Source organism: Actinomadura physcomitrii, from assembly GCF_008923205.2.
GTDB lineage: Bacteria > Actinomycetota > Actinomycetes > Streptosporangiales > Streptosporangiaceae > Spirillospora > Spirillospora physcomitrii.
In genome coordinates this window covers 168,569-271,710 of the sequence record NZ_WBMS02000008.1, presented here as the reverse complement: position 1 = coordinate 271,710, position 103,142 = coordinate 168,569, and the positions used below count along the sequence as shown (strand labels likewise).

Below are 103,142 nucleotides of genomic sequence, written 5' to 3'. Positions count from 1 at the left end.
CCGTCGCCAGCCCGAACGTCTCCCCCGCCGCGTACCAGCCGGCGATGTCATCCAGCACGTCGCGCATGCGCCCGTCCCCTTCCGGTGTCGGCGATCAGCCGCGCCAGCCCCTCCAGGGCGGCGAGGCTGTGGCCGGAGGTGAAGTCGTCGACGTGCGGAAGCGCCGCCGCCATCCCCGCGGTGAGCGGCTCGTACCCGGGCCGCGCCTTGTGCGGGTTCGCCCAGATCACCCGGTGCGCGAGCCGCCGCAGCCGGGCCATCTGCTCGCCGAGCAGCGCCGCGTCGCCGCGCTCCCAGCCGTCCGAGGCGATCACCACGACCGCGCCGCGCGCCAGGCCGCGCTGCCCGAACCGGTCGAGGAACTCCTTCAGCTCCTCGCCGAGCCGGGTGCCGCCGCTCCAGTCCGGGATCGCGGCGGACGCCGCCGCCATCGCCGCGTCCGCGTCCCGGTGCCGCAGCTCGCGAGTGAGCCGGGTCAGCCGCGTGCCCGCGCTGAACACCTCCACGTCCCGGCCGCCGGAGCGGGCCGCGGCGTGCGCGAACCGCAGCAGCGCGTCGGCGTACGGGCCCATCGACCCGCTGACGTCCACGATCAGCACGGCGCGGCGCGGCCGGGTGCGGTGCGCCCGGTGCCGCAGCAGCGACGTCTCGCCGCCGCGCCGCAGCGTCTCCCGGACGGTCCGGGCCGGGTCGAGGCGGCCCGCCGGCGCCGGCGTGAACCGGCGCGACCGGCGGCGCTCGGCGCCCGCGTCCAGCACCGCGATCAGCCGGGCGACCTCGGCGCGCTCGGCGGCGGTCAGCCGCGCGACGTCCCGGTCGCGCAGCACCTCGACGGCGCTCGCGGTCGCAGCGCTCACCTCGCCGTCCTCCTCCTCGTCGCCGCCGGCGCCGCCGTCCGGCTCGGCGACCGTCACGCGGCGCACGACCACGGGCGGCGGACGGCGCACCGGGCCGGCCGTCGCACCGGAGAAGTACGCGGCGAAGCAGCGGTCGTAGCGGGCGAGGTCGTCGGGGTCGGCGCACAGCGTCAGCCGGCCCGCCCAGTACACCTCGGACGGGTCGAGGACGTCGAGGTGGTCGAGCGCGGCGAGCAGCGCCTGGACCCGCTCGGGGTCGGCGGTGCCGCCGGCGGCGCGCAGCGTCCTGGCGAACCCGACCATCGTCTCGGTGACGTCCCGCACCGGCTCACCCGCCGTTGAGCAGGGCGTCGAGGCCGCCGGCGAGCACGCGCTGCTGGTCCTCGCGGTACTTCAGCACGGCGCCGAGGGTCACCGCGGCGGTACCGGGGTCCAGCTCGCGGACGCCGAGCGCGACCAGCGCCTCGGTCCAGTCCAGGGTCTCCGCGACGCCCGGCGGCTTGAGCAGGTCGCGGGTCCGCAGCCGCTGCGCCACGCCCGCGACCTGACCGGCCAGCCGCGCGGCGGCGGCGGGCAGCCGCCGCCGGATGATCGCGACCTCGCGGTCGAACGACGGGTGCTCCAGCCAGTGGTACAGGCAGCGCCGCTTCAGCGCGTCGTGCACCTCGCGGGTCCGGTTGGAGGTGACGACGACGACCGGCGGGCGCTCGGCCCGGATCGTGCCGAGCTCGGGGACGGTGATGGTGAAGTCGCTGAGCACCTCGAGCAGGAACGCCTCGAACTCGTCGTCGGCGCGGTCCAGCTCGTCGACGAGCAGCACGCTCGGGGAGGTCTCCAGCGCCCGCAGCAGCGGCCGGGCGAGCAGGAACCGCCGGTCGTACAGCTCGCCTTCCAGCCGCGCGACGTCGCCGATCCCGGCGGCCTCGGCGGCGCGCAGGTGCAGCAGCTGGCGCGGGAAGTCCCAGTCGTAGAGCGCCTGCGAGGCGTCGAGCCCCTCGTAGCACTGCAACCGGATCAGCGGCGCGCCGAGCGCCGTCGCGAGGGTCTTGGCCAGTTCCGTCTTGCCGACCCCGGCCTCGCCCTCCAGGAAGAGCGGCCGGCCCATCCGCAGCGCGAGGAAGCACGCGGTGGCGAGGCCCTCGTCGCAGAGGTAGGCGTGCCGGTCCAGCAGGCTCGCGAGGCCCGCGGGCGAGTCGACCTCGCCCGCCGGCGCCGTGTCCGCCGTGTCCGCCATGCCCGCCAGGCTACCCAGCCGAGGCGCCGACTCCCAGACGTCCGCATCCCGGGATTCCGGCTCCATTTCCATGGTAAATCCGTAGGGAAAGTTGACTTTCGGGTCGCCGATCAGCAGCATCGAGCACATGCGAACCGGTGACATCCCTCACTGTCCCCAGCCCGGACACGACGGCGACCTGACCGACGAGGCGACCTACCAGCGCGTCCGCGCAGCCCAGGCCGCGCCGTCCGGGCATGCGCTGTCACGGCGCGGCATGCTGCGGGTGTCCGCCGGCGCGGGATTCGGCGCCGCCCTCGGCGCGGCCGCCGCCTCCCCGCGCCCGGCGCTCGCCGGCACCGCCCCCGCCACCGGGATCGTCAAGCCGCTGCCGCCCGACCTGTTCATCCCCCACGGCACCAACGCGGAGATGCGCTGGGAGGCCATGCGCGGGCAGGGCCTCCTCACGCCCGCGGACCGGTTCTTCGTCCGCAACCACATCGCCACGCCGCGCATCGACGCCCGCACCTGGCGGCTCAAGCTCTGGGGCACCGGCCTGCACGGCGCGCCGCCGGAATCGCGTCCCGTCGAGTTCTCCTACGAGGACCTCCTCGGGATGCGCGCCGAGACCATCACCTCGTTCATCGAATGCACCGGCAACGCGCGCGGCTTCTACGCCTCCCAGCAGGGCCAGGAGGTGTCCGGCACGCCGTGGAGGCTCGGCGCGGTCGGCGTCGCCCGCTGGCGCGGCGTGCCGCTGTCGGCCGTCCTGGAACGCGCGGGTCTCACCCCGCAGGCTGTGGACATCCTCCCGCGCGGGCTGGACGCTGACTTCGTGGACGAAGGCGAGAACCTCGGCCGGGTCAGGCGCCCCCTGCCCGTCGCCAAGGCGCTCAAGGACGTCCTGCTCGCCTACGAGATGAACGGCGCGCCGCTGCCGCCCGACCACGGCTTCCCCGTCCGGCTCGTCGTCCCGTCCTGGGTGGGCGTCGCCAACATCAAGTGGCTCGGCGACATCCAGGTCGCCGACGAGCCGCTCCACTCCCCGTGGAACACCCGCTACTACCGGCTCTTCGGCCCCGGCTACCCGCCCGAGGGCAGCGCGCCGCTCACCCGCATGAACGTCAAGTCGGCGTTCGAGCTGCCGTGGGACGCCTCGCTCCCCGCCCACACCCAGGTCCTGCACGGACGGTCCTGGTCCGGCACGGGACGGGTGACGAAGGTCGAGGTCAGCGCGGACGGCGGCCGGACGTGGCGGCGCGCCCGCGTCCACGACCGGCACACCGCCGCGCACGGCTGGGTCCGCTGGGAGTTCCCGTGGCGGCCCGACGGCCGCGGACGCCACGAGCTGCTCGCCCGCGCGACCGACGACACCGGCGCGTCCCAGCCGTCCACCGCGCCCTACAACACGCTCGGCTACCTGTTCGGCGCCGTCGTCCGCCACCCGGTCACCGTCCTCTGAAGGGACCCGCCATGGCACTCTGGAAGCCCGACCCCACCTTCTACGCCTCGCCGCGGGACGCGGTGTCGGCGCCGCCGGAGAAGCTGGCCTACGTCGCCGCGTTCGACCGCGCGGCGGAGAAGCCGGACGCGATCGCCGTCCTCGACGTCGATCCCGGCTCGGCGTCCTACGGCGACGTCGTCGGCTGGACGGACCTGCCGCACCTCGGCGACGAGCTGCACCATTTCGGATGGAACGCGTGCAGCAGCGCCCTGTGCCCGTACGCTCCGCACCCGCACGTGGAGCGCCGCTACCTGATCGTCCCGGGGCTCCGGTCGTCGCGCGTCTACGTCATCGACACCAAGGACGATCCGACGTCACCGGAGATCGTGAAGATCCTGGAGCCGGACGAGCTGGCGAAGCGCGCCGGGTACTCGCGGCCCCACACCGTCCACTGCGGACCCGAGGGGCTCTACCTGACCGCGCTCGGCGGCGCCCATGGAGAGGAGGGGCCGGGCGGGATCGCGCTGCTCGACCACACCTCGTTCGACGTCCTCGGCCGCTGGGAGGTCGATCGCGGCCCGCAGTACTTCGCCTACGACGCCTGGTGGCACATCGCGCACGACGTGCTCATCACCTCCGAGTGGGGCACCCCGTCGATGATCGAGGACGGCGTCGTCGGCGAGCTGCTGCTCGGCCGCAAGTACGGGCACTCGCTGCACTTCTGGGACCTGCGCAGGCGCCGCCACGTCCAGGAGGTCGACCTCGGCGACCAGCACCAGATGGTGCTGGAGCTGCGGCCCGCGCACGACCCGACCAAGCAGTACGGCTTCGCCGGCGTCGTCGTCAGCGTCGAGGACCTGTCGGCGTCGGTGTGGCTGTGGCACCGCGACGGCGACCGGTGGGCCGCGACGAAGGTCATCACCATCCCCGCCGAACCGGCCGGCGACGCCGCGTCCCTCCCCGAGGTCATCGCGCCGTTCGGCGCCGTCCCGCCGCTGGTCACCGACATCGACCTGTCCGTGGACGACCGGTGGCTGTACGTGTCGTGCTGGGGCACCGGCGAGCTGAAGCGCTACGACGTCGGCGACCCGTTCCACCCCGTCGAGGCCGGCTCGGTGCGCATCGGCGGCATCACCCGCCGCACCCCGCACCCGGCCGCGCCGGACCTGCCGCTCGCCGGCGGGCCGCAGATGGTCGAGGTCAGCCGCGACGGGAAGCGCGTCTACATCACCAACTCGCTCTACGGATCCTGGGACGACCAGTTCTACCCCGACGGCGTCGGCGCGTGGATGGCCAAACTCGACTCCACCGGCGGCGGCTTCGCGTTCGACGAGCGGTTCTTCCCGCACGGCGACGCGTTCCGCGGCCGGCGCCCCCACCAGACGCGGCTGCAGGGCGGCGACGCCTCGTCCGACTCCTACTGCTACCCGTAGAGCGGTGAAGGACGGTTCGCTCGCCGCGCTCGTCGCGATGGGTGCCTTCCACGGCCTCAACCCGGCGATGGGCTGGCTGTTCGCCGTGGCCCGCGGCCTGCAGGAGCGCAGCCGGGCCCTCGTCCTGCAGTCGCTGCCGGCGATCGCCGCGGGCCACGCCGCGTCCGTCGGGGCCGTCGCGGTCCTCGTCGCGCTGACCCGGTCGGTCGTGGCGACCCAGGCGGTCGCGATCGGCGGCGGGATCGTGCTGGTCGGGTTCGGGCTGTGGCGGCTGCTGTCGCGGCGGCACTTCCGCTGGGTCGGCATGCGGATCTCGCTGTGGCAGCTCGCCGCCTGGTCGTTCCTGATGTCGTCGGCGCACGGCGCGGGCCTCATGCTGCTGCCCGTGCTCACCTCGTCCGGGACGGTCCCCGCCGGCCACCACCACGGGCTCGCGCCGGCGTCCGGGAACGCCGTGTCCGCCGCGATCTTCGTGACCGGGGTGCACACGCTGGCGATGCTGGCGGTCGCGGGGACCATCGCCGTCGCCGTCTACGAGATCGTGGGCCTGGCGATCCTGCGCCGCGCCTGGTTCAACCTGGACCGGGTGTGGGCGGCGGCCCTCATCACCGCCGGCGCCGTCACGCTCGTCGCCGCCCTTTAGGACGTGCCGGCCTTTAGGACGCGCCGCAACGCGCCGCATCCGCCGCGTCCAGGACGGCGGGTTCGAGGCGCTGCAGGCTCTCGGCGACACGGCTCCCCGCGAGCGCCAGCGCGTCCACGATCGTGGGACTCGCGCCGAGGACGTTCGGGGTGATGCGGTCGGCGACGGCCCGGGACGCGGCGTCCGATCTGTACGGTGAACCCTGTATCGGCGCTGGTGGGAGGCCTGCACGGTGCTTGAAGACGGCCCGTCCGGGTGGCAGTGTCCGAATGTGATCACCAGAATCGCCGCCCGCCACCGCACCATCGCCGCCGTTCTGCCGCTCGCCGCCGTCCCGTCGCTCATGGCCGCCCCGGCCCGCGCGGCGTCGGCGCGTCCCGCCGCTGGACCGTCCGGCGTCGGCGCCAAGTCGGCCCTGCTGTACGACGCGACGTCCGGCACCACCCTCTGGTCGCGCGCCGCCGACACCGAACGCCCCATCGCCAGCATCACCAAGGTGATGACCGCGCTCGTCGTGCTGCACGAGGGCGGACTCGGACGCAAGATCACCATTAGGCGCAAGTACCTGGCGTACGCCAAGAAGCACGACGGCAGCACCGCCGGCCTGCACGCGGGCGACAGGCTCACCGTGCGCCAGCTGCTCAACGCGCTGCTGCTGCCGTCCGGCTGCGACGCCGCCTACGCCCTCGCCGACGCCTACGGCCCCGGCAAGGGCAGGTTCGTCGCCAAGATGAACGAGGCCGCCCGCCAGCTCGGCCTCTCCCGCACCGTCTACGCCAACTTCGACGGCCTGCCGTGGCCGACCGCCACGTCCACCCGCTCCACCGCCCGCGACCAGGTCCGCCTCGCCGGCTACGCGATGGACGACGCGGTCTTCCGCGCCACCGTCGGCCGCAGGACCTACAAGCTCCGCCGGACCAGGGCCCACCACGCCTACACCTGGAAGAACACCAACCGGCTCCTCGGCTCCTACCGGGGCGCGGCCGGCATCAAGACCGGCACCACCGACGCCGCCGGCTACTCCCTGCTGTTCGCCGCCCGCCGCGGCGGCCGCGCCCTCACCGGCGTCGTCCTCAACAGCTCGACCACCGACGAGCGAGCCCGCTTCACCGACGCCGCCCGCATGCTCGACTGGGCCTTCGGCTCCACCGCCCCCTACCGCGTCCCACCCGCGTCCGCCAACACCTCCACCGACTGACACCGCCTACCAGCGCGCGTCGATGGCCTCCAGATCGATCTCGATGTCGAACGGCACGCCGACCTCGAGCCGCCCCCGATGGACACTGGGCGGGCCGTAAGACCGGGTGGCGCGATCGAGCTCGTGGACGAAGACGACCGTCTGGTCATCGACATCCTCCACCCGCCAGAAGTGCTCGATGCCCGCAGCCGCGTACCTGCGGGGCTTGACATCGCGGTCGCGTATCTCCGAATCCGGCAGGACCACCTCCACCACGAGCCGGACGTCCTCCCTGGAGAAGAAGCACAGGTCCAGTCCCCCTCGACGGCACGCCTCCAGCGTCACGAGGACCACGTCCGGCTCCGGAGCCTGGCGATCATCGAGCTTCACCGTCATACCGCTGACGGGTATCAACCCCTCCGGGGCCTGGCGCCGCAGATCCTCGCCGATCAAGTGCCTCACGCAGGAGTGCCACAGCGTCTGCGGAGCGGCGAAGACCAGCGCGCCGTCGATCAGCTCGGTCCGGCGCGGCAGGTCGCGCATGCGCAGAAAGTGATCGGCGGTGAACCCGCCCGCCGGCGGGCGGACCCAGTCCGGCAGCGACTCGGCGCTCGCCACGATGATGCCCGTGCCCTCATCGGGTGCCACCTCCGCACCTTCAGGCGCATTCATCCCGCGAAGCGCCCTACAAAGCGCCGGGGCCGGGCGGTCGGCGGAGCGTCCCGAGAGAGGTGAGATCGATGTCGATGTCGATGTCGAAGGGCAAGGTCAGCTTGAGCCGGTCATGGTGGATGCCGGTGGGAACGTAGGAGCCGGTGGCGGGATCGAGCTGGTAGACGTACACGATGGTCCGGCCGTCGTCCTGCTCGACGCGCCAGAAATGCTTGATCCCGGCAGCGGCGTACTTGGCGGGCTTGTTCCCTCGGTCCCGCTCCTCCGAGTCGGGCGAGACGGCTTCGACGGCGAGGACGAGGTCCTCGGGAAAGTAGTAGGTGCCCGGTTCCTCGCGGTCGTACGCCTCGGCGGTCACGACGAGCACATCGGGTTCCGGCACCTGCCGCTCTCCCAGCCTCACGGCCATTTCCCGATCGGCGCGCAGATGTGGCGGCGCCTGCCGCTTGAGCTCGTCCTTGAGCAGGTCGATCACTCTGCCATGCCATTTGCGCTGCGGGCTCACGAAGACCAGGCTCCCGTCGATCAGCTCCGTGTGCCGGGGCAGACCGCGCATGCGCAGGAAGTCGTCGGCGGTGAAGCCGCCCGGCGGGGGGATCACCCAGTCTGGCAGCGTCTCAGGCTCCATGTGACCACTTTCCGCACATGACTCGATACTCTGCGCGCTCATGCGCATACTCTGGCACACAGCCGCGCGCCTGGTCCTGCCAACAGCCTAGAACAGGGCGTCTCAGGCGGGGTCGGGGGTTTCGCTGCGGGTGCGCAGGAGGGCCTTCAGCTCGCCGAGCTGGCGGGCGGCGAGGGCCTTCTCGGCGCCGTTGATGCCCATCGCGCCGATGGACGTGCCGTCGGCGAGGTCGAGGGTGGGCCACGGGTCGCCCTCGGTCATGGAGACGCCGAGCACCTCGGGCCAGGCGAGGCGGCGGGTGCGGAACGCGTTGACGACCGTGAGGCCCGCCTCGTCGGCGGTGACGCGGCAGCGCGCCAGCATGTGCAGGACCCACCCGGCGACCAGGCCGAACACGATGATGAGGACCCGGTCGAACAGCTTGAACTGCGGGGCCACCACCACGGCGAGCGCGATCAGGCCGAGCACGACCACGCCCGCCGTGATGTAGGCCACGAGCCGTGTGGTGCGGGGACGCCACACGACCGGAAGGGCCCTGACCTCAGTCAACGATCTTCGAGATGGGGATCTCGAGGATGTCGTGCGCGCCGGCCGCCTTCAGCGCGGGGATCAGCGTGTTCACGCCGCGCTTGGCGACGACGGACTCGACCGCGCTGGAGTCGCCGCCGGCCAGCGAGGTGACCGTGGGCGACGACATCGACGGCATGATGTCCAGGACCTTCCGCAGGTCGGCCTGGGCGACGTTCAGCTTCAGCAGCACGTTGCCGCGCGCGCGGATCGCGCCCTGCAGCAGCAGGGAGACGTCCTCCATCGCGGCGCGCTTCTCGGCGTCCTCGTAGGCCTCGCGGTTGGCGACCAGCTCGGTGTAGCTGGTCAGCAGGGTGTCGAGGATGCGCAGGCCGTTCTTGCGCAGCGACGACCCGGTCTCGGTGAGGTCGACGATCGCGTCCACGATGTCGGGGACCTTCGCCTCGGTCGCGCCGTAGGACGGGACGACCTTCGCCTTCACGCCGTGCTTGTCGAGGAACCGCTTGGTCATCGCCGGGAACTCGGTGGAGATCCGGACGCCCTCCGGCAGGTCGGACACGCTCTGCCAGGGCGCGTCCTCCGGCACCGCCATGATCACGCGGACCGGGTTGGAGGTCGCCTTGGAGTACTGCAGCTCGCCGAGGCTGACCACGTCGGAGTCGGTCTCGGTGATCCAGTCGCGGCCGGTGATGCCGAGGTCGAACAGGCCCTGCTCGAGGTAGGTCGGGATCTCCTGCGGGCGCAGGACCCGGACGCGGTCGATGCGCGGGTCGTCGATGGAGGCGCGGTAGTCGCGGTCCGAGGCGCGCCGGACGGTGAGGTCGGCGGCGTCGAACAGCTGCATGGTCGCCTTCTCCAGCGACCCCTTCGGCAGGACGAGTGACAGCACGGAATTGCCTTTCGGAATGGGTTGCGTACGGGTTACCGGGGTGATCTCAGGAGCCCAGATGCGCGAGTCATTCAGGGGCGGAGCCCCTGGACCCGCTCGAAATGCTCCGAACCGCGCCCGGCGTGACCGTGATGCCGCAGACCTCGCAGGGTCAGTGCCGTGTCGAGTGCGGCCACAGTCGCCTCCCATCCCTTGTCCTCGGAGCTGCCCGGCAGCCCGCTGCGTTCCAGTGCCTGGTCAATGGTGTCACATGTGAGGACCCCGTTGCCCACCGGAGTCGACTCGTCCAGTGCAACGCGTGTCACACCGCTCGTCACGGACTCGCAGACATAGTCGAAATGTGCCGTCGCGCCCCGGATGACCGCGCCGAGGCAGACGACGGCGTCCAGGTCGCGGGCCAGCTGCTGGGCGATCACGGGGATCTCCAGGGCGCCGGCGACCCGGACGACGACGGGCGCGTCGATCCCGCACGCCTTGGCCGCGGCGACGGCGCGCTCCAGCAGCTGGTCGGTGATCTGCCCGTGCCAGCGCGTGCAGACGACGCCGAGCGTCAGCCCGGCGGCGTCGACGACGGTGTCCTCAGGCCGTCCCGCACCGCTCATGAGAGTCCTTCTATCTCGTGTCCGAGACGGTCCCGCTTGACCGTCAGGTAGCGCCGGTTGTGCTCGGTGACGACGACGGGCATCGTCTCGCGGCCGCGCACGTCCAGCCCGAACCCGTCCAGGCCCTTGAGCTTGTCGGGGTTGTTGGTGAGCACCCGGATCGAGCGTACGCCCAGGTCGCGCAGCATGTGCGCGGCGTTGGAGTACTCGCGCGCGTCGGCGGGCAGGCCGAGCTCGAGGTTGGCGTCGACGGTGTCGGCGCCGGCGTCCTGCAGGACGTAGGCGCGCAGCTTGGCCAGCAGGCCGATGCCGCGGCCCTCGTGGCCGCGCAGGTACACCACGACGCCGCGGCCCTCCGCGGCGATCCGCTCCATGGCCGCGTCGAGCTGGGTGCCGCAGTCGCAGCGCTCGGAGTGCAGGACGTCGCCGGTGAGGCATTCGGAGTGCGCGCGGACGAGGACGTCCTCGCCGTCGCCGATCTCGCCGAGGACGAGCGCGAGGTGCTCGCCGCCGTCGATCTCGCTGGAGAACCCGACGGCGCGCCACATCCCGTACCGGTTCGGCAGCCGGGTCTCCACGACCCGGGTGACCATCGCCTCGGTGCGGCGGCGGTGCTCGGCGAGCTGCTCGATGGAGATCAGCTTGAGGCCGTGCTCCTTGGCGAACACCTGCAGCTCGGGGAGGCGCGCCATGGTGCCGTCCTCGTTGACGACCTCGGCGAGGACGCCCGCGGGGGCGAGCCCGGCCATCCGGGCGAGGTCGACGGCGGCCTCGGTGTGCCCGCGGCGGCGCAGCACGCCGCCCTCGCGGTAGCGCAGGGGGAAGATGTGCCCGGGGCGGACGAGGTCGCGGGGCTCGGACGCCGAGTCGGCGAGCGTGCGGATCGTGCGGGCGCGGTCGGCGGCGGAGATGCCGGTGCTGACGCCGAGCCTGGCGTCGACGCTGACGGTGTAGGCGGTGCGCATGCGCTCGCTGTTCTGCGCGGTCATCAGCGGGATCTGCAGCCGGTCGAGGTCGGCGCCCTCCATCGGGACGCAGATCACGCCGCTGGTGTAGCGGATCGTGAAGGTGAGCAGTTCCGGCGTCGCCTTCGACGCGGCGAAGATGACGTCGCCCTCGTTCTCGCGGTCCTCGTCGTCGACGACCACGACGGCGCGGCCCGCCGCGATGTCGGCGACCGCCTCCTCGATCGGGTCGAAGATCCCGCTTCCGCTCGGTCCGTCGCTGCCGTTGAATCCGTCGCTGCCGCTCATGCGGTCACCGCCTTGTTCCCGGGGGCCGGCACTGCCTTCGCTTCCCGCAGCCAGTTCCTGAACCCGACCATCACCATCACGAAGAAGATCACGTAGACCGCGCCGGACACGTACAGCCCGGAGTGCAGGGCGACCGGCACGCCGACCAGGTCGACCAGCACCCACACGATCCAGAAGTCGACGAGCGCGCGGCTCTGCGCGAACGTCGCGACGGCGCTGCCGACGAAGATGTAGGCGTTCGCCCACGGCGACCAGGCGGCCTTGAGCCAGTCGACGTGGAGGAACAGCTCGGCGGCCGCGGCGGTGCCGGCGGCGAGCGCGGCGATCAGCACCGCGCGCTCCTTCGCCGTCGCGCTCCGTACGACCAGGGGGTCGCCGCCGCGCCGTCCGCGCGCCCACATCGCCCAGCCGTAGAGGGCGAGGACGCCGAAGAGCACCTGCTTGAGGGCGTTGCCGGGGACGTCGGCGTGCACGGACGCGGCGAGGAGCAGCAGGGCGCCGGCGAGCTGCACGGGCCACGTCCAGAGGGTCTTGCGCATGGCGAGCCACACGACGGCGAGCGACAGGACGTTGCCGGCGAGGTCGGTCCAGAGGATGTGCTCGCCGGAGACGTCGAAGCCCGCGTCCAGCCAGTTCATGCTGCGCCGCCCGCGGCGCGGTCACCGAGCATCCGCTCGACGTACTTGGCGACGACGTCGACCTCGAGGTTGACGGGGTCGCCGGGCTTCTTGTGGCCGAGCGTGGTGAGGGACAGCGTCGTCGGGATGAGCGCGACGCTGAACCGGTCGGCTCCGGCCTCGACGACGGTGAGGCTGATGCCGTCGACCGTGATCGAGCCCTTGCCGACGACGTAGCGGGCCAGCTCCGGGGGCAGCGAGACGGTGACGACGTCCCAGCGTTCGCCCGGTTCGCGGGAGAGGATCGTTCCGACGCCGTCGACGTGGCCCTGGACGAGGTGGCCGCCGAGCCGGTCCGCGAGCCGGACGGGCCGCTCCAGGTTGACCTTGGACCCGGGCTCCAGGGCACCGAGGCTGGACCGGTCCAGGGTCTCCTTCATCGCGTCGGCGGTGAAGGTCCCGTCCTTGACGTCCACCACGGTGAGGCAGACGCCGTTGACGGCGATCGACGCGCCGTGGACGGCGTCCTCGGTGACGAGCGGGCCGCGGATCGTCAGGACGGCCGAGTCGCCCTCGGCCTCGACCGCGACGATCTCGCCGAGTTCCTCGACGATGCCGGTGAACATTCCCCGGGCCTCCTCAGTTCCGTTTCGCTACGGAACCCGGCTCCGGGGGTGTACGTGCGTCGACGTTGCGGGCGCCCCCGCCGTCGCAGGGGCGTGCTGCGCGCTGCCTCCCATCCGGACTTTCACCGTCGGTCCTGGAGTTCCACCAGGTCAACCGGCCGATGGCTTCGGCCGGGTCGCGGACTGTCACCGCCGGTTCGGAATTTCACCGACCCCGGAGCACGCGTTCATGCTTTGGGAACCAGTGTGCCATGCGAACCATTCCCCGCCCTATGTGAGGATCGCCACGGCCGTATCCGGTCTGCCAAGCGCCCGCTCGGGTTATCGTGGCCCGGTTCAACGTTCAACGATCTCCGGTACCGGGTAGACCCCGATCCGGAACCCGCCTCCGCTCCCCGCAACCGACTCCGCGCCGCCGAGCCCGTGGTGACCGCCATTCCCAACGTGGGCCCGGCGGCGCGGCCCGCGGACCGCGGGTCGAGGTAGACGATGTCTCGGTCTGTGGCCTCTGGGAAGGGCGGGACGAGCCTGGAGTCCGCGGGGTGGTCAGCGGGTGAGGCGGAGCCCGCCGGGGCCGGTGGCGACGTGCGTCAGGTCCGGGACGATCGCGTGCGCCGCGGTCAGCTCCGACCGGTCGTGGCTGGTGGCGACGGCGAGGACGGTCGCGCCGGCGGCGCGGCCCGCGGCGATGCCCGCCGGGGCGTCCTCAATGACGACGCAGGCCGCGGGGTCGGCGCCGAGGCGGGAGGCCGCCAGCAGGTAGCCGGCGGGGTCGGGCTTGCCGCGCGGGACGTCCTCGGCGGTGACCACGACGGGCGGCAGCGGGACGCCGGCGGCCCCGGTTCGGACGCCGAGCTGCTCCTTGTCCATGGACGTCACCATGGCCCACGGCATGCCGTTCATCGCGGTCAGCAGGGTCAGGGCGCCGGGCAGCGCGGTGATCCCGCCGGTGCGCTCGGCCTCCAGGGCGTCGAGGCGGGCGGTGGCCGCGGCGACCCGGTCGGCGGGCAGGAAGTCGGCGACGCGGTCGCTGGTCCGGCGGCCGTGGGCGCCCGACAGGAACTCGTCGGCGTCGAGGCCGTACTCGGCCGCCCAGACGCGGGCGGCCGCCTCGACCAGCGGGGTCGAGTCGACGAGCGTGCCGTCCACGTCGAACAGGACGGCCGTACAGGGCAGTGTCACCATGAGGTCAGCGGACCCTCACCACGAGGCGGCGGCGGTCGCCTTCGCCGCCTGGGCCTTCAGCCGCCGGACGGCGTCGGCCGGGTCGTCGGCGCCGTAGACGGCGCTGCCGGCGACGAAGACGTCCGCGCCGGCGTCCGCGCAGCGCTCGATCGTCTCGGCGCTGACGCCGCCGTCCACCTGCACCCAGACCGGCAGGTCGCGGCCCTTGATCATGTCTCGGGCGCGGCGGACCTTCGGCAGCACGACGTCCAGGAACTTCTGCCCGCCGAAGCCGGGCTCGACGGTCATCAGCAGCAGCATGTCGATCTCGCCGAGGAGGTCCTCGAAGCCCTCGACGGGCGTGGCGGGGTTCACGCCGAGCCCGGCGCGCGCGCCCGCAGAGCGGATGGCGCGCAGGGTGCGGATCGGCGCCTTGGCGGCCTCGGCGTGGATGGTGACGCTGCCCGCGCCGGCCTCGGCGTACTGCGGCGCCCACCGGTCCGGGTCCTCGATCATCAGGTGGCAGTCGAGGGGCAGCGCGCTGTGCTTCAGCAGCGCCTCGACGACCGGGAGCCCGAGGGTCAGGTTGGGCACGAAGTGGTTGTCCATGACGTCGACGTGCACCCAGTCGGCGGTGCCGGAGATGAGCGCGACGTCCTCGGCCAGGCGCGCGAAGTCCGCCGAGAGGATGCTGGGTGCGATCTGAGGTGCCATGATCCCCCGAGTCTATTGGGCCGGTTCGTCCCGCCCATCACCCGACCGGGTGAGCGCGGGGGTGGCCCGGTGAGCGCCGGCGGGTCAGTCCCCGCGGCGCAGGAGGGCGAGGAACATCGCGTCGGTGCCGTGCCGGTGCGGCCAGAACTGCGCGTACGGGCCGTCGCCCACGCCGGTGAGGTCCGCGGCGACGGAGGCGAGGACGGCGGGCGCGTCGAGCCGCTCGACGCCGTCGCGGCCCTTGAGCACGTCGTCCACCACCACCCGCGTCTCCGCGAGGTGCGGCGAGCAGGTGACGTAGGCGACGACGCCGCCGGGACGGACCGACTCCAGCGCGGTCGCCAGCAGCCGCCGCTGCAGCGGCCCCAGCTCGGCGACCGACTCGGGGCCGCGGCGCCAGCGCGCCTCGGGACGGCGCCGCAGCGCGCCGAGGCCGGTGCAGGGCGCGTCCACCATGACGCGGTCGAACGCGCCGGGCCGCCACGCCGGGGCGGTGCCGTCCGCCGCGACGACGCCCGTGCGGTCGTCGACCGCGCGCCGGACGAGGCCCGCGCGGTGCGGCTGGACGTCGGCGGCGAGCAGCCGCGCGCCGCGCTGCGCGGCCACGGCCGACAGCAGGCCCGCCTTTCCGCCGGGACCCGCGCAGACGTCGGCCCAGCGGGCGTCGGGGCCGGTCAGCGGGGCCGCCGCGAGCGCGAGCGCGACGAGCTGGCTCGCCTCGTCCTGGACGGCGGCGCGCCCGTCCCGGACGGCGTCGATGTGCCCGGGGTCGCCCTCCCCGAGCACCGCCGCGTACGGCGAGTAGGGGGCGGGCTCGGCGCCCGCGTCGTAGAGCTCCTGCGCGGTCGCGCGGCCGGGCCGGGCGACCAGCGTCACGCGCGGGCGGGCGTTGTCGGCCTCCAGCAGGGCGTCGATCTCGCCGCGGTCGGGGCCGAGCGCGTCCCGCAGCGCCGACACGATCCACTTCGGGTGGCTGTGCGCGACCGACAGCCGGGTGGTGGCGTCGGCGTCGGCGGGCGCGACGATCGCCAGCCACGCGCCCAGGTCGCGGGAGGCGACCTTGCGGAGCACCGCGTTCGCGAACTTCGCCTGGCCGGGGCCCGACACCGACCGCGCCAGCTCCACCGCCGTCCCGACCGCGGCGTGCGGAGGGATGCGGGTGGCGAGGATCTGGTGCGCGCCGAGGCGCAGCACGTCCAGCAGCGGCGCGTCGATCCGGCGCAGCTCGCGGTCGCTGCACAGCGCGAGGACCGCGTCGTAGGTGCCGCGGCCGCGCAGCGTGCCGTAGGTCAGCTCGGTGGCGAGGGCGGCGTCGCGGCCGGTGATGCCGCGGTCGCGCAGCCGCGTCGGCAGCAGCAGGTTCGCGTACGCGTCGCGGGTCTCCACGGCGCGGATCACGTCGAACGCGGTGCGCCGCACCAGGTCCTGCGGGCGGCCCGTCTTGCGGGGGCCGCCGGGCCGGCGGTTGCGGTCGGGACGGCCACGGCCGCCGCGGGTCGGCGGCATCAGTGCAACGCGTCCTTACCGGTGAGGTCGACGCCGCGGGCCCAGTCGGCGGCCGCCATGCGCCGCTTGCCCTGCGGCTGGACGTCGCCGAGCGCGACGGGGTGCGTGGCCGTGCCGACCAGCACCTCCTTCTTCCCGGGGCGCAGCTCGCCCGGGGCCGGCTTCTCCGCGTCCGGGACGAGACGGACCGGGCCGAGCTTGAGGCGGGCGCCGCGGAACGTCGTCCACGCGCCCGGCGCGGGCGTGCAGGCGCGGACCAGCCGGTCGATGTGCAGGGCGGGCGTCCCCCAGTCGACGCGGCCGTCCTCGGAGGTCAGCTTCGCCGCGTGCGACACGCCCTCGGTGGGCTGCGGGCGCGGCTCCAGGACGCCGGCCTCGATGCCGTTCATCGTGTCGAGCAGCAGGCCGGCGCCCGCGACGGCGAGCCGTCCGAGCAGGTCGCCCGTGGTGTCGGTGGGGCGGATGGGTTCGGTGAGGACCCCGTAGACCGGGCCGGTGTCGAGGCCCTCCTCGATCTGGAACGTGGCCGCGCCCGTCACGTCGTCGCCGTGCAGGATCGCCCGCTGGACGGGCGCCGCGCCGCGCCACGCGGGCAGCAGCGAGAAGTGCAGGTTCACCCAGCCGTGCTGGGGGATGTCGAGGGCCTCGCGCGGGAGCAGCGCCCCGTAGGCGACGACCGGGCAGCAGTCGGGCGCGATCGCGCGGAGCCGGTCGAGGAACTCCGGGTCGCGGGCCTTGGCGGGCTTGAGCACCTCGACGCCCGCCTCGGCGGCGCGGACCGCGACCGGGCTCGCCTCCAGACGCCGGCCGCGGCCGGACCGGGCGTCCGGGCGGGTCACCACCGCGACCACCTCGTGGTCGGAGCCGAGCAGCGCGTCCAGCGCCGGGACGGAGGTCTCGGGCGTCCCCGCGAAGACCAGGCGCATCTAGATCGCCTTCCCGAAGGTGCGGTGCGGCGACTCCTTCACCACGGGCGCCGGGTCGCCGAACCACTCGGCCTCCCGGATCGCCTTCATCGCGGCCTTGCGCTGCTCGGGGTCCATCCGGTCGATGAAGATGATCCCGTCCAGGTGGTCGGTCTCGTGCTGCACGCAGCGGGCCAGCAGGTGCGTGCCCTCCAGCGTGATCGGCTCCCCGTGCATGTTGAAGCCCTTCGCCACGACGCCGACCGAGCGCGGCGTCGGGAACGCCAGGCCGGGCAGCGACAGGCAGCCCTCGTCGTCGGTCTCCTGCTCGTCCGACAGGTCGAGCGTCGGGTTCACCACGTGCCCGAGCCGGTCGTCGACGTAGTAGGTGAACACCCGCAGGCCCACGCCGAGCTGCGGCGCCGCCAGGCCCGCCCCCGGAGCGTCGATCATCGTGTCGGTGAGGTCCTTGACGAGCTGGCGCAGCTCCTTGTCGAAGTCCTTCACCGGCTCCGCGGGCGTGCGCAGCACAGGGTCGCCGAAGAGGCGGATGGGCTTGACGGCCAACGAGGACTCCGTTCCTGCGGGGTGGGACGCCGCGCGCCGCTCGCAGGGGGCGCGCCGGGCGGGACCGTGGATGTCGCGGCCTCCAGTCTACGGAGGGATCACGCGGACCTCACACGCCGCCGCTCCCGGCGGCCCGCGCCGAGCGGGCCTTGTAGGCGGCGGTGCGAGCGGCCTTGGCGGTCGCCTTGTCGGGATGGTGGTCGCCGAGCGCCTCCAGGACCTCGGCGACGCCCGGGTGGTCGGTGCGCCACAGCTCGTCCACCATCTCCCGCATCTCCGCGCCGGGCGGCGCGTCGACCAGCGCGGCTTCGACGGCCTCCGCCGGCTCGGCGGTCTCCAGCATCCCGGCGACGGTGTCGACGAACACCCACAGGTACTCGGCGCGGGACAGCTCCCGGCCCGCCGGGTCGCCCGCCGCGTTCAGCCACAGCGCCGCGTACGGGGACACGAGCGGATGCTCCCGCGCGGCCCGCACCACCGGCGCGGCCTCCGGGCCGACCCGGTGCAGCACGGCGGCGGCGAGGTTGCGGGCGCCCGGCCCGCCGCCGCGCATCACGTCCAGCAGGTCGGCGGCGGCGTCCTTGACGTCGTGGGACGCGAGCCACCCGTCGATCTCCTCGTCGGCGGTCTCCGGCCGGTGCCAGGCCAGCCCCGCGACCAGCTCGGCGGCGGACGCGCCCGCCAGCTCCCCGACGACCGGCGCGGTGAACCCGTCCGCCAGCAGCAGCTCCCGCACGCCCCACACGCCGAGCGGGGTCAGCGCCCGGCCGCCGTCGCCGGCGGGCTCGACGACGCCCCAGCGGGCCAGGTCGGCCAGCTCCAGGTCGAGCGCGTCGCGCACCGCCTCCGCCAGCGACCGCTCGTCGGAGATCTCGTAGGCCTCGGCGACGTGGCCGAGCAGCGCGTCGGCCAGCTCGGCGGGGGTGGCGGGCTCCTCCTGCTCGTACAGGTGGATCAGCACGCCGGTCAGCTCGTTCTGGACCAGCTCGATCGCGTCGAGGCCGTCGGACGGGTCGTGGTCGGGGACGGCGACGGAGTCCAGCAGCCGCAGCCAGGCGCGCAGCACACGCTCGTCGTCGCCGGAGCCGAGGTCGGGCAGCGCGGGGCCGGGCGCGGCCTTGCCGCCCTCCGCGCGGATCACCTCCGCCTCGGTCGCGGCCCACCAGAGCCGGTCGAGCTCCGGCAGGTCGGTCTGGTCGCCGACCTCGACGTCCGGGAGGCGGCGCGGGGTGGCGAGGCCGAGCGCGGCGACCGCGGCCTCGGCGTCCGCCGCGGTCAGCTCGTCCAGCTCGGTCAGCGCCCGCTCGCCCGTCCACTCGGCCAGCGCGCGGACCTCGGCGGTCAGGCCGCAGCGGCGCGCCGCCTCCGCCAGGTCGGCCGCCGGGGCGAGCCGGACCGGCGGGACGACGAGGTCCTCGGTGCGCCGCAGGTACTCCTCGGCGCGGGCGTAGCGCTCCTCGTCGGGCAGCGCCTCGAACCCGCGCATCCACTCCTCGACGGCGTCCTGGTCGTCGAGGGGGACGCCGTCGGCCTCCATCAGCCCGGCGACGACCTCCGCGGCGACCTGCCGCTCGGCGTCGTCGGTCGCGGCGACCACCTCGGTGAACTCGGGTCCGAGCCGGTCGATCTCGGCGGCCAGCTCCGCGGCGCGCTCGGCGGTCACGGCGCCGGTGTCGCCGAGGAACGCCGCGATGGCGCGCAGCGTGTCCAGGACGGACGGCACCTCGTCGGCGCCCGCGACCACCGTGTCCGGGAACACCTCCAGCAGCAGCGCGCGGAGCGCGGCGGGCGTGAGGGCGTCCGGGCCCTCCAGCCCCATCTCGCGCGCGGCGAGGTCGAGCAGCAGCCGAGCGCCCTGCCCGTCGATCTTCTCGCCGCGTTCGTCCGCCCAGCGCCGCAGGTCGCCCGCGGTCGTCTCCACCCAGTTGTCGGCCACCCGAGAACCCTATTGGCCCCGGCCCGCCGCGCGGGCCAACTCCGGCGCGGTCAGATGAGTTCGAGCGGGTCGATCTGGACGCGGACGGTCTCGGCCGCCTTGCGGGCGCTGCGGACGCCCTGAGCCTCCTTGAGCGCGCGCGCGAGCGCGAGCCCCGCCGCGCGCGGCACCCGGACGAGGGCGCGCTCCTTCTCCGGCCCCTCCGCCCCCGGCTGCCTCGGCACGGGCACCGGCCCGAGCACCTCCGCCCCGTCCGGCAGCCGCGCGCCCGCCAGCAGCTCCCGGATCGCGGCCGGGGTCGCGGTCAGCGACGCCATCCGCGCCGCCGGCGGGAACCCCGCCTCCCGGCGCTCCGCCAGCTCCCGCTCGGCGTAGGTGACCGGATCCCACCGGACGAGCGCCTGGACAGCCGGCAGCGCGCCCTCCGCCGCCACCACCACCGGCGCCTCCGGCCGGACGAGCGCCGCCGCGTTCATCCAGCGCCGCAGCGTCTCCTCCCCCGCCCGCAGGTCGGGCCGCGCCAGCAGGACCCAGCCGTCCAGCAGCAGCCCGGCCGTGTAGCCGCCGTCGGCGGGCGGCTCCGCGCCCGGCGTCGACACCACCAGCGCCCGCTCCGGGCCCACGCGTTCGAGGATCGCCTCGCGCCCGGACGTCCGCACCGGCACGCCGGGGAACGCCCGGCCCAGCTCCTCCGCCGTGCGCTTCGCGCCCACGACGACCGCGCGGACCTGGAAGAAGCCGCATTCGGGGCAGTGCCAGTCGCCCGCGATGCGGCCGCACCACCGGCAGTACGGCGCCGCGTGCGACGACGGCAACGCCAACGGCCCCTGGCACGCGACGCAGTGCGCCGGGGTCCGGCACCGCCCGCACGCGATGCCCGGCACGTAACCGCGCCTCGGCACCTGCACGAGCACCGGCCCCTCCTCCAGCGCGCGCCGCGCCGCCTCGAACGCCAGATTCGGCAGCCGCGCCGTGCGCGCCGCCGCGTCCCTGGCGAGCTGCGCGTCCTCCCCCACGTACCGGACGCGCGGCATCGCGCGCCGCACCCGCGCCCGGTCGGCGGCCAGGGCGTGCGCCCACCCCGTCTCGACCAGCACGGTGGCGTCCGTGGTCCGGGTGAACCCGCCGATCAGCGCGCCCGCCTTCGCCCGGTGCGCCCGCAGCGCCAGCACCTCCCGCGGATGCGGATAGGGCGCGTGCGGCTCGGCGTGCACGTCGTCCCCGTCGTCCCACAGCACGACCAGGCCCAGATCGGCGACGGGCGCGAACATCGCGGCCCGCGTCCCGACCACCGCCCGCGCCTTCCCCCGCAGCACCGCCAGCCACCGCCGGTACCGCTCGGCCGGGCCGAGCTCCGCCGTCAGCGCGACGTGCCGCCCCTCCCCCAGCTCCGCGGACAGCGCCGCGTCCACCCGCGCCACGTCACGGCCGTCCGCCACCACGACGAGCGCCCCGCGCCCGGCGCGCAGCGCCACCGCCACGGCCCGCGCGATGGCCGCCGCCCACTCCGGGCCCGGCAGCGCCGTCCACACCGCCCGCGGCGCCCTGCCCTCGGCCAGCGCGTTCAGGAACGACGCACCGGCCGGGTACTCCAGCCAGGGGTTCTCACCCTCGTCCCGTCCGTCTTCCGGCGCCTCGGCGGGCTCCTTGACCGGCTCGGCCTCCACGCGGGCGTGCCGCGGCGGGACCGCCAGCCGCAGCACGTCCGCGAACGTCCCGGCGTAGCGGTCGGCGATCTCCCGCGCGAGCGCGGCGACCTCCGGCGTGAGGACGGGCTCCGGAGACGTCACGCGCTCCAGGAACAGCAGCTTCCCGCCATGGCCGCTCTCCTCGACCCGCTCCAGCAGGAACCCGTCGACGAGCTGCCCCGCGAACCGCACCCTCACCCGGCACCCCGGCACGGCCTTCCCGTCCAGCTCCACGGGGACCAGATAGTCGAACGGACGATCCAGATGCGGAAGGGACATGTCCACCGCGACACGCGCGACGGGCCGCTCCTCCGCCGGGCGCCGCGCGCCCTTCTTCGGCGCTTTCCCGCCCGCCCTGCCACCGCCCTTGCCGTCGCCCGGCTTCGCCTGCCGCGCCTTGCCCGCCGGCACCCGCGGCACGTCGCCCAGGCCCGGGATCAGGTCCGCTCCACCCCCGTCCTCGCTCACGCCCCCGTCCTACCAGATCAGCCCGACAGCCATCGGCGCACGCTAAGGTGTGGTCCGTTTGAACGGGGCGCGCATCAGGCCGATCCGCGAACAGGCGAGATCGCCCGACGCCCTTCGCGCTCCCGCCGTCCGACGAGCACGTGCAGGCGATGTGACCACAGCGCATAGTCCAGAGCTGACCGACGCCCGGACCCGGGCCGCAACGGCGGCCCGCCCGGGCCGCAACGGCGCGTCCTGGTGGAAGCGGTGGGCCAACCCCCGCAACCCCGTCGTGGCCGCCACGGTCGCCGCGGCCGCCATGCACCTGATCTGGGCGCTGTACCTGGCCACCGAGGGCGGCGACCTCGCCGCGCAGGCCGCCTGGACCGACTTCGCCTGGAAGCACCCCACCGCCGCCTACAGCTTCGCCTGGTACGGCGGCATGCACCCCGCCTCCTACAGCGTCCTGTCCCCCTACCTGATGGCGCTGTTCGGCATCCGCGCCGTCGCCGTGGTGGCCGGCACCGTCTCCGCCGGGCTCACCGCCCACCTCCTCCGGCGGTTCAAGGCGCGCATGGCGCTGCCCGCCGCGCTGTGGGCCGCGTTCGCGCTGTCGTGCAACACCGCCTCCGGCCGCGTCACGTTCGGCCTCGGCCTCATGTTCGCGCTGATGGCGGTGATCGTCGCCTTCACCCCGCGCGGCACCCCCGCGCTCCGCTTCGCCGGGATGGTCGGCCTCGGCCTGCTCGCCACCGCCGCCAGCCCTGTCGCGGGACTGTTCCTGCTCGTCCTCGCCGCCACCCTGTTCCTGACCGGACGGCGCCGCGCCGGGATCTCCGTCGCGATCGGCATGCCCGTCGTCGTCGGGACCACGAGCCTGCTGTTCCCCTTCAGCGGCGTCCAGCCGATCTCCTTCACCGCGATCGTGCTGTGGGCGGTCATCAGCGTCGTCGCCGTCCTGGTCTTCGCCCCGCCGAGCTGGCGGTTCGTCCGCGTCGGCGCCGGCGTCTACCTGCTCGGCATCCTGCTCACCTGGGCGATCCCCTCACCCGTCGGAAGCAACGTCGAACGCCTCTCCCTGGTGTTCGGCGCGATGTTCTGCCTGGCCGCCGTCGCGCGCGCACACGGCCGCGTCCGCATCGCCGTGCTCTCCCTGGCGTTCATCATCACCGCCTCATGGCAGGTCGTTAAGCCCATCGAGGACCTCGTCCACACCGCGCCCGCCGCCTCCGCCGCCGCCAACGCCCAGGGCCTCGTCGACGAACTCCACGCGCTCGGCGCCCAGCGCACCCGCATCGAGGTCGTCCCCCTCCGCTCCCACTGGGAGGCCGCCGGGCTCAGCCGCCACTTCATCCTCGCGCGCGGCTGGAACCGCCAGGTCGACGCCGAACGCCACGGCCTCTTCTATGAGAACGGGGCCCTCACCCCGGCCAGCTACCACGACTGGCTGCGGAAATGGGCCGTCCAGTACGTCGTGCTCCCCGAACAGGAGGCCGACTGGTCCGGCAAGGACGAGGCCGCCCTCGTCAAAGCCGGCCAGCCGTACCTCGCGGAGGTCTGGCACGACGAGCACTGGCGCCTCTACCGCGTCAGCTACCCCACCCCCCTCGTCGACCCGCCCGCCACCGTCCAGACCCTCAACTCCGGCGAACTCGTCGTGGAGATGCCGTCGCCCGGCTCCGTCGTCGTCCGCGTCTCCTGGTCCCCCTGGCTCAGCGTCACCGGCGGCGACGCCTGCCTCGCCCGCGCCGGCGACTTCGTCCGCATGACCGCCAAGGGCCCCGGCCACTACACCATCGCCGCCCACTACGGCCTCCACCGCGGCAACCACTGTGTTGGCTGAATCCCAGCCCAGGAGCCTCGCCTAGCGGCTGTGTTCTCCACACCCCCGGCCCAAGGCACTCGCCTAGCGGCTCGCACCTTGACCGTGCTTGGGCGAGCGCGACCTCGCTTCGCGAGAGCTTCCCGGCGGGGACTCGCCTTCGGCTTCGTCCCCGCCGGTCAGATAACGCGCTCGCGTGACGACTGAGGTCGTCGACCGCCGCCGGACGGTTCGAGACGGCCGCCGCGGCCGCGGCCACGTCACTGGGCGCCTTTGGGCGGCTCTGAGGCGGCGCAGAGGGGTTGGGGACGCGAAAAGGGCCCTGGATGTGGTCCAGGGCCCTTTCGGGTGCGTCGGGGACGCTGCGGGTCGGTCAGAGGCCGGCGGCGGAGGCCAGGTCCTTGGCGCGGTCCGTGGACTCCCAGGAGAAGTCCGGCACCTCGCGGCCGAAGTGGCCGTACGCGGCGGTCTGCGAGTAGATCGGGCGGAGCAGGTCCAGGTCGCGGACGATCGCGGCGGGACGCAGGTCGAAGACGTCGGCGACGGCCTTCTCGATCTTCTCCGGGGCGACCTTCTCGGTGCCGAACGTCTCGACGAACACCCCGACCGGGTGCGCCTTGCCGATCGCGTAGGCGACCTGGACCTCGGCGCGGTCGGCGAGCTGCGCGGCGACGATGTTCTTGGCGACCCAGCGCATCGCGTACGCGGCGGACCGGTCGACCTTGGACGGGTCCTTGCCGGAGAACGCGCCGCCGCCGTGCCGGGCCATGCCGCCGTAGGTGTCGACGATGATCTTGCGGCCGGTGAGGCCGGCGTCGCCCATCGGGCCGCCGATCTCGAAGCGGCCGGTCGGGTTGACCAGCAGCCGGTAGCCGTCGGTGTCGAGGTCGAACTGGGCGAGCACCGGGTCGACGACGTGCTCCTTGACGTCCGGGGCGAGCAGCTCCTTGAGGTCGATGTCGGGAGCGTGCTGGCTGGACACCACGACGGTGTCGAGGCGGACGCCGCGGTCGCCGTCGTACTCGATGGTGACCTGGGTCTTGCCGTCCGGGCGCAGGTAGGGGACGGTGCCCTCCTTGCGGACCGCGGACAGCCGCTGCGCGAGCCGGTGCGCCAGCGTGATCGGCAGCGGCATCAGCTCGGGGGTCTCGCTGGTGGCGTAGCCGAACATCAGGCCCTGGTCGCCGGCGCCCTGCCGGTCCAGGTCGTCGACGCCCTCGCCCTCGCGGGTCTCGTAGGCGTCGTCGACGCCCTGCGCGATGTCGGGGGACTGCGCGCCGATCGACACCGACACGCCGCAGGAGTGGCCGTCGAAGCCCTTCTTGGACGAGTCGTAGCCGATCTCGAGGATCTTCTCCCGGATGACGCCGGGGATGTCCACATAGGTCTCGGTGGTGACCTCACCGGCCACATGCACCTGACCGGTCGTGATCATCGTCTCGACGGCGACCCGGCTCTTCGGGTCGTCCTTGAGCATCGAGTCGAGGATCGCGTCGCTGATCTGGTCCGCGATCTTGTCCGGGTGTCCTTCGGTGACGGACTCGGAGGTGAACAGGCGGCGAGACACGTACGTGAACTCCTTGCAGCGGCTGCTGACTGACGTCGCAGGACGGATATGTCTTCGAGTTCGGCGGGGGGCCTCCCCGCACGGGTGTTCAAGGGTGGTAAGCCCGCAGTCTAGCGGGATCATCCTCGAAGGCCGGTATGGCGTTGGTCGCGGTCGGGCAGTCTCCGGTCAATCCGCGGGCAGGGGGTCCAGGCGTGCGGCGACGAGGTCCCAGACGACGTCGGCCAGGGCCTCCTTGGCGCCGCGCTCGACCTCGGTGCTCGACCCGTCCGCGCCGAGGATCACCGCGGCGTTGTCGGGCCGGCCGAAGGTGAGGTCCTCCCCCACCTGGTTGACCACCAGCAGGTCGCTGCGCTTGCGGGCGAGCTTGGCGCGGCCGTTGGCGAGCACGTCGTCGGTCTCGGCCGCGAAGCCGACGATCACCTGCCCGGCGCGGCGGCGCTCGCCGAGCTCGGCCAGGATGTCGGGGTTCTTGGCGAGCCGGATCGGCTCCGGCTCGGCGCCCTCCGCCTTCTTGATCTTCGAGCCGCGGTAGTCGACGGGGCGGAAGTCGGCGACGGCGGCGGCCATCACCACCGCGTCGGCGTCGCCGGCGGCCTCCAGCACGGCCTTGCGCATCTCCTCGGCGGACCCGACGGGCACGACCCGCGCGCCGGCCGGGTCGGGCAGCGCGACGTTGGCCGCGACGAGCGTCACGCGCGCGCCGCGGGCCGCCGCCGTGCGGGCCAGCGCGTACCCCTGCAGGCCGGACGAGCGGTTGCCGATGAACCGGACCGGGTCGAGGGGTTCGCGGGTGCCTCCGGCGGACACCACGACGTGCCGTCCGGCGAGGTCGGGCTGCACGGCCCCGCGGTCGAGGACGCGGCGCGCCGCCTCGAACAGCTCGGCGGGGTCGGGCAGCCGGCCGGGGCCGGTGTCCTTGCCGGTCAGCCGGCCGGACGCGGGCTCCACCACGATCGCTCCGCGGGCGCGGAGCGTCGCGACGTTCGCGCGGGTCGCCGGGTGCTCCCACATCTCGGTGTGCATCGCGGGCGCGAACACGACCGGGCAGCGGGCGGTGAGCAGGGTGTTGGTGAGCAGGTCGTCGGCCAGCCCGTGCGCGGCGCGGGCGAGCAGGTCGGCGGTGGCCGGGGCGACGAACACCAGGTCGGCGTCCTGCCCGAGCCGGACGTGCGGGACCCGCGCGACCCCGTCCCACACCTCGGTGGAGACGGGGTTGCCCGACAGCGCCGCCCAGGTCGGCTCGCCGACGAAGCGCAGCGCGTCCCGCGTCGGGACGACGGTGACGTCGTGGCCCGACTCGGTGAGCCGCCGCAGCAGCTCGCACACCTTGTACGCGGCGATCCCGGCGCTCACACCGAGAACGACGCGCGGCTTACGGGAGGTCATGCCGACACTGTCCCATCAGGCCCGGAGCCCGGTCGCACCCGGGGGCCGCCGCAGGGCGGCGGGCTCAGGGACTCAGCCCTCGATCGGCTCGGCGTTGAGGAGGCCCTCGCGCGTCTCGCGGAGCGCGATCGACAGGGGCTTCTCCTGCACCTGCGTCTCGACGAGCGGGCCGACGTACTCCAGCAGGCCCTCGCCGAGCTGGGCGTAGTAGGCGTTGATCTGCCGGGCGCGCTTGGCCGCGATGCTCACGAGGCCGTACTTGGTCTCGACGACCTCGAGGAGCTCGTCGATCGACGGGTTGGTGATGCCTTCGCTGCTGGCTGCCACTCCGTGGCCTTCCACTAGTGATTCACTGCGGTGCCGGCCGCCGGACACGGCGGTCGCCGACACTAACGAACAGCCATCAAGGTTAGCAGCTCATCGCACACGTCCTGGACGGACGTGTTCACCAGGGTGACGTCGAACTCCTTTTCGGCGGCGAGTTCGACGCGGGCCGCCTCCAGGCGGCGCTCGATCACTTCGGGGGGCTCGGTGCCGCGGCCGGTGAGGCGGCGGACGAGCTCGTCCCAGCTGGGCGGGGCGAGGAAGACCAGCCGCGCGCCGGGCATCGTCTCGCGGACCTGCCGGGCGCCCTGCAGGTCGATCTCGAGGAGGACGGGCTCGCCGCGGGCGAGGCGCTCCTCGACGGGCCGCCGCGGGGTGCCGTAGCGGTTGCCCGCGAACTCGGCCCACTCGAGCAGCTCCCCTTCGGCGACGAGCCGGTCGAAACCGGCGTCGTCGACGAAGAAGTACTGCACACCGTGGGTCTCACCCGGGCGGGGGGCCCGGGTGGTCACCGAGACCGACAGCCACACCCGGGGGTGTGAGCGCCGGATCTCGGCGACGACCGTGCTCTTGCCGACGCCCGACGGCCCGGACAGGACCGTCAGGCGGGACACGAGCGGGCCATGCGGTTGTTCGGAGCCCGCCGGCGCAGTGATGGGTGCGCCGGAGCCGGACGAGATGGTGCCGGATCCGGGGAGCCCGGACCCGGCCGCGGCGGTTCCTTCGTGCGAAGGGCCGCCGCGCCCGCCCGTGAGTCGCGCGTCAGCGGTTCGCACTTCCGCCGAACTCACGCTCCAGGGAGGCGCGCTGGTTGGCGCCGAGGCCCCGCACGCGGCGGGACTCGGCGATGCCCAGACGCTCCATGATCTGCTTCGCACGGACCTTGCCCACACCGGGCAGGGACTCCAGGAGGGCCGACACCTTCATCTTCCCGATGACGTCGTCGGACTGACCCTCCTTGAGAACCTCGGCGAGCGAGGTCCCCCCGTGCTTGAGCTTGTTCTTAACCTCGGCCCGCTCCTTGCGAGCCTTGGCAGCCTTCTCCAGGGCTGCGGCGCGCTGTTCGGGGGTTAGGGGCGGAAGAGCCACGCCGGGTCACCTCAGGTTTCCACTCGACGGAGTCGGACGGGTTGGGAAACTAGCGAGTTCACGCCCCATAAGGCAACGTGAAGTGCCGTTTAGCCCGCCACAAATTCACGAAAATCACTCCCCGGAGTGTCCTGAATACAGAGTGTACTCGACTCGGACCCTCCGGCAGCCCATCCCCCTGCCTTGCTGGGACTTTCGCATGATCGTGAAAATCCGCCCATTCTGCCCCGATTTACGGCACTCGGCACCACCCTCGCGCGTCGCTCCGCTCCCGCCGAGGGGCTCCCCACCATGATCCCGCCACCCCCCGACGGCCGGACTCCGGCCCCCCGCGAGGGCCCCGTGTGAAGTCCCCCACAGCCGGTCCCGACCGAGTGACGCTCGTCACGCCGGGCCGTTCCGCACGTCGCGGGCGCACCGCAACTGCCATCCTCGACAGCACACCCGCCAAGATCGTTCAGCAGACCGGAGCCGCCTCCGCCCGCACCCCGAAGCTCCCTCCCGCGCACGCCCGCCTCCCCCGGTGCGCCCGGACGCCCCGGTCCGGGCCCCGCGGGCGTCCTCGGACCGCGAATCGGTCCGAACCGACTTCGCCGTCCGCCCGTATCGCTTTGCGGATCCCCGGCCCGGCATTCGCAAGCGAATCAAATCGACAATGCGCGCTCCCGCACGCCCAAGAACACCAGCGCTAAATCGCCCCCCAAATCCAAATCCACCCCCCGCCCCCCAATCCCCAACACCCCCACAGTCGCCGAGCCCCGGCCACCAGCCACTCGCGAAGCCGCGAACTCGCTCCGCACCCGCCAGGGTTGAGGACGGCTGTCGAGTGGCCGGGCCCTCCCGCCGGACGTGGACCCGGCTGAGCATCGCCGCGGAGGGCCAGACCCCAGCCACCGGCACGGGCAGGCACGCGGAGCGAGTGCAGCGAGCGCAGCGGGCCTGCCCGCCGATCAACAGGCCGTTTCGCCGCGGAGCGCCAGCGGAGCGGGGAAACGGCCTGTTGATCGTGACGGGGGTTCCAGGGGGTCGCCCCCCTGGGAAGACACGGGCAGGCACGCGGAGCGAGCGTTAGCGAGCGCAGCGGGCCTGCCCGCCGATCAACAGGCGGTTTCGCCGCGGAGCGCCAGCGGAGCGGGGAAACCGCCTGTTGATCGTGACGGGGGTTCCAGGGGGTCGCCCCCCTGGGTCAAACGCGCCGCAGCGCAGCCGCCATCGCCGCCGCCGCGGCCCCAGGGTCGGGGGCGGCGGTGATGGGGCGGCCGATGACCAGCAGGTCGGCGCCGGCGGCGAGCGCGGCCTCGGGGGTGGCGACGCGGGCCTGGTCCTGGGTGTCGGCGCCGGCGGGGCGGACGCCGGGGGTGATGAGGTCGATGTCGGGGCCGACCTCGGCGCGGACGGCGGCGGCCTCCTGCGGGGAGCAGACGAGGGCCTGGGCACCGGCGCCGACGGCGAGGGCGGCCAGGCGCCGGACGGCGTCGGGGGCGGGGCCCTCGATGCCGACCGCGCGCAGGTCCGCCTCGGCCAGGGAGGTCAGCACGGTCACCGCGGCGATCTTGGTGGCGGGGGCCGCCTCGACCGCCGCGCGGATCATGGCGGGGCCGCCGGCGGCGTGCACGGTGAGGTAGGACGGCTTGAGCCGGGCGACGGCGCGGGCGGCGCCGCGCACGGTGGCGGGGATGTCGTGCAGCTTGAGGTCGAGGAAGACCTGGACGCGGCTGGCGCCGCGGACGCTGGCGACGACGTCGGGCCCGTACCGCAGGTACAGCTCGAGGCCGACCTTGACGGTGGAGACATGCGGGGTGACCAGGGTGGCCCAGCGCGCGGCCGTGTCCAGGTCGGGCGCGTCCAGCGCGACGGCGATGGGGGCTGCGGTCACAGCTTCTCCTTCTCGGGCTCTTGGGGCCGCACCTGGGGCGGCACGTAGCCGGCGGGCTTGTGGGCGAGGCCGACGGCGTCGGGCAGGCGCCCGATGCGGCGGGCGGCGAGGGCCTCGTCCAGCTCGCGCAGGACGCGGGGGCCGGCCGCGGGGTCGTGGAACAGGGCGGTGCCGACGGCGACGGCGGACGCGCCGGCCAGGATGAACTCGAGGGCGTCGAGGCCGGTGGCGATGCCGCCGACGCCGATGATCGGGGTGCTGGGCAGCGCGGCGTGCACCTGGTAGACGCAGCGGACCGCGACGGGCCGGATCGCGGGCCCGGACAGGCCGCCGGACACGCCGGTAAGGGCGGGCCGGAGGGTGTGGGGGTCGATCGCCATGCCGTCCATGGTGTTGATCAGGGTGAGGCCGTCGGCGCCGGCGTCGACGCAGGCGAGCGCGATCCCGACGATGTCGGTGACGTCGGGGGCGAGCTTGGCGAAGATCGGGGTGCCGGGCCGGGCGGCGGCGCGGACGGCGCGCAGCACGGACGCGGCGGCGGACGGGTGCCAGCCGAACATGCGGCCGCGGTCCTCGACGTTGGGGCAGGCGACGTTGACCTCGATGGCGGCGACGCCGGGGACGTGGCGGAGGCGGCGGGCGAGGTCGCCGAACTCCTCGACGCTGTTGCCGGCGATGGACACGATCGTGCGGACGTCCTGCTCGATGAGCCAGGGAAGGTCACGTTCCAGGAACGTCTCGATGCCGGGCCCGGGGAGGCCCATGGCGGTGAGGAGCCCGCTGGGAGTCTCGGTCACGCGCGGTGTGGGGCGTCCCGCGCGCGCTTGGGGCATCACCGAGGTGGTGACGAACGCGCCGAGGCGGGTGAGGTCGAAGAACTGGGCGAGTTCGCGTCCGGTGCCGCCGCATCCGGAGGCGGTCAGGACGGGGTTGGGAAGCTCCAGGGCGCCGAGGGCGGTCCGCACCCGGTCGCTCGCCCGGTCGCTCACTTGGGGCCTCCTTCCGTGACGCTGAGGACGCGCGGCGCGCCGAGCGCGTCGAACGGGATGGTGCCGAGGTCGCCCCAGCGGACGCGGTCGCCGCGCAGGACGGGCCCGTCGGCGCAGGCGCGGACCATGCGCGTGACGCCGTCGTCGCCGTGGAGGGGCAGCATGCAGGTCATGCAGACGCCGATGCCGCAGGCGCCGGTGCGCTGCAGGAACTCCTCGACCGACACCTGGGACGGCAGCCCGAACTCGCCGGCGACGCGGGTGACCGCGCGCAGCAGCCCGGTGGGGCCGCAGGCGTAGACGACGTCGGCGCCGGTCTCCTGGACGACGCGGGGCAGCACGTCGCTCATGGTGCCCTTCTCGCCGAGCGAGCCGTCCTCGGTGACGACGGTGGCGGTGTCGCCGATGCGCTGCGCCATCCGGGAGCCGAACACCTGCTTGGCGGACGGGCCGGCGAGCACGAAGTGGACCTGGCAGCCGCGCCGCACCAGCGTGTCGGCGAGCGCGAACACCGCGGCGCCGCCGGGGCCGCCGGCGGCCAGCAGGCAGCTGACGGGGTCGCGGGGCAGCCGGAACGGGCGGCCGAGGGGGCCGAGCAGGTCGAGCTGGTCGCGGGCGCGGCGGCCGGCGAGCCAGCCGGTGCCGGGCTCGGTGTCGGCGAACACCACCTCGACGGTGCCGCCGTAGTCGGACTGGACCTGGTGGACGCCGAAGCAGCGGCGGACCAGCCGGGCGGTGTGCTCGCCGCCGACGGCGACGGCCACGAACTGGCCGGGCCGGAACCGCTCGGCGATGGCGGGCGCCACCAGCGTCATCGCGTGGTAGTCCTGCACCTGGCGGACCGTGAGGACCGTCGCCGACGTCTGCACCGGCGTGTCGGACACCCGTCTCCCTCTCCTCGTCGCGTCCGCCGCGGCGGGCGGGACCGGCGGCCCCGCCCGCGCGGCGGCTGTCACCCGGGCGCCACCGTGCCGTCACCCGCCCGGGTGACCGCGCCGGCGCGCCCGTGGGCGCCGCTGAGCCGTTCGGCGTGCTCCTGGAGGGAGCGGACGCCGACCTGGCCGCCCGCGACGGCCTCGATGCCCTGGACGGCGGCGGCGAGCCCCTGGACGGTCGTCACGCACGGTACGCCCCGCAGCACGGCCGCGGTGCGGATCTCGTACCCGTCGAGCCGCGGCCCCGACTGGCCGGGGCTTCCGAAGGGAGTATTGACGATGAGGTCGACCTCGCCGTCCAGGACGCGCCGCACGATGGTGGGCTCGCCGTCCGGGCCCGGGCCTTCGCTGTGCTTGCGCACGATCTTGGCACGCACGCCGTTGCGGCGCAGGACCTCCGCGGTCCCTTCCGTGGCAAGAATCTCAAAGCCCAGGTCAGCGAGCCGCTTGACCGGGAAGACCATGTGCCGTTTGTCGCGGTTGGCGACCGACACGAACGCGCGGCCCTTGGTGGGCAGCGACCCGTAGGCGGCCTGCTGCGACTTGGCGAACGCGGTGCCGAACACCTCGTCGATGCCCATGACCTCGCCGGTGGAGCGCATCTCGGGGCCGAGGACGGTGTCGACGCCCTGGCCGCGCTCGTTGCGGAACCGGTCGAAGGGCAGCACGGCCTCCTTCACCGCGATCGGCGCGTCCAGCGGCAGGGTGCCGCCGTCGCCGGACGCGGGGAGCAGGCCCTCGGCGCGCAGCTCGGCGATGGTGGCGCCCATCATGACGCGGGCGGCGGCCTTGGCGAGCTGCACCGCGGTCGCCTTGGACACGAACGGGACGGTCCGGGACGCGCGCGGGTTGGCCTCCAGGACGTACAGGACGCCCGCCGACAGCGCGTACTGGACGTTCATCAGGCCGCGAACCCCGATGCCGGCCGCGAGCGCCTCGGTGGACTCGCGGATGCGGCGGACGTCGTCGTGGCCGAGGGTGATGGGCGGCAGCGCGCACGCCGAGTCGCCGGAGTGGATGCCGGCCTCCTCGATGTGCTCCATGACGCCGCCGAGGTACAGCTCCTCGCCGTCGTAGAGGGCGTCGACGTCGATCTCGATGGCCTCGTCCAGGAACCGGTCGACGAGCACGGGGTGCTCGGGGCTCGCCTCGGTGGCCCGCGCCATGTACGACTCGAGGGTGGTGTCGTCGTACACGATCTCCATGCCGCGCCCGCCGAGCACGTAGGAGGGGCGGACGAGGACGGGGTAGCCGATCTCGGCGGCGATCTCGAGGGCCTCCTCGTAGGAGGTGGCGGTGCCGTGCTTGGGCGCGAGCAGCCCGGCGCGGTGCAGGACGCGCCCGAACGCGCCGCGCTCCTCGGCGAGGTGGATGCTCTCGGGGGACGTCCCGACGATCGGGACGCCGGCGTCCTTCAGCTTCTGCGCCAGCCCGAGCGGGGTCTGCCCGCCGAGCTGGACGATGACGCCCGCGACCTCGCCGGACCGCTGCTCGGCGTACACCACCTCGAGGACGTCCTCCAGGGTGAGCGGCTCGAAGTAGAGCCGGTCGGAGGTGTCGTAGTCGGTGGAGACGGTCTCGGGGTTGCAGTTGACCATGACGGTCTCGTAGCCGGCCGCGGCGAGGGCGAACGAGGCGTGGACGCAGGAGTAGTCGAACTCGACGCCCTGGCCGATCCGGTTGGGCCCGCTGCCGAGGATGATCACCTTGGGCTTCTCGCCCGGCGGGACCTCGGTCTCCTCGTCGTAGGCGGAGTACAGGTAGGGGGTCTGCGCGGCGAACTCGGCGGCGCAGGTGTCGACGGTCAGGTAGACGGGGCGGACGCCGAGCGCGTGCCGCAGTTCCCGCACGACCTCCTCCGACAGGCCCCGCAGCTCGCCGATCTGGGCGTCGGAGAATCCGTGCCGCTTGGCGCGCAGGAGCTTGTCCCGGGTGAGCGCGTCGTCGGCGGTGCGGATCTCCTCGGCGATCTCGTTGATCGCGGCGATCTGGTCGAGGAACCAGGGGTCGATCCCGGTGGCCTCGTACACCTCCTGGACGCTCGCGCCGGCCCACAGCGCTCGCTGGACGTCGCGGAGCCGCCCCTCGTGCGGCCGCCGCGCGGACTCCAGCAGCGCGGCGTCGTCGGCGGCGCCGGACCAGCCGAACGACGAGCCCTTGCTCTCCAGGGACCGCAGCGCCTTCTGCAGCGCCTCGGTGAAGCAGCGGCCGATCGCCATCGCCTCGCCGACCGACTTCATGTGGGTGGTGAGGGTCGGGTCGGCGCCGGGGAACTTCTCGAACGCGAACCGCGGCACCTTCACCACGACGTAGTCGAGGGTCGGCTCGAACGAGGCGGGGGTCTCGCGGGTGATGTCGTTGGGGATCTCGTCGAGGGTGTAGCCGATGGCGAGCCTCGCGGCGATCTTGGCGATCGGGAAGCCGGTGGCCTTGGACGCGAGGGCCGACGAGCGCGACACCCGCGGGTTCATCTCGATGACGATCATCCGGCCGGTGCCGGGGTGCACGGCGAACTGGATGTTGCAGCCGCCGGTGTCGACGCCGACCTCGCGGATCACCGCGATCGCGACGTCGCGCATGTTCTGGTACTCGCGGTCGGTCAGCGTCATCGCGGGCGCGACGGTGATCGAGTCGCCGGTGTGCACGCCCATCGGGTCGAGGTTCTCGATGGAGCAGACGATGACCACGTTGTCGGCGCGGTCCCGCATGACCTCCAGCTCGTACTCCTTCCAGCCGAGGATCGACTCCTCCAGGAGCACCTCGCCGGTCGGGGACGCGTCGAGGCCGGCGCCGGCGATGCGGCGCAGCTCGTCCTCGTCGTGGGCGAAGCCGGAGCCGCGGCCGCCCATGGTGAACGACGGCCGGACGACGAGCGGGTAGCCGAGCTCGCCGGCCGCCGCGGTGACCTCGTCCATCGTGTGGCAGATCACCGACCGGGCGGACGCGGCGTTCAGGCCCTGCTCGGCCGCGACCTTCGCGACGATCTCCTTGAATTTCTCCCGGTTCTCGCCGGCCTGGATCGCGTCCACGTCGGCGCCGATCAGCTCGACCCCGTACCGGGCGAGGACGCCGCTCTCGAACAGCGCGATCGCGGTGTTGAGGGCCGTCTGGCCGCCGAGGGTGGGCAGCAGCGCGTCCGGCCGCTCCTTGGCGATGATCTTCTCGACGACCTCGGGGGTGATCGGCTCGACGTAGGTGGCGTCGGCGAACTCCGGGTCGGTCATGATCGTGGCGGGGTTGCTGTTGACCAGCGTCACCCGCAGGCCCTCGGCCTTCAGCACCCGGCACGCCTGGGTGCCGGAGTAGTCGAACTCGCAGGCCTGGCCGATGACGATCGGCCCCGAGCCGATGACCAGGACGGACTTCAGGTCGGTACGCCGCGGCATTACTTCGACGCCTCCATGATCTCGCAGAAACGGTCGAAGAGCCCGGACGCGTCGTGCGGGCCGGCCGCGGCCTCCGGGTGGTACTGGACGCTGAACGCCGGACGGTCCAGGAGCCGCAGCCCCTCGACGCAGCCGTCGTTGAGGTTCACGTGGCTGACCTCGGCGCGGCCGTACGGGGTGTCGAACGGGCCGTCGGTGGGCGCGTCCACGGCGAACCCGTGGTTGTGCGCGGACACGTCGACCTTGCCGGTCGCCTTGTCCTGGACGGGCTGGTTGATGCCCCGGTGCCCGAACCGCAGCTTGTAGGTGCCGAGGCCGAGCGCGCGCCCGAAGATCTGGTTGCCGAAGCAGATGCCGAAGAACGGCTTGCCGGCGTCCAGGACGCCGCGCAGCGCGTCGACCGCGTAGCCGGCGGCGGCGGGGTCGCCGGGGCCGTTGGAGAAGAACACCCCGTCGGGGTCCAGCGCGAGGATGTCCTCGGCGGTGCTGCCCGCGGGCAGCACGTGGACCTCGCAGCCCCGCTCGGACATCCGGTACGGCGTCATCGCCTTGATGCCGAGGTCGACGGCGGCGACGGTGTAGCGCTTCCCGCCCCGCGCCGCGACGACGTAGGGCTCGGCGGCGGACACGTCGCGGGCGAGGTCGGCGCCCTCCATCGACGGGCTCCGCCGGACGCGCTCCACCAGCGCGTCCTCGCCGGGGGCGAGGGCGTCCGGGCCGCTGAAGATCGCGGCGCGCATCGCGCCCCTGTCGCGCAGGTGCCGCGTCAGCGCGCGGGTGCCGGGGACCGCGATGCCGACGACCCCCTGCTCGCGCAGCGCAGACCCGAGCGAGCCGGTCGCGCGCCAGTTGGACGCCACGCGCGCGGGCTCGCGCACCACGTAGCCGGCGACCTGGATGCGCGCCGACTCCGGGTCCTCGGCGTTGACGCCGGTGTTGCCGATGTGGGGGGCCGTCATCGCGACGATCTGGCGGGCGTACGAGGGGTCGGTGAGCGTCTCCTGGTAGCCGGTCATGCCGGTGTTGAAGACCATCTCGCCGAAGGTCTCCCCCGTGGCGCCGTAGGCGGTCCCGCGGAAGACCCTGCCGTCCTCCAGAACGAGCAGTGCAGGGGTCACTGAAGCTTCCCTTCCAGGACGGTCGGCTCGCCGCGCAGGAACGTCGCGACGACCCGGCCCGGCAACTCCAGCCCCGCGAACGGGGTGTTGCGGCTCTTGGACGTCATCGCGGACGGGTCCACCGCGCGGCGCGGCGACGGGTCGTACAGCGTGATGTTGGCGGGCGAACCTGCCTCCAGCGGACGACCCTGTCCGGAAAGGCGGCCGATCTCGGCGGGACGGTGCGACATGCGGTCGGCGACCCCGGCCCAGTCCAGCAGGCCGGTCTCGACCATCGCCTCCTGGACGGCCGGCAGCGCCGTCTCAAGCCCGATCATGCCCATCGCGGCGACCGCCCACTCGGTCTCCTTGGCCTCGACCGGGTGCGGGGCGTGGTCGGTGGCGACGCAGTCGATGGTGCCGTCGGCGAGCGCGTGCCGCAGCGCGGTGACGTCGTCGGCGGTGCGCAGCGGCGGGTTGACCTTGAAGATCGGGTCGTAGGTGCCGGCCTTGCCGTCGTCGAGCAGCAGGTGGTGCGGGGTGACCTCGGCGGTCACCGGGCAGCCCTTGCTCTTCGCCCACCGGATGATCTCCACCGAGCCGGCGGTGGAGACGTGGCAGACGTGCAGCCGCGACCCGACGTGCTGGGCGAGCAGCACGTCCCGGGCGATGATCGCCTCCTCGGCGACCGCGGGCCAGCCGCGCAGCCCGAGCGCCGCCGACATCTCGCCCTCGTTCATCTGCGCGCCCTCGGTGAGCCGGGGCTCCTGCGCGTGCTGCGCGACGACGCCGTCGAACGCCTTCACGTACTCCAGCGCCCGCCGCATGATCACCGCGTCGGACACGCAGTGCCCGTCGTCGGAGAACACCCGGACCGCGGCGGCGGAGTCGGCCATCGCGCCGAGCTCGGCGAGCTGCTCGCCGGCGATCCCGCGGGTCACCGCCCCGACGGGCTGGACGTCGCAGTACCCGGCCTCGCGGCCGAGCCGCCACACCTGCTCGACGACGCCGGCGGTGTCGGCGACCGGGTCGGTGTTGGCCATCGCGTGGACGGCCGTATAGCCGCCCATCGCCGCCGCCTTCGTGCCGGACTCGACGGTCTCGGCGTCCTCGCGGCCGGGCTCGCGCAGGTGGGTGTGCAGGTCGACCAGGCCGGGCAGCGCGACGAGGCCCGCCGCGTCGACGACCTGCGCGCCGGACCCGTCGAGGCCGGTCCCGGTCTCGGCGATGACGCCGTCGCGGACGAGGAGGTCGGCGGGCTCGCCGCCGAGGATCCGGGCGCCCTTGATGATGTACGTGCTCACTGGGAGACCTCCTGGCCGATCGCGGGCTCGGAGCCTCCGAGCAGCAGGTACAGGACCGCCATGCGGGCGCTGACGCCGTTGGCGACCTGCTCGACGATCGTGGAGCGGACGGAGTCGGCGACCTCCGCGGCGATCTCGACGCCGCGGTTCATCGGGCCGGGGTGCATGACGATCGCGTGGTCGGGCAGCGCCGCCATGCGCTCGGCGTCCAGCCCGTAGCGGCGGCTGTACTCGCGCACCGTCGGGAAGTACGCGGCGTTCATCCGCTCCTGCTGGACGCGCAGCATCATGATCACGTCGCTCTTGGGGAGCACGCCGTCCAGGTCGTAGGAGACCGAGCAGGGCCAGGTGTCGATCGCGACCGGCAGCAGCGTCGGCGGCGCGACGACGGTGACGTCCGCGCCGAGCGTGGTCAGCAGCAGCACGTTGGAGCGTGCCACCCGGCTGTGCAGGACGTCGCCGACGATCGTGACGCGGCGGCCCTCCAGGTCGCCGAGCCGCTTGCGCATCGTGAACGCGTCCAGCAGCGCCTGCGTCGGGTGCTCGTGGGTGCCGTCGCCGGCGTTGACGACGCTGCCCCGCACCCAGCCGGCCAGCCGGTGCGGCGCCCCGGACGCGCCGTGCCGGATGACGACGCCGTCGGCGCCCATCGCCTCCAGGGTGAGCGCGGTGTCCTTCAGGCTCTCGCCCTTGGACACGCTGGACCCCTTCGCGGAGAAGTTGATCACGTCGGCGGACAGCCGCTTGGCGGCGGCCTCGAACGAGATCCGGGTGCGGGTGGAGTCCTCGAAGAACAGGTTGACGACCGTCCGGCCGCGCAGCGTCGGCAGCTTCTTGACGGCGCGGCTGGCGATCTGCGCGAGCTCCTCGGCCGTGTCCAGCACCAGCAGCGCGTCGTCGCGGGTCAGGTCGGCCGCCGAGATCAGATGGCGTTTCACCTGGCTCCCTCCGCCGGGACGGGCGCCCCCGCCGCGGGGCCGAGCAGCACGGCGTCGCGGCCGTCGTTCTCGGCCAGCAGCACCTTCACGTTCTCGCGCATCGAGGTGGGCAGGTTCTTGCCCACGTAGTCGGCGCGGATGGGCAGCTCCCGGTGCCCGCGATCCACCAGGACGGCGAGCTGCACGGCGCGCGGCCGCCCGAGGTCGTTGAGCGCGTCGAGCGCGGCGCGGACCGTCCGGCCGGAGAACAGCACGTCGTCGACCAGCACGACGACGCGGTCGTCGATCCCGTCGGAGGGCAGCTCGGTGCGGCCGAGAGCGCGCGCGGGACGCATGCGCAGGTCGTCGCGGTACATGGTCACGTCGAGGGAGCCCCACGGCACCGGGCGGCCCTCGACGTCGTGCAGCAGCCCGGCGAGCCGCTCGGCGAGCGTCACGCCGCGGGTCTGGATGCCGAGCAGCAGGACGTCGTGCCCGCCCTTGGTGCGTTCGAGGATCTCGTGCGCGATCCGGGTCAGCGCGCGCCTGATGTCGGGACCCTCCAGAACGGCCTTGGGCCGGCGATCGGTCTCCGCGCGCGCCCCCGCAGGCCGATCCGGCCTGGAGGCAGCATTCACCACCGAAACCTCCTTTCCCGCCTCACGGGACGGGTATTAAAGGACGTTGTGTCCCGGACACGGTAGCAGCCGGGCCCGGCTGCCCCGCACCGGGACCGGCTGCGTCTTGCCTGGTGAGACGGGGTGAGAGGGGTCACACTCGGCCCGCGCGCACGGCCGTCCGGCGGCCTCGCGCGGGCCCGCGCGGCCCCGCCCGGCGGGGGTTGCGGGGATCCGGACGGCCCGGATCGAGACCTGCGGATTCGACCGCTTTTTTCCAATCAGCTTGACCTAGGGCCCTCACCGTTTTACCGTCACTGTCCGTAACCATCCCTGGGGACAGGGTCTTGGGCCCCAAAGGCTCCGGGAATCTGTCTCCCCCCGGCATGCGCCGGGGTCCAACGACGACGAAAGTGAGCCTGGGGGGCCGCAAATGCCGTCTGAATACGCTAAGGCTCTCGGCGCGCGCCTGCGCGCCATCCGCACCCAGCAGGGGCTGTCGCTGCACGGTGTGGAGGAGAAGTCCCGCGGCCGCTGGAAGGCCGTCGTCGTGGGTTCGTACGAGCGGGGCGACCGCGCCGTCACCGTTCAGAAGCTGGCCGAGCTCGCCGATTTCTACGGCGTGCCGGTTTCCGAGTTGCTGCCCGGCGGAGCCGCGCCGAGCCCGCTCGGGCCCACGCCCAAGCTCGTCATCGACCTTGAGCGGCTGCAGCAGCTTCCGAAGGACAAGGCCGGTCCTCTCGCCCGTTACGCCGCGACGATCCAGAGCCAGCGGGGCGACTACAACGGAAAGGTCCTGTCCATCCGCCAGGAAGACCTGCGCTCCCTGGCGGTCATCTATGACAAGTCCCCGACCGAGCTGACCGAGGAGCTCATCACCTGGGGCGTGCTCGACCCGGAGGCGCGCCGCGCCGTCGAGTCGTTCTGATCGACCGCACCGCCTGTTTCCAGCGGAACGGGGCCCGGCACCGCCGGGCCCCGTTCCGTTTCCGCCGCGCGCCCGGCGGGCGGCGCGGAACTCGATAGCGATTCCGCCCGGATTCCCCCAAGGCGGGAAATTTCCCGGAAAAACGCGGCGGCCTCTCCCGCACACGCCGGTTCCCGCGGCCCGCCGGCCGCAGCCATCACTCTGCGTCCACCGCGCCGTGTCAGGACACGGGGGCCGTCCGGCGCCGCTCGGCGCGGTGCGGGACACGGCCGCCCGAACGGCCCCGGCGCGGGACGAGCAGGGCGAGCGGGAGCACGGCGGCCATGGCGGCGGCGCTGACCGCGAACCCGGAGGCGAAGCCGCGCTCGCCGGGCAGGCCCGCCACGATCACGGCGCTGACCTGCGTGCCGAGGGACGCGCCGACGGTGCGGATCAGGGTGTTGATGCCGGTGGCGACGCCGGTCTCCCCCGCCGGGACGGCCGCGACGACGAGGTTCGCGACGGCGGCGTAGGCGAACCCGAGGCCGACGCCGCGGCCGAGCCCGCCGACGTAGAGCTGCCACATCGCCGCGTGCTCGACCACCACGAACGCGTACCCGGCGGCGGTCAGCACCGCCCCGCCGAGCAGGACCGGGCGGGACCCGATCCGGCGGTCGAGCAGCCCGGCGGTCATCCCCGCCGCCGTCATCCCGACGCTGGCCGGCAGCTGCAGCAGCGCCGCCTGCGTGGCCGTCCCGCCGAAGCCGTAGCCGGTGCTCGCGGGCAGCTGGACGAGCAGCGGGAACAGCAGCCCGCCCGCCATCAGCGCGTACCCGGACAGCAGCGAGGCCGCGTTCGCCGTCCAGACGCCGCGGACCCGCATCAGCCGCAGGTCGACGAGGGGCTCGGCGACGCGGGCCTCGACCCGCAGCCAGGCCGCCGCGAGCACCGCGGCGAGGCCGAGCAGGCCGAGGACGCCCGGGGACGTCCAGCCCCAGTCCATCCCCTCGGTGAGCGCGGTCAGCGCCGCGACGAGCCAGCCGGCGAACAGCGCGGCGCCCCACCAGTCGACCCGGGCGGCCTCCCGCGGCTGCGACGCCGGAACGATCCACCAGGCGAGCAGGACGCCCGGCACCAGCCCGGCCACCGGCACCCACAGCAGCCACCGCCAGCCGAGCAGGTCGATGACCGGGCCCGCGAGGCACCACGACACCGCGCCGCCGAGGCCCAGCATGGACGACATCAGGCCGACCGCCGACGCGGTCCGGGCGGGCGGGAACACGTCCCGGATGATCGTGTAGGCGAGCGGGAAGACGCCGCCGCCGATCCCGCTCAGCATCCGTCCGAAGAGCATCAGCGGGAGCGACCCGGCCGCCGCCGCGATCACCATGCCGGCGGTCGCGACCACCAGCACCGCGAGCAGCACCCGGCGCGGCCCGTACAGGTCGCCGAGCCGGCCGATCACCGGCGTCGCCACGGCCGCCGACAGCGTCATCGACGTGAGCGCCCAGGCGGCGCCGGCCGCCGTGGTGTGCAGTCCCTGCTGGATCAGCGCGAGCGCCGGCGTCACGACCGCCATCGACAGCGAGTACGCCATCACGCCGAGGAACGCCAGCAGCGGCACCAGCCCTCGTCCGCCCCGCGCCGTCACCGTGCCCTCCTCTGATTCGCCACCCTGACGATCTCATGGGCGGGCAAAGGAGCGGCAAAGCGGGTTTGGTCCTACCGGTGGCCGCTCACACGGGTTCGCCCACGACGCCGCGGGCGCGCAGGTCCGCGATCTCGGTGTCGGGGAGGTCCAGGACGTCGCGGAGGATCTCGGCGGTGTGCTGCCCCAGCTCCGGCGCGGGCGCCGGGGCGGGGACCTCGTCGCCCAGCCGCACCGGGGACGCCGGGGCGAGGTGCCGGCCGATGCCCGGCTGGTCGATCTCGCCCATCAGCGGCTCGTCGTGCAGGCCCGCGGCGACCTCGGCGAGATCGCGGTACCGGGAGCGCAGCACCGAGGTGTTCTTCAGACCGTCCTCGACCTCGGCGCAGGTCCGGGACGCGAACCACGGTGCGAGGACGCCGCCGAGCGCGTCCCGGTAGGCGTAGCGGTCGCCCGCGGTGCGGAAGTCGGCGCCGAGCGCCCGCTCCAGGGCGGCCGCGACCTCGGTGAGACCGGTGGCGGCGACCAGGTCGCGCCAGTGGCGGGCGGTGAGGACGGCGACCATGACGCGCCCGTCCGCGGTGGCGAAGTCGCGGCCGAAGTCGCCGAACAGCTGGTTGCCGAGCCGCGGCCGGACCTGCCCGAGCTGCGCCTCGGCGAGCATGCCGAGGTTGCCGGCGGTGGCGAGCGCGACGTCGGACAGCGCGACCCGCAGCCGCGTCCCCTCGCCGGTGCGCAGCCGGTGCCGCTCGGCCGCCAGCAGCCCGATCGCGAGGTACAGCCCGCACGCCACGTCCCAGGCCGGCAGCACGTGGTTGGACGGCTCGGCGCCGCCGGCCGGCCCGGTGATCGACGGGAGGCCGACCGCGGCGTTCACCGTGTAGTCCACGGCGTTGCCGCCGTCGCGGGTGCCGAGGAGCTGGACGTGGATCAGGTCGGGCCGCGCCTCCCGGAGCGCTTCGTAGGCGAGGCCGTCGCGGGGCGGCGCGTTCGTCAGCACCACGCCGGCATCGGCGGCCAGCCGGGCGACGAGGGCGCGGCCCTCGGCCGACCGCAGGTCCGCGGTGAGCGACCGCTTGCCCTTGTTCAGCCCGGCCCAGTACAGGCTGCGGCCGGACGGGGCGAGCGGCCACCGGTCGATGTCGGGACCGCCGCCGATCTGGTCGACGCGGATCACGTCCGCGCCGAGCTGGGCGAGGGTCATCCCGCCGAGCGGCGAGGCGACGAAGCTGGACAGCTCGATCACCCGCAGCCCCGCGAGCGGCGGCGTCACGTCGTTCTGCATTCGAGAAAGTATGCAAGGCGCACATCGCCGCCGGGCCGGCCGCCCCCGCCCCGGCCGCCCCCCGCCTGGCGGTGGGACCGCGCCGGCACCGGTCGGCTCGGGGGGTTGCGACCGGCACCGGCGCGGCCGTCGGGGGTGCATGGACGCCGGGACCGGGCCGCCCGCCCAGGTGATGGCGGCGGCCCGGCCGCGGCAGGGCCGTGCCCTGGGGAGGGTCGGGCGGCCCTTCGAGGGGGTCTCGGGTCAGGACGCCGGCAACGTGGGCTGGCTGGTGACGCCCAAAGTGTTCTCCACGAGGGTGACGAAGACCTCGGCGTCGTGCAGGAGCTCCTCGGCCTCGCGCGGGGTGACGGCGCGGGGGAGGCCGGCCTCGGCGGCGGCGCGCTTGTCGGCGCCGGCGGCGAAGAACGCGGCCCACTCGCGCAGCGCGGGCTCGGCCTCGGGCAGCAGCACCCAGACGCTGCGCGGCCGCCCGCGGCGGTGGGTCTCCAGTGGCTCCTTGGACGCCAGCACCGCCGCGGCGGCGCGCAGCGCGGCCAGGTGGGCGCAGACGTAGCGGACGGCGGGCGAGGTGGCCTCGGCCGCCTCGGCGAGGCCCATGCGGGCGGCGTGCAGCTGCCCGACCGCCGTGTGCGCGGGGCGCGGCGCGGGCAGCGCGCGGTGGCGCGGGCCCGGCGCGGCCTGGGCGGCGGAGTGGACTGCGTGCGAGGTCATCGTTGCGGACATGACTGCCTCCTTCCGGGGCTCGGGCCGGCCGGGCGGAGAGCTTCCCCTCACTCCGCCCGGCCGTCCGTCCCGCCGGCCACCGCTGCACCGGTCGGGGACGTCGCCCTGGTGCGGGCCGCGAGTCCCGCACCACATCGAACATAAGTTCGACGCATTCACAGTAAAGCGCCCTGCCGCCGATTCGTCAACGTGTTCGAACGGGTGCCGCTTCCCGCAGGCCGGAGGCGTCCGCGCAGGCGATCGAGGGGTTCGTACGGCCCGCGGCACCGTAGGGTGCTGGCATGCATCCGAATGTCGAACGGGTCGCCGCGGCGCTGCGCGAGCACGGCGCCACCGGGGAGATCATCGAGCTGCCGGACTCGGCCCGCACCGCGCAGGCCGCCGCCGACCAGCTCGGCTGCGAGGTCGGCGCGATCGCCAACAGCCTGGTGTTCGACGCCGACGGCGCGCCGCTGCTGGTGATGACGAGCGGCGCGCACCGGGTGGACACCGGCAAGGTCGCGCTGCTGGTCGGGGCGGAGAAGGTGCGGCGGGCGACGCCCGAGTTCGTCCGGGCGGCGACCGGGCAGACGATCGGCGGCGTCGCGCCGGTCGGCCACCCGGCCCCGATCCGCACGCTCGTGGACGTGTGGCTGGACAAGTACGACGAGGTCTGGGCCGCCGGCGGGCTCGCGCACACCGTCTTCCCGACCTCCTACGAGGAACTGCTGAGGATCACCGGCGGCGACGCCGCCGAGGTGGGGTGAGGGGCTGAGCATGGAGATCTGGCACAACCCGCGCTGCTCGAAGAGCCGCGCCGCCAAGGCCGCGCTGGACGAGGCGGGCGTCGAGTACACCGAGCGTCGCTACCTGGACGAGCCGCCCACGGCGGACGAACTGGACGCCGTGCTCGAGCGCATCGGCGCGGAGCCGTGGGACGTGGCGCGGCTGAACGAGCCGGTCGCCAAGGAGCTCGGCCTGAAGGACCTGGAGCACGACCGCGCCCGGTGGATCGAGATCATGGTGGCGAACCCGGTGCTGATCCAGCGTCCGATCGTGCTCACCGGCGAGAAGGCCGTGGTGGCGCGCGACCCCGAATCCGTGCGCAAGGCCCTCGACAGCCGCTGATGCCGGTGTGATTCTGGGGACCGGAACGCTGCGGCGTTCCACGCCGACGATGAGTGACGTCCGGGAGGGGCGATGACCGCTCAGATGCGCACCGGCCCGGCGGCGCGCGACCCGGAGTTCCGGGGCATCGACCCGCCCGCGCTCGACCAGGTGATCAGGCAGCTGCGCGACGCGCAGGCCGCGATCTCCGGCTGGCTGACCGGGCACCGGCCCCCGGCCGGGGTGTCGCAGGCCGGGTACCGGCAGGCCGACGAGGTGGCGCACTGGGTGTCCGGCCAGCTCGGGATGCTGGCGCGGCGGTACAACTTCGCGATCACCCACCCGGACCCGGGCGGCGGGGTGGACGCCCCGCCCGCGCCGAAGCCGGCGCCGGCGCCTAAGCGGACCGGCGGGGCACCGGGCGGGACGCCCCGCCCGGTGCGCCCGCCGAGCAGGACGGCTCCCGTGCGCAAGGTCGCGCCGACGCCGCACGGCGCTGGCGACCTCGGCGGCTACCCGGACCGTCCGGCGGCGCAGAAGGCGGCCAGGGCGGACGCGCTGGCCGTCGCCGCCGCCGTCCAGGCCGGCAGGCCCGTCCCGGACGCGGTGTGGAAGCGGCTGGAGGACGGCGCCGGGGATCCCGACTACACCGAGACGCTGTACGCGCGGCTCGGGCCGGCGGGCGCCGCCGACCTGGTCAGGGCGGCGCACGGCGACGCGGCGCGGCTGCGGGCGGTCCGCGGGTCGCTCGGCACCTCCAGCCGCCATCTGGCGATGGACGTGAAGTGGCTGCGCGCGTACCTGGCCGAGGCCGACCGCGCCGGGGTGCGGCCGGCGGCGGTGCGGGTCGTCACCGAGGCCGACATGAGCGCCCGGACGCGCGAGGCCCTGGTCGAGCTGCACCTGGACGCCCGCATGCACGCCGAGGGCGCCCCGAACACCGCCCCGCACCCGAAGAGCACACCGGAACCGAAGAGCACACCGCATCCGAAGAGCACACCGAGCAACGTCGCCTGATGTGAGGTCGCCATGGCCGCTCCGCCGCCTCCGGGGAGCCTGCCTCCGCCGTACACCGCCGCGTCGGCCGCCGAGCTGTCGCCGGCGGAGCAGCCGAACCCGGAGTACGAGCGGCTGTACCACGCGTACGCCGACGCGTACGGCAGCATCGACCAGGTCCGCCGGGCCCTGGACGCGCCCGTGCGGACGCTCGGCTCGACCGACGCGTGGCTGGGCCCCGAGGCGCGCGAGTGGGCCGGGCGGCTCGACACGCAGCGCGGAACGCTGCGGAAGGCGGCCGACCGGATCCTCTGGGACATCTACGACCGTCTGTCATCCACGCAGCGGACCACCCCGCGGGTCTAGTCTCTGTCGGGTGAGGGACCCGAAGCTGCGCGAGATCGACGAACGCGCCTTCCTACGCCGGCTCCACCCTATGCTGGAGGTGTACCGGGCCGCGATGGAGCCGCCGGACGAGCAGCTGCCGGGCCGGCACACGATCATGGAGCGGCACGCGGCCTACCCGTCGTTCCGCGCGTTCGTGGCGGAGCGGCGCGGCGCGCTGCCCGGCCTGCCGGGCCCGGTCCACGGGTTCGCCTACGGGTTCCGCGGGGCGCGCGGGCAGTGGTGGCACGACGTGGTGTACCAGGCGCTGATCGACCTGCGCGGCGAGGCGCACGCCGCGCGGTGGATGGACGACTCGTTCGAGGTGGCGGAGCTGCACGTGCACCCGCAGGCGCAGGGCCGGGGCCTCGGGCGGGCGCTGCTGACCGCGCTGTGCGAGGGCCGCCAGGAGCGGACGGTGGTGCTGTCGACGCTGGACCGGCGGCCCGAGACGCCGGCCCGGCACCTGTACCGCTCGGTCGGCATGGTGGACCTGCTGACCGACTTCGAGTTCCCCGGCGGCGGCCCCCGCTACGCGGTCATGGGCGGGACGCTGCCTCTGGCGCCGTACCCGCCGGACTCCAGCAGCCCGTAGACCTCGCGCGTCGCGGTCGACTGGTTGAAGGTGATGAAGTGGATGCCGGGGGCGCCCTGGTCGAGCAGCTCGCGGCAGAGGTCGGCGGCGTGCTCGATGCCGAGCCGCCGGACCGCCTCGGGGTCGTCGGCGACGGCGTCGAAGCGGGCCCTCACCTCGGGCGGGAACGGCGCGCCGGACAGCTGCTCGGACCGCTCGATGGTGCTGTACCTGGTGACCGGCATGATGCCGGGGATGATCGGCGTCTCGCAGGCCGCGGCGGCGACGCGGTCGCGCAGCCGCAGGTAGTCGTCGGCGCGGAAGAACATCTGCGTGATGGCGTAGTCGGCGCCGGCGCGGCACTTCTCGACGAAGTAGCGGGTGTCGCTGTCGATGTCGGGCGAGCGGGGGTGCTTGTAGGGGAACGCGGCGACGCCGACGCTGAAGTCGCCGTAGGAGCGGATCATGCGGACGAGCTCGGCGGCGTACTCGACGCCGTCGGGGTGCTTGACCCACTCCCCCATCGGGTCGCCGGGCGGGTCGCCGCGCAGCGCGAGCACGTTGCGGACGCCGGCGGCGGCGAACCGGCCGACGAGGTTGCGCAGCTCGGCCTGGGAGTGGTTCACGGCGGTGAAGTGCGCGACCGGGGTGAGGGTGGTGTCGGTGGCGATGCGCTCGACGATGTCGACGGTCGTGTCGCGGGTGCCGCCGCCCGCCCCGTAGGTGACCGACACGAACGTCGGGTGCAGGGGCTCCAGCTCGCGGATCGTACGCCACAGGTTCCGCGCGCCCTTGTCGGTTTTCGGCGGCATGAACTCGAAGGAGAAGGACCGCTCGCCCGAGGCCAGCAGGTCGCGGACGGTCGGGGGCCGGTCGGGACGTACGGGTCGCATCCCCCAAGCCTACAGTGGGGGTCCGGCGCAGATCCGGGCCCAGAGCGGGCCCGCGGGCGCACTCCGGCTTTCGTGCGTTACACGTGATCCTGCACACGTATGCACCAACGCAATGCCTCTATTTCCTACAATATACCGACATATCGCTCAAAAGCTGGCCGGTGGATTCCGTCCAGCCGGATACGATCACGGGCATGTCACGCCTGCCCGCGGGAGGACGACCCATCGCATCCCCCGGCTCGCTCCATCCGTCCTGGAGCCGCGTCCGCAAGCAGGTCGACGAGGCGCTGCTGGCCTTCGTCGACCGCCAACGCCCCGGCCTGCTGGCGATCAGCGACGACCTCGGGCCGCTGCTGGCGGCGCTGGACGCGCTGCTGGCGGGCGGCAAGCGGCTGCGCCCGGCGTTCTGCTACTGGGGCTGGCGCGCCGCGGGCGGCGGCGTCGACGACCCGGCGATCGTGCACGCGGCGGCGTCCCTGGAGCTGCTCCAGGCGAGCGCGCTGATCCACGACGACGTGATGGACTCCAGCGACACCCGGCGCGGGCAGCCGTCGGTGCACCGCAGGTTCGAGGCGCTGCACCGCGCGCAGGGCTGGCCGGGCGCCGCCGTGCCGTTCGGCGCCGGCACCGCGATCCTGCTCGGCGACCTGTGCCTGGCCTGGTCGAGCGAGATGTTCGAGACGTGCGGGCTGGACGAGGAGCGGCGCCGCCGCGGCCGGTCCGTCTACGACCTGATGCGCACCGAGGTCATGTGCGGCCAGTACCTCGACATGCTGGAGGGCACCCGGGGCCGCGCGACGGTGGAGACGGCGCTGCGCGTGGTGGAGTTCAAGAGCGCCAAGTACACGGTCGAGCGGCCGCTGCACCTCGGCGCCGCGCTGGCGGGCGGCGACCCGCGGGTGACCGCGGCGCTCACCGGCTACGGCCTGCCGCTCGGCATCGCCTTCCAGTTGCGCGACGACGTGCTCGGCGTGTTCGGCGACCCGGCCGAGACCGGCAAGCCCGCGGGCGACGACCTGCGCGAGGGCAAGCGGACAGCGCTGGTCGCGCTCGCCCTGGAACGCGCCTCGCGGGCGCAGGCGGCGGCGCTGGAGCGCCGGCTCGGCGACCCGGAGCTGGACCGTCCCGGCGTGGACGAGGCGCGCACGATCATCGAGGAGACCGGGGGCCTGGCGGCCTGCGAGGCGATGATCGACGGCTACCTGGACGAGGCGGGCCGGGCGCTGGCCGGCGCGCCGGTCGCCGAGGAGGCCCGCGACGCGCTCGCCGGGCTGGCGATCGCCGCCACCGCGCGCCGCACCTGACCGGCCGGCGCCCGGCTCCGCGCTGCGCCGAACCTCCTCGGGCGCATGTGAGCGAGATGTCACAATCCGGCCAATTGAGGCTGGTGGGGTAGCACCGTCCCACCATTTGGTGGCAGAAATGTCGTCATGTGCGCAGACATCCCCAGGAACCGCGTGCCGCGCGTCGCCCCGCTGCCCGAGCCGGAGTGGGACGACACGCTGCGGGCCGTGACCGCGTCCGCCGGGCCGCTGAACGTCTTCACCACGCTCGGCCGCCACCCGAAGCTGTTCCGCGACTGGATCGGGCTCGGCACGCGGCTGCTGATGAAGGGCCTGCTGAGCGACCGCGACCGGGAGCTCGCCATCATGCGGACGGCCCACCTGCGGGACTGCGCGTACGAGTGGGGGCACCACCGCCGGCTCGCGCTCGCCGCGGGCCTCACCGAGGCCGAGGTCGCGGCGCTGCGGCTGCCGCTGGGCGACCGCGACTGGTCCGACGGCGACCTCGCGGTGCTGACGGCGGCGGACGAGCTGAACGAGCGCAGCACCCTCACCGACGCGACGTGGACGGCGCTGTCGGCCCGGTTCGGGGAGCGGGAGCTGATCGAACTGGTGATGCTCATCGGGCACTACCACATGGTCGCCTTCGCGCTGAACGCGCTGCGCGTCCAGGACGAGGAGGCGCACTGATGCGCGGTCCGCGAGGAGGGACGGGACGGTGGACGCCGGCAGCGGGGGCGCTGGCGTCCGTCCTCGCGCTCATGGCGCCGCTCTCCGCGCCCGCGCCGGCGGGCGCCGCGCAGACCCGGTGCGGCGACCCGGCCCAGCGGCCCTGGTGCGACACCGCCCTCGGCCCGGACAGGCGCACCGCGCTGCTGATGGCGGAGATGACCGACGACGAGAAGATCGCGATGCTCGCGTCGGACGACCCGCTCGGCGGCCCGCTCGGCGGCTTCATCGACACCGCGCACGCCGACACCAACGCCGGCATCCCCCGGCTGGGCATCCCGCCGCTCTACATGGCCGACGGCCCGGCGGGCGTCCGGCAGGGCAAGGCGACCCGGCTGCCCGCGCCGATCGCGCTCGCCGCCGGGTTCGACCCCGCGGCGGCGCGGCTGTACGGCGGGACGGTCGGGTGGGAGGCCAGGCACCGCGGCAACGACCTGATCTTCGGGCCGACCGTGGACGTGCTGCGCGCGCCGCGCAACGGCCGCTCGTTCGAGGGCTTCGGCGAGGACCCCTACCTGTCGTCCGGGCTCGGGGCCGCGTGGATCAGCGGCGCGCAGGCGCAGGGCGTGATGGCGTCGGTCAAGCACATGGCCGTCTACACCCAGGAGAGCGACCGGCTGTCGCTGGACATGGAGGTCGACCCGCGGACGCTGCGGGAGATCTACCTGCCGCCGTTCGAGGCGGCGGTGAAGCAGGGCGGCGCCGCGACCGTCATGTGCGGGTTCGGGAAGCTGAACGGGCGGTGGGCCTGCCAGGACGGCGGCGTCCTCAACGGGATCCTGCGGTCGGAGTGGGGCTTCAAGGGGTTCGTGCCGTCCGACCACACCGCCGTGCAGGACACCGTGGCCGCCGCGAACGGCGGGGTCGACATGGAACTGCCGATCGGGATGAAGTACAACGCGTTCCTGCTCAAGATGGCGGTCGCGCAGAAGCAGGTCGCCCAGGCGACGATCGACGGACACGTCCGCAACGTGCTGCGGACGATGTTCGCGTTCGGGGTGTTCGACCGGCAGGCGTACCCGAACGACCTCGCCGCGATCGACCGGACGGCGAGCGAGACGGCCGCGCGGACCATCGCGGAGAACGGGATCACGCTGCTGCGCAACGCGGGCGGGATCCTCCCGCTGAAGTCGCCGTCGTCGATCGCGCTGATCGGGCGGGCCGCGGAGCAGAGCCAGAGCGGGGCGGGGTCGGCGAACGTCGTGCCGTTCACGTCCGTCTCCGCGCGGGACGGCATCGCGCGCCGCGCCGGCTCCGGCACGAAGATCAGCCACACCGACGGCGACGACGCGGGGGCCGCCGCCGACGCCGCCCGCGGCGCCGATGTCGCGATCGTCTTCGCCACCGACAGCGAGGGCGAGTTCTTCGACCGGTCCTGCCTGACGCTCCAGTGCGGCGACCCGCTGCGCGGCGACCAGGACGCCCTGATCAGCACCGTCGCCAAGGCCAATCCGAACACGATCGTCGTCCTGGAGACCGGCGGCCCCGTGCTCACCCCGTGGCGGAACCAGGTGAAGGGCATCGTCGAGGCCTGGTACCCGGGCCAGGAGGGCGGGAACGCGCTGGCCCGCGTCCTGTTCGGCGACGTCGACCCGGGCGGGCGGCTGCCCGTCACCTTCCCCGCCGCCGAGGGCGACGCGCCCCTCGCCGGGAACCCGTCGCAGTTCCCCGGCGTGAACAAGACCGTCACGTTCTCCGAGGGCGTCATGGTCGGCTACCGGCACTACGACGCCGAGGGCCTCACGCCCGCGTTCCCGTTCGGGCACGGGCTGTCGTACACGACGTTCCGCTACAGCGGGCTCACCGCCTCGTCCACGTCGGTGCAGGTCACCGTGACCAACACCGGCACCCGCGCGGGGACGGCCGTCCCGCAGCTGTACCTCGGGCTGCCCTCCGCCGGTGTGGACGTGCCGCAGCCGCCCAGGCAGCTCAAGGGCTACGCCAAGGTCGCGCTGGCCCCCGGGCAGAGCAAGCGCGTCGCGTTCCCGCTGACCTCGCGGTCCCTGGCGTACTGGAACCAGGGCGCCAAGGCGTGGAAGGTCGCGGCCGGCTGCTACAAGGCGATGGTCGGCGGCTCCGAGCGCGACATCGAGCAGACCGGGACCTTCGGGACGTGCGCCGCGAAGTAAAGATCGGGGTTCCGCTGCCCCGATCCGCGGCGACAGGGTACAAATGAGGAAATCTTCGTCCGTCCCCGCCGAGTCGGAGTCCCCCCTTGCCGCACGACGCCTCCCGCGGGAGGACGACCCCCCACACCGCGCGTCCCGCCCAGGCCCGCGGCGGCCAGCCGGCCCGCTCCGGGCAGGGCCGCGCGGGGCACCCGCCCAAGCCGCGCCCCGCAGCGCCGGCGCAGGCGGCGGGCACGGCCGGGAAGCGTCCCGGCCCGCGCCCGGGCCGGCGGCACGAGCGCCCGCTGCGCTCCGGCGACCCCCGCAGCATCGGCGGCTACCGGCTGCTCGGGCGGCTCGGCGAGGGCGGCCAGGGCGTGGTCTACCTCGGCCGCGACGGTGACGACCGGCTGGTCACGGTCAAGGTGCTGCGCGGCGGCCTGGACGCCGGGCAGCGCGCGCGCAGCCGCTTCGTCAAGGAGGCGGAGGCCGCGCGGAAGGTCACCGGGCGGCACACCGCGCGGGTGCTGGACGCCGACGTCACCGGCGACCGCCCCTACATCGTCAGCGAGTTCGTCGAGGGGCCGACGCTGCAGCGGGTCGTGCACGAGGACGGGCCGCTGCCCGCGCCGCAGCTGCGCAAGGTGGCGCTGCGCACCGCCGGCGCGCTCGCCGCGATCCACCGCGCCGGGATCGTGCACCGCGACTTCAAGCCCGCCAACGTGGTGCTCGGCCCGGACGGCGCCAAGGTGATCGACTTCGGCATCGCGCGCGCCGCCGACGCGCTGGCCCGCACCGAGCCGCTCACCACGAGCCCGGTCGGCACCCCCGGCTACATGGCGCCCGAGCAGATCGAGGACGAGCCGGTCGGCCCGCCCGCCGACGTGTTCGCCTGGGGCGCCGCGATGGTGTTCGCCGCGACCGGGCGGCCGCCGTTCGGCAGCGGGCCGAGCGCCGCGGTGATGCGGCGGGTGACGTCCCGGCCGCCGGACCTGGGCGACATGGACGGGCCGCTGCGCGACCTCGCCGCCCGCTGCCTGGACAAGAACCCGGCGGCGCGGCCCACCGCGCCGCAGCTCGTCCGGGCGCTGCGCGAGGGGCGGGGGCCCGCGCCGAGGCCGCGGCCCACCCGCATCCCGCGCTACCGCTGGCGGATGATGCTGGCGCTCGCCGCGGTGATCATCGCCGGGTTCGTGCTCGGCATCCTGTTCTGACGGCGCAGGAGCGCTCGTCCGCGGGCGCTCACCAGTGCGGCGGGCGGTCCTCCAGCAGCCGCGCGTCGTCATCGCCGCCGCCGCGCCACTCGCCCCAGCCGGTGTCGGTGTCGTCGGAGGTCTGGTCCGGCAGGATCTCCAGGTCGTCGCCCAGGTCGACCGGCCGGTCGTCGTCGGGTCCCACGGTCATGATCCCCATTGTCGGCCATCGGCGGGACCGGCCGCACCGTGATCCCCGTCGCCCTCCTCAGCCGGCGGCGCGCAGGCGGCGCGCGAACCCGGCCGCCGCGGCGCCCGGGTCGTCGGCCTCGGTGATCGCCCGGACCACCACGACGCGCTCGGCACCCGCGTCCAGCACCTCGCCGAGGTTGGCCGGGTCGATGCCGCCGATCGCGAACCACGGGCGCGGCTGGCGCAGCCCCGCCACGTACTCCAGCAGCTTCGGGCCGGGCGCGGGACGTCCCGGCTTGGTCGGCGTGGGCCACACCGGGCCCGCGCAGAAGTAGTCCACGCCCGGCTCGGCGGACGCCGCGGACGCCTGCTCGTCGGAGTGCGTGGACCGGCCGATCAGCACGTCCCCGCCGACGATCTCGCGGGCGGCGGGCACCGGCAGGTCGTCCTGCCCGAGGTGCAGCACGTCGGCGCCGACCGCGCGGGCGACGTCGGCGCGGTCGTTGACCGCCAGCAGCGCGCCGTGCCGCTCGCACGCCGCCCGGAACACCTCCAGGTAGGCCATCTCCTGCCGGCCCTCCAGGCCCTTCTGGCGCAGCTGGACGATGTCGACGCCGTTGCCGAGCACCGCGTCCAGGAACGCGGGAAGGTCGCCCTGCCGCTCCCTCGCGTCCGTGCAGAGGTAGAGGCGGGCGCGGCTGAGCCGGGCGCGCAGCGCCACGGCCCGTTCGGTCGGGATGTGCCTGGACACGGTGCGGGCGGTTTCCTTTCGGCGGGCATGCGGCGCGGGGCCACGCGCGGCGGCGTGACCCCGCGGCCGGTCGCTCGGTCGGTTCGGGTCAGAATGCCAGGGCCTGGGCGCGTCGCCGCACCTCGGTCCCCCGGTTCTCGCTGAGCGCCTGGACGGGCGTGCCGGGCAGCGTGTCGTCGGCGGTGAACAGCCAGCGGACGGTCTCGACCTCGTCGAAGCCGGCGTCCGACAGCAGCGTCAGCGTGCCGGACAGGCCCTTGATGACCTGGCCGTCGCGGATGAACGCCGCCGGCACCATCGGCTCGCCGTCGCGGCGGACCGACAGCAGCTTGCGCTCGCTGATGAGCTGCTTGATCCGGCTGGTCTTGATGCCGAGCCGCTCCGCCGTCTCCCGGAGGGAGAGCCAGTCGCCGGCGAGGGCGTCGGTGCGGGGGTCCAGTGCGCTGTCAACGGTTGCGTGCGTCTGGGTCACGCCCCCTTGCTACCACGCCTTCGGAAGCCTCAAACCCGCCCGGCCGCCGTTACCGCCGGTGAGGTTCCGCTACCCGCGAACGGCCTGGCGGACGGCCACGTCCGGGTCCGCGATCGCCGCCGGGTCGACCGGCGTCCCGGCCGCGATCACCCGCCTGGCCTGCACCAGGTCCCGGGGGCGGTCCACGGTCAGGATCGCGTCGAGCCGGTCGCCGGTCAGCCAGGCGATCGCCCACTTGCGGCCGGACGGGTCGCCGCGGTGGACGAGCCGCTCGGACCGCGCGTGGTTCCCGGCGTACTGCACCATCCGGCCGAACTGCTCGGACCAGAAGTAGGGGGCGGCGTCGTACACCGCGTCCTGGCCGAGCAGGGCGGCCGCGGCGGTGTCGGGGGCGGTGAGGGCGGTGTCCCAGTGCTCGACGAGGAGGCGGCGCCCGTACCGGCCCGACCACCAGGCGGCGCAGTCGCCGACCGCGACGACGTCGCCGCGGACGGTGCCGGCCTCGTCGTCCATCACGGTGCGGAACGAGCCGTCGGTGACGACGCCGCGCTCCAGCAGCAGGCCGGAGCCGTCGAGCCAGCCGAGCGCGGGCCGCACGCCGATGCCGACGACGACCTCGTCGGCATCGATCCGCTCGCCGCCGCGGGGGCCGGCGAGGGCGAGCCCGCCGTGCTCGACCGCGGCGACCTTGACGCCGGTGCGCAGCTCGACGCCCGCCTCGGCGTACCAGGGGACGGTGAGCGCGCCGATCTCCTGGCCGAGCGCGACGGCGAGGGGGGTGTCGGCGGCCTCGACGACGGTGACGGCGCAGCCCTTCTTCGCGGCGGTGGTGGCGACCTCGGCGCCGATCCAGCCCGCGCCGACGATCACGATGCGGGCGCCCTCGGTGAGGCGCCCGCGCAGGTCGCGGGAGTCGTCGATGGTGCGCAGGACGTGCTGGCGGCCGTCGCCCGGCAGCGTGACGGGCTCGGCGCCGGTGGCGATGACCAGGCCGTCGAACGGCAGGTCGCCGGCGGTGGAGGCGACCGTACCGCCGCGTCCTGGGGCGTCGAGGCGCAGTCCGGTGGCGCGCTCGCCGAGCAGCAGCTCGCAGCGGAGCGCGTCCCAGTCGGCGTCCACGGTGGTGTCGTCGGAGTCGCCCGCGAGCACCGCCTTCGACAGCGGCGGCCGGTCGTAGGGCCTGTGCCGCTCCGCCGAGACGAGGGTCAGCGCGCCCTCGTACCCCTTGCTCCTGAGTGCCTCGGCGGCCCGCACGCCCGCCAGCCCGCCGCCCACGACGATGACCCTGTTCATGGGCGCCCACCCTAACCGGGCCCGCCGAAGCGCTTCTGGACGGGTGTCCAGACAGGTGCGACCGGGCCGTTGGCCGTATGGTGGGGGACATAACGACACAGAGCGCGGGAGTCCGGTGCGACCGGGCTGAGAGGGCGGCTGACCGGGCCGCCGACCGCCACGACCTGATCCGGATCATGCCGGCGAAGGGAGCGCGCAGTGCGAATCGTGATCATCGGCGCCGGGGTCATCGGCCTGGCCACCGCCTGGCGGGCCGCGCAGGGCGGCGCCACCGTCACCCTGGTCGACCCGGCGCCGGCGAGCGGCGCCTCGTCGGTCGCCGCGGGGATGCTCACCCCCGTCAGCGAGCTGAGCTATGGCGAGGAGCCGCTGCTGCGGCTCGGCCTCGCCTCCCGCGACCGCTACGGCGCGTTCGCCGCCGAGCTGGCCGAGGCCACCGGCCTGGACACCGGCTACCGCGACGACGGGACGCTCCAGGTGGCGTTCGACGCCGACGACCTGAAGCTCCTGGACGACCTGCGCGCCTTCCAGGAGAGCCTCGGCATCCCCGTCGAGGCCCTCACCGGCCGCGAGTGCCGCAAGACCGAGCCGATGCTCGCGCCCGGCGTCCGCGGCGGGCTGCTCGCCCCCGAGGACGGCTCCGTCGACCCGCGCCGCCTCGCCCCGGCGCTGCTGGCGGCGGGCGAGCGGCTGGGCGTCCGGCTGGTTCGGCGGCGCGCGGAGGGCGTGCTGGTCGAGCGGGACGCCGCCGCCGGGGTCCGGCTGGACGACGGCACCGGGATACCCGCGGACAAGGTGCTGCTGGCCGCCGGGCCGTGGTCGGGCGACCTCGGCGGGCTGCCCCCCGGGACCGTTCCACCCGTCCGTCCGGTCAAGGGGCAGGTGATCCGGCTCCGCACGCCGGTGCCGTTCCTGCGGCGCACCACCCGCGGCCTGGTGAAGGGCTCGTCGGTGTACCTGGTGCCGCGCGCGGACGGCGAGATCGTCATCGGCGCCACGCAGGAGGAGCTGGGCTTCGACACGCGGGTCACCGCGGGCGGCCTGTGGGAGCTGCTGCGGGACGCCCGCGAGCTGCTGCCCGGCATCACCGAGCTGGAGTTCGCCGAGGTCACCGCGGGCCTGCGTCCCGGCTCCCCGGACAACGCCCCGCTGATGGGCCCGACCGCGCTGCCCGGCCTCTACCTCGGCACCGGCCACTTCCGCAACGGCGTCCTGCTGGCGCCGGTCAGCGCCGACGCCCTCGCCGCGATGCTGCTGGACGGCCCCGTGCCCGCGGTGGCCGCCCCGTTCTCCCCCGCCCGCTTCGCCCCCGAACAGCAGTGATGAAGGTAATGCAGTGATGAGGATCATCGTGAACGGAGAGCCGCGCGAGCTGCCGGACGGCGCGTCCGTGGCGCAGGCGGTCGCGGCCGTCACCACCGCCGCGTCCGGCGTGGCGGCCGCGCTGAACGACGAGGTCGTCCGGCGGTCGGCGTGGGAGGCGACGCCGCTGCGCGAGGCGGACCGCCTCGAGGTGCTGACCGCGGTCCAAGGAGGCTGACCGGTGACGAACGAAACGGCGAACGGCACCGATGCCCTGGTCATCGCCGGCGAGGAGATCGGCTCCCGGCTGATCATGGGCACCGGCGGCGCGCCCAGCATGCACGTGCTGCGCGAGGCGCTGACCGCGTCGGGGACGGCGCTCACCACGGTCGCGATGCGGCGGGTCGACCCGTCGGCGCGCGGCTCGGTACTGGACGTGCTGACCGAGTGCGGCATCCGGGTGCTGCCGAACACCGCGGGCTGCTTCACCGCGGGCGAGGCCGTGCTGACCGCGAAGATGGCGCGCGAGGCGCTCGGCACGAACTGGGTGAAACTCGAGGTGATCGCGGACGAGCGGACGCTGCTGCCCGACCCGATCGAGCTGGTCGAGGCCGCCGAGCAGCTCGTCGACGACGGCTTCGTCGTGCTGCCCTACACCAGCGACGACCCCGTCCTCGCGCACCGGCTGGAGCGGCTCGGCTGCGCGGCGGTCATGCCGCTCGGGTCGCCGATCGGGTCGGGGCTCGGCATCCGCAACCCGCACAACATCGAGCTGATCGTCGAGCGGGCCGGGGTCCCGGTGATCCTGGACGCGGGGCTCGGCACCGCGTCCGACGCCGCGCTGGCGATGGAGCTCGGCTGCGACGCGGTGCTGCTGGCGACCGCCGTCACCCGCGCGCAGGCGCCCGCCCGGATGGCGACCGCGATGCGGCACGCCGTCGAGGCGGGGCGGCTCGCCCGGCTGGCCGGCCGCATCCCCAAGCGCCGCTACGCCCAGGCGTCCTCGCCGTTCGAGGGCCTCGCGTCCTCCTGACCCGAGATTGAAGCACAGCTAAAGCTTCGACTGAAGAAATATTCGCTGGACCTGAACGGTAGGCGTCCCCAGACTGGGGGACGTCCGCCGGAAGGGCCGCCCGCAACCGCGCCGCACCCTTCGGTGTTCATGGAAACGACCCGAACCTAAGGTGCGTCACATGCAACAGGGCAGTGTCTCCCGAAGCGGTGCCCGGCGAACGGGCGTCGACCGGCTCGCCGTCGCGGCCGCGGCCGTCACGGTGGTGCTGTGGGCCTCGGCGTTCGTCTCGATCCGCAGCGCCGGCGCGGAGTACGGCCCCGGCGCCCTCGCGCTCGGCCGGCTCCTGTCCGGCACCGTCGTGCTCGCCGCGATCTGCCTCGTCCGCCGCGAGGGCCTGCCGCCGAAGGGCGCCTGGCCCGGCATCGCCGCGGCGGGCGTGCTGTGGTTCGGCGCCTACATGGTCGCGCTGAACTGGGGCGAGCGCCTCGTGGACGCCGGCACCGCGTCCCTCGTCGTCAACATCGGCCCGATCCTCATCGCGCTGCTCGGCGGCTGGCTGCTCAAGGAGGGCTTCGCGCCGCGGCTGCTGGCCGGCATGGCCGTGTCGTTCGCGGGCGCCGCGATCGTCGGGCTGTCGATGTCCGGCGGCGGGGGCTCGTCGGTCGGCGGCGTGCTGCTGTGCGTCGCCGCCGCGGTGACGTACGCGTTCGGCGTCGTCAGCCAGAAGCCCGCGCTCCGGCACGCGAGCCCGCTGCAGTTCACCACCTGGGCCTGCGCGATCGGCGCGGTCGTGTGCCTGCCGTTCGCCCCGCAGCTGGTCTCGCAGGCCGCGGACGCCCCGGCCGGCGCGACCCTCAACATGGTCTACCTCGGCGTCTTCCCGACCGCGATCGCCTTCACCACCTGGGGCTACGCGCTGGCCCGCACGTCCGCCGGGAAGATGGGCGCCACCACCTACGCCGTCCCCGCGCTCGTGGTCACGATGTCGTGGCTGTTCCTCGACGAGGTGCCCGGCCTGATCACGCTCGGCGGCGGCGTCCTGTGCCTCGCCGGCGTCGCGGTGTCCCGCAGCACCCGCGGCCTGCGCCGCGCCCGCCCGGCCGCCCCCGCGGCCGCGCCCGGGCCGCGGCTCATCGATGCTCATACTCACGACTGATGAGAACTTCCGTCATTCGCCCGTAAACTCGCACCGATGGACACGTCGGTTGCTGATCCACTCGTCGGGCAGGTGCTCGACGGGCGCTACCGCATTGAGTCCCGGATCGCGCGCGGCGGCATGGCCACCGTGTACGTGGCCCGCGACCTCCGGCTGGACCGCACGATCGCGATCAAGGTGATGCACGCCGGGCTCGCCTCCGACGAGGACTTCGTCGCCCGCTTCATCGGCGAGGCCAAGGCCGCCGCGGCGCTCTCCCACCCCAACGTCGTCGCCGTGTACGACCAGCGCTCCGACGGCGAGCACGTCTTCCTGGTGATGGAGTACGTCCCGGGCCGCACCCTCCGCGACGCCCTCACCGAGCTCGGCCGGCTCGGCCCGCGCGCCGCCCTGGAGATCATGCAGCCGGTGCTGGCCGCGCTCGGCGCCGCGCACCGGGCCGGCCTCGTGCACCGCGACGTCAAGCCGGAGAACGTGCTGATCTGCGAGGACGGCACCATCAAGGTCGCCGACTTCGGCCTCGCCCGGGCCGAGAGCGCGAGCAAGATGACCAAGACCGGCATGATCATCGGGACGGTCGGCTACCTCGCGCCCGAGCAGGTGCTGCAGGGCACCGCGGACGTCCGCTCCGACGTCTACGCCGCCGGGATCATGCTGTTCGAGCTGCTCACCGGCCACCTCCCCCACCAGGCCGACACGCCCCTCGCCGTCGCCTACAAGCACGTCAACGAGGTCGTCCCGGCGCCGTCCGGCGTCGTGCCCGGCATCCCGCGGCGCGTCGACGAGCTGGTCACCGACGCCACCGCCCACGATCCGGCGCGCCGCCCCGCGGACGCCGGCCAGTACCTCGCCGAGGTCGCCGAGGTCTTCGGCGGCCTGCCGCGCGACTTCGACCGCCGCATGGAGGAGGCGTCCCGCAACACCACCAGCGTGCTGGAGACGCCGCCCGCCGCGCCGCCGCAGGGGCACACCGCCGTCCTCGACCCGAGGAGCGTGCCGGCCGAGACGCTCCCGGCCGGGTACGCGCCGCGCTCGCGCACCGACCGGGCGCTCGGCGCGCTCACCGGCAAGTACGTGCTGATCGCCATCGGCGCCATCGCCGCCGTGGTGCTCGGCTGGGCCGTCTGGTACCAGACGTCCGGCCAGTACGACCACATCCCCTCCCAGATCATCGGGATGAAGGTCGCCGACGCCCAGCGCGAGCTCGACCGCGCGGGCCTCGACGTCCGCGTCGCCACCGCCGTCTACGACGACCACGTCCACAAGGGCATGGTCGCCAAGAGCGACCCGCCCGCCGGCGCCCGCATCGCCAAGGGCGAGACCGTCACGCTCACCCCGTCGAAGGGCATCACCCCCCGCGAGATCCCGGACGTGTCCGGCAAGACCCTCGACGACGCCAGGAAGACCCTGCAGAGCAAGGGCTTCACCGTCGGCAAGACCAGCACGACGCCGTCCCAGACGGTCCCCAAGGACAAGGTCGTCGGCACCGACCCCGACGCGGGCGAGAAGCTGTCCCCCGACAAGCCGGTCGACGTCGTCCTCAGCAGCGGCATGTCCATGCCCAACGTCGTCGGCAAGGACGGCGACACCGCCGCCAACCAGCTGCGCTCCATGGGCCTCAACGTCACCGTCCAGAAGAAGAAGGTCGACGGCAAGCCCGCGAACACCGTCATCAGCCAGGACCCGGCGGAGGGCACCGGCGTGTCCGGCGGCGACGACGTCACCATCGTCGTCAACAAGCGCGACTGCATCGTGGACGCGGGCCCGATCCACTTCGGCTGCAACGACGGCGAGCCCCAGCAGAACATCCCCGTCCCGAACGTGACCGGCCGCAAGGTCGGCGACGCCAAGAAGGCCCTCGAGGACTCCGGCTTCAACGTCAACGTCACCGGTTTCGGCGGGAACACGGTCCGGTTCCAGAGCCCGAACAGCGGCGAGGCCCCGCGCGGCTCCACCGTCACGCTGGTCAGGGGCCCCTGACCGGGTCCGGACTGTCGGCCCCGGCGGCTAGGCTGAACGGGCTATGACCGCACCGCAGAGCCCCATCGGGGCGCATGTTCCCGTGGCCGGCGGGCTCGCCACCGGCGGCCTGAAGTACGCCGCCGAGATCGGCGCCGAGGCGATCCAGGTCTTCGTCGCCAACCCGCGCGGCTGGGCGCTGCCCGAGGGCAGGCCCGCCGAGGACGCCAAGCTCCTCGAGCGCACCGACGTGCCCGTCTACGTGCACGCCCCGTACCTGGTCAACTTCGGCTCGCCCACCGAGGAGACCCTCGCCAAGTCGATCGCGACCGTCCGGCACTCCCTCGTCCGCGGCCGCGCGATCGGCGCCCGCGGCGTGGTCGTCCACACCGGCTCCGCCGTCAGCCAGAGCTACGACGCGGCGATGGCGCAGGTCCGTGACCACGTGCTCCCCCTGCTGGAGGAGATCCCCGACGACGGCCCCGACCTGCTCCTGGAGCCGATGGCCGGGCAGGGCAGAATGCTGTGCGCCAAGGTGCAGGACCTCGGCCCGTTCTTCGAGCGCCTCGAGCACCACCCGAAGCTCGGCGTGTGCTTCGACACCTGCCACGCGTTCGCCGCCGGCCACGACCTCGCCGCGCCGGGCGGCGTCAAGGACGCCATGGACGCCCTGGTCGCCACCGTCGGCGAGGGCCGCCTCAAGCTCGTCCACGCCAACGACTCCAAGGACGTCTGCGGCTCCGCCAAGGACCGCCACGAGAACATCGGCGCGGGCCGGATCGGCGAGCAGCCCTTCGCCGACCTGTTCCGCCACCCCGCCGCGACCGGCGTCCCCTTCATCATCGAGACTCCAGGCCGCGCCCCCGAACCCCACGCCAAGGACATCACCACCCTCAAGTCCCTGAGAGCCGCCTAGAAGGCGACCCGAGCCGGGGCATCAGCTCCCACGGACCGCAAGATGATCGTCCGTAGGCTGAAGTAGCGGCGACCGGAACGTTGCGATCGCGTGCGAAGCCAGATTCGAGCGAAGCAAGAATCTGATCGCGCAGCGAGCCCCCAGGGCGAGTCGGAGCGATGCTGCGATCGCCGCTTTGCCCGCCGAAGGGAAGGCCGTCCGGCGGCCTGACCGCCAAGGGCAAAGCAATGAATAAGGACTCGGGCGTCGCCGAACAACCCCCCGACTGTTCGACGACGCCCGAGCCACAGGTCGTCGGGTCCCACCCCCCCGGTACGGGACCCGGCGACTCACGATCCGGCGTTCGCCGGATCTCCGGGTTTGCTGTTGTGGGAGGTTTCGCGGTGGTGGACGGGGTATCCGTCCGGTCCGTCCGCCCGCTCCTCCGAAGCGGTGTGGCGTGTGGTGCCACTGAGAACACTAGAGGTCCAATGCCTCCGATCGGCACCCGGGAAACACAAGGCTCGGTAAACGGTTAGTAGTCAGAGCTGTGCGGAGTGTAGTCGCACGGTGAGCGGTCGGTTTCGCGGGACGAGCGGCCGGGCCGGCGTCCAGGAACGGTCCAACGGCGGTGAGCGGTCGAGCGGGGTTCGCGGCGCGGTGGTGCGTCCGGTTCGCCGGGTTCTCAGCGGACGGGGGCGGGGTCCGGCAGGTGCAGCCGGGCCATGGCGGCGTCGGCGCGGCGCGGGGCGCGGCGGCGGGTGAGCAGCGACACCGCGATCATGACGGTGAAGGCGGCGGGGGCGACGACGAGGGCGGGCTGGGCGAGCAGCACCGCCGTCCAGCCGGTGCCGGGGCCGGAGACGAGCCGGGCGACGCCGGCGGCGGCGGCGAGCCCGCCGCCGCCGAGCAGGCCGGCGAGGGCGCCGGCGGAGGTGAGTCCCCGCCACCAGATGCCGAGGAGGAGCAGCGGGCACAGCGAGCACGCCGAGACGCACAGGGCCATGACGACGAGGTCGGTGGAGTCGCGGGGCCCGATGGCGGGCAGGACGGCGAGCGGGGCGGCGAGGGCGAGCACGACGCCGATCCGGAACGCGGCGACGCCGTCGCGGTGCCGCATCCGCTGGGTGACGGTGCCGGCGATGGCGACGACGAGCCCGCAGGAGGTGGAGATGAACGCGGCGAACGCGCCGGCGGCGACGACGCCGGTCATCAGCGTGCCGGGCAGGCCGGGGGCGGCCCTGAGCGGGAGCAGCAGGACGGTGGCGTCGATGTCGCCGGTCATCGGCAGTTCGGGGGTGTAGAGGCGGCCGAGCGTGCCGTAGAGGGCCGGGAAAACGTAGAAGAGGGCGAGCAGGCCGGGGACGAGCGCGGCTGTGCGGCGGGCGCTGCGTCCGGAGGTGCTGGTGTAGAAGCGCATCAGGATGTGGGGCAGGCCCATCGTCCCGAGGAGGATGCCGAGCAGCGTCGAGTACGTGGTGTAGAGGCCGTGTCCGGTGGGGCGGCCGAAGTGGGCGGCCCACATCCCGTCGTCGGGCGCGGGGAGGCGTTCGGCGCACGGGACGTCGGCGCCGGGCGGGAACACGAGTTCGGCGCCGCCGCCGACGGTGTGCCGGCCGGGGGTCAAGGGCACGGCGGCACGGTCGTGGCGGACGCCGTCGAGCCGTCCCGTGGCGGTGACGGTGACGGCGTGCCGGACGGTCATGGCGACGCCCGTCTCCACGTGGAGGCGGGTGGTGCGCTCGAAGCGCGCGGGCCGGTCCCCGGCGGAGGCGCCGTCGCCGCCGGCGTGCCAGATCGCGAGCAGCGCGACGGCGGGCACGGCGACGGCTCCGAGCTTGATCCAGAACTGGACGGCCTGGACGGCGGTGATGCCGCGCATGCCGCCGGACGCGACGAGGGCGACCGCGACGACGACGATCACGGCCCAGCCCGTCCAGACGGGGGCGCCGGTCAGCACCCGCAGCGCCACCCCGGCGCCCTGGAGCTGCGGGAGCAGGTAGAACCAGCCGACGCAGCAGACGCAGCAGGTGACGGCGCGGCGGACGGCGCGGGAGCCGAGCCGCCACTCGGCGAAGTCGGAGACCGTGTAGGCGCCGGAGCGGCGCAGCGGGGCGGTCACGAACGCCAGCAGCAGGACGTATCCGGCGGTGGCGCCGACCGGCAGCCACAGCGTGCCGGTGCCGTAGGCGAGGACGAACCCGGCGGTGCCGAGGTAGGCGGCGGCGGACACGTACTCGCCGCCGATCGCGGTGGCGTTGCGGAGGGGGGTGACGCCCCGGGAGGCGACCAGGAAGTCGGAGGTGGTCCGGGCGGAGCGGCGGCCGTGCAGGCCGAGGGCCGCGTTCAGCGCCAGGACCGCGGCCAGCGCGGCGAGCGCGGCCGGCGCCGCCGGGGCGGTCACGAACGGCCCGGCGGTGCCGGATGGTCGCGTTCGGCGCGTTCGGCACGGCGGAGCTGCGCGAGGGCGGCGAGCACCCACAGCGGCTGGACGCCGAGGACCGGCAGCAGCCATCCCGCCGGCAGGCCGAGCAGCCGGAGCCCGCGCAGGCCCGGAGTGAGGGCGAGCAGGGCCGGGACGGCCGCGATGACCCCGAGGACGATCGCGGCGGTCTGCAGCGCGATCCGCAACTGGACGCGGACGAGGGCCCGCACGTCGGCCCGCCCGGCCGGTGCGTCGGCCCCGTCCCGCCGGGCCGGTGCATCGGTCCCATCCCGCTCGGCCGGCGCCGGCGCCGGCACGGTCCCGGGTGCTGTGGGCGGGCCGGTATCGGAGGGCAAGCCGGATGCGGAGTGGCCGCCGGCGGGTTCGGACGGCATCGCGGGCGCGCCGTCGCCCGGCGGCGCGGGGAGCGGCGCCCGCCGCGGGTCAGCCATGGCCGCCGCCGTCCCCCGCGCCGTCGGCCGCGTGGTGGAACCGGCGGACCAGCAGGTCGCGGACCTCGCGGGTGTGCCGGCGGCTCACCGGCAGCAGCGCGTCGCCGATCTGCACCGCGGCGCGCCCGCCGTCGAAGCGCAGCTCGGTGATGTGCGCGGACGCGACGAGGGTGCTGCGGTGGATCCGGATGAACCCGGCGTCCTCCCACCGCTTCGTCAGCGCCGTCAGCGGCATCCGCACCAGGTAGCCGCCGTCGGCGGTGTGCAGCCGGACGTAGTCGCCCTGCGCCTCCACGTGGGTGACGGTCCGCCGCGACACCAGCCGGGTGCGGCCGCCCAGCTCCACCGGGATCATCTCGTCGTCGGCGGACGCGTCGGGGACGTCCTCGCCCGGCGGGGCGGTCCGCGACACGGCTCGCTCGACCCGCCGGACGGCCTCGGCGAGCCGTTCCGGCCGGACCGGTTTGAGCAGGTAGTCGAGCGCGCCGAGCTCGTAGGCGGTGACGGCGCAGTCGTCGTGCGCGGTGACGAACACGACGTGCGGGGGCGCGGCGAAGCCGGTCAGCAGCCGGGTGAAGTCCAGGCCGTCGAGCCCGGGCATCCGGATGTCCAGGAACACCGCGTCCAGGCGCTCGCCCTCGACGAGCATCCGGCTGAGGTCGCGCAGCGCGGACGAGGCGTCCTCCGCGCCGGTGACCCGCCCGATCCTCGGGTCCGCGCGGAGCAGATGGATCAGTTCCTCCAGGGCGGGGCGTTCATCGTCGACGGCCAGGACGTGAAGCATGATGGCGACTTTGCCGCGATTACCGTCTGTCCGCAATCGATTCCAAAAAGTGAGTGCCCGGCCTGGGCGGGCCGGTCAGTCCGGAAAGACGCCCGGACGGTACTTCGGGACGCGCAATCTGACCCTGGTTCCGGCGCCGAGCGCTGTCTCGACGGTCAGCCCGTACTCCTCTCCGTAGACCTGGCGCATCCGCTCGTCGACATTGGCGAGCCCGATCCCGCCGCCGCGCCGGTCGGGGGTGGCGACGCTCCCCCATCCGGTCGGGCCGGGGCGGCCGACCGGCGCGGCGAGGATCTCCTGGAGCCGCTCGGGGTCCATGCCGACGCCGTCGTCCTCCACGCTGATCGCGGCCTCGGCGCCGGAGTCGCGCGCCACGATCGAGATGTGCAGCGGGCCGCGGGTGCCCTTCATGCCGTGCCGGATCGCGTTCTCCACCAGCGGCTGCAGGGCGAGGAACGGGACGGCGACCGGCAGCACCTCGGGCGCCACCTGCACGTCGAACCGGAGCCGCTCGCCGAACCTCGCCCGCTCCAGCAGCAGGTACCGGTCGATGGAGCGCAGCTCGTCGGCGAGGGTGGTGAAGTCGCGGGGGTTGCGGAAGGAGTAGCGGGCGAAGTCGGCGAAGTCCAGCAGCAGGCCGCGGGCCCGCTCGGGGTCGGTGCGGACGAACGAGGCGATGGTGGTCAGCGAGTTGTAGACGAAGTGGGGGGAGATCTGCGCGCGCAGCGCCCGCATCTCGGCCTCGGCGAGCCGGATCCGGGCGGTGTCGAACCGGGCCAGCTCGAGCTGGCCGGTGACGAGCCGGGCCGCCTCGCCGACGGCGCGGACGCGCGCGGTGGACGGACCGGTCCAGTAGGCGGCGAGGGTCGCCTCGACGCGTCCTTCGACGGTGAGCGGCGCGACCATGGCGACCCGGATGCGGCAGAGGGCGTCGCGGCAGCCGAGCAGCTCGGGGACGATCACGCGGGGGCGGCCGGAGGCGAGGACGGGCAGCGCGTGCGCGACGGCGTCGCCGGCGTGCTCGTCGCGTCCGGCGCCGTCCCAGGCCAGCAGCCGCGGGGCCGGGTCGCCCGCGGGCGGCGGGTCTCCGGCGTCCTCGTCCGCATGCGGGCCGGCGGGGCGGGGGCCGCCGGCGAGCGCGTCGTCGCCGTGGGGTTCGTCCCAGGGGTCGCCGCCGGCCGGGACGCCGACGAGCGCGACGGCCTCGGCGCCGAGAAGCGCGCGCAGGTGCCGGGCGGCCTTGCGGGCCGACGCGGGGGTCAGCCCGCCGCGCAGCGGCGGCGCCACCCGGGCGACGGTGTGCAGGGTCGCGAACGCCGCCTGCTCCGCCGGGGCGGCGGGGGCGCGGCGCGGGAGCCGCAGCCGCCCGCGCAGTGCGGCGGCGCCCGCGGCGGCGCCCGCGGCCAGGGCGCCCGCGAGAATGTCCGCGACGGACGGTAGGACCATGACAACGTACGGTAACGTCTGTCTTCCGCCGAGGTCGGTGTGTTGCCGATTTACGACGGTGTCCGACCCATCGCACCGCGCGGAGCGCACCGCCCGGAGGCCGCCGCCGCTCAGAGGGGCGGTGCCTCGCCCTCGTCCTCCTGATAGGAGTACCGCTGCTCGGACCAGGGGTCGGCGACGTTGTGGTAGCCGCGCTCCTCCCAGAACCCGCGGCGGTCCTTCACCAGGTACTCCACGCCCCGGACCCACTTCACGCTCTTCCACGCGTACAGGTGCGGGACGACGATCCGGGTCGGGAAGCCGTGGTCGGGGCTGAGCCGCTCCCCGTCGTGGTGGGTGGCGAACATCGTCCCGTCGGCGAGGAAGTCGCTCATCCGGATGTTGGCGCTGTAGCCGTACTCCGCCCACACCATCACGTGCGTGACGTCCGGCGCAGGCGGCGCCAGCTCCACGATCGCCGTGCCGGGGACGCCCTCCCACTCGTTGCCGGGGATCGTGAACTTGGTGACGCAGTGGAAGTCGGAGACCGCGCGCACCCGCGGCAGCGCGTCGAACTCCTCCCAGCTCCACCGGTGCTGCTCGCCCGACGCGGTCGCGCCGAAGACCCGGAAATCCCAGTCCTTGGGACGGAACTTGGGGACGGGGCCGTAGTGGAGGACCGGCCAGCCGCGCGGGACGTACTGGCCGGGCGGCAGGTCCCGCGGCTGCGGCGCGGACGCTTCGGGGTGGGACATGACGCCGCCATCCTGCCACCAGGCGTGAGCTGAGCCATATTCGGGGGCCTTGCGGGATTCGGCGGCGCGCATCGGCTACCCTGATGCCGTGCGCAACACCGTGTATTTCTTCTGGTTCGACCAGCCCGGGCGGCTGGTCTGCCAGGCGTTGCGCTGACAGACCACAAGGCGAGAGCCCCGGGCCCCATCGGCCCGGGGCTCTCGTCGTTTCCAGGGGGTCGTCCGCGGGATCCGGCCCGGATCCGCGCGCGGTCCGCGTGATGAGGAGAGGCAGCACACCCATGGTCGTCGTCATGGCCCCGGAGGCCACCGAAGCCGATATCAAGGCCGTCGTCTCACTGGTCGAGACGGCGGGAGGCGACGCGTTCGTCAGCCGGGGCGTGGAACGCACCATCGTCGGGCTCGTCGGCGACGTCCAGCAGTTCGGCACGCTGAACCTGCGCGGGATGCGCGGCGTCACCGACGTGGTGCGCATCTCGGCCCCCTTCAAGCTGGTGAGCCGCGAGCACCACCCCGAGCGCACGGTGGTGCGGGTGGGCGGCGTGCCGATCGGCCCCGGCACGATGACGCTGATCGCCGGCCCGTGCGCGGTCGAGACCCCGGAGCAGACGCTCGGCGCCGCGCAGATGGCGCAGGCGGCGGGCGCGACGCTGCTGCGCGGCGGCGCGTTCAAGCCCCGCACGTCGCCGTACGCGTTCCAGGGCCTCGGCGAGGCCGGCCTGCGCATCCTCGCGGACGTGCGGGAGGAGACGGGCATGCCGATCGTCACCGAGGTGGTGGACGCCGGCGACGTGGAGCTCGTCGCGTCCTACGCCGACATGCTGCAGATCGGCACCCGCAACGCGCAGAACTTCGCGCTGCTGCAGGCCGCGGGAGAGTCCGGCAAGCCGGTCATGCTGAAGCGCGGCATGAACGGGACGATCGAGGAGTGGCTGATGGCCGCCGAGTACGTCGCGCAGCGCGGCAACCTCGACATCGTGCTGTGCGAGCGCGGCATCCGCACGTTCGAGAACGCGACCCGCAACACCCTCGACATCTCCGCGGTCCCGGTGGCGCAGCGCCTCTCCCACCTGCCGGTGATCGTGGACCCGTCGCACTCGGGCGGCAGCCGCGACCTGGTGCTCCCGCTGACCCGCGCGGCCGTCGCGGTCGGCGCCGACGGCGTGATCATCGACGTGCACCCGCACCCGGAGACCGCGCTGTGCGACGGCCCGCAGGCGCTCGTGGACGGCGACCTGCGCGAGCTCGCCAAGCTCGTGCGGGAGCTGCCGCCCATCGTCGGCCGCACCCTGACCGAGGCCCCCGGCCCCGTCCCCGCCTGACCCCTTCCCATTGACTTGTGGCGTGTCGTGGTTATGAGGCTCCTTTTAACCACGACACGCCACAAGTCAACGCGTGTTCGGGTGGCTGGCAGCGTCGCGGGCATGGCGTACTGGACCTCCTGCCTCGGGCCGCCCCGCTCCTGACGGGGCGCGGCCACGGCAGTCCCTGCGAGTCCTGACGGGCCCGGCGCGTTGGCGCCCGGTCCGCGTTCTCCTGCGCCCCGGATCCGGATCTCTCTTTCCCGATTCGAGCTCAGGAGCTTCTTCCCGTGTCTCTGCGCACGTCCAGAGCGTCCAGGCGGGCCTGCGCGCCCGCGAACCAGGCCGGTCCGCGCGCCCTCGGCGGCGCCGCCGACATCCTGCTCGCCGCGTCCCTGTGGGGCACGACCGGCACCGCCCGCACCTTCGCCCCCGGCGCGTCCAGCGTCTCCGTCGCCGCCGCCCGGATCGTCATCGGCGGGCTGCTGCTGCTCGCCCTCGCCGCCGCCACCCGCCGCGACGGCCTGCGCCGCCTCCTGCGCGGCCGGTCCCGCCTGGGGCCGCTCGCGGTGGGCGCCGTGGCGATCGCGGTGTACCAGGTCGCGTTCTTCGCCGCGGTCTCCCGCACCGGCGTGGCCGTCGGCACCGTCGAGCATCTCGGCGGGACCGCCCGCGCCGGCCTCGCCCTCCTCGCCGCCGGCCTCGCCGTGCTCGTCGTGCCCGTACGCCGTGCGCGAAAGCGCCGTCCCCGCGGTCACCAATTGGTCTGAACCACTCGCCAGATCGGGAGGCGGAGAGGATGATGTCCGGCATGACGACGGGCGATGGCGACGCCGGGGGACGACTGTTCCCGGAGGACCTGGACGGCGTCGACCCGGTCGCCGCCGTGATGCTGGCGGACGCCTGCCGCTCCCTCGCCGCCTACCCCGACCTGGTGGCGGTCGGCCCGCTGTTCACCGCGGCCGAGCGGGTCTCCGGCGGCTGGCAGGTCGTCTGCCCGCCGGACCCGCTGCCGCAGGGCGCCCGCGAGCTGCTCGCCGACCACCTCGACGACCGCGCCGCCCTGCTCGACGCGGTCGCCGCGGCCGAGTTCCGGCGGGCCGCCGGCGAGCTGCGGTCCGGGCCGCGCGACACCGTGACCGCGGCCGGCCGGCGGTTCGCGCTCGTCCGGGTCGAGCAGCTGGTGCGGACCGGCCCGGACGGCCCCGAGCCGCCCCGGCCGAGCGACCCCGACCCGCGCCCGGCGTCCGTCCCGGCCTCCTACCGGCGCCCCTACGACCTGCTGTCCGGCGAGGGCACCGGGTCCGACCTCGCCACCGCGGAGCTGCTCTGCCAGGTGCTGGACGCGGCGGCGGTCAGCGGGAGCGAGCCGTCCGGCGCGTTCCTCACGCCGGTCGCGCTGGCGCCCGCGTTCACCGTCGCCGAGCGCGGCCCCGCCGCGCCGGGCGCACCGTCCCGCGAGCGCCGCTGGCGCCCGGTCGGCCGCCTGCACGCGACCCCGCAGCAGGCCCGCGACTCGCTGATCGGCTACCTGCGGGACGTGGCGCCCGCCGTGGAGGCGCTCGGCGAGACCGACACCGCCGCGTACGTGGAGGCCGCCGAGGTGCTGGCGGACGAGCCGCGCCGCAACGGCATCGCGGTCGCGGGACGCCGCTTCCGGATCGTCCGCATAGAGCGCATCACCCTGCTGGGCCCGGACGGCCCCGAACCACCGCGTCCCACCGACTTCGACAGCCGCTGAATCCGTATCGCCGCGTTGAGGTCGGCGCCCGCTGAGGCCACGGGCGTATGTCTGACCGTCAGGCGGCTGAGGCCGGGCAGGCCCTCTCAGGACGCGGATACGTCTCCGTAGACGGGGCGGTGCTCCTGGACGGAGTCGGCGAGCTGGTCGGCGAGCTCGCCGACGTCGAGGCGCTTCTCGATCTGCCGCAGGTCGTCGATCTTGGCGCGGGTCTCGGCGCGGCGCGGCGCGAGCATGGTGCAGCAGTCCTCGTCGGGCAGCTCGGAGATCGACAGCGTGCGGACGCGGCGCGCCTGGTCCATGATCTCGATCTTGTCCATGCCGACGAGGGGGCGCAGGATGGGCAGCTCGACGGCGTCGTCCAGCGCGGTGATGTTCGCCAGGGTCTGGCTGGACACCTGGCCGAGCGCGTCGCCGGTGATCAGCGCCGAGCCGCGCAGGCGGCGGGCGAGGACCTCGCCGGTGCGCAGCATGAGGCGGCGCTGCGCGATCACCGCGAGCCGGTCGGCGCCGGACGACTTGATCTGCTGCTGCGCCTTGCCGAACGGCACGACGAACAGCCGCGACCCGCCCTGGAACTTGTCCAGCTCGCGGACCAGCGCGTACGCCTTGTAGATCGACTCGGGGCCGGTGAACGGCATGCCGGAGAAGTGCAGGTAGTCGACGCGCAGGCCGCGGCGCATCATCCGGTACGCGGCGACGGGCGAGTCGATGCCGCCGGACATCAGCACGAGGCCGCGGCCGGACATCCCGACGGGCAGGCCGCCCTGGCCGGGCAGGCCGCCGGAGTAGACGAACACCTCGTCCCGGTCGACCTCGATCGACAGGGTGTGCGCGGGGTCCTTGAGCCGGACGGGCTGGCCGTAGCGGCCCGCGACGAGCGCGCCGATGTGCCGGTCGAGTTCGGTGGAGGTCATCGGGAACCGCTTGTCGCGGCGCCGGGACCGGACGGCGAAGGTGCCGGTGCGGCCGTCCATGAGCTCGAGGGCGGCGCGCTCGACGCTGGCGAGGTCCTTGCCGACCCGCCAGGCGCGGTGCGCCCACACGATGCCCATGACGTCGGTGATCCGCTGCGCGACCCGCTCCATGGTGGCGAGGTCGGCTTCGTGCTTGCGCACGATGAACACCCCGTGCCGGCGGATCACGTCGACGCGGGCGATGGGGCGGACGGCCTGCCGGACGTTGTCGGCGAGGCGGCGCTCGAACAGCTCGCGGTTCTTGCCCTTGAGGACGACCTCGCCGAGCTTCAGCAGCACGCACGGCTCCCCGTCGACCGGGGACTGCTCCCGGACGTCCGCGGGCGCGGTCTCGAGCGTGGTCATGCGTAATCCTCCCGGCGGGAACAGGTCAAGGGGTGGTCCCAGTGTGGCCCACTGAACCCAACATCGCGACCCGGAAAAGGTGTTCCCGCCGGGAGTGGCCGGTTCAGCCGAAGAAGACCTCGGCCTCGGCGTAGCGCTCGAGCGGGACGGTCTTCAGCTCCTTGGTCGCCTCGTCGAGGCCGACGCGGACGATGTCGGTGCCCTGGAGCGCGACCATCTTGCCGTAGTCGCCGTCGCGGACGGCGTCGATGGCCTGCAGGCCGAAGCGGGTGGCGAGGACGCGGTCGAACGCGGTGGGGGTGCCGCCGCGCTGGATGTGCCCGAGCACGGTGGCGCGGGCCTCCTTGCCGGTGCGCTTCTCGATCTCGTCGGCGAGGGCCTGGCCGATGCCGCCGAGCCGGACGTGCCCGAACGCGTCGCGCTCACCGGTCTGCAGCTGCATCTGCCCGTCCATCGGGTGGGCACCCTCGGACACGACGATGATCGGCGCGTAGCGGGTCTTGAACCGGCTCTCGACGTACTCGACGACCTTGTCGATGTCGAACGGCCGCTCGGGGATCAGGATGACGTTGGCGCCGGCGGCCATGCCGACGTGCAGCGCGATCCAGCCCGCGTGCCGGCCCATGACCTCGCAGATCAGCGCGCGGTGGTGGCTCTCGGCGGTGGTGTGCAGCCGGTCGACGGCCTCCATGCCGATGTTCACCGCGGTGTCGAACCCGAAGGTGTAGTCGGTGGCGTTGAGGTCGTTGTCGATCGTCTTCGGGACGCCGACGACGTTGACGCCGTTGGCGTAGAGCTCGCGCGCGACGCCGAGGGTGTCCTCGCCGCCGATGGCGATCAGGGCGTCGACGCCGAGCCCGGCGAGGTTGTCCTTGATCCGCTCGACGCCGCCCTCGACCTTGACCGGGTTGGTCCGGGACGAGCCGAGGATCGTGCCGCCGCGGGGCAGGATCCCGCGGACGGCCTGCACGTCGAGGGCGACGGTGTCGCCTTCGAGGGGCCCGCGCCAGCCGGCCCGGAAGCCGACGAACTCGTAGCCGAAGACCTGCACGCCCTTGCGGACGACCGCGCGGATGACCGCGTTCAGGCCGGGGCAGTCCCCACCGCCGGTGAGCACTCCGACTCGCATGCCGTCTCCTTCTCCCGCCACCGGGCTCCCTCCTCGGTTCACATGGCCAGACTAGTAGTCAGGGCATGGCTACGCAGGGCATTCGCCGGGCGTCCCGGCGCGCCGTCATTGGTCTAGACCATAGCCTCCGGGGGCGTCCCGCGGCAGGCCGTCCGGCGGGACGCCCGCGCCTTTCCGGCGGCAGCCCGCGTCAGCGCGCCGGCCCCCGAGAATCCGGACCCTTCCCCGGAAGAGCACCCCCACGCCCCCCGGGGACGCGCCGCACCGCCGCCCGGCGACGGCGCGGCGGCGACGCGCCGTCGTAGGCCCAGCCGACCTCCGCCGCCGCAGCCGCTCCCCCCGCAGCCGCTCCCGCCGCACGAGGCGCCGCCACCGCAGGACGACGACGAGCACACCGACGCCGTCGATGAGCACGACGGGCCCGAGTATCCGCCGGACGCCGCCGCGACCCCGGTCATCTCCAGGTACCGGCCGAGCCCGGCGCTCTGCGCGAACACCGCGTCGAAGGCCATCAGCGCGGCCGTGCCGAACAGCGCGACGGCCAGCAGCGCGATGCCGACCAGCAGGTGCGCCGCGAGGAACCCCAGGGCCGGACTCCAGACCTCGTCCACGGCGTGCTCCCGTCCCGATGCGCGCGTTCATCGGATCGGACGCGGGCGGCGCCGCACCGGTTCGGCCCGGTTCGCTACTCCTCGTCCAGGCCCTTCTCGATGGCGTAGCGGACCAGCTCGACGCGGTTGTGGAGCTGGAGCTTGCCGAGGGTGTTCTGCACGTGGTTCTGCACCGTGCGGTGCGACAGGACGAGCCGCTCGGCGATCTGCTTGTACGTCAGGCCCTTGGCGACGAGCCGCAGCACCTCGGTCTCGCGGTCGGTGAGCCGGGGCGCGTCGTCGTCCTCGCGGGCGGGCGCGGCGGCGAGCCTGCGGTACTCGCCGAGGACGAGCCCGGCGAGGCCCGGGGTGAACACCGCGTCGCCGGCGGCGGTGCGGCGGACCGCGTCCAGGAACTCCTCGCGCCCGGCGGACTTGAGCAGGTAGCCGGTGGCGCCCGCCTTCACCGCCTCCAGGACGTCCTGCTGCTCGCCGCTGGCCGACAGCACCAGCACCCGCACGGGCGGGTCGGCGGCGGCGAGGTGCCGGGTGACCTCGACGCCGCTGATGTCGGGCAGCTGCAGGTCGACCACGGCGACGCGGGGGCGCGCGGCGGCGGCGATGCGGACGGCGGCGCGCCCTTCCCCGGCGGTGGCGACGACCTCGTGCCCCGCCTCGGCGAGGTCGCGGGCGACGGCCTCGCGCCACATCGGATGGTCGTCGACGACCATGACCCTCAACGGAACCTCGCTCACGAACACACCCTAAACGCCGTCGGCTACCGCGGAACGGTCATCTCGATCTCGGTGCCCTCACCCGGGGCGGAGACGATGGAGACGGTGCCGCCGAGGTCGCGGACGCGGCCCCGGATGGACTGCGCGACGCCGAGCCGGCCCGACGCGGCGGCGGCGTCGAGGCGGCCGGGCGGCATGCCGGGGCCGTCGTCGCGGACGCTGACGGTGACCTCGCCGGGGCCGTCCTCCAGCAGCACCCAGGCGCGGGCGCCGTCGCCGCAGTGCCGCCGGACGTTGTCCAGCGCCGCCGCGACCGCCGCGGCGACCTCCTGGGCGGCGTGCTCGGGCAGCGGCACGGGCGTCGCGGGGGTCGACACGGTCACCGCCGCCGACGCCTGGCCGGTCAGCAGCTGCCGCAGGTCGGCCGCCGGTCCCGGGCCGGTGCCGGGACGCGGCGCGGGGACGCCGGCGGGGGCGGTACCGGAACCGGCCGCGGGGCCGGCGCCGATCAGCGCGCGCAGCGCCGCCTCCTGCTCCCCCGCGAGCCGGCCCAACTCGGCCGCCTCGCCGCCGGCCTCGCCGCCGCGCCGCTGCACCATCGCCAGCACCTGCAGGACCGAGTCGTGGATGCGGCGCGCCAGCCGCTCCCGCTCCCGGGTCGCCGCCTCCAGCTCCACGGCCCGGGCCAGCCGCGCCTCCGCCTCGCGCGCGAGCCGCACCACCTGCCCGACGACCAGCCCGGCGAGGAACAGCAGCACGATGCCGTTCAGCGTGGTGTTCCCGATCCCGCCGGCGGTCCCGGCGACGGCGTGGACGAGCAGGTTCGCGACGCCGAGGACGAGGGCGGCGGTGACGCCGAGCCGCCGCCCGCCCGCGACCGCCCAGGCGAGCACGGCCGCGGCGACCCACGACACCGGCAGCGTCGGGCGGCCCGCCGCGATGTGGTGGGCGGTCTCCACCCAGGCGGTCGCGAGGATGCACCCGAACGCGACGGCGAGGTCGGCGACCAGGAGCGGCCGGCCGCGCCGGGACGGGTCGCGGTACGCCAGCGTCGCGACGCCAGTCCAGACGGCCAGCACCGCGAGGACGGCCCAGCCGCCCAGCGGGTGCGCGTAGCCGCCGGAGTTCTTGCCGATCACGACGGCGGCGTAGACCAGCGCGAGCGCCCGGTACACCGCGACCGACCGCCACAGCGCCGCGTCCAGGCCGGCCGGGCCCCTGCCGGTGTCGTCCCGCACGGGCTCAGTCCTCGGTGAGGCCCTCGTCGCCGTCGTCGACGGGACGGACGGGCTTGCCGGCCATCTCGGCCTTGACCTCGGCGGCGTACCGGTCGACGTACTCCTGCCCGGACAGCTTCCGGATCGCCTGCATGATCTCGTCGGTGACCGTGCGGAGCACCTCGCGGTCGTCCTCGCGGCCGAAATAGCGGGAGAAGTCCATCGGCTCGCCGAACCGCACGCCGGGCCGGACGCCGAGCCGCGGGTACGGCTGCCCGGGCGGCATCAGCCTGAACGTGTTGATCATCGCCATCGGGATCACCGGGACGCGGGACTTCAGCGCGAGCCGCGCCACCCCGGTCTTGCCGCGGTACAGCTTCTCGTCCGGCGCCCGGGTGCCCTCGGGGTAGATGCCGAGCAGCTTGCCCTCGCCGAGGATCCGCAGGCCGGTCTGCAGCGCCGCGTCCGCCTCCGGACCGCCGGTGCGGTCGACCGGCACGACCCCGACGCCGGTGAAGAACCCCTTGCTGATCAGGCCCTTGATCCCCTTGCCGGTGAAGTACTCGCCCTTGCCGATGAAGAAGATCGGCCGCATCAGCGGCAGCGGGCCGAAGAAGTGGTCGGCGAACGACTGGTGGTTGCACGCCAGCAGCGCGGGGCCGCGCTTCGGGACGTTCCGCATGCCCCGGTTCCGCGGCCACCATGCTCCGTACATGATGGGTGAGAGCACGACCCTCAGCAGGATCCAGAACCAGAGCATGCAGACACCTTCCTCCGAGCCGCGTGCGCACGCGGCGCGCAAGACCGAGTCCCCGTCCGAGGGGGGTAATGATGGGACATCTTCGCATCCCGGCGGCCCTTCGCCCACACCACCGTCCCGCTGCCCGTGACCGGTCCGGCACACCCCGCGGCCGGATGAACGTAGGCTCTAACCGGAAATCTCAATCGGGTGCGCCCGGGGGCTTGTCCCGGGCGGCGCAGCGAATACCGTGGGACACACGTTTCGGGTCGTCCGGGAGTGCCGCCGCGCATCGCGGCGGGCGGCCGGGCGCACACCTCAATGGGGGAGCGGAGGCCGCCATGCCGGTGCTGTCGGTCACGCCGGAGTCGTCGAAGGAGCCGGCCCCGTGAATCGCCGTGGCAATGGACTGTCCGCCGACACCTACGCGCCGCTGGTCGACCTCGCCCCGCATCTGGCCGACGCGATGCTGACGGCGCTCGGCGAGGCGGGCGTGGCGGCCTACGCCGCGTCGCCGGACGGCCTGCCCGAGATCTCCGGCGCGGCCGGCGACCCCGTCGGCGACGTCCTCGACCGGCTGTACGTGGACGTGGACATGAAGCCGGCCGCCGAGGGGATCCTGCGCGCGCACCTGGCGCGGCTGCGGGATGCCGGGGTGCGCGGCGACGGCGACGGCCGCCCCGAGACCGACCTCGCCGGCCCCAAGGCCGACGCGCCGCCCGGCCGCGACGGGGTGCCCGACGGGTCGCGGGACGGCGGCCTCGACGGCTCGTTCGGCGAGGCCTTCAACGAGACGTTCGACGGCGTGTTCGACGCGGCCGCGCCGGGCCGCCCCGGCGACGGCGAGTCCGCCGGTCCCGGCGGGCCCGGGAAGGGCGAGGAGGGCGGCAAGGGCCGCGACCTCGACGAGGACGCCATCTGGGCGCAGATCGTCGCGGGGTTCGACACCTCGCCGGAGGGCGACGAGGTCCCGTGGCCCGACCAGGAGAACATCGACGAGCGGCCGGAGCCGCCGCGCGAGGGCGACGACCGCACCGGCCGGCTGCCGCGGGCCCGGGTGATCCGGCCCGCCGACGAGACCCCCGAGTTCCCGCCGGACGACGATGACGAGGGCCACTACATCCCGCCGCCTCCCCCACCGCTGCCGAGCGCGGACCCGCTCACCAAGGGCGCGTGGATCGCGCTGATCGGCGGCCCTGTCTACCTGCTCGTCACGGTGATCCTCGACTGGGAGGTGCCCGGCTGGGCCGCGTTCCTGGCGGTCGCCGCGTTCATCGGCGGGTTCGTGACGCTCGTCCTGCGGATGGGCGACGAGCCCCGCGACCCCGACGACGGCGCCGTCGTCTGACCCCTTCCGGTTCCCGCGGTCACTTTGCACGCATGGGCAGCCGCAGGTCGGCGCGCAGCGGCCGGTGGTCGGTGGCGCGGACGTGGTCGCCCGGCTCGTCCGGCGGCACCCCGCATCCGGCCACCTCGACGCCGGGGTCGGCGAACACCCCGTCGATGCGGCGGCGCGGGTCGCGCGCGGAGAAGGTGAGCTCCTCCCCCGCCGGCGCGGTCGCGTGCCCGTCCTGGAAATGCTCGGTGAGCAGCGTCCAGGACGGCCCGCCCGGCTCCTCGTTGACGTCGCCCGCGAGCACGACGGGCGCGCGGTAGCGGGCGCGGGCCCGGTCGAGGTGCCCCAGCACCTCGCCGACGTGCCGCAGCCGCGGCCCGCCGGCGAGGTCGAGGTGGGTGCTCGCCACGATCAGCCTGACCGGCCCGATCTCCAGCACCGCGATCGCCAGCGCCCGGCGGTGCAGGTCCTTGTCGGGCGTCAGCAGGTGGAACTCGCGGTGGACGCGGCGGACGCGCGGCGCCGCGAGGACGGCGAGGCCGCACGCCCGGCGGCCCGCCGCCACGTGCATCCCGCACGCCCGCGCCAGCCGGCGCCGCTGCGCCCGCCAGCCCCAGAACCGCGGCACCTCCTGCAGGCACAAGACGTCCGGCCCGTTCGCGCGGACGACGCGCGCCACGGCCGCCGGGTCGTCGCGCAGCGACCGGATGTTGTAGCTCAGCACCCGCACCGGCGTCGCCACGTCGGAGCTCCTAGACCGCCGCGTCCTGGAGGGGGCGGACGCGGGCGAGGTCGGCGGCGCCGACGATCCCGGCGGCCGAGCCGAGCTCGGCGATCCGGATGTCGGGCAGCGGGCGGTGCCCGCGCCCGGTCAGCGCCTCCTCGAACGCGACCCGGATCGGGTCGAGCAGCAGGTCGCCGGCGTCGGACAGGCCGCCGCCGATGATGAACGCGCCCGGGTCCAGGATCGCGGACAGGTCGGCCAGGCCCTGGCCGGCCCAGTGCGCGATCGTCCGGAAGCACTCCAGCGCGGCCTTGTCGCCCTCGCGGGCCGCCTGCGACACCTCGGGGCCGCTGATGCCCTCCGGCCGGCCGCCGCCGAGCTCCAGCAGCCGGCCCGCCATCGCCGGCGCGACCCGCGCCAGGTCGCGGGCCTCGTGCACGAGCGCGTTGCCGCTGGCGTACTGCTCCCAGCAGCCGCGGTTGCCGCAGCCGCAGCGGCGCCCGTCCGGGACGACCCGGAAGTGCCCCATCTCGGCGCCGATCCCGAACCGGCCGCGGTACAGCTCGCCGTTGATGATGATGCCGCCGCCGATGCCGGTGCCGAGCGCCACCAGCACCAGGAAGTTCTCGCCGCGGCCCGCGCCGAACTTCGCCTCGCCCCAGGCGGTGGCGTTGCCGTCGTTCTCCACCACGACGGGCAGCCCGACGAGGTGCTCGACCTTCTCCCTGATCGGCTCCTCGCGCCAGGCGAGGTTCGGCGCGAACAGCACGTGGGAGCGGGTCTCGTCGACGAACCCGGCGGCGCCGAGGCCGACCGCCGACACCTCCGCGTACTTGCCCTTGAGCAGGTCGACGACCTCGGCGATGGTCTCGGCGGTCTCCTTGGGGTTGGTCGAGGGAGTCGGCCGCCGGACCTTCTCCAGGATCGTTCCCCGGTCGTCGACGACACCGGCGGCGACCTTCGTGCCGCCCACGTCCACGCCGATGGTCAGGGCCATGTACGCTTCCTCCTCCTCGCGCGCCCCTGGCTGGAGCCCGTCCGCACCACTAGCCGATGTCGATGGGGTCGCCGCCGGTGGCGGCCGCCCACGGGTCGCCCGGCTCCTCGCGCGGCTTGCTCGCGCGCGGCTCCTCCTCGCGCGGCGGCCCGCCGCGCGGGGCCTCGTCGCGAGGCGACCGTCCCGACCGATCGGACCTACCCGCCCCGGGGCCCGCCGACGCATCCCGGGGCCGCGGAGGCCGGTTCCGGTTCGGGGCGGGGCGGGTGCGGTCGAAGCCCTGCACCACGTCGAGCGCGGCGGCCAGCAGCGACTGCCCGGCCTCCCGGACGTGCCGGCCGACGTCGTGCCCGGACTCGCGGGACACCGCGATGGCCCGGCACACCGGGCAGTGGCAGCACTCGGGGGCACCGGTGGCGTAGCGCGGCGGCTCGGCGGTGGCGGCCGCCCACACGTCGCCGTCCCCGCCGTCGCGCGGCCGATCGGCGCGTTCGTCGACGTCGTCGCGGGAGCCGCCGCCGACCACGCGCTTGAGCACCGCGTCGAAGAGCTTGCCCGCCTCGTTGATCAAATCGCCCGGCTGGTCGGTCATGACTCCATCATCCATCCGTCATCGGCGTGAAACGGTACCGCCTCGCGGGCGTGCTCAGCGCTCGACGCGGCGCTTGAGGCCCTTGAGCGCGGAGTCGATGATCCGCTTCTCGCCCTTGCGCTTCACCATGCCGATCATCGGGACGCGGACGTCCACGGCCAGCTCGTAGGTGACCTCGGTGGCGCCGCCCGCCTCGGCGAGCGCGTAGGTGCCGTGCAGGCCGGTGACGACCGCGCCCTTCTCGACCAGCTCCCAGCTCACCCGGTCGTCGCCGTCCCAGGTGTAGGCGAGGCCGACGGTGTCGCTGAACGGGCCGCCGTCGAAGGTCAGCCGGCCGCGCAGCGCCCGGCCGTCCGGGCCGGTCTCCTGGACGGTGAACTCGCGGATCCCGCTCGCCCACTCGGGATACGCCTCCAGGTCGGCGATCACCGCCATGATGTCGGCCTTCGCGGCCTTGATCGTGATGGAAGAACTCGTGCGGTCCGCCATCTGCGTTCCCTCCGGCTCACCGTGAACCCGCGCCCGTGCACCCGTTGCCGGGCCGCTGTCCTACAGCACGGTATCCGTCACACCGTCAGGACGTACGGGACCCCGCGCGCGCGGAAGTGGCCGACGTTCACGCATTCGGTGCGGCCGATGCGGGTGCGGGCGGCGAGCGGCTGATGGACGTGCCCGAAGAGCACGTATTTCGGCTGCGTGCGGTGGATCGCGTCCAGGATCGCCTCGCTGCCCCGCTCGAACCGGCGGGCGACGGTGTCGTAGAGCAGGTCGGGGACGGCGGGCGGGATATGGCAGCACAGCACGTCCACCTCCCCCACCGCCTCGACCTTCGCCGCGAACGCGTCGTCGTCGAGCTCGTAGGGGGTGCGGTACTCGGTGCGCAGGCCGCCGCCGACGAACCCGAACCGCAGCCCGCCGATCTCGGTGGTCTCGCCGTCCAGGACGCGGTGCCCCTCGCGCAGGTGCGGCTCCCACATCCGCGGGATGTCGACGTTGCCGTAGGTGAGGTAGGCGGGGGCCGGCATCGCGGCGAACAGCTCGGCGTACTGCCGGTCGACGGCCCGCTCGATGTGCGGCCACGCGTCCCCCTCGAGGGAGGCCCACAGGCCGCGGGAGAACTCGCGGGCCTCGTCGAAGCGCTTGTCGGTGCGCAGCGCGATGAAGCGGTCGGCGTTCTCCTGCCCGAACAGGTCGGCGAAGATGCCCTGCCCGTGGTCGGAGTAGTCGACGAACAGGATCAGGTCGCCGAGGCAGATGAGCGCGTCCGCGCCGTCGCCCGCGCTCTTCAGCGCGTCCGCGCGGCCATGGACGTCGCTCACCACGTGGATCCTCATGAACCGACTCTAATAGGGGGCCTCTCCCCCGAAAACGGGCGCCCCCGCGGGGGTCAGTCCGCGGCGGCCGACACCTGCGCGCGCCACTCCCCCACCAGCGCCGGGTCGACCGGGGCGTCCCAGGAGCCGTCCGGGCGGACGGCGGTGCCGACGTGGAACGCGCCGACGCCCGCCGCGGCGAGCACGGCGACGTGCTTGCGGCGCAGCCCGCCGCCCGCCATGATCATCGCGGCGGCGCGGGGGTCCTCGGCGGCGCGCCGGACCAGCACGTCCACCCCGGCGTCCACGCCGCGCGGCGAGCCCGCGGTGAGCACGGCGTCCAGGCCGCCGCCGAGCGACCGGACCGCCTCCCACGCCTGGACGGGGTCGGCGGCGTGGTCGACCGCGCGGTGGAACGTCCACGGCAGCGGCGCGCAGGCCGCCGCGAGCTTGCCGGTCGCGCCGGTGTCGACGTGGCCGGAGGAGTCGAGGAAGCCGAGCACGAACCCGTCGGCGCCGGCGGCGGCGAGGTCGGCGGCGGCGCGGACGAGCCGGTCCAGTTCGGCGCCGGTGGTGCGGAACCCGGCGTTGGCCCGCAGCATGACCCGCAGCGGCAGCGCCGTCGCGGCGCGCACGGCCGCCACCATGTCGGGGTCCGGGGTGAGCCCGTCGGCGCCCATGTCGGCCACGACCTCGATCCGGTCGGCGCCGCCGTCCTGCGCGGCGCGCGCGTCCTCGGCGGTCAGCGCGATCACTTCGAGCAGCGCCATGGCTTCCCCCGACCACTTCCGTATACGACCTGGTCAAGGGTAGGGGACGTGCGGGCGGTCGCCCGGGCGCGGCGAGCCGTCTTTGCCGTGCCGTTAACCGTCGATCCGGAGGCCGCGCGGGGCCGGAACGCTCACTTCCCGACGGTATTGCTACCCGTGGGTATCATTCAGCTCCGGAGGGACCGGCAGGTTCCCCCGCCGTCCCCGACGATCGACCACAGGAGTGGGCCGTGCGCGAGTTCAGCGTCCCCCCGATGGTGGAGGTCCCCGACTCCGCCAATCTGACCGACGCGCCCTTCACCCGGGCCGCCGACGAGCCCGGCGCGATCGTGCTGCGCCGCCGCACCGGCACCGCCTGGAGCGCCGTCACCGCGGCCGAGTTCGCGGCCGAGGCCGCGGCCGTCGCCAAGGGCCTGGTGGCCGCGGGCGTCGAACCGGGCGACCGGGTCGCCCTGCTGTCGCGCACCCGCTACGAGTGGACGCTGCTGGACTACGCGATCTGGACGGCCGGCGCGGTCGCCGTGCCGATCTACGAGACGTCCTCCGCCGAGCAGATCGAGTGGATCGCCGGCGACTCCGGCGCCAAGGCGCTGTTCGCCGAGACCGACGCGCACCTGGCGCTGGTCGCCGAGGTCCGGGACCGGCTGCCGGGCCTCGCGCACGTCTGGGGCATCGACGCGGGCGCCGTCGCCGAGGTCACCGCGCTCGGCCAGGACGTCACCGACGCGGTGATCGCCGAGCGGCGCCGGTCGCGCGGCGCCGCCGACGTGGCGACCCTCGTCTACACCTCCGGCACGACCGGGCGCCCCAAGGGCTGTGAGATCACCCACGGGAACCTCGTCGCGACGGCCCGCAACGCCGTGCAGGGCGCGATCTCCGAGATCGCCGTCGAGGGCAGCTCCACGCTGCTGTTCCTGCCGCTGGCGCACGTTTTCGCCCGGCTGATCGAGGTCGCCTCCATCGAGGGCGGCATCGTCCTCGGCCACAGCGACATCCCGAGCCTGCTGCCCGACCTCGCCTCGTTCCGGCCGACGTTCCTGCTCGCCGTCCCGCGGGTGTTCGAGAAGGTCTACAACGGCGCCGAGCAGAAGGCCGACGCCGACGGCAAGGGCAAGATCTTCCGGGCGGCCGCGGACACCGCGATCGCCTACAGCCGCGCGCTGGACGCCGGCGGCCCCGGCCTCGGCCTCAAGGTCAAGCACAAGGTGTTCGACGTGCTGGTGTACGGGAAGCTGCGCGCGGCCGTCGGCGGCCGGGTGCAGTACGCGGTGTCCGGCGGCGCCGCGCTCGGCGAGCGCCTCGGCCACTTCTTCCGCGGCGTCGGCATCACGATCCTGGAGGGCTACGGCCTCACCGAGACGACCGCGCCCGCGACCGTGAACCGGCCCACCGCCATCAGGATCGGCACCGTCGGCAAGCCCATCCCCGGCGTGGACATCCGCATCGCCGAGGACGGCGAGGTCCTGGTCCGCGGCGTCAACGTCCTGCACGGCTACTGGAACAACGAGGCCGCCACCAAGGAGGCCGTCGAGGACGGCTGGTTCCACACCGGCGACCTCGGCGCCCTCGACGCCGACGGCTTCCTGAAGATCACCGGCCGGAAGAAGGAGATCCTCGTCACCGCGGCCGGCAAGAACGTCGCGCCCGCCCCGCTGGAGGACCGGCTGCGCGCCCACCCGCTGATCAGCCAGTGCCTGGTCGTCGGCGACGGCCGCAAGTTCATCAGCGCGCTGATCACGCTGGACGAGGAGGCGCTCGGCCCCTGGAAGGAGCGGCACGGCAAGCCCGCCGCGATGGCCGTGGACGAGCTGCGCCGCGACCCCGACATCATCGCCGAGATCGAGGGCGCGGTCGCCGAGGCCAACAAGTCGGTCAGCCACGCCGAGGCGATCAAGAAGTACGTCATCCTCGGCGTCGACTTCACCGAGGAGGCCGGGCACATGACCCCGAGCCTGAAGGTGAAGCGCAATGTGGTGATGAAGGACTTCGCCGACGAGATCGACGCCCTCTACACCTGACCGCGCGGGGGGCGTAGGGCGGTGACGGCGTCGGCGATGCTTGTGTCGCCGTTCAGCAGGTCCAGGGTGCGGTGCCGGGCGTCCGGCAGGGCGTCCAGCAGCGCGACGATCACCGCGGCGACGTCGTCGCGGGTCACCGCGCCGTGCCCGATCGGCGGCTCGGCGAGCGTCACCAGCCCGGTGCCCGGGTCGTCGGTGAGGCGGCCCGGCCGCAGGATCAGCCAGTCCAGGCCGTCGCGCGCCCTGAGGTCGTCCTCCGCCTCGCCCTTGGCCCGGATGTAGGCGGCCCACACCTCGTCGCGGCCCGGCGCGGGCGGCTCGCCCGCGCCCATCGCGGACACCTGCACGAAGCCGCGCACCCCGGCGCGCTCCGCCGCGTCCGCCAGCAGCACCGACGCGGCCCGGTCGACGGTGTCCTTGCGGGCGGCGCCGCTGCCCGGCCCCGCGCCCGCGGCGAACACCACCGCGTCCGCGCCCGCCAGGTCGCCCGCCACGTGACCGGCCGACGCCGCCTCCAGGTCCCGGACGACCGGCGTCGCGCCCGTCGCCCGCACGTCCGCCGCGTGGTCGGGGTTGCGGATAAGGCTCACCGCGGTGTCCCCCCGTGCGGCCAGCAGCCGGGACAGCCGCAGCGCGATCTGCCCGTGCCCGCCCGCGATCACAATGTCCATGCGGCGATCGTAGGACGCCGGGGACCCGGCCGCGCGCACGGCGCGGCCGGGTCCCCGGACTTCCCGGACCGGATCAGCGGCGCGGCCGCTTCTTGCCGTTGATGGCGGCCACCGCCTTCTGCATCAGCGCCTCGCCCATCACGTTGATGAAGTCGCCGTGGTCGGTCACCGGGTCGTGACCGGACTCGGGGAAGCTGTCCAGCGCGAACGCCAGCGCCTTGGCCGGCACCTTGTAGGCCAGCGTCATCCGCAGCTGCGGAACCGCCTTGGTGCCCTGCGGGCACTGGCCCGTCCGCGCGTCGGCGAACTGGATGTGGTCGCGGTGGTTGGCGCTGTCGGTGTTCTGCCCGTCCCAGCAGCTCGGGAAGTTCAGCACGCGCTCGACCTGGCTGCCCCGCGGGCAGAGCGGGTACTTGTCGGTGAACGCCTGCCGCTCGAAGCCGCTGCAGGTCCAGCTCGCGTGGGCGTTCTTCAGGCCGTTCGTCACGGCCTTCGCGTCACCCGTGGGGATCCGGATGAACTGCGGCATGGCGGTCACCTTGCTGCGCGGGTTGCCCAGGAACTGGAGCTTCACGCTGGACGGGGTGACGATGCTGCCGGTGTTGCCGTCCGCGGTGCTCTGCTGCGCCCGGTCGGAGCCGTCCTTGCCCGCGCGGAGCCGGAGCACCGGCCAGAAGTAGGCGGACTTGTCGCCGTTGGTGCAGGTCGTCCCCGCGGCGGCGAACGACTCGTCGGTCGAGAACGCGTTCGTGTCGAGGTTCCCGACGTAGTCGTGGATGTGGTGCGCGCCGTTGACGACGCCGGGCGCGGCGAGCACGTTGTCGGGGTTGCTGTGCGCCTGGTTCGCGTTCACGCCGCAGTTGGAGGCGAACACGCCGGTCGAGCCCTGGCGGCTCGCCCGCGGCTGCCGGACGCGGGGCGCCTTGCGGATGTCGACGAACTGGTCCGCGCGCAGCTCCGGATTCGCCGGGGGCTGCTGGCCCTGGTCGCCGCCGTTCTGCCCGCCGTTCTGGCCACCGTTCTGGCCACCGTTCTGGCCGTCACCGTTCTGGCCGTCACCGTTCTGGCCGTCACCGTTCTGGCCGTCACCGTTCTGGCCGTCGCCGCCGGGCTGGTTCGGGTCGGTCTGGCCGGGATCCGGCGACCCGGAGTCCGTCGGAGTGGGGACCGCCGTCTGCGAGGGGTCGCCCATCCCCGGCATCTGGCCGTCGCCGTTCTGGCCGCCGCCGTTCTGCTGGCCGCCGCCGTCGGCGGGCGGGCTGGTATGGGAGCCGTGCCCGCCGTGGTACTTCTGGACGTGCCCGGCCGGATCGGCGGTGACGGTCGAGCGGCCGGGCAGCGCCCCGGCGCCGCCCGGCACGTCGTTGCACGCCGACGCGGCGAGCAGGACCGCCGGAACGAGCACGGCGAGAGCCTTTTTTCTTTTCTCCATTGAGTACTCCCTGTGAGCGGGGGGGTGGGATACCCGTCAGTGCAGCGCGGATTTGGTGACCAGGCCGGTGCTCTCCAGCAGCTGGATATGGTGCAGGACGAATTTCATCCCGCGCTCCGCATAGGCCCGGACGAGAGTGTTCTCGCTCTGCACGCGGGCTTTGGCGACGAACGGCAGGACCTGCCCGTGCGCGGAGCGCATCCGGAACACGTAGTCGGTGTCGAACGACTTCCCGTCGAGGCCGGCGAGCTCGCGGAGATAGCTCCGCTGCGTGCCGTTCGGAATGGCCGGCAGGGACACGCCGAGCTGCTGGGCGGTGGTCCGGGTGTCGGCGTCCAGCTGCATGTGCTCCTGAGCGATGATCTTGCCGATCTCGCGCACCCGGGGGCTCGCGCCGCGCTGCACGGCCGTCTGGCTGGCCGGCATCTCCCAGAGCCCGGCCTGCCGGACCTTGACCAGCAGGAGCCGGTCCTGGGCGCTCAGCGGCCCCCATTTCGACGGGATCGTGGCACCCTTGTCGACGCCGTTCGCCGGGGCGACCCGCGGGTTGAGGAGGACCGCGGCGGCGGCCGCGACGACGGCCGCGACGGCCAGCAGCAGCAGGCCGCGGCCCCGCCGCAGCCCGAACCGCGGGAGCCGGCGCAGTTCCGCGGCACCGTACGAATTCCTCACCGAAATCCCTTCCTCCTTCCGGGAGCGCACCGAAGAACGGAGCCGGCGTGGTTTCGCCGGGTCATACGCACCACGCCCGGGCGGAGGTTCACCGCCGTCCGGACTTTTTCATTTCTCCGGCCCGTCCGTAATGGCGGGACGGGCCGCCTCCAGGAGCACGTCAGGAGCGCCGGACGGGGCCGCCCGGGACTCCCCCGACGACCCGCAGCGCCAATGCCGGGCACATCGCGACCGCTTTCTGCACGTCCCGTTCCATCCAGGACGGAATGTCGCTTCCGAGCACCACCGGAAAGCCGTACCGGTCGAGCTGGATCAGTTCCGGGACGAGATAGGCGCACAGCCCGTGGCCGTCGCAGCGGCTCCAGTCGATCGCCACCCGCCCCTCCCGCCCGGTCGGGACCGGCAGCGGCAGCACGCCGAACGTCGGCAGCCCGCAGGTGCCGCCGTAGCGGTGCGCGTCGATGTCGGCCGTGAACGCCTCGACCGCCGACAGCACGAACTTCGCGGTCCCGTCGGGGTGGGTGCAGGCGCCGCGGCCGCGCCCGATCGCCGCGGCGCGGCGCACGTCCTCGACCGTCCCGCCGCCCTCCATGAGCGCGTTGAGGGCGCGGACGACGTCGGGCAGGCCGAGCCGGCACGGGCCGCACTGCCCGGCCGACTGCGCGGCGAGGTACGACGCGATCCGGGTGACCTCGCCGAGCGGGCAGGTGCCCTGGGCGAGCGGCAGGATGATGCCGGCGCCGACCGTCCCGCCGACGGCGCGCATGCCGGACCGCGACAGCGCGGCCCGCGCCGTGCCGGCCGGGTCGAGCCACGTCCCGTGGTAGCCGCCGACCAGGACGCCCGGCCCCGGCGGCACTTCGCAGTGCTTCAGGACGTCCCGCAGCGGCGTGCCGTACGGCGCTTCGACGACCGTGGTACCGCCGACGGTGAGCAGCGTGGTGCCCGGCTCGTCCTCGGTCCCGGCGGAGGCGTACAGGTCGGGGCCGAGCGAGACGAGCACCGCGAGCTGCGCGAACGTCTCGGTGTTGGACAGCAGCGTCGGGTACCCGTCGACGCCGGACTCGGCGGCGCGGACCTTCACGCCCGGCGGGATCGGCGTCTCCCCGTTGATGGCGCGGATCACCGCGCCGCTCTCCCCGGAGATGAACCGCTCGGTCAGCCGGACGACGCGGGCGGGCATCCGCCGCTCGCCGATCGCGGCGCGCACCGACCGGGCCGCCTCGTCGCTCTCCACGGCGAGGACGATCCGCTGGGTGCCGAGCGCGGTCGCGACGATCTGCGCGCCGTCCAGCACCAGGTGCGGGGCGCGGCCGAGCAGCACCTTGTCCTTGGCGCTGCCGGGCTCTCCCTCGGCGCCGTTGACGACCACGACCACGTCCTCGCTGGACCCGCGGTCGCCGCCCTTCTCGCCGGGCAGCAGCAGCGTCTGGTCGGCGGTCGGGTGGTTGACCCGGGACGCGACGGCGGTGAGCTTGCGGGCGAACGGGAACCCGGCGCCGCCGCGTCCCCGCATGTCGACCTGCTCGGCCATCCGGACCAGGTCCTCCAGCGTCGGCACCCGCAACCGGCCGTGCACCGCGAGGTGCCGGTCGAGGTCGAGCCGGTCGAAGCGGTCGAAGCCGAGGGTGAGCCGGGGCCCGCCGATGTTGGAGACCGTGTAGACGGCGCTCACCGGATCACCTCGGTGTCCCAGCCGCCGCCCTCGCCCGGCAGCGGCACGCCGCGCGGGTCGGTCACGGTGGCGCGCGAGTCGCGCGGGCGCGGCCCGCCGATCCGCGAGTCGTCCACGCCGCGCGGATCGTCGTAGCCGCGCGGATCGTCGTAGCCGCGCGGATCGTCATAGCCGGGCCGGTCGTAGGCGGGACGGTCGTCGTAGCCGCGCGGGTCGCGCTCGGGGAAGCGGCCGCGCGCCCGGCGCGCCGCGGCGGACGCCGCCGCGCGCTCGCCGGTGCCGAGGGAGTCGCCCGCCCGCCCGACCTCGCGCGGTTTGATCACCACGATCAGCCGGGTGGCGAGCGCGATGATGACGCCGACGACGCTCATCACGTAGCTGAGCACCACCCAGTTCGCCGCGACCCGGCCCGCGGTCAGGCCGTGCAGGATCGCGATCGGCCAGGAGATGTACGCGACGGCGTGCATCGACCGCCACACCCACGGGCGGGCGCGGGCCACGAACCGGGTCCGCAGGATCCCGGTGATCACGATCAGCACCATCAGCTCGAACGCGACGGTGCCGAGGCCGACCGCGTCCGGCGTCGGCACCGCGATCTGCGCGGGCGTCGCGAGACCGCCGAGCACCTTGACCGCGATGTGCGCGATGACCATCACCGACGCGACGACCGCGCACGCGCGGTGCGCGCCCTGCGCGAGCACCCGGTGCCGGATCTTCAGGATCAGCCGCTCGGTGGCCAGCAGCCCGGTCATCACCGCGCCGGTCAGCGCGAGCAGCGTGAAGACGCCCGCGTAGAAGGAGAGGAAGTACTGCGCCTGCGCCGCGGCGACGGCGCCCGGCGGCGTCGCGGCGCCGGCGAGCACCAGCACCGCGCCGACGAGCACGGTTCGCAGCGCCCACGCGGGCACCGCGGGATCGTCACTGTTGCGTGTTCGCACCGCTCGGACTCCTGTTCTGGGTAGCGGACGGCGACGGGTCGCCGGCCGATCCTGCGCCGCCGCCCGGCTCGTCGCCGGGCGCCGGCGATGACGGCGGGGCATCCGCCGCGGGGACCGCGCCGAGGTTGGCGATCAGGCCCCCGGGAAGCACCTGGAGCAGCCCGCGCTCGGCGAATCCGAGCAGCGGCTTCGCGCGTTCACTGAACGTCCAGCCGCCGATGACGGCGCCGTCCAGCGGGACGGGCGCGGCGCCGCGGCGCAGGTCGAAGCGGACTTCGGCGCGGGCGGCCGGGGCGCCGCCGCAGGCACCGGCGGTGCCGGTGCGGCCGAGCGGGTCGCCGCGGCCGACGACGCTGCCGTCGCGCAGCTGCGCCGCCGCCCGCACCCGGTCGTAGACCGTGGCGAGGCCGCTGGCGTGCACGACCATGAGCAGAGAGGGGCCGGTGCCGTCGCCGCAGAACCGGTACAGCCGGCCCGCGCCGGACGCCAGGACGCGCCCGTCGCCGCCGCTGAACGCCAGCTGCGACAGCGGGCGCTGCGCGGACGCGGGGTCGGCGGTCAGCATCGTCCAGGACGTTCCGGACTTCCACGGCAGCATCAGCCCGTCGCCGGCGCCGGTGCCGTTGACCGCGGCGGCCGCCTGCTCGGCGGACAGCGCGCCGTAGCGGCGCAGCGCGCGGGACTCCGCCGCCGACATCACGGTCGCGGGCATCGCGCCGAGGAGGGTGCCGAACGCGGTGCCGCCGGACAGCCCGACCCGCCACTCCCGGCCCGTCCAGCGGGCCGCGAAGAACGCGATCTCGGGGTCGGCGGCGCTGCTCGCCGGGACGGGGATCGCGGTGGTGCCGAACACCCACGTCCCGTCGGCGCTGGTCCGGGTGGCCGCGACGATCGGCGCCCGGGTCGGCGCCGCGCCGTAGGCCTGCTTGGCCGCGGCGCCCCGCTCGGCGAGGGTCAGCTTGCGGACCTGCGCGGTCAGCGCCTGCGCGTCCGGCCGCACCGGAGCGGCCGGCGCGTCCGAGGCACCGGGCCGCGTCGGGCGGGCCTGCGGCGCGCCGGGCGACGCGGTGCCGTGCCCCTTCGGGTGACGCGCGCTCTTGCCCGCGGCGGCCGACTCGGTCGTGCCGATCGGCCGGCCTTCCAGCAGCGTCCGCTCGGCGATGCCGAGCAGGGAGAGGCCGACGACGGCGGACAAGATGATCGCGCCGACACCGATCCGGTCGGTGGGCAGGCGCGGTCCGCGCGGCCTCGCCTTCGGGCCCGGCCTCGGCCGGGTCGGCGGGCGCCGCCCGCCGCCGCGTCCGGAGCCCTGGGCGGGCTCGCGGCGCCGCGCCGCGCCGGGCGGCTCGTTCCGGTACGCCAACGCGCGCGGCGACTGCCGCCGCGTGCGGCCCTTCTCGCGCCGCCGGACGTCGCGGCGCGTCGGTTCGCGCCGGCGCCGCCGGCCCCGCTCGTCCCAGCCGGGCTGCTCCGACCACCATGACCCCTCGGGCCACTGCGGTTCGTCCAGCCGGCGGCCGGGTGCGGGCCGGGCCCCCGGCGAGGAACGCTGGGATGCCCGCGCCCATGCTGCGGCATGCGTATTGATCCGGGACGCATGCCCGTCGTCACGTCGCGCCATGCCCTCTCCTGTGGAGGAGACGGAGCGCAGGCGAACGCCGACTCGGTGCCGTCCGGGCGCGCGGCCCGGGCGTGGTCCTGCTGAGACATCGGAACCGCGGTGCGGGAGCCCGCTCCGCTCCCACCGCGCTTCCGTACGGGATTCCTCACGGAACCCCGCCGAACACCACCGGAGCATACGCCCCATTGGCCCCTCAGATGAGGGTTGGTGACAAAAAACGGTTCAAGTCGCGTGCGCGGCCTTTCCACTCATCGTTGGGGTACGCGCGCCGCGCGCCCCGAGTTCACCCCTTCTCGGACCGTTTTCCGGCCGGTCAGCGCGGGTTCCGCGGCCGCGGCGCCGCCGGGCCCGCATCGTCGGCCGCTGCGCCGCCGGCTCCGGGGATCGGGCGCGCCTCCGGCGTGTCGCGGACGCTCCCGCAGCCGGGTCGTCGGCACGAGCTGCGGGGTCGCCGCGACGCTCGCCCTCTCAGCGGCCACCGTGAATGGACATGGGTGCGAACGACCGTTTTGAGGTTAGACCTGGCCGATGAATTAGCGATGAGTAATCCACCCCTTAAGTCCGCTTTAACGGCGACGGTGGCGGGCGGTGCGGGGCTTAGCGTCGGGGGCGTCGATGACCGGCTCGCGCAGCGGCAGGAGGTTCCCGCGATGACCCAGCGCTTCACCGGGACCGTTCCCGTCCGCGTCCGGACGGCCCACCATTCCGGGGCGGCCGGTCACCGAACCGGGGCCGTGCCCCCGGGCCCCGTCCACGCGGCACCGATCCGGCCCCGCCGGCCGGCCCTTCGCGGCGCGCCCGTCTCCTGGTCCTCCCCCACCGGGCGCAGGGCCGGCCGGCGCAGGATCGCACCCACCTCGGCAGGGGCGTGCGCGGGTAACCGGTCTCCGGAGCCCGGGCACGGCCCCCCTCGATCCGCCGGTCCCGGGACGGGCCCCGCCCACGGCGCGGGGGCGGGACCCGTCCCGGGACCGCGCGGCCGGCGCGGCTGATCAGCGGGTCCAGGGGAGGCGGACGGCCTCGAGCTCGGGGTCGTCCAGCAGCGCCTGGACGAGCGACGTCGGCCCGACGACCTTCGTGCCCCACAGGTCCCAGTCGCAGTACACGACCCAGGAGCGGTCCTCCGCCCACAGGTCGGACGGGCAGCTCGACATCGCCGGGTGGTCGTACAGCCGGGCCGCGTCGCCCAGCCGGCCCGCCAGGACCGTCTCGTCGTCCCAGTCCGCGGTGACGAGCGGGCAGTAGTAGGCGAGGCAGCGAGTGGCGGCGCCGTCCAGGCTGTGCCGCAGCAGCACCCCGATCAGCCGGTGCCAGCTCTCCCGGTCCAGGCAGCCCTCCGCGGGCGGCCGGATGGCCGCCGACCAGCTCCCCGCCGGGTGCCCCTGCCGCAGGCAGCGGTTGCCGGGCAGCTCCCCCTCCGGCACCGCGGGCTCGCCGAACCCGCGCGCCAGCTCCCGCCAGCGCAGCCGCCGCCAGCCCGCGCCCGGGTCGCCGCTGCGGCCGAGCTCGGTGCCGGTGACGATCGCGCCCTCCAGCAGGTCTCCCACGTCGCCCGGCGCCTCCCCGGCCGGGTCGGGCGGCTCGACGAGCCCCGCGCCGAGCACCGACTGGTGGACGTCGTCGTGCGTCGTGGTGACCAGCCCCTCCTCCCACGCGTACATCGCGTGCAAGATCCAGACGGAGTCCGGGCCGCGGGGCGGCTCGAACCCCGAGTAGCAGTGGTCGGGATCCAGGTCGTGCAGCCACCGCGCGGTCTCGCCGGGAACCCGTGCCCACACATCCTCGATGTCCGCGTTCTCCATACTCGGCATCCTGTCACCCGGCACGGGCCGGGCGATACGCGGCGGTCGCCTGCTTGTGACCGCGCACCGGGTCCGGGGCCGTGACCGCGGCGCCACATCCGCCGGATCAGCCGTGCAGCAGGGCGTCCAGGCGGCCCGCCTGCACCTCCCAGCGCCACTCCCGCTCCACCCACGCGCGGCCCGCGCGGCCCATCGCGCGGGCGCGGCCGGGGTCGGCGAGCAGGCCCGCGACCGCAGCGGCGATCCGCGGCACCGACCGGCCGGGCACCACCACGCCGGTCTCGCCGTCGAGGACGGCGTCGGGCGCGCCGCCGGAGTCGCCCGCGACGACCGGCAGGCCCGTCGCCGACGCCTCCAGGTAGACGATGCCGAGCCCCTCGACGTCCAGGCCGCGGCGCCGCGTCCGGCACGGCATCGCGAAGACGTCCCCTGCGTCGTAGTGGGCGGGCAGCTCCTCCCACGGCACGCTGCCGGTGAACACGACCGACCCGGCGACGCCCTCGGACGCCGCGAGCCGCTCCAGCTCCGCCCGGTACGGGCCGCCGCCGACGAGCAGGAGCGCCGCGTCCGGGACGTCCGCCAGCACGCGCGGCCACGCGCGGATCAGGGCGTCCTGCCCCTTGCGCGGGACGAGCCGGGACACGCACACCGCCACGGGACGGTCCGTCAGGCCGTGCCGCGCCCTGATCTCGGCGCCGCCGGCTCCGGCGCGGAACAGCGTCTCGTCCACGCCCGGCGCGAGCCGCGCCATCCGCGCGGCCCCGGCCGGGGACAGCGCGCGCGCCATCCGCGACCGGGTGTACTCGCCGAGGTAGGTGAGGGCGTCCACGTCGTCGCCGATGCGGCGCAGCAGCGACCGCGCGACCGGAAGCGCCGCCCAGCCCGCCTCATGCCCGTGCGTGATCCCGACGATCCGCCCGGCCCCGCGCCGCCGCAGCGCGGGCGCCAGCAGCCCCAGCGGCGCCGCCGCGCCGAACAGCACCGAGTCGCAGCGCTCCGCGCGCAGCAGCGCGGACGCGCGGCGCAGCACGCCCGGCTCCGGCAGCATCAGCGACCCGGGATGCCGGACGACGTCGAAGGGCTGCACCGCGTCGAACGCCGCCGCGCCCTTCCACGCCGGCGCGTACACCACCACCGAGCCGGGCGGGCGCCGGACGGCGAGGCCGTGCACGAACGCCTGGATCCCGCCGGGACGGGGCGGGAAGTCGTTGGTCACCACCAGGGTCTTGGTCATCGCCGGCCAGGATACGGACCGCCGCCCGCCTCCGAGCAGCCGGAACGCCGCCGCGGCGAACAAAAAAAGGCCCGGCACCGCGGTCCGGTGCCGGGCCCCTTGAACGGGCTCCGCGATCAGTGGCTGATCTCGTGCGACTGCTTGCCGCCCTCGATCTCCGCGTGCTCGCCGTGCCCGTCCTCGTGCTCCTCAACGGGGATGTCGTCGAAGGTCCACGCCCGGTTCAGCCGCGACCGCAGGTGCCCGAGCGGGCCCTTCGCGGCCGGGATGCCGTTGGCGTCGCGCTGCGGCGCCTCCGGGCGGGTGTTCTCCTTCGACAAGATGACCGCCTTCTCCTCCTCGCGCGCCGGCTCGTGCCGCTCGGAGAACTGCCCCTCCGGCGACATGAGGATGACGCCCGACTCGACGCCGTGCCCGACGACGTCCGCGTCCTTGCGCTGCAGCCCCAGGCAGATCCGCTTGGTGATGACGAACGCCAGGAACGTCCCGACGAAGATCGTCACCCGGAAGAACCAGGTCGTGGCGTACAGCGAGAGGTCGAACTTGTCGGCCAGGACGTCGTTCGCGCCGGCCAGCCACAGCAGCCCGTAGAAGGTGACCGCCGCGATGCCGGTGGCGGTGCGGATCGGGGCGTTGCGCGGCCGGGTGTTGACGTGGTGGTGCCGCTTGTCGCCGGTCACCCACTGCTCCACGAACGGCCAGGCCATCGCGCCGCCGAAGACGATGCCGAGCGGGACCGTCGCCGGAATCAGCACGTTGAAGCTGACCGTGTGACCCCAGGCGCTGACCTCCCAGTTCGGCATGATCCGCAGCGCGCCCTCCAGCACGCCCATGTACCAGTCCGGCTGGGAGCCCGCGGAGATCGCGCCCGGATCGTACGGGCCGAACAGCCAGATCGGGTTGATCTGCGCGAACGCGCCGAGCAGCGCGATGACGCCGAAGGTGAACAGGAAGTAGGCGCCCGTCTTGGCCATGAACACCGGGTAGAACGGGTAGCCGTACACCTGCTGCTCGGTCTGGTTCTTCACCGGCATCGCGGTGTGCTTCTGCACCCACATGATCATCATGTGCGCGGTCACCAGGCCGAGGATCAGGCCGGGAATCAGCAGGATGTGCAGCATGTACAGCCGCGGCACGATGTCCTGGCCGGGGAACTCGCCGCCGAACAGGAACATGTAGCCGTACGTGCCGACCAGCGGGATCGCCTCGAGCACGCCCTGGGTGATGCGCAGGCCCGTGCCGGACAGCAGGTCGTCCGGCAGCGAGTACCCGAACAGGCCCTCCAGCATGCCGAGGACGAACATGCTGATGCCGATGAGGTAGTTCAGCTCACGCGGCTTGCGGTACGCGCCGGTGAAGAACACCCGCAGCATGTGCGCCAGGATCGACGCCATGAACAGGATCGCGGCCCAGTGGTGGATCTGCCGCATGAGCAGGCCGCCGCGCACGTCGAAGCTGATGTGCAGCGTCGAGGCGTACGCCTCCGACATCTGCACGCCCTTCAGGTGCGTGTACGAGCCGTTGTAGATGACCTCGTTCATGCTGGGCTTGAACCAGAGCGTCAGGAACGTCCCGGTCAGCAGCAGGATGATGAACGAGTACAGGGCGATCTCGCCCAGCATGAACGACCAGTGGTCCGGAAAGACCTTCTTCATGTTCCGCTTGAAGAAGGTGGTGGAACCGAGCCGGTCGTCGATGAAGTTCAGCGGCCCCTCGACCGCCTTCGGAGCGGCCGCTCCGGCTGTCGCCTCGCTCATCCGCGCTCCCAGAAGCTCGGGCCGATCGGCTCATGGTAGTCGCTCGTCGCGACGATGTAGCCGTCCTCGACCGCCAGCGGCAGCTGCGGAAGCGGACGGGCCGCCGGGCCGAACACGACCTTCGCGGCGTCGGTCGCGTCGAACGTCGACTGGTGGCACGGGCACAGGATGTGGTGCGTGGTCTGCTCGTACAGCGCGGCCGGGCAGCCGACGTGCGTGCAGACCTTGGAGTACGCCACGATCCCGTTGATGTGCCAGTTCTCGCGTCCCTTGGCCGGCTTGAACTCGTCCTCGGGGATGTTGATCAGGATGGTGACGGCCTTCGCGGTCTGCGTCAGCACCTGGTCCTCGGGGACGTCCTCCTCGATGCCCTCCGGCAGCACGGTGATCATGCCGCCGGGCGAGGAGAAGTCGCTGACCCGCAGCGGCTTGTCGGTGCCGTCCACGACGAGGCGGACGCCCTTCTTGCCCTGCGCCTGCGCCTTCTTCACCGCGTCGGCCCAGATGGTCGAGCGCAGCTTCTTCTCCGGCAGCGGGCCGAGGTCGCGCAGCAGCACCAGCGGCGCGAGGCCGAGCGGCGCCGCGGCCAGCAGCAGCGTGCGGCGCAGCAGCGGGCGCTTGGTCAGCCCGCTGTCGCCGGCCCCCTCGAGGAAGTCCTTGGTGAAGGCCGCGCGGGTCTCCTCGTCGGCCGCGAGGCTGTGCCGCTCCTGCACGATCGGCTTGCTGGTCATGAGCCGGCGCACCCAGATGGTGACGCCCGCGGCCAGCGCCAGGAACGACAGCGCCATCAGGCCGCCGAGCCAGAAGTTGGACTCGCGGGCCCGGGTCACGCCGTGCATGCCGCCGTTGCGGCCGCTCCAGCCGATGTAGTACGCGATGAACGCCACGCTGGCGGCGAACGCCACCAGGAAGAACGTCGCGACGACGCGCTCGGCGCGCTTGGCCGACGCCTCGTCCAGCTCCTCCCCGACGCCCGCGGGCGCCGAGATGTCGTCCTGCGCGAGCAGGGTCCTGTCCCTCGCCGGAGACGGCGTGCCGATCACGCGCCCGCGCGCGCCGCCGCCCTCGCCGGGCTCCGTCGAGCCGGCGGTGTCCTTGTTCTCGTCGCTCATGACTTCTTCAGCTTCTTCGGCTTCTTCGCGGTGATCCACATCGCCGCCATCACCATCAGGCCGAGCCCGACCAGCCAGCCGACGAGGCCCTCCGACACCGGGCCGATGCGGCCGAGGCCGTTACCGCCGGGGTTCGGCTGCTCGCGGGTCTGCACCAGGTAGGAGATGATCGCCTGCTTGTCCTGCGGGGTGAGCGTGGTGTCGTTGAACACCGGCATCGCCTGCGGGCCGGTCAGCATGGCCTCGTACATCTGCGTGGGCGTGACATCGCTGTGCGACAGCGGCGGGGCGTACTTGCCGCCGGTCAGCGCGCCGCCCTGCCCGGTGAAGTTGTGGCACTGCGCGCAGTTGGTGCGGAACAGCTTGCCGCCGAGCGCCACGTCGCCCTTGGCCGGGTCGGTCACCGACTTCGGCGGGACGCCCGGGCCGCCGCCCAGCGAGGAGATGTAGGCCCGCAGGTCGGCGAGGTTCTGCTCGGCCTGCGCCTTCTGCTGCTCGGCCGCCTTGCGCTTGGCCGGGTCCTCGTAGTCGGTCTTGATCTCGGTGTTGAAGGCGGGGATCGGCGTCTTGCGCGGGAACTGCGCACCAGGGCTCATCGCGGGCATGCGGCCCGTGCTGACCTGGAAGTCGACGCTCGCCGCCCCGACGCCGAGCAGGCTCGGTGCGATCGCCTTGCCCTTGGCGTCCTTGGTGCCCTCGGCGTTCAGGCCGTGGCAGCTGGCGCAGTTCTTGTCGAACAGCTGCTGGCCGTTCTTCAGGTCCTGCGCCGCCTGGGCCGTGCTCTCCGCCTCGGCGCGTCCAGTCTGCGGCGAGAAACCGGCGTAGATGACGCCGATCGCCGCCAGGGCCGCCAGCACGACGGCGTAGCCCGCCCACGGGCGCCGTCGCCATGCGGTGATCCTTCTCACGGAAATCCCCGTTCGGGTCATGTCGTCTGGGTGGTCAGCGGGTCAGTGGTCGAGCAGGTAGACGACCGAGAACAGGCCGATCCACACCACGTCGACGAAGTGCCAGTAGTAGGACACGACGATCGCGCTCGTCGCCTGCTCGTGCGTCCATCGCTTCGCGGCGAACGTCCGGCCGAGGACGAACAGGAACGCGACCAGGCCGCCGATGACGTGCAGCCCGTGGAAGCCGGTGGCCAGGTAGAACACCGAGCCGTAGGCCGACGAGGAGAACGTGAGGCCGTCCTTGGTGACCAGGCTGTGGTACTCGTACGCCTGGCCCAGCACGAAGTACAGGCCCATCAGGAACGACAGGACGTACCACTCGCGCAGTCCCCAGCGGGCGACGTTCAGCAGGCCGCCGTCGCGGCCGACCTTGCCGGCCTCGGCCTTGAACACGCCCCACTGGCAGGTCACCGACGACAGCACCAGCACGGTCGTGTTGGCCGTCGACAGCGGCAAATTCAGCGGTGCGCCCGGCCAGGCGTCGTGCCCGGACTGGCCGATCGTCACGGAGCGGATCGTGAAGAACATCGCGAACAGCGCCGCGAAGAACATCAGCTCGGACGACAGCCAAACGATCGTCCCCACGCTGACCAGATTGGGACGGTTCGCCCGTGCGTGAGGTGTTGTCTCTATCGCGGATGCTGTCACGGGCAGCATTATTGCGCCCCCATCCCGTGAGTGACGCATGACCCCCCTCCTAGAGTTCCCGGCTGCGTCCCCCGGACCGGGGCGAAGCCCCGCGAGCCCCGGTGATCTCCGCGCGCACCTGGGCCTCCGGAGATCATCCGGGCCGGGAAACACGACCTGGATCTCGTGCGCGCGGGGACGAACCGGTAGCCTTCGGTGTCATGAGCACCACCGCCCCGGAGAGCCCGATGAAGGTTCTCGTCTACAGCGACGACGCGAACACCCGCGCACAGATCCGGATGGCGATCGGGCGCCGGCCCGCCGCCGACCTTCCGCAGGTGGAGTTCGTCGAGCGCGCGACCCAGCCCGCCGTGGTGGCACGGCTCGACGAGGGCGGCATCGACGTCCTGGTCGTGGACGGCGAGGCGCAGCCCGCGGGCGGTCTCGGCGTGTGCCGGCAGGCCAAGGACGAGGTGTACGACTGCCCGCCGGTGCTGGCGATCATCGGGCGGCGCGACGACGGCTGGCTGGCGACCTGGTCGCGCGCCGACGCCGTGGTGAGCCTGCCGCTCGACCCGATGGCCCTGGCGAAGGAGCTCGCCGGCCTGATGCGATGGCGTCTCGAGAACCGCCTTCCGGCCCTGTAACGACCCTTTCGCCGGGGAGGCTCCGCGCCGCGACAGGGCGCCGCCCCGGCCGGGTCCGGGCGCGCTCCTCGGCTCCCACCGCACCTGGGGGATGAATGGACGCCCGCACGACCTGGCCCGCACTGCTCAACGCCCTGCTCGACGGCGACTCGCTGACCAGCGAGGAGACCGCCTGGGCGATGAACACGATCATGGCCGGGGAGGCCACCGACGCGCAGATCGCCGGGTTCGCGGTCGCGATGCGCGCCAAGGGCGAGACGGTCGCCGAAGTGTCCGGCCTCGCCGACGGCATGATGGACAACGCCACCCCGGTGAGCGTGCCGGGCCGCATCGCGGACCTGGTCGGCACCGGCGGCGACCGCGCCCACACGGTGAACATCTCGACGATGGCGGCGGTGGTGGCGGCCGCGGCGGGCGTCCGGGTCGTCAAGCACGGCAACCGGGCCGCGTCGTCGTCGTGCGGCGCCGCGGACCTGCTGGAGCACCTCGGCGTCGCGATCGACCTGTCCCCGGAGGCGACGGCGGCGGTCGTCGCGGAGACCGGCATCACCTTCTGCTTCGCGCCGCGGTTCCACCCGGCCCTGCGGTACGCCTCGCGCACCCGCAGCGAGCTCGGCACGCCCACGGTGTTCAACTTCCTCGGCCCGCTGACGAACCCGGCGCGGCCGGGCGCGCAGGCGGTCGGGGTGTTCCATCCGCGGATGGCGGGCGTGATCGCGGGCGTGTTCGCCGCGCGGGGCTGCTCGTCGCTGGTGTTCCGCGGCGACGACGGCCTGGACGAGCTGACCACCACGGGCACCTCGACGGTGTGGGTGGTGCGCGACGGGACGGCGACGCAGACGACGTTCGACCCGTCCGCGCTCGGCATCCCCCCGGCGCGCCCGGAGGACCTGCGCGGCGCCGACGCGGCCTTCAACGCCCGCGTGGCGCGGGAGACGTTCGCCGGGCGGCAGGGGCCCGTCCGCGACATGGTCCTGCTGAACGCGGCCGCGCTGATCACCGCCTACGAGGGCGCCCCCTCCGCCGACGAGCTCACCCCGACCCTGGCCGCCGCCCGCGACCGCGCCGCCGAAGCCGTCGACTCCGGCGCCGCCGCCACCCTCCTCGACCGCTGGATCGAGATCTCCACGAGCCTCAGGTGACGTTCCGGGCGCCGGCCGACAGTTTCTGGGCCAAGTAGATCGGGATGATCGACAGGACGATCAGGGCGGCGGCGAGGACGTTGACGACCGGGGCCTGGTTGGGGCGGAACAGGTTGTCGAAGATCCAGATCGGCAGGGTCTGGGAGCCGGGCCCGGCGGTGAACGTGGTCACGATGATCTCGTCGAAGGACAGCGCGAACGACAGCAGGCCGCCGGCGAGCAGCGCGGAGCGCAGGTTCGGCAGCGTGACGTACCAGAAGGTCTGGAAGGTGTCGGCGCCGAGGTCGGCGGACGCCTCCTCCAGGCTGGTGCCGGTGCGGCGCAGCCGGGCCAGCACGTTGTTGTAGATGGTGACGACGCAGAACGTCGCGTGCCCGACGATCACGGTGAACAGGCCGAGGCCGATGCCGAGGGGCTCCAGGACGACCTGGAAGGCGTTGCTGAGGGCGATGCCGGTGACGATGCCGGGCAGCGCGATCGGCAGCACCACGACCAGCGAGACGGTCTCGCGGCCGAAGAAGCGGTACCGGGCGACGGCGAACGCGGCCATGGTGCCGAGGACCATCGCGGCGGCGGTGGCGCCGACGCCGGCCTTGACGCTCGTCCAGACGGCCTGGCGGGCGCCGGGGTTGTCGAGGGCGTGCGCCCACCAGCGTCCGGTGAGGTCGGTCGGCGGCCAGCCGAACGTCCTGTCGGCGTTGACGGAGTTGATCAGCACGACGAGCAGCGGCACGTAGACGACCGCGAGCCCGAGGATCATGACGACGCGCAGGACCGTCCGCGCGGCGGGCGAGAGGGTCATCACAGCTCCCTGAGGGCGCCGGTGCGGCGGGCCGCGGCGAGGTAGCCGAGCATGACCACGACGGGGATCGTGGCGACGGCCGCGGCGAAGGGCAGGTTGTTGGCGGCGCCGATGTTGTCGTAGACGACGTTGCCGAGCAGCTGGCTCCGGCCGCCGACGATCTTGACGGAGATGTAGTCGCCGAGCGACAGCGAGAAGGTGAAGATCGACCCGGCGACCAGGGACGGGAACACCATCGGCAGCATGACCGAGCGGAAGGTGCGCCACGGGCGGGCGCCGAGGTCGCCGGAGGCGTCCAGCAGCGAGTCCGGGAGCCGCTCCAGGCCCGTGTAGACGGGCAGGATCATGTAGGGCAGCCAGAGGTAGGCCAGCACGATGATCGTGGCGGTGAGGCCGTATCCGGGCCCGGACAGCCCGAACGGCTTGAGCGCCTCGTCGACGAGCCCGCCGTTGGACAGCATCACCCGCCACGCGTACGCCTTGACGAGGTAGGCCGCCCACAGCGGGGCCAGGATCGCGATGACGAGGTACGGCCGGTACCGGGGCTTCGCGACCTTCGCCATGTACAGCGCCATCGGGAACCCGATGGCGGTGTCGACGGCGGTGACGGCCGCCGCGACGCCGAGGCTGCGCAGCGCGATCGTCCGGTAGACGGGCTCGTGCCACAGGTCCTGGAAGTTGGCGAGGGTGAACTGCCGGACGACCTCGCCGGTGAAGGTGTCGGTCGACCAGAACGCGGTGACGAAGATCGCGGCGAGCGCGCCGAGGTAGGCGACCACCAGCCAGGCCAGCGGCGCCGACAGCAGCAGCGACAGCCGCAGCGCCGGCCGGCGGTGCAGCAGCGCCGCCGCCCGGCGCCGGGGACCCGGCGCCGGGCGGTCGGCGGCCTCGCCGGCGGTGGACGCCGCCGGGGACGCGGTCATCCCTTGATCGCCGTCCATGCCTGCGTCCACTTGGCGTAGTCGACGCACTTGACGTCCTTGCGGCCGTCCAGGCACTGCGCGATCGGGGTCGTCCAGAAGTGCACCTTGGAGAAGTAGGTCTCGTCGGTGGCGTGGAAGGTGTCGCAGAACTTCTCGTCCGAGGTCTCCTGGCAGGCCTTGGCGTTCGCCGGGGCCTCACCGAACCACTCGGCGACCTGCGCGTTCGCCTTCGGCGACACGATGTAGTTCATCCACTGGTAGGCGCAGTTCGGGTGCTTGGCCTTCGCGGCGATCATCCAGGTGTCCGACCAGCCGGTCGAGCCCTCCTTCGGCACGATCGCCTTCACCGGCGCCTTCGCGTCCAGCACGTAGTTCGTGATGACCTGCCAGGTGGTGCCGAGGACCGTGTCGCCGCTCTTGAACGACTGGACCGCCTTGGTGTAGTCGGACCAGTACTCGCCGACGATGCCGCGCTGCTGCTTCAGCAGCGCGGCCGCCGCGTCGAACTGCTTCTGGTCGAGCGCGTACGGGTCCTTGATGCCGAGCTCGGGACGCGACGACATCAGGTACAGCGCCGCGTCCGCGATGTAGATCGGCGAGTCGTAGGCGGTGACCTTCCCCTTGTAGGGGGAGTTGGGGTCGAACACGGCGCCCCACGAGTCGGGCGCCTGCTTCACCTTGTCGGTGCGCCACATCAGGAGGTTGGCGCCGCGGCCGTGCGGGACGCCGTAGGGCACGCCGTTCACCGAGTTCCACGGCTTGTTCTTCAGGCCGGCGAAGATGTCGGCGTAGTTCGGGACGAGCGCGGTGTTGACGGGCGCGACGCTGCCGGACGCGATGAGCCGCAGCGACGCGTCGCCGGACGCCGACACCGTGTCGTACTGGCCGGTCTTCATCAGCGCGACCATCTCGTCCGACGTGCCGGCGATCTTGGTGTTGACCTTGCAGCCGGTCTGCTTCTCGAACGGGTGGACCCAGTCGACCGTCTTCTCGTTGGAGCCGTCCTCGGCGTACCCGGCCCAGGCGACCAGGTTGACCTGGCCCTCGCCCTTGCCGAGCGACTTCTGCATCGGGACCTTCGGCACCCGGAAGCCGCCCTGCCCGG

General features: G+C 74.0%; 98 protein-coding genes and 1 riboswitch (1 of these 99 cut by a window edge). Of the genes, 28 read left to right on the top strand and 70 right to left on the bottom strand.

What is annotated here, in order from left to right:
* Positions 1-47 precede the first annotated feature (47 nt).
* Positions 48-1,181: a vWA domain-containing protein gene (locus tag F8568_RS13100; protein WP_328600853.1), complete on the bottom strand. Its 1,134-nt coding sequence runs from the start codon at positions 1,179-1,181 to the stop codon at positions 48-50.
* 4 nt (positions 1,182-1,185) lie between these two features.
* Positions 1,186-2,091, bottom strand: coding sequence for an AAA family ATPase (locus tag F8568_RS13095; protein ID WP_151593791.1), 906 nt, complete (start codon positions 2,089-2,091; stop codon positions 1,186-1,188).
* Between the two features lie 127 nt (positions 2,092-2,218).
* Between F8568_RS13095 and F8568_RS13090 the strand changes: the two genes are divergently transcribed.
* The 4 genes from F8568_RS13090 (at position 2,219) to F8568_RS13075 (ending at position 6,788) form a co-directional block, all read left to right on the top strand.
* Entirely contained in the window at positions 2,219-3,532 is a 1,314-nt protein-coding gene (locus F8568_RS13090) for a sulfite oxidase (protein ID WP_151593790.1), read from the top strand.
* An 11-nt stretch (positions 3,533-3,543) separates the two neighbouring features.
* Positions 3,544-4,947, top strand: coding sequence for a selenium-binding protein SBP56-related protein (locus tag F8568_RS13085; protein WP_151593789.1), 1,404 nt, complete (start codon positions 3,544-3,546; stop codon positions 4,945-4,947).
* 4 nt (positions 4,948-4,951) lie between these two features.
* Positions 4,952-5,590 carry a hypothetical protein gene (locus F8568_RS13080; RefSeq protein ID WP_151593788.1) on the top strand — a complete coding sequence of 213 codons (639 nt, stop codon included), beginning with the start codon at positions 4,952-4,954 and terminating at the stop codon, positions 5,588-5,590.
* Between the two features lie 271 nt (positions 5,591-5,861).
* On the top strand, positions 5,862-6,788 hold the full coding sequence (locus F8568_RS13075) for a D-alanyl-D-alanine carboxypeptidase family protein (protein WP_328600852.1): 927 nt from the start codon (positions 5,862-5,864) through the stop codon (positions 6,786-6,788).
* A 6-nt stretch (positions 6,789-6,794) separates the two neighbouring features.
* Here F8568_RS13075 and F8568_RS13070 read toward each other — a convergent pair whose 3' ends face one another.
* The 15 genes from F8568_RS13070 to F8568_RS13000 form a co-directional block, all read right to left on the bottom strand.
* Positions 6,795-7,415 carry a Uma2 family endonuclease gene (locus tag F8568_RS13070; RefSeq protein WP_328600851.1) on the bottom strand — a complete coding sequence of 207 codons (621 nt, stop codon included), beginning with the start codon at positions 7,413-7,415 and terminating at the stop codon, positions 6,795-6,797.
* A 37-nt stretch (positions 7,416-7,452) separates the two neighbouring features.
* The gene (locus tag F8568_RS13065; protein WP_236008687.1) at positions 7,453-8,109 is read right to left on the bottom strand and encodes a Uma2 family endonuclease; all 657 of its coding nucleotides are present in this window, start codon (positions 8,107-8,109) and stop codon (positions 7,453-7,455) included.
* Positions 8,110-8,169: 60 nt separating this feature from the next.
* Positions 8,170-8,562 carry a PH domain-containing protein gene (locus F8568_RS13060; RefSeq protein ID WP_328600850.1) on the bottom strand — a complete coding sequence of 131 codons (393 nt, stop codon included), beginning with the start codon at positions 8,560-8,562 and terminating at the stop codon, positions 8,170-8,172.
* A gap of 46 nt (positions 8,563-8,608) precedes the next feature.
* On the bottom strand, positions 8,609-9,484 hold the full coding sequence (gene hisG / locus F8568_RS13055; protein ID WP_151593786.1) for an ATP phosphoribosyltransferase: 876 nt from the start codon (positions 9,482-9,484) through the stop codon (positions 8,609-8,611).
* A gap of 71 nt (positions 9,485-9,555) precedes the next feature.
* Positions 9,556-10,086, bottom strand: coding sequence for a 6,7-dimethyl-8-ribityllumazine synthase (ribH, locus tag F8568_RS13050; protein WP_151593785.1), 531 nt, complete (start codon positions 10,084-10,086; stop codon positions 9,556-9,558).
* The gene (locus tag F8568_RS13045; RefSeq protein WP_151593784.1) at positions 10,083-11,339 is read right to left on the bottom strand and encodes a bifunctional 3,4-dihydroxy-2-butanone-4-phosphate synthase/GTP cyclohydrolase II; all 1,257 of its coding nucleotides are present in this window, start codon (positions 11,337-11,339) and stop codon (positions 10,083-10,085) included. The genes ribH and F8568_RS13045 overlap by 4 nt, the downstream gene beginning before the upstream one ends.
* Positions 11,336-11,977, bottom strand: a complete 642-nt coding sequence (locus tag F8568_RS13040) for a nicotinamide mononucleotide transporter family protein (protein WP_151593783.1) — start codon at positions 11,975-11,977, stop codon at positions 11,336-11,338. The genes F8568_RS13045 and F8568_RS13040 overlap by 4 nt, the downstream gene beginning before the upstream one ends.
* The gene (locus F8568_RS13035) at positions 11,974-12,582 is read right to left on the bottom strand and encodes a riboflavin synthase (RefSeq protein ID WP_151593782.1); all 609 of its coding nucleotides are present in this window, start codon (positions 12,580-12,582) and stop codon (positions 11,974-11,976) included. The genes F8568_RS13040 and F8568_RS13035 overlap by 4 nt, the downstream gene beginning before the upstream one ends.
* Before the next feature lie 96 nt (positions 12,583-12,678).
* Positions 12,679-12,809, bottom strand: a riboswitch (FMN riboswitch).
* Between the two features lie 319 nt (positions 12,810-13,128).
* A complete protein-coding gene (locus F8568_RS13030) occupies positions 13,129-13,767 on the bottom strand; it encodes an HAD-IA family hydrolase (protein ID WP_151593781.1) in 639 nt (212 codons plus the stop codon).
* Between the two features lie 15 nt (positions 13,768-13,782).
* Positions 13,783-14,460 (bottom strand): ribulose-phosphate 3-epimerase, encoded by a 678-nt coding sequence (gene rpe, locus F8568_RS13025; RefSeq protein ID WP_151593780.1) that lies wholly within the window; start codon positions 14,458-14,460, stop codon positions 13,783-13,785.
* Between the two features lie 84 nt (positions 14,461-14,544).
* Complete coding sequence (locus F8568_RS13020; protein ID WP_151593779.1) at positions 14,545-15,966, bottom strand: RsmB/NOP family class I SAM-dependent RNA methyltransferase; 1,422 nt, start codon at positions 15,964-15,966, stop codon at positions 14,545-14,547.
* Positions 15,966-16,892 carry a methionyl-tRNA formyltransferase gene (gene fmt, locus F8568_RS13015; protein WP_151593778.1) on the bottom strand — a complete coding sequence of 309 codons (927 nt, stop codon included), beginning with the start codon at positions 16,890-16,892 and terminating at the stop codon, positions 15,966-15,968. The genes F8568_RS13020 and fmt overlap by 1 nt, the downstream gene beginning before the upstream one ends.
* Positions 16,893-17,438 (bottom strand): peptide deformylase, encoded by a 546-nt coding sequence (gene def, locus F8568_RS13010; RefSeq protein WP_151542021.1) that lies wholly within the window; start codon positions 17,436-17,438, stop codon positions 16,893-16,895.
* A gap of 109 nt (positions 17,439-17,547) precedes the next feature.
* Positions 17,548-19,374 (bottom strand): hypothetical protein, encoded by a 1,827-nt coding sequence (locus tag F8568_RS13005; RefSeq protein WP_151593777.1) that lies wholly within the window; start codon positions 19,372-19,374, stop codon positions 17,548-17,550.
* A 50-nt stretch (positions 19,375-19,424) separates the two neighbouring features.
* A complete protein-coding gene (locus tag F8568_RS13000) occupies positions 19,425-21,530 on the bottom strand; it encodes a primosomal protein N' (protein WP_151593776.1) in 2,106 nt (701 codons plus the stop codon).
* A 151-nt stretch (positions 21,531-21,681) separates the two neighbouring features.
* Between F8568_RS13000 and F8568_RS12995 the strand changes: the two genes are divergently transcribed.
* Complete coding sequence (locus F8568_RS12995; RefSeq protein WP_151593775.1) at positions 21,682-23,352, top strand: MFS transporter; 1,671 nt, start codon at positions 21,682-21,684, stop codon at positions 23,350-23,352.
* A 352-nt stretch (positions 23,353-23,704) separates the two neighbouring features.
* Here the strand turns inward: F8568_RS12995 and metK are convergent, their stop codons facing one another.
* The 13 genes from metK to pyrR all read right to left on the bottom strand — a co-directional run bounded on the left by metK (position 23,705) and on the right by pyrR (position 38,842).
* Positions 23,705-24,898: a methionine adenosyltransferase gene (gene metK, locus F8568_RS12990; RefSeq protein ID WP_151593774.1), complete on the bottom strand. Its 1,194-nt coding sequence runs from the start codon at positions 24,896-24,898 to the stop codon at positions 23,705-23,707.
* 168 nt (positions 24,899-25,066) lie between these two features.
* Entirely contained in the window at positions 25,067-26,287 is a 1,221-nt protein-coding gene (coaBC, locus tag F8568_RS12985) for a bifunctional phosphopantothenoylcysteine decarboxylase/phosphopantothenate--cysteine ligase CoaBC (RefSeq protein WP_151593773.1), read from the bottom strand.
* A gap of 72 nt (positions 26,288-26,359) precedes the next feature.
* The gene (gene rpoZ, locus F8568_RS12980) at positions 26,360-26,614 is read right to left on the bottom strand and encodes a DNA-directed RNA polymerase subunit omega (RefSeq protein WP_151542026.1); all 255 of its coding nucleotides are present in this window, start codon (positions 26,612-26,614) and stop codon (positions 26,360-26,362) included.
* Between the two features lie 62 nt (positions 26,615-26,676).
* Positions 26,677-27,225, bottom strand: coding sequence for a guanylate kinase (gmk, locus tag F8568_RS12975; RefSeq protein ID WP_151593772.1), 549 nt, complete (start codon positions 27,223-27,225; stop codon positions 26,677-26,679).
* A 148-nt stretch (positions 27,226-27,373) separates the two neighbouring features.
* Positions 27,374-27,700 (bottom strand): integration host factor, actinobacterial type, encoded by a 327-nt coding sequence (gene mihF, locus F8568_RS12970; protein ID WP_021597647.1) that lies wholly within the window; start codon positions 27,698-27,700, stop codon positions 27,374-27,376.
* A gap of 1,186 nt (positions 27,701-28,886) precedes the next feature.
* The gene (gene pyrF / locus F8568_RS12965) at positions 28,887-29,576 is read right to left on the bottom strand and encodes an orotidine-5'-phosphate decarboxylase (protein WP_151593771.1); all 690 of its coding nucleotides are present in this window, start codon (positions 29,574-29,576) and stop codon (positions 28,887-28,889) included.
* The gene (locus F8568_RS12960; protein WP_151593770.1) at positions 29,573-30,565 is read right to left on the bottom strand and encodes a dihydroorotate dehydrogenase; all 993 of its coding nucleotides are present in this window, start codon (positions 30,563-30,565) and stop codon (positions 29,573-29,575) included. The genes pyrF and F8568_RS12960 overlap by 4 nt, the downstream gene beginning before the upstream one ends.
* Positions 30,562-31,449 (bottom strand): iron-sulfur cluster-binding protein, encoded by an 888-nt coding sequence (locus F8568_RS12955; RefSeq protein WP_151593769.1) that lies wholly within the window; start codon positions 31,447-31,449, stop codon positions 30,562-30,564. Before F8568_RS12955 ends, F8568_RS12960 begins: the two co-directional genes overlap by 4 nt.
* Positions 31,450-31,517: 68 nt before the next feature.
* Positions 31,518-34,886: a carbamoyl-phosphate synthase large subunit gene (carB, locus tag F8568_RS12950; protein WP_151593768.1), complete on the bottom strand. Its 3,369-nt coding sequence runs from the start codon at positions 34,884-34,886 to the stop codon at positions 31,518-31,520.
* Positions 34,886-36,004: a glutamine-hydrolyzing carbamoyl-phosphate synthase small subunit gene (gene carA / locus F8568_RS12945; RefSeq protein WP_151593767.1), complete on the bottom strand. Its 1,119-nt coding sequence runs from the start codon at positions 36,002-36,004 to the stop codon at positions 34,886-34,888. Before carA ends, carB begins: the two co-directional genes overlap by 1 nt.
* Positions 36,001-37,287: a dihydroorotase gene (locus F8568_RS12940; protein ID WP_151593766.1), complete on the bottom strand. Its 1,287-nt coding sequence runs from the start codon at positions 37,285-37,287 to the stop codon at positions 36,001-36,003. The genes carA and F8568_RS12940 overlap by 4 nt, the downstream gene beginning before the upstream one ends.
* On the bottom strand, positions 37,284-38,225 hold the full coding sequence (locus F8568_RS12935; RefSeq protein ID WP_151593765.1) for an aspartate carbamoyltransferase catalytic subunit: 942 nt from the start codon (positions 38,223-38,225) through the stop codon (positions 37,284-37,286). The genes F8568_RS12940 and F8568_RS12935 overlap by 4 nt, the downstream gene beginning before the upstream one ends.
* Entirely contained in the window at positions 38,222-38,842 is a 621-nt protein-coding gene (gene pyrR, locus F8568_RS12930) for a bifunctional pyr operon transcriptional regulator/uracil phosphoribosyltransferase PyrR (RefSeq protein ID WP_151593824.1), read from the bottom strand. The genes F8568_RS12935 and pyrR overlap by 4 nt, the downstream gene beginning before the upstream one ends.
* A 412-nt stretch (positions 38,843-39,254) precedes the next feature.
* Between pyrR and bldD the strand changes: the two genes are divergently transcribed.
* Positions 39,255-39,749 (top strand): transcriptional regulator BldD, encoded by a 495-nt coding sequence (gene bldD, locus F8568_RS12925; protein ID WP_030145002.1) that lies wholly within the window; start codon positions 39,255-39,257, stop codon positions 39,747-39,749.
* Between the two features lie 220 nt (positions 39,750-39,969).
* Here the strand turns inward: bldD and F8568_RS12920 are convergent, their stop codons facing one another.
* From F8568_RS12920 to F8568_RS12910, 3 genes are all read right to left on the bottom strand, one after another.
* Positions 39,970-41,379 carry an MFS transporter gene (locus F8568_RS12920; RefSeq protein ID WP_328600849.1) on the bottom strand — a complete coding sequence of 470 codons (1,410 nt, stop codon included), beginning with the start codon at positions 41,377-41,379 and terminating at the stop codon, positions 39,970-39,972.
* 85 nt (positions 41,380-41,464) lie between these two features.
* Entirely contained in the window at positions 41,465-42,661 is a 1,197-nt protein-coding gene (locus tag F8568_RS12915; protein WP_151593764.1) for a CoA transferase, read from the bottom strand.
* A gap of 243 nt (positions 42,662-42,904) precedes the next feature.
* Positions 42,905-43,387, bottom strand: a complete 483-nt coding sequence (locus F8568_RS12910; protein ID WP_151593763.1) for an SAV_6107 family HEPN domain-containing protein — start codon at positions 43,385-43,387, stop codon at positions 42,905-42,907.
* 281 nt (positions 43,388-43,668) lie between these two features.
* Here F8568_RS12910 and F8568_RS12905 point away from each other — a divergent pair, with 281 nt between their 5' ends.
* From F8568_RS12905 to F8568_RS12885, 5 genes are all read left to right on the top strand, one after another.
* A complete protein-coding gene (locus F8568_RS12905; RefSeq protein ID WP_151593762.1) occupies positions 43,669-44,133 on the top strand; it encodes a YbaK/EbsC family protein in 465 nt (154 codons plus the stop codon).
* A gap of 10 nt (positions 44,134-44,143) precedes the next feature.
* A complete protein-coding gene (locus F8568_RS12900) occupies positions 44,144-44,494 on the top strand; it encodes an arsenate reductase family protein (protein WP_151593761.1) in 351 nt (116 codons plus the stop codon).
* 72 nt (positions 44,495-44,566) lie between these two features.
* Positions 44,567-45,490, top strand: coding sequence for a hypothetical protein (locus tag F8568_RS12895; RefSeq protein WP_151593760.1), 924 nt, complete (start codon positions 44,567-44,569; stop codon positions 45,488-45,490).
* Between the two features lie 12 nt (positions 45,491-45,502).
* Entirely contained in the window at positions 45,503-45,835 is a 333-nt protein-coding gene (locus F8568_RS12890) for a hypothetical protein (protein WP_151593759.1), read from the top strand.
* A 10-nt stretch (positions 45,836-45,845) separates the two neighbouring features.
* Positions 45,846-46,448: a GNAT family N-acetyltransferase gene (locus tag F8568_RS12885; protein ID WP_151593758.1), complete on the top strand. Its 603-nt coding sequence runs from the start codon at positions 45,846-45,848 to the stop codon at positions 46,446-46,448.
* Here the strand turns inward: F8568_RS12885 and metF are convergent.
* The gene (gene metF / locus F8568_RS12880; protein ID WP_151593757.1) at positions 46,385-47,320 is read right to left on the bottom strand and encodes a methylenetetrahydrofolate reductase [NAD(P)H]; all 936 of its coding nucleotides are present in this window, start codon (positions 47,318-47,320) and stop codon (positions 46,385-46,387) included. The genes F8568_RS12885 and metF overlap by 64 nt on opposite strands.
* A gap of 194 nt (positions 47,321-47,514) precedes the next feature.
* On the opposite strand from metF, the gene F8568_RS12875 reads away from it, so the two are divergent.
* The 4 genes from F8568_RS12875 to F8568_RS12860 all read left to right on the top strand — a co-directional run bounded on the left by F8568_RS12875 (position 47,515) and on the right by F8568_RS12860 (position 52,654).
* Positions 47,515-48,624 (top strand): polyprenyl synthetase family protein, encoded by a 1,110-nt coding sequence (locus F8568_RS12875; RefSeq protein WP_151593756.1) that lies wholly within the window; start codon positions 47,515-47,517, stop codon positions 48,622-48,624.
* Positions 48,625-48,750: 126 nt separating this feature from the next.
* Positions 48,751-49,293, top strand: coding sequence for a carboxymuconolactone decarboxylase family protein (locus tag F8568_RS12870; protein WP_151593755.1), 543 nt, complete (start codon positions 48,751-48,753; stop codon positions 49,291-49,293).
* Positions 49,293-51,461 (top strand): beta-glucosidase family protein, encoded by a 2,169-nt coding sequence (locus F8568_RS12865; protein ID WP_151593754.1) that lies wholly within the window; start codon positions 49,293-49,295, stop codon positions 51,459-51,461. Before F8568_RS12870 ends, F8568_RS12865 begins: the two co-directional genes overlap by 1 nt.
* An 86-nt stretch (positions 51,462-51,547) precedes the next feature.
* Complete coding sequence (locus F8568_RS12860) at positions 51,548-52,654, top strand: serine/threonine-protein kinase (RefSeq protein WP_236008686.1); 1,107 nt, start codon at positions 51,548-51,550, stop codon at positions 52,652-52,654.
* Positions 52,655-52,682: 28 nt separating this feature from the next.
* On the opposite strand, the gene F8568_RS46735 is transcribed toward F8568_RS12860, so the two are convergent.
* The 4 genes from F8568_RS46735 to F8568_RS12845 all read right to left on the bottom strand — a co-directional run bounded on the left by F8568_RS46735 (position 52,683) and on the right by F8568_RS12845 (position 55,341).
* Positions 52,683-52,844: a hypothetical protein gene (locus F8568_RS46735; RefSeq protein ID WP_202124849.1), complete on the bottom strand. Its 162-nt coding sequence runs from the start codon at positions 52,842-52,844 to the stop codon at positions 52,683-52,685.
* Positions 52,845-52,901: 57 nt separating this feature from the next.
* The gene (thiE, locus tag F8568_RS12855; RefSeq protein WP_151593753.1) at positions 52,902-53,576 is read right to left on the bottom strand and encodes a thiamine phosphate synthase; all 675 of its coding nucleotides are present in this window, start codon (positions 53,574-53,576) and stop codon (positions 52,902-52,904) included.
* A gap of 88 nt (positions 53,577-53,664) precedes the next feature.
* Entirely contained in the window at positions 53,665-54,048 is a 384-nt protein-coding gene (locus tag F8568_RS12850) for an Rv2175c family DNA-binding protein (RefSeq protein WP_160573601.1), read from the bottom strand.
* 69 nt (positions 54,049-54,117) lie between these two features.
* Positions 54,118-55,341 carry an NAD(P)/FAD-dependent oxidoreductase gene (locus F8568_RS12845; RefSeq protein ID WP_151593752.1) on the bottom strand — a complete coding sequence of 408 codons (1,224 nt, stop codon included), beginning with the start codon at positions 55,339-55,341 and terminating at the stop codon, positions 54,118-54,120.
* Between the two features lie 198 nt (positions 55,342-55,539).
* Between F8568_RS12845 and thiO the strand changes: the two genes are divergently transcribed.
* From thiO to F8568_RS12815, 6 genes are all read left to right on the top strand, one after another.
* The gene (thiO, locus tag F8568_RS12840) at positions 55,540-56,664 is read left to right on the top strand and encodes a glycine oxidase ThiO (protein WP_151593751.1); all 1,125 of its coding nucleotides are present in this window, start codon (positions 55,540-55,542) and stop codon (positions 56,662-56,664) included.
* A gap of 16 nt (positions 56,665-56,680) precedes the next feature.
* A complete protein-coding gene (gene thiS, locus F8568_RS12835) occupies positions 56,681-56,881 on the top strand; it encodes a sulfur carrier protein ThiS (RefSeq protein WP_151593750.1) in 201 nt (66 codons plus the stop codon).
* Positions 56,882-56,884: 3 nt separating this feature from the next.
* A complete protein-coding gene (locus F8568_RS12830) occupies positions 56,885-57,676 on the top strand; it encodes a thiazole synthase (RefSeq protein ID WP_328600848.1) in 792 nt (263 codons plus the stop codon).
* A 160-nt stretch (positions 57,677-57,836) separates the two neighbouring features.
* Positions 57,837-58,814: a DMT family transporter gene (locus F8568_RS12825; RefSeq protein WP_151593749.1), complete on the top strand. Its 978-nt coding sequence runs from the start codon at positions 57,837-57,839 to the stop codon at positions 58,812-58,814.
* Between the two features lie 36 nt (positions 58,815-58,850).
* On the top strand, positions 58,851-60,794 hold the full coding sequence (gene pknB, locus F8568_RS12820; protein ID WP_151593748.1) for a Stk1 family PASTA domain-containing Ser/Thr kinase: 1,944 nt from the start codon (positions 58,851-58,853) through the stop codon (positions 60,792-60,794).
* Positions 60,795-60,837: 43 nt separating this feature from the next.
* Positions 60,838-61,689: a deoxyribonuclease IV gene (locus tag F8568_RS12815; protein WP_151593747.1), complete on the top strand. Its 852-nt coding sequence runs from the start codon at positions 60,838-60,840 to the stop codon at positions 61,687-61,689.
* Between the two features lie 664 nt (positions 61,690-62,353).
* On the opposite strand, the gene F8568_RS12810 is transcribed toward F8568_RS12815, so the two are convergent.
* The 5 genes from F8568_RS12810 to F8568_RS12790 all read right to left on the bottom strand — a co-directional run bounded on the left by F8568_RS12810 (position 62,354) and on the right by F8568_RS12790 (position 67,509).
* A complete protein-coding gene (locus F8568_RS12810; RefSeq protein WP_202124848.1) occupies positions 62,354-64,072 on the bottom strand; it encodes a sodium:solute symporter family transporter in 1,719 nt (572 codons plus the stop codon).
* Positions 64,069-64,545 (bottom strand): hypothetical protein, encoded by a 477-nt coding sequence (locus F8568_RS12805; RefSeq protein ID WP_151593745.1) that lies wholly within the window; start codon positions 64,543-64,545, stop codon positions 64,069-64,071. Before F8568_RS12805 ends, F8568_RS12810 begins: the two co-directional genes overlap by 4 nt.
* Complete coding sequence (locus tag F8568_RS12800) at positions 64,538-65,329, bottom strand: LytR/AlgR family response regulator transcription factor (protein WP_151593744.1); 792 nt, start codon at positions 65,327-65,329, stop codon at positions 64,538-64,540. The genes F8568_RS12805 and F8568_RS12800 overlap by 8 nt, the downstream gene beginning before the upstream one ends.
* A 75-nt stretch (positions 65,330-65,404) precedes the next feature.
* Positions 65,405-66,775, bottom strand: a complete 1,371-nt coding sequence (locus F8568_RS12795) for a sensor histidine kinase (protein WP_151593743.1) — start codon at positions 66,773-66,775, stop codon at positions 65,405-65,407.
* A gap of 110 nt (positions 66,776-66,885) precedes the next feature.
* Entirely contained in the window at positions 66,886-67,509 is a 624-nt protein-coding gene (locus tag F8568_RS12790) for a sulfite oxidase-like oxidoreductase (RefSeq protein WP_151593742.1), read from the bottom strand.
* Positions 67,510-67,790: 281 nt separating this feature from the next.
* On the opposite strand from F8568_RS12790, the gene aroF reads away from it, so the two are divergent.
* From aroF to F8568_RS12775, 3 genes are all read left to right on the top strand, one after another.
* Complete coding sequence (gene aroF, locus F8568_RS12785; RefSeq protein WP_151593741.1) at positions 67,791-68,831, top strand: 3-deoxy-7-phosphoheptulonate synthase; 1,041 nt, start codon at positions 67,791-67,793, stop codon at positions 68,829-68,831.
* A gap of 269 nt (positions 68,832-69,100) precedes the next feature.
* Positions 69,101-69,580: an EamA family transporter gene (locus F8568_RS12780; protein ID WP_328600847.1), complete on the top strand. Its 480-nt coding sequence runs from the start codon at positions 69,101-69,103 to the stop codon at positions 69,578-69,580.
* Positions 69,581-69,621: 41 nt separating this feature from the next.
* Positions 69,622-70,551 carry a DUF5954 family protein gene (locus F8568_RS12775; RefSeq protein WP_151593740.1) on the top strand — a complete coding sequence of 310 codons (930 nt, stop codon included), beginning with the start codon at positions 69,622-69,624 and terminating at the stop codon, positions 70,549-70,551.
* Positions 70,552-70,637: 86 nt separating this feature from the next.
* Here F8568_RS12775 and thiI read toward each other — a convergent pair whose 3' ends face one another.
* The 6 genes from thiI to F8568_RS12745 form a co-directional block, all read right to left on the bottom strand.
* Positions 70,638-71,873 (bottom strand): tRNA uracil 4-sulfurtransferase ThiI, encoded by a 1,236-nt coding sequence (gene thiI, locus F8568_RS12770; protein ID WP_151593739.1) that lies wholly within the window; start codon positions 71,871-71,873, stop codon positions 70,638-70,640.
* A gap of 103 nt (positions 71,874-71,976) precedes the next feature.
* Positions 71,977-73,002 (bottom strand): 6-phosphofructokinase, encoded by a 1,026-nt coding sequence (locus F8568_RS12765; RefSeq protein ID WP_151593738.1) that lies wholly within the window; start codon positions 73,000-73,002, stop codon positions 71,977-71,979.
* A 113-nt stretch (positions 73,003-73,115) separates the two neighbouring features.
* Positions 73,116-73,613 (bottom strand): hypothetical protein, encoded by a 498-nt coding sequence (locus F8568_RS12760; RefSeq protein ID WP_151593737.1) that lies wholly within the window; start codon positions 73,611-73,613, stop codon positions 73,116-73,118.
* Positions 73,614-73,687: 74 nt separating this feature from the next.
* Entirely contained in the window at positions 73,688-74,323 is a 636-nt protein-coding gene (locus tag F8568_RS12755; protein ID WP_202124885.1) for a response regulator, read from the bottom strand.
* 47 nt (positions 74,324-74,370) lie between these two features.
* Complete coding sequence (gene macS / locus F8568_RS12750; RefSeq protein ID WP_328600846.1) at positions 74,371-75,564, bottom strand: MacS family sensor histidine kinase; 1,194 nt, start codon at positions 75,562-75,564, stop codon at positions 74,371-74,373.
* Between the two features lie 4 nt (positions 75,565-75,568).
* A complete protein-coding gene (locus F8568_RS12745) occupies positions 75,569-76,303 on the bottom strand; it encodes a lysophospholipid acyltransferase family protein (protein WP_151593735.1) in 735 nt (244 codons plus the stop codon).
* A 367-nt stretch (positions 76,304-76,670) separates the two neighbouring features.
* Between F8568_RS12745 and F8568_RS12740 the strand changes: the two genes are divergently transcribed.
* The gene (locus F8568_RS12740) at positions 76,671-77,630 is read left to right on the top strand and encodes a hypothetical protein (RefSeq protein WP_151593734.1); all 960 of its coding nucleotides are present in this window, start codon (positions 76,671-76,673) and stop codon (positions 77,628-77,630) included.
* 19 nt (positions 77,631-77,649) lie between these two features.
* On the opposite strand, the gene F8568_RS12735 is transcribed toward F8568_RS12740, so the two are convergent.
* From F8568_RS12735 to F8568_RS12710, 6 genes are all read right to left on the bottom strand, one after another.
* Positions 77,650-78,360, bottom strand: coding sequence for an endonuclease/exonuclease/phosphatase family protein (locus F8568_RS12735; RefSeq protein ID WP_151593733.1), 711 nt, complete (start codon positions 78,358-78,360; stop codon positions 77,650-77,652).
* Positions 78,361-78,370: 10 nt separating this feature from the next.
* Entirely contained in the window at positions 78,371-79,339 is a 969-nt protein-coding gene (locus F8568_RS12730) for an ROK family glucokinase (protein WP_151547150.1), read from the bottom strand.
* A 49-nt stretch (positions 79,340-79,388) separates the two neighbouring features.
* The gene (locus F8568_RS12725) at positions 79,389-79,931 is read right to left on the bottom strand and encodes a hypothetical protein (RefSeq protein WP_151593732.1); all 543 of its coding nucleotides are present in this window, start codon (positions 79,929-79,931) and stop codon (positions 79,389-79,391) included.
* A gap of 54 nt (positions 79,932-79,985) precedes the next feature.
* Entirely contained in the window at positions 79,986-80,420 is a 435-nt protein-coding gene (locus F8568_RS12720; protein ID WP_151593731.1) for an SRPBCC family protein, read from the bottom strand.
* Positions 80,421-80,497: 77 nt separating this feature from the next.
* The gene (locus F8568_RS12715) at positions 80,498-81,265 is read right to left on the bottom strand and encodes a metallophosphoesterase family protein (protein WP_151593730.1); all 768 of its coding nucleotides are present in this window, start codon (positions 81,263-81,265) and stop codon (positions 80,498-80,500) included.
* A gap of 53 nt (positions 81,266-81,318) precedes the next feature.
* Positions 81,319-82,014 carry a copper homeostasis protein CutC gene (locus tag F8568_RS12710; RefSeq protein ID WP_151593729.1) on the bottom strand — a complete coding sequence of 232 codons (696 nt, stop codon included), beginning with the start codon at positions 82,012-82,014 and terminating at the stop codon, positions 81,319-81,321.
* Between the two features lie 230 nt (positions 82,015-82,244).
* Here F8568_RS12710 and F8568_RS12705 point away from each other — a divergent pair, with 230 nt between their 5' ends.
* Positions 82,245-84,032: an AMP-dependent synthetase/ligase gene (locus F8568_RS12705; protein ID WP_151593728.1), complete on the top strand. Its 1,788-nt coding sequence runs from the start codon at positions 82,245-82,247 to the stop codon at positions 84,030-84,032.
* Here F8568_RS12705 and F8568_RS12700 read toward each other — a convergent pair.
* The 12 genes from F8568_RS12700 to ctaE all read right to left on the bottom strand — a co-directional run bounded on the left by F8568_RS12700 (position 84,023) and on the right by ctaE (position 98,553).
* Positions 84,023-84,703: an NAD(P)H-binding protein gene (locus tag F8568_RS12700; protein WP_151593727.1), complete on the bottom strand. Its 681-nt coding sequence runs from the start codon at positions 84,701-84,703 to the stop codon at positions 84,023-84,025. The genes F8568_RS12705 and F8568_RS12700 overlap by 10 nt on opposite strands.
* A 73-nt stretch (positions 84,704-84,776) precedes the next feature.
* Positions 84,777-86,135 (bottom strand): DUF1996 domain-containing protein, encoded by a 1,359-nt coding sequence (locus tag F8568_RS12695; protein WP_151593726.1) that lies wholly within the window; start codon positions 86,133-86,135, stop codon positions 84,777-84,779.
* Positions 86,136-86,171: 36 nt separating this feature from the next.
* Entirely contained in the window at positions 86,172-86,807 is a 636-nt protein-coding gene (locus F8568_RS12690) for a DUF4142 domain-containing protein (protein ID WP_328600845.1), read from the bottom strand.
* Positions 86,808-86,967: 160 nt separating this feature from the next.
* Entirely contained in the window at positions 86,968-88,482 is a 1,515-nt protein-coding gene (locus tag F8568_RS12685; RefSeq protein ID WP_151593725.1) for an NADH-quinone oxidoreductase subunit NuoF family protein, read from the bottom strand.
* Entirely contained in the window at positions 88,479-89,420 is a 942-nt protein-coding gene (locus F8568_RS12680; protein WP_151593724.1) for a hypothetical protein, read from the bottom strand. Before F8568_RS12680 ends, F8568_RS12685 begins: the two co-directional genes overlap by 4 nt.
* A complete protein-coding gene (locus tag F8568_RS12675) occupies positions 89,401-91,041 on the bottom strand; it encodes a hypothetical protein (protein ID WP_151593723.1) in 1,641 nt (546 codons plus the stop codon). The genes F8568_RS12680 and F8568_RS12675 overlap by 20 nt, the downstream gene beginning before the upstream one ends.
* Positions 91,042-92,033: 992 nt before the next feature.
* Entirely contained in the window at positions 92,034-92,843 is an 810-nt protein-coding gene (locus F8568_RS12670; protein WP_151593722.1) for a hypothetical protein, read from the bottom strand.
* Between the two features lie 106 nt (positions 92,844-92,949).
* A complete protein-coding gene (locus F8568_RS12665) occupies positions 92,950-94,077 on the bottom strand; it encodes a glycosyltransferase family 4 protein (RefSeq protein ID WP_151593721.1) in 1,128 nt (375 codons plus the stop codon).
* A 116-nt stretch (positions 94,078-94,193) separates the two neighbouring features.
* Positions 94,194-95,834 carry a cytochrome bc1 complex cytochrome b subunit gene (gene qcrB, locus F8568_RS12660; protein ID WP_151593720.1) on the bottom strand — a complete coding sequence of 547 codons (1,641 nt, stop codon included), beginning with the start codon at positions 95,832-95,834 and terminating at the stop codon, positions 94,194-94,196.
* Positions 95,831-96,946 (bottom strand): cytochrome bc1 complex Rieske iron-sulfur subunit, encoded by a 1,116-nt coding sequence (gene qcrA / locus F8568_RS12655; RefSeq protein WP_151593719.1) that lies wholly within the window; start codon positions 96,944-96,946, stop codon positions 95,831-95,833. Before qcrA ends, qcrB begins: the two co-directional genes overlap by 4 nt.
* Entirely contained in the window at positions 96,943-97,854 is a 912-nt protein-coding gene (gene qcrC, locus F8568_RS12650) for a cytochrome bc1 complex diheme cytochrome c subunit (RefSeq protein ID WP_151593718.1), read from the bottom strand. The genes qcrA and qcrC overlap by 4 nt, the downstream gene beginning before the upstream one ends.
* A 42-nt stretch (positions 97,855-97,896) precedes the next feature.
* Positions 97,897-98,553, bottom strand: coding sequence for an aa3-type cytochrome oxidase subunit III (ctaE, locus tag F8568_RS12645; RefSeq protein ID WP_202124846.1), 657 nt, complete (start codon positions 98,551-98,553; stop codon positions 97,897-97,899).
* Between the two features lie 191 nt (positions 98,554-98,744).
* Between ctaE and F8568_RS12640 the strand changes: the two genes are divergently transcribed.
* Complete coding sequence (locus F8568_RS12640; RefSeq protein WP_151544428.1) at positions 98,745-99,170, top strand: response regulator transcription factor; 426 nt, start codon at positions 98,745-98,747, stop codon at positions 99,168-99,170.
* Between the two features lie 95 nt (positions 99,171-99,265).
* Positions 99,266-100,312 (top strand): anthranilate phosphoribosyltransferase, encoded by a 1,047-nt coding sequence (gene trpD / locus F8568_RS12635; RefSeq protein WP_151593717.1) that lies wholly within the window; start codon positions 99,266-99,268, stop codon positions 100,310-100,312.
* Here the strand turns inward: trpD and F8568_RS12630 are convergent.
* The 3 genes in view from F8568_RS12630 to F8568_RS12620 are tightly spaced (each overlapping or abutting the next) and all read right to left on the bottom strand, a layout consistent with a single transcriptional unit that may run on beyond the window.
* On the bottom strand, positions 100,305-101,114 hold the full coding sequence (locus F8568_RS12630; protein ID WP_151593716.1) for an ABC transporter permease: 810 nt from the start codon (positions 101,112-101,114) through the stop codon (positions 100,305-100,307). The two genes, trpD and F8568_RS12630, sit on opposite strands and share 8 nt — an antisense overlap.
* Entirely contained in the window at positions 101,114-102,055 is a 942-nt protein-coding gene (locus F8568_RS12625; RefSeq protein ID WP_236008685.1) for an ABC transporter permease, read from the bottom strand. Before F8568_RS12625 ends, F8568_RS12630 begins: the two co-directional genes overlap by 1 nt.
* Positions 102,034-103,142 carry the 3' portion of an ABC transporter substrate-binding protein gene (locus F8568_RS12620; protein ID WP_202124845.1) on the bottom strand. It continues 100 nt past the right edge of the window, so only the last 1,109 of its 1,209 coding nucleotides appear in the window; its start codon lies beyond the right edge, outside the window; it ends in the stop codon at positions 102,034-102,036. Before F8568_RS12620 ends, F8568_RS12625 begins: the two co-directional genes overlap by 22 nt.

Excerpts from the sequence above, each read along its gene's own strand:
- F8568_RS12865 (WP_151593754.1), top strand. The coding sequence starts at position 49,293 with ATGCGCGGTCCGCGAGGAGGGACGGGACGGTGGACGCCGGCAGCGGGG.
- F8568_RS12870 (WP_151593755.1), top strand. The coding sequence starts at position 48,751 with ATGTGCGCAGACATCCCCAGGAACCGCGTGCCGCGCGTCGCCCCGCTG.
- rpe (WP_151593780.1), bottom strand. The coding sequence starts at position 14,460 with ATGGCACCTCAGATCGCACCCAGCATCCTCTCGGCGGACTTCGCGCGC.
- F8568_RS12710 (WP_151593729.1), bottom strand. The coding sequence starts at position 82,014 with ATGGCGCTGCTCGAAGTGATCGCGCTGACCGCCGAGGACGCGCGCGCC.
- F8568_RS12805 (WP_151593745.1), bottom strand. The coding sequence starts at position 64,545 with ATGGCTGACCCGCGGCGGGCGCCGCTCCCCGCGCCGCCGGGCGACGGC.
- F8568_RS12845 (WP_151593752.1), bottom strand. The coding sequence starts at position 55,341 with ATGAACAGGGTCATCGTCGTGGGCGGCGGGCTGGCGGGCGTGCGGGCC.
- F8568_RS12640 (WP_151544428.1), top strand. The coding sequence starts at position 98,745 with ATGAGCACCACCGCCCCGGAGAGCCCGATGAAGGTTCTCGTCTACAGC.
- F8568_RS12695 (WP_151593726.1), bottom strand. The coding sequence starts at position 86,135 with ATGGAGAAAAGAAAAAAGGCTCTCGCCGTGCTCGTTCCGGCGGTCCTG.
- F8568_RS12825 (WP_151593749.1), top strand. The coding sequence starts at position 57,837 with ATGCAACAGGGCAGTGTCTCCCGAAGCGGTGCCCGGCGAACGGGCGTC.
- F8568_RS12765 (WP_151593738.1), bottom strand. The coding sequence starts at position 73,002 with ATGCGAGTCGGAGTGCTCACCGGCGGTGGGGACTGCCCCGGCCTGAAC.
- F8568_RS13085 (WP_151593789.1), top strand. The coding sequence starts at position 3,544 with ATGGCACTCTGGAAGCCCGACCCCACCTTCTACGCCTCGCCGCGGGAC.
- aroF (WP_151593741.1), top strand. The coding sequence starts at position 67,791 with ATGGTCGTCGTCATGGCCCCGGAGGCCACCGAAGCCGATATCAAGGCC.
- F8568_RS12630 (WP_151593716.1), bottom strand. The coding sequence starts at position 101,114 with ATGACCCTCTCGCCCGCCGCGCGGACGGTCCTGCGCGTCGTCATGATC.
- F8568_RS12795 (WP_151593743.1), bottom strand. The coding sequence starts at position 66,775 with ATGGTCCTACCGTCCGTCGCGGACATTCTCGCGGGCGCCCTGGCCGCG.
- F8568_RS13030 (WP_151593781.1), bottom strand. The coding sequence starts at position 13,767 with ATGGTGACACTGCCCTGTACGGCCGTCCTGTTCGACGTGGACGGCACG.
- F8568_RS12745 (WP_151593735.1), bottom strand. The coding sequence starts at position 76,303 with ATGCTCTGGTTCTGGATCCTGCTGAGGGTCGTGCTCTCACCCATCATG.
- F8568_RS46735 (WP_202124849.1), bottom strand. The coding sequence starts at position 52,844 with ATGACCGTGGGACCCGACGACGACCGGCCGGTCGACCTGGGCGACGAC.
- ctaE (WP_202124846.1), bottom strand. The coding sequence starts at position 98,553 with ATGCTGCCCGTGACAGCATCCGCGATAGAGACAACACCTCACGCACGG.
- fmt (WP_151593778.1), bottom strand. The coding sequence starts at position 16,892 with ATGCGCCTGGTCTTCGCGGGGACGCCCGAGACCTCCGTCCCGGCGCTG.
- qcrA (WP_151593719.1), bottom strand. The coding sequence starts at position 96,946 with ATGAGCGACGAGAACAAGGACACCGCCGGCTCGACGGAGCCCGGCGAG.
- coaBC (WP_151593773.1), bottom strand. The coding sequence starts at position 26,287 with ATGACCTCCCGTAAGCCGCGCGTCGTTCTCGGTGTGAGCGCCGGGATC.
- F8568_RS12890 (WP_151593759.1), top strand. The coding sequence starts at position 45,503 with ATGGCCGCTCCGCCGCCTCCGGGGAGCCTGCCTCCGCCGTACACCGCC.
- F8568_RS12715 (WP_151593730.1), bottom strand. The coding sequence starts at position 81,265 with ATGAGGATCCACGTGGTGAGCGACGTCCATGGCCGCGCGGACGCGCTG.
- F8568_RS13040 (WP_151593783.1), bottom strand. The coding sequence starts at position 11,977 with ATGAACTGGCTGGACGCGGGCTTCGACGTCTCCGGCGAGCACATCCTC.
- F8568_RS13045 (WP_151593784.1), bottom strand. The coding sequence starts at position 11,339 with ATGAGCGGCAGCGACGGATTCAACGGCAGCGACGGACCGAGCGGAAGC.
- F8568_RS12755 (WP_202124885.1), bottom strand. The coding sequence starts at position 74,323 with ATGGTCGTCGACGACCATCCGATGTGGCGCGAGGCCGTCGCCCGCGAC.
- F8568_RS12720 (WP_151593731.1), bottom strand. The coding sequence starts at position 80,420 with ATGGCGGACCGCACGAGTTCTTCCATCACGATCAAGGCCGCGAAGGCC.
- pknB (WP_151593748.1), top strand. The coding sequence starts at position 58,851 with ATGGACACGTCGGTTGCTGATCCACTCGTCGGGCAGGTGCTCGACGGG.
- F8568_RS13035 (WP_151593782.1), bottom strand. The coding sequence starts at position 12,582 with ATGTTCACCGGCATCGTCGAGGAACTCGGCGAGATCGTCGCGGTCGAG.
- F8568_RS12790 (WP_151593742.1), bottom strand. The coding sequence starts at position 67,509 with ATGTCCCACCCCGAAGCGTCCGCGCCGCAGCCGCGGGACCTGCCGCCC.
- F8568_RS13020 (WP_151593779.1), bottom strand. The coding sequence starts at position 15,966 with ATGCCGCCGACCCGCGGCGGCCGTGGCCGTCCCGACCGCAACCGCCGG.
- F8568_RS12625 (WP_236008685.1), bottom strand. The coding sequence starts at position 102,055 with ATGGACGGCGATCAAGGGATGACCGCGTCCCCGGCGGCGTCCACCGCC.
- bldD (WP_030145002.1), top strand. The coding sequence starts at position 39,255 with ATGCCGTCTGAATACGCTAAGGCTCTCGGCGCGCGCCTGCGCGCCATC.
- F8568_RS12875 (WP_151593756.1), top strand. The coding sequence starts at position 47,515 with ATGTCACGCCTGCCCGCGGGAGGACGACCCATCGCATCCCCCGGCTCG.
- F8568_RS13095 (WP_151593791.1), bottom strand. The coding sequence starts at position 2,091 with ATGGCGGACACGGCGGACACGGCGCCGGCGGGCGAGGTCGACTCGCCC.
- F8568_RS12700 (WP_151593727.1), bottom strand. The coding sequence starts at position 84,703 with ATGGACATTGTGATCGCGGGCGGGCACGGGCAGATCGCGCTGCGGCTG.
- F8568_RS12725 (WP_151593732.1), bottom strand. The coding sequence starts at position 79,931 with ATGACCGACCAGCCGGGCGATTTGATCAACGAGGCGGGCAAGCTCTTC.
- metF (WP_151593757.1), bottom strand. The coding sequence starts at position 47,320 with ATGCGACCCGTACGTCCCGACCGGCCCCCGACCGTCCGCGACCTGCTG.
- F8568_RS12815 (WP_151593747.1), top strand. The coding sequence starts at position 60,838 with ATGACCGCACCGCAGAGCCCCATCGGGGCGCATGTTCCCGTGGCCGGC.
- F8568_RS12895 (WP_151593760.1), top strand. The coding sequence starts at position 44,567 with ATGACCGCTCAGATGCGCACCGGCCCGGCGGCGCGCGACCCGGAGTTC.
- F8568_RS12665 (WP_151593721.1), bottom strand. The coding sequence starts at position 94,077 with ATGACCAAGACCCTGGTGGTGACCAACGACTTCCCGCCCCGTCCCGGC.
- F8568_RS12905 (WP_151593762.1), top strand. The coding sequence starts at position 43,669 with ATGCATCCGAATGTCGAACGGGTCGCCGCGGCGCTGCGCGAGCACGGC.
- ribH (WP_151593785.1), bottom strand. The coding sequence starts at position 10,086 with ATGAGCGGTGCGGGACGGCCTGAGGACACCGTCGTCGACGCCGCCGGG.
- thiI (WP_151593739.1), bottom strand. The coding sequence starts at position 71,873 with ATGACCACGCTCGAGACCGCGCCCGCGGACGTCCGGGAGCAGTCCCCG.
- thiS (WP_151593750.1), top strand. The coding sequence starts at position 56,681 with ATGAGGATCATCGTGAACGGAGAGCCGCGCGAGCTGCCGGACGGCGCG.
- F8568_RS12670 (WP_151593722.1), bottom strand. The coding sequence starts at position 92,843 with ATGGAGAACGCGGACATCGAGGATGTGTGGGCACGGGTTCCCGGCGAG.
- F8568_RS12910 (WP_151593763.1), bottom strand. The coding sequence starts at position 43,387 with ATGTCCGCAACGATGACCTCGCACGCAGTCCACTCCGCCGCCCAGGCC.
- qcrB (WP_151593720.1), bottom strand. The coding sequence starts at position 95,834 with ATGAGCGAGGCGACAGCCGGAGCGGCCGCTCCGAAGGCGGTCGAGGGG.
- F8568_RS12675 (WP_151593723.1), bottom strand. The coding sequence starts at position 91,041 with ATGGCGCGACGTGACGACGGGCATGCGTCCCGGATCAATACGCATGCC.
- F8568_RS13065 (WP_236008687.1), bottom strand. The coding sequence starts at position 8,109 with ATGAGCGCGCAGAGTATCGAGTCATGTGCGGAAAGTGGTCACATGGAG.
- F8568_RS12900 (WP_151593761.1), top strand. The coding sequence starts at position 44,144 with ATGGAGATCTGGCACAACCCGCGCTGCTCGAAGAGCCGCGCCGCCAAG.
- F8568_RS12915 (WP_151593764.1), bottom strand. The coding sequence starts at position 42,661 with ATGCAGAACGACGTGACGCCGCCGCTCGCGGGGCTGCGGGTGATCGAG.
- F8568_RS12730 (WP_151547150.1), bottom strand. The coding sequence starts at position 79,339 with ATGGCCCTGACCATCGGCGTGGACGTGGGCGGCACGAAGGTCGCCGCC.
- trpD (WP_151593717.1), top strand. The coding sequence starts at position 99,266 with ATGGACGCCCGCACGACCTGGCCCGCACTGCTCAACGCCCTGCTCGAC.
- F8568_RS12800 (WP_151593744.1), bottom strand. The coding sequence starts at position 65,329 with ATGCTTCACGTCCTGGCCGTCGACGATGAACGCCCCGCCCTGGAGGAA.
- carB (WP_151593768.1), bottom strand. The coding sequence starts at position 34,886 with ATGCCGCGGCGTACCGACCTGAAGTCCGTCCTGGTCATCGGCTCGGGG.
- F8568_RS12775 (WP_151593740.1), top strand. The coding sequence starts at position 69,622 with ATGACGACGGGCGATGGCGACGCCGGGGGACGACTGTTCCCGGAGGAC.
- F8568_RS13090 (WP_151593790.1), top strand. The coding sequence starts at position 2,219 with ATGCGAACCGGTGACATCCCTCACTGTCCCCAGCCCGGACACGACGGC.